Origin of the sequence: Streptomyces sp. NBC_00775 (genome assembly GCF_036347135.1) — a bacterium.
Lineage (GTDB): Bacteria > Actinomycetota > Actinomycetes > Streptomycetales > Streptomycetaceae > Streptomyces > Streptomyces lutosisoli.
The window spans coordinates 9,230,659-9,345,013 of the sequence record NZ_CP108938.1 but is presented as its reverse complement, the minus strand read 5'-3'; the positions used below and the strand labels follow the sequence as shown (position 1 = coordinate 9,345,013).

Genomic DNA, 114,355 nt, shown 5'->3' with positions numbered 1-114,355 from the left:
CGCCCCCTACTCAACCCTGAGAGGCTCCCCGACCTCATGCATATGGCGCAGGGCCTGTCGGTAGGAGTCGACGAGCCCGGTCTCCGCGTAAGGGATACCCAACTCCTGACAGTGTGCGCGCACCAGAGGCTGGACGAGGCGCAGATGAGGGCGGGACATGCTGGGGAACAAGTGGTGTTCGACCTGGTAGTTCAGGCCGCCCAGGAACCAGTCCGTCAGAACGGCGCCGCGGACGTTGCGTGAGGTGAGCACCTGGCGGCGCAGATGTCCCCAGCGCTCGCCGTCGGGGTCGGGCATCTCCATGCCCTTGTGGTTGGGCGCGAAGGCCATGCCCAGGTGCAGGCCGAACAGTGCCTGGTGAAGGGCTGCGAAGGCCAAAGCCTTGCCGAGAGACATGGAAGTGAGCAGCAGGGTCACGTACGCGACGACGTGGGTCACCAGCAGCAGGGCCTCCACGACCCGCTCACGCGGCGGCTGCCGGCGAAGGTCCTGGAAACCGTGGACCTTCAACGCGACACCTTCGAGGAGGGTGAGCGGAAAGAACAGCCAGGCCTGGTTGCGGGTCAGCCAGCGCCGGAAACCGGCCCGGTCCCTGGCCTGCTCACTGGTGAACACCAGGACGTCCGCGACGACGTCGGGATCCTTGTCGATGTGGTTCGGGTTGGCGTGGTGGCGATTGTGCTTGTCGTTCCACCAGGAGTAGCTCATCCCCAGGAGCAGGTTGCCGTGGAGCAGGCCGATCAAGCGGCTCACGGATGAGCTGCCGGTGATCTGGGAGTGACCCGCGTCGTGGCCTATGAACGCCGTTCGGGCCGCGAGGACGGCGAGCACGGGGGCGAGAAGCAGCGACCACCAGGAGTTGCCGATCAGGGCGACGCCGGTGATGACGCCGGCCAGGGCCAGCGCGTTCACGGCGATCTCGCGCGCGTACCAGCCATGACGCCGCTTCAGGAGCCCCTGGCCCTTGACGGTACGCAGAAGGGGCGCGAACTCACTTCCGGGGGTCTGCCCCACGCTCGCCCCTGGGGGCGGTTCCGCGAGGGTGGCGGCGGTCAGGGGCATGGTGGGTCTCCTGCCTCTCAGGGAACGGGGTGACCTGATGAAACGTACGAATCAGTGACCTTCGGCGACCATGGCGCCACCACCCGTGTCTGTCCGGGGGCTTTCCGGCGCACCGCAGGGGTGTTGACTCCACCCGAGCGAGGTGACCCACGTCACGGCTCGGCCGTGCTTGCCTGCCGACCGGAGTGGTGTATCTTCGGCGACTCCGCCCAGTAGTCAAATTTGAGGAATGCGCCATCGCTGTGCAGAGGATTCCCGCGGCAACTCCCGCAGAGATCTCCGAACTGGCCCGCTGCTGTGCCGTGTTCGTGCCCGCCGATCCGTCCCGTGCCGGCAGCGTCGCGTTCTGGCACCCCGAAGGCGACTCCCCTCCGGTGGTGGCCTCCGGCGACGCCGAGGACCTGACCGTCGTGCTGCCCACCGACGCGGGCGTCGAGCTCGTGACCGTGCCCGCCGTGCTGATTCCCGTACGGGCCGCTCTGCCGGTCCTCACGCGCGCGCGTGCGGCCGCCCAGGCACACCGGGCGACCGCGTTCTGGGGCGCGGCCGCCGTGCTCGCCCTGCAGTTCGCCGCGCGCGGACTGCTCCTGCCGGGGCTGACAGCCGGCGACCACGACGCATGGCGCGCGGGTCCGCTGCGCGCGGAGGACCTGGAGCGGATCCGCGAGCTGGCCGCCGCGATGCCGCCCGACGCGCACGCGATGCCGGTGGACAACGCCGAACCGCTGCGGCTGCCCGATCCGGAAGGGCTGCTGCGCGCTTTCCTGGACGCTGTCGCCGACGCACTGCCCCGCTCCCCCGCGGCGGCGCTCGCGGCGGGCGGTCCGGCCTTCGCGGCGCCGGAGTCCCAGCACCTGCCCGAGCAGCGCGCCTGGGCCACGGACGTCGCCGCGGCGCACGAAGCGGACGTACGGATCTCCTTGCGCGTCGAGGTGCCCGGACTTGCGTCGGCCGAGTCGGACGAGACAAGGCTGGCGTTCCGCGCGGTGCTGCAACTGCACAGTGTGAGCGATCCGGCCCTCGTGGCGGACGCCTCCGCCGTCTGGGCCGGATCCTCGGACTTCGGCCCTCGCGCGCGGATGGACGCCTTGCTCGCGCTGCGCCGCGCGGCCCGCGCCTGGGCCCCGCTGGCTCCCCTGCTCTCGGCGGCCGTGCCGGACGCCGTGGAGCTCGCCGACGAGGAGGTCGCCGAACTCCTCGGTGAAGGCGCCCGCGTGCTGGCGTTCGCCGGTGTCGACGTGCACTGGCCGAAGGAGCTGGCACGGAAACTGACGGCCCGCGCGGTCATCGGCCCGCCGGAGGTGGACGAGGGCCCGGGCAAGGTCGCGTCGGACGCGCCCTCCTTCCTGTCCGCGGACGCGCTGCTCGCCTTCAACTGGTGGTTCGCGCTGGGCAATCAGCAGCTCACCCGGCAGGAGCTGGACCGGCTGGCCGAGGCGAACCGGCCCATGGTGCGGCTGCGCGACCAGTGGGTCCTCGTCGATCCGCGGGAGGTGCGCCGCGCCCAGGCGCAGCAGGACCGCAAGGTCACGCCCATCGACGCGCTGAGCGCCGCTCTGACGGGCTCCGCGGAGGTCGACGGCCACCGGGTCGACGTACGTCCCACGGGATGGCTGGCGGCCCTGCGGGAGCGGCTCGCGGACCCTGAGGGGCAAGAGCCGGTCGGGCAGCCCGCCGCACTCCACGCGACGCTGCGGGACTACCAGGCGCGGGGGCTCAACTGGCTGGCCCGGATGACCTCCTTGGGTCTGGGCGGCTGTCTGGCCGACGACATGGGTCTGGGCAAGACGATCACGCTGATCGCCCTGCATCTGCACCGGCAGACCGACGAGTCGGCCACCGGCCCCACACTCGTGGTCTGTCCGGCCTCCTTGATGGGCAACTGGCAGCGCGAGATCGAGAAGTTCGCTCCCGGCACCCCCGTACGCCGTTTCCACGGTTCGCAGCGCGGCCTGGAGGGCCTGGCCGACGGCGGGTTCGTGCTCACGACGTACGGCACGATGCGGCTCGACGCGCCGCGGCTTGCCGATGTTCCGTGGGGCATGGTGGTCGCGGACGAGGCCCAGCATGTGAAGAACCCCTATTCGGCGACGGCTCGGGCGCTGCGCACGATCGGCGCACGCGCGCGCGTGGCGCTCACCGGCACCCCGGTGGAGAACAACCTCTCGGAGCTGTGGGCGATCCTCGACTGGACGACGCCCGGGCTGCTCGGCAGCCTCGGCACGTTCCGTACGCACTACGCGCAAGCTGTCGAGGGCGGCCAGGATCCCGCGGCGGCCGAGCGGCTCGCCCGGCTCGTGCGGCCGTTCCTGCTGCGCCGCCGCAAGTCGGACCCGGGGATCGCGCCCGAGCTGCCGCCGAAGACCGAGACCGATCGTGCCGTGGCGCTCACCAAGGAGCAGACGGGGCTGTATGAAGCCATGGTGCGCGAGACTCTCGCGGAGATCTCGGGCGCGGACAGCATGGCGCGGCGCGGCCTGATCGTGAAGCTGCTCACCGGGCTGAAGCAGATCTGCAACCACCCGGCCCAGTTCCTCAAGGAGGAACGGCCGAAGATCCCGGGCAGGTCGGGGAAGCTGGAGCTGCTGGACGAGCTCCTCGACACCATCCTCTCCGAGGGAGCGAGCGTTCTGCTCTTCACGCAGTACGTGCGGATGGCTCGCCTCATAGAGCGTCACCTGGCGGCGCGCGGGGTGTCGACGCAGTTCCTGCACGGAGGGACACCCATCCATGCGCGCGAGGCGATGGTGGAGCGCTTCCAGGAGGGCGAAATCCCCGTCTTCTTGTTGTCGTTGAAGGCCGCGGGCACGGGATTGAACCTGACGCGCGCCGAACATGTCGTGCACTACGACCGCTGGTGGAATCCGGCCGTCGAGGCACAGGCCACGGACCGCGCGTACCGCATCGGCCAGAGCCGGCCTGTCCAGGTGCACCGGCTCATCGCCGAGGGGACGATCGAGGACCGTATCGCCGACATGCTGCGGCGCAAACAGCGGTTGGCCGACGCCGTCCTGGGCGCCGGTGAGGCGGCGCTCACGGAGCTGACCGATGCGGAACTGGCCGACCTGGTGGAGCTGCGAGGGGGCACACGATGACGGATCGGAACGAGGAGCGTACGTTCGCCGCGCTGCCGCCCGCGCAGGGGCGGGGTTTCGCGCAGACGTGGTGGGGCCAGGCCTGGTTGAAGGCCCTGGAGGACGCGGCGTTGGACTCGGAGCCGGTGAAGACGGGCCGCAGGCTCGCCCGCGCCGGAGCGGTGGGGGCCGTGTCGGTGCGTCCGGGGCGCATCACGGCCGTGGTCCAGGACCGCGACCGCACCGCACACCGCGCGGACGTCCTGCTTCAGGAACTGTCCGAGGAGCAGTGGGACCGCTTCCTGGACATGGCCGTCGAGCGCGCCGGACACATAGCCGCACTGCTCGACCGTGACATGCCGCCGCATCTGGTCGAGGACGCGGCGGCCGCCGGAGTCGAACTCCTTCCGGGACTGGGCGATCTGGAGGCGGAGTGCGGCTGCGGAGCCTGGGACCACTGCGGGCACACGGCCGCGCTCTGCTACCAGATGGCGCGGTTGCTGGACCAGGATCCGTTCGCCCTGCTGCTGATGCGGGGGCGCGGCGAACGCGCCCTGCTGGACGAGCTCCAGGTGCGCGGCAGCGCGCCCACGGAAGAACCGGACACGCCCGACACTCGTCAGGAAGGCGTGGACGCCGCCGAGGCGTTCGCGGCCGGGGACATCCTGCCGCCGCTGCCGGCCCTCCCGGAGCTGCCCGAGGAGCCCGGGCAGCCGCCCTCCCTGGACACCGAGACCGCGCCCGCACCCGGACTCGACCCGGACGCCGTGGAGTTCCTCGCGACCACGGCAGCGGGCGAGGCGTACCGGCTGCTCGCCGAGGCGCTCGGATCCGGGCACGGACAGCAGGCGGTCGAGGCGGAGCCGACCCTTGCCGAGGACGCGGTGCGGCTGGCTGCCGGCAGCCCGGAGCAGGCGATCGCCCAGCGGCTCGCGGTCGGTTCGGGGCGCGATCGCGAGGAGCTGCGACTGGCGGTATCCGCCTGGCGGTACGGGGGTGTGGCCGCGCTGTCCGTCCTTGAGGACGAGTGGCCCGTGGAGGCGGAATCGCTGGCACGCGCGCGTGCCGCTCTGGAGTCGGCGTGGGACGAGGACGAGCGGCCACGGCTGCGCGCCTCAAGCAACCGCTGGACGGCGGTCGGTGGGTCCACACAGCTGCGTCTCGGGCGCGATGGCAGGTGGTGGCCGTATCGCAAGGAGCGGGGCCGATGGGCCCCGGCCGGACCGGCGGTGCGGGACCCGGCCACGGCGCTTGCCACGGCCGAGGGGGACCTGAGCGGCGACCCGATGAGTGGTTGACGCTCCACGTTCACCTCGGGGTCACATGCCGTTCGGTGACAGCGCCAACTCTGGCCGCTGTCACCGAAGTTGTGCCCCAGGAGGCCCGATGTTCCCGCACGCCGCCGGCCGGCGCCATCTCCACCGATCCGTCGCCGCGGGCGTGCCGCTCGCGGTGCTGGCCGTCTTCGTGGTGGCCGGTACCGCGAGCGGGGCGAGCGACCCGTCGCAGCCGAGCGCGACACGCACCGCAACGCTCGGCGACATCCCGCTGGGCGCGTTCAGCAACGCGCTGCTGCCCGGGACGGTGGACGACGACCGCGGCGTGGACCTCGGCGGAATCGGCAGTGACATCTTCCCGGCCGGACGCAAGGGCGAGTTCTGGACGGTCACCGACCGTGGGCCCAACGGCCAGATCAAGGTGGACGGCAAGAAGCGGCGGACGTTCCCGGTGCCGGGCTTCGACCCGGCGATCGTGAAGATCGGGGTGTCCGGTGACGCCGTGAAGGTGCTTGACGCGATCCCGATCACCACGTCCTCCGGGAAGCCCGTCACCGGGCTGCCCAACCAGGCGGGGCGCGACGAAGCGCCGTACTCCTATGACGCGCAGACCCCGCTCGCGTACGACGCGAACGGTGTGGACACCGAGGGCATCGTGCGGGCCGAGGACGGCTCCTTCTGGCTCATCGACGAGTACGGTCCTTCGCTGATCCATGTCTCCGCGCGCGGGAAGGTGCTCACGCGCTACGTGCCCAAGGGGCTGAACCTGACCGGCACGGACTATCCGGTCGTCGAGGCGCTGCCGGCCATCCTGCTGCACCGGAAGATCAACCGTGGCTTCGAGGGGCTCGCCCAACTGCCGGGCGGTGACCTGGTGATGGCCGTACAGAGTCCGCTCTCGCTGCCGGACGGCGCCGCGGGTGACGCCTCGCGCACGACGCGGCTGCTGCGCTTCTCACCCAAGAAGCTCGCGGTGACGGCCGAGTACGCGTACCGCTTCGACCCGGTGAACGTGGTCGACCCGAGCGAGGACGACACGTCCGAGCTGAAGATCTCCTCCGTGGTGGCCGTCGGCCGTGATCGGTTGCTCGTCGAGGAGCGCACCGACAAGGCGGCCCGGCTGCAGTGGGTGAAGCTCACGCGGGACGCGAACATCCTCGGCGGCGCGTGGGACACCGACACGACGTCCCCCTCCCTGGAGCAGCTCGACGACCCGGCGGCGGCCGGTGTCCCTGTGCTGCCCAAGCGTCTGGTCGTGGACCTGGGCACGGTCGAAGGGGTGCCCGGCAAGATCGAGGGCGTCGCGCGGGTGGACCACGACACGCTCGCTCTGATCAACGACAACGACTTCGGGATGACCGACGGGGCGGGCGCGTTCGACGCGCAGGGCCGGCTGGTGGACAGCGGAATCGAGACGACGGTCACCTACGTGCGGCTGCCGCGCGGGATCTGACCTCGGGACACATGTCGTACGGCACGCGCGCGTGGGCGGTGAACATCGGCCACGCGTGCGTGCCGCTCACTTCAGCGGCTTGGTCAGCTTGTGGGTGCCCTCGCCGACGTCCGCCGCCAGACTGCAGGCGACGTTGTCGATGCCTGTCTTGTAGCCGCTGGAGTCCGGGTACTGCACGAGAGTGCCGCGTACGGTGCCTGCTGGCTGCCTGGTCGACTTGCGTTCCAGCGTCGACTCGCACAGTGCGGACGCGGCCTTCTTGAGGGCGGCGTCGGTCGTGTAACTGCCGTTGAGCTCGGCGACCTTCACGATCTCGGCGTCGTGCGGCTTGGTGCACGAGCGCTTGACGGCCTGCCCGGGCAGGCCGTTGCTCGTGTCGAAGCAGTCGCCCTTCTGCAGCATGTAGTACGGCACTTCGTCGTTCGCGAGGGTCGGGAAGAGCGACTGGAGGTCGCTCGGCACCAATCCGCTGGGTACCTCCGAGGGCAGCGTCGGCGTGACGCTGGGCACTCCGGAGGGAAAGGACGGCAGTTCGGACGGGATGATCAGCGAGGGGCTCGGAGAGCTCCCCGTAGCCCCGCTGCTCTCGGTGGGCGACTTCTTGTCCTGCTTGCCGTTTCCGCCGGTGATCACCACGGCAACGGCGACGATGGCTCCCACGGCCACGATCACGGCGAGCACGAGGAACAGGGGACTGCGGCGTCGTCCGCCCCCACGATGGCCTCCTGGCCCACCGGGCGATCCAGGAGGCGGTGGCGGCTGCCAGCCCCCGCCGCCCTGTCCGGGAGGCCGACTACCGCCCTGCGAGGGCGGACCATAGCCGCCAGGAGGCGGACCGTAGCCGCCGGGTGAAGGTCCATAGCCGCCGGAAGGAGGGCCGAAACCACCGCCTCCAGGAGGCGGCGTGTCTCCCGGCGGCCGAGGGGGCTGGGGCGGTACGGGCGGCATGGCCATACCGCCAAGAGTCGCCTCGAACCGGTCATGACGCGACCCCTGTACGGAAGTTGATACGGACTCATGCCATGGATCGCATGATTCCGGAGCATTCCGCGCGGAATTCCACGGAGATCCACAGAGGGAGAACACGGGGCCCGGACCCGTCCGGAGACAGGCCCGGGCCCCACGGCGCCGCGATCAGCCGCGCGCACCCAGCAGGTGGTCCATCGCCAGCTGGTCCAGTTGCTCGAAGGCCATTCCGCGCGCGGCGGCCGCCTCCACGTCGAAGTCCTCGAAGGCCGCACGGTCGGCGAGCAGCGCCTGCAGACCGTCCGCCGCGGTGGACTGAGCCAGCTCGTCCAGGCGCGAGGCGCGCAGCGCCTCCTGGACCTCGGGGTCGGCACGGAAGTCCGCGGCACGCTCGCGCAGGATCAGGTAGTTGCGCATGCAGCCGGCCGCCGACGCCCACACACCGTCGAAGTCCTCGGTCCGCGGCGGCTTGAAGTCGAAGTGCTTCGGACCTGCGTAACCAGCACTCTCCAGGAGGTCGACCAGCCAGAACGCGGAACGCAGATCGCCCGCACCGAAGCGCAGGTCCTGGTCGTACTTGATGCCGGACTGGCCGTTGAGGTCGATGTGGAAGAGCTTGCCCGCCCACAGGGCCTGCGCGATGCCGTGCGGGAAGTTCAGGCCGGCCATCTGCTCGTGGCCCACCTCGGGGTTGACGCCGTACATCTCCGGGCGCTCCAGGCGCTCGATGAACGCGAGCGCGTGGCCGACGGTGGGCAGCAGGATGTCGCCGCGCGGCTCGTTCGGCTTCGGCTCGATCGCGAACTTCAGGTCGTAGCCCTGAGAGACCACGTACTCGCCGAGGAGGTCGAAGGCCTCCTTCATACGGTCGAGGGCGACGCGTACGTCCTTGGCGGCGCCGGACTCGGCCCCCTCACGGCCACCCCAGGCGACGTACGTCTCGGCACCCAGTTCGACCGCGAGATCGATGTTGCGGATCGTCTTGCGCAGCGCGTAGCGGCGTACGTCACGGTCGTTCGCGGTGAACGCGCCGTCCTTGAAGACGGGGTGCGTGAACAGGTTCGTGGTGGCCATCGGCACCTTGAGACCCGTCGCGTCCAGGGTCTGCCGGAACCGCTTGATGTGCGACTCGCGCTCGCTGTCCGAGGACCCGAAGGGGATCAGGTCGTCGTCGTGGAAGGTGACTCCGTAGGCGCCGAGCTCGGCCAGACGCTGCACCGATTCGACCGGGTCCAGGGCGCGCCGGGTGGCGTCGCCGAACGGGTCCCTTCCCTGCCAGCCGACGGTCCACAGGCCGAAGGTGAACCTGTCCTCGGGGGTGGGCTGGTAGTTCATGCCGCGGCTCCTTGCTAGCTCCGACTATTTCGTCATGGCAGTTTACAAATTAGTATGCGAACGCATCTCTGGGAAGAGACGATGTGTCTCCGTATGGAGACGAGGGTGCGAAATCCGGGCCATACCGGTCCGGGGAGCCCCCCCACCAGGACAGATCCCGCGGAGCCGCGGAAGAGGGAGAGCCCGATGTCAGCAGCCGAGGGTCCGCTCGTCGTCGGGGTGGACACGTCCACCCAGTCCACCAAGGCCCTGGTCGTCGACGCGTCGACCGGTCAGGTGGTGGCGAGCGGGCAGGCGCCGCACACCGTCTCCACGGGGGCAGGCCGCGAGAGCGACCCCCGACAGTGGTGGGACGCGCTGTGCGAGGCCCTGCACCAGTGCGGCGACGCGGCACGCGAGGCCGCGGCGGTGTCGATCGGCGGCCAGCAGCACGGGCTCGTCACGCTCGACGCCCAGGGCGAACCCGTACGCCCGGCCCTGCTGTGGAACGACGTGCGCTCGGCGCCGCAGGCGCGTCGGCTGGTCGAGGAGCTGGGCGGCCCGAAGGCCTGGGCAGAGCGGACCGGCAGTGTGCCGGGCCCGTCCTTCACGGTCACGAAGTGGGCCTGGCTGGCCGAGAACGAACCGGACGCCGTCCGGGCGACCGCGGCCGTCCGCCTGCCCCACGACTACCTCACCGGACGCCTCACCGGACAGGGCACGACCGACCGCGGAGATGTCTCCGGTACGGGCTGGTGGGCGTCCGGGACCGAGGCGTACGACGAAGAGGTCCTCACGCACGTCGGCCTCGACCCGGCCCTGCTCCCCCACATCGTCCGGCCCGGCGAGGTCGCCGGAACCGTGCACGCCGGCAGTGGGCTGCCGTTCTCCCGGGGCACCCTGGTCGCCGCGGGCACCGGTGACAACGCGGCCGCCGCGCTCGGCCTCGGGCTGCGCCCCGGCACCCCGGTGCTGAGCCTCGGCACCTCCGGCACGGTGTACGCCGTATCGACGCGGCGCCCCGCCGACCCGACCGGCACTGTGGCGGGCTTCGCCGACGCCCGCGGCGACTGGCTCCCGCTGGCGTGCACCCTGAACTGCACCCTCGCCGTCGACCGTGTCGCCGCGCTGCTGGGCCTCGACCGTGAGGCCGTCGAGCCGGGCGCGGGTGTGACACTGCTCCCCTACCTGGACGGTGAGCGCACTCCGAACCTGCCGCACGCCTCGGGGCTGCTGCACGGGCTCCGGCACGACACGACGGGCGGGCAGCTGCTGCAGGCGGCGTACGACGGAGCGGTCCACTCGTTGCTGGGCGCCCTGGACCTGGTGCTCGACGCGGACGCCGACCGCTCCGCCCCGCTGCTGCTGATCGGCGGCGGAGCCCGGGGCACGGCCTGGCAGCAGACGGTACGGCGGCTGTCGGGGCGGCCGGTTCAGGTGCCCGAGGCGAAGGAGCTGGTCGCGCTCGGAGCTGCCGCGCAGGCGGCGGGCCTGCTGACCGGCGAGGACCCGGCCGCGGTCGCCCGGCGCTGGGACACCGCCCGCGGGCCCGTGCTCGACGCCGTGGAGCGGGACGACGAGACGCTCGCGAGGATCGCCGGGGTACTCTCCGACGCGGCCCCGCTGCTGGAACGGGAGCCGAACCGGAACTGATCAGGTACCGATGAAAGACCGCCCCCAGGGGACCGGCACAGACGAGGACCGCCCCGACGGGGAGCGGCCGGACGAGGACTGACGGAGGCATGACCGCACCGCTGCACGAGGCCCATCCGACCGGTTCCGGCCGGCGGCTGCCCGACACCCAGCAGGGCATGCGCCGCCGCAACCTCTCCCGGGTCATGCACACCGTCAGCGCCGAGGGGCCGCTGTCCCGTGCGGCCGTCGCCTCGCGCATCGGCCTGACGCGGGCGGCCGTGTCGACGCTGGTGGACGAGCTGATCCGTTCGGGGCTCCTCGAAGAGCTGGGGCCCGAGCGGCCCGGCCGGGTGGGACGGCCCGGCTCGGCCCTCGCCGTCAGCGGGCACGGTCCCGCCGGGATCGGCGCCGAGGTGGGCGTCGACCATCTCGCGGTGTGCGCGGTCGATCTGCGCGGTGAGGTGCGGGCCCGGGCGGTGCGGCACGGCACGAACCGCGGTCGGCCGCCCGAGCCGGTGATCCAGGAGCTGACGGCGCTGATACGTCAGGTGATCGCCGAGGCGGAGCGGGAGGGGCTGTGGCCCGCGGGCCTCGCGGTCGCCGTGCCCGGCCTGGTGGCACGCGACGCCCGGACCGTGGTCCGCGCCCCCAACCTCGACTGGCACGACACTGACCTCGGCGCGCTGCTGCCCGCGGAACTGCCGCTGACCGTGGACAACGAGGCCAACTTCGGCGGTCTCGCGGAACTCTGGCTCGGCGACGCGACTCCGCGTGACTTTCTGCATGTGTCGGCGGAGATCGGCATCGGTGCGGCGGTGCTCGTGGACGGGCGGCTGCTGCGCGGAACGCGCGGCTTCGCGGGCGAGCTGGGGCATGTACCGGTCCGCCCGGAGGGGCCGGAGTGCCCGTGCGGTGGACGCGGATGCCTCGAACAGTACGCGGGTGAGGAAGCCGTCCTGCGCGCCGCCGGTCTGGAGCTGGGCGAGGACCGGGTCGGTCTGCTGGCCGAGCGGGCCGCCCAGGGCGACACGGAGGTACGCCGTGCCCTGCGCGAGGCCGGAACCGCGCTCGGCATCGCGCTGACCGGTGCGGTCAATCTGCTGGACCCCGAAACTGTCGTGCTGGGGGGAGCACTGTCCGGTCTCGCGCCCTGGCTGCTGCCGTCGCTGGAAGGGGAGTTGGCGCGGCGCACGGCGGGTCCCGCCTGTGCCGTAGCCGTCTCGCGGCTGGGGCCCGAGGGTCCACTGCTGGGTGCGGCGCACTCGGTGGTGCGGGGAGTGCTCGACGATCCGGCCGGGGTGGCGCGGCGGTCGTAGGCGGCGGGAAGTCCTAGCGGGCGGGGAGTCCTGGCGGACGGGCGGCTTCAGCCGGCGATCGGTCCCAGCAGGCAGTCGGTTTCAGCCGGCAGTCGCTCTCGGCGAGCGGGCGGCGCAGGTCGAGACGCGTGTCGCGGGCCAGTCGCGTTGCGCGCCGCCGGACACCTGATCCCCCTTTCGGGTGGCCGAGTTGTCCACAGTCCCGGAGTTGTCCACCGACTCACGCCTCGCTCTTCCTGCCCAACCGGCAAGCGCCGTACCGTAATTCACGCGAGGCGCAGCCGTCGGGCCGACGGCTGTGTGTCCGGGCGAATCGGGGGGTTCACATGTCGGGGGAGACGGCTCCAGGGCTGCGACGTGAGGCCATCGGGCTGCGCGAGGTGCTGTTCCAGAGCATCACGGCCATGGCCCCGGCCGCGGCGGTCGCCGCGTCCATTCCGTCGGGTGCGGCCTTCGCGGGCGGCAGTCTGCCACTGTCCGTGCTGATCGCCTTGGCGGCATGTCTGCTCACCGCGTCGTGCGTGGCCGAGCTGGCACGGCAGTTGCCCGCCGCGGGCTCGGTGGCCACGTACGCGGCTCAGGGACTGCACCCTGCCGTCGGATTCCTCGTGGGCTGGGGCTATGTCTTCGTCGAAGCCCTGGTGCCGCCACTGCTGCTTCTGCAGCTCGGGTTCACCACGGCGGGCACGCTGCACCAGGAGTGGTCCTCGTACCCCGACGACCTGTGGTGGCCCTGGTCGCTCGCGGGCGCTGCCGTCATCGCGGTCGCGGGCTATTTCGGAGTGCGCGCCTCAGCCCGATTCGGAACCGTTCTCGGCGTGTTCGAGGTGCTGGTCTTCCTCGTCTTCGCGGTATGGCTGATCGTGAAGGCGGGTGATGACAACACCCTGTCGGTGTTCGGCACCTCGCACACGGCCGAGGGATACGACGGCATCAGCGGCGTGTTCGCCGGATCGGTGTACACGGTGCTGGCCTTCGCCGGCTTCGAGGCGGCGGCACCGCTCGCGGAGGAGACGAAGGACCCGCGCCGCACGATGCACCGGGCCGTTCTCGGCGCGGCACTCTCGATCGGTCTCGTGTACGTCCTGACGACCTACGCCATGTCCGTGTACTTCGGCCCCGACCGCTTCTCAGGCTTCGGGGCCTCCGGTGCCGCCTCCTGGGAAGGCGTGGCACGCGCTTCGTTCGGGCTGTTCTGGGTGCTCGTGTTCCTCGCGGTGGTCAACTCGACGATCGCCAACGCCAACGCCTGCGCCAATGTCTCCACCCGAACCGCCTTCGCCCTGGGCCGGATCCGGGTGTTCCCGCAGCTCTTCGCGCGCGTGCACCCCAGACATCGCTCCCCCGTCGCCGGAGTCGCCGTGCAGTGCGCCGTGGCGCTCGCGGCCGTGCTCGGACTCGGCTTCTCCTACGACCCCGTGACCGCGTTCCTGCTGCTCGCGACGGTGATCGTCACGGTCGTGATCGGGGTGTACATCGTGGTGAACCTCGCCTGCGCGGGCTATTTCCTGCGCCGCAGGCGGGAGTTGTTCAAACCGGTGCGGCATCTGCTGTTCCCCCTGCTCGGCATCGTCGCCTTCGTCCCCGCGCTGCTGACCGCGGCGGGCCTGCCGGTCTTCGACTTCGTGTCCGAACTGACCGCCCCCGTGTCGTACGCGGGACCGGTCGTCGGTGTCTGGATGCTGGCGGGGGTCGTGGTATTGATCGTCCTGCTGCGCCGGCATCCCGGGCGCATAGCCGAGACCGCCCGTGTCCACCTGGACGAGACCTCCACGCCCGACCCCCGGCAGAGCGGAGCTGTACAGCCATGAACGACCCCCGGATCCTGACCGTGCGGCCCGCACCGGGCGAGTACGCGTGGACGTTCGGCGGCGCGCCGCCGGTGGCGCGCATCGCGCCCGGCACGGTCCTCGATCTCTACACCGAGGACTGCTTCGCCGGACGGGTGCGCTCCGAGAAGGACTTGGTGTCCCAGGTGTGCGAGTTCCCGTTCCTCAACCCGCAGACCGGCCCCTTCCATGTGGAGGGAGCGGAGCCGGGTGACACGGTCGCGGTTCACTTCGTGTCGATCGAACCGGCCCGCGACTGGGCGGCATCGACAACCGTTCCCCTGTTCGGCGCGCTCACTTCCACGCACACCACGGCCACGCTGCAGCCGCCGCTGCCGGAGACCGTGTGGATCTGGCAGCTCGACCGGGCGCGGCGCACCGCGCTGTTCAGCGCGCGGGACAGCGACATCCAGATCGAGCTGCCGATGGATCCGATGCACGGAACCGTCGGTGTGGCACCCGCGAATCTGGAGGTGCGCTCCGCGCTGGTGCCCGACGCGCACGGCGGGAACATGGACACTCCGGAGATGCGGGCCGGCGTGACCTGCTACCTCGGAGTGAACGTCGAGGGCGCCCTGTTGAGCCTCGGTGACGGGCACGCGCGGCAGGGCGAGGGCGAGACCTGCGGAGTCGCTGTCGAGTGCGCGATGAACACGGTGGTGATCGTCGAGCTTCTCAAGGGAGTGGCCACTCCCTGGCCGCGTATCGAGTCCGACACGCACATCATCTCGACCGGCTCGGCACGCCCCCTGGAGGACGCGTTCCGAATATCCCAGCTCGACCTGGTGCAGTGGCTGGTGCGTGACTACGGCTTCAGTGAGCTGGACGCGTACCAGTTCGCGACCCAGGCGGTCGAGTCACCGCTCGCCAACGTCTGCGACACCAACTACACGTGCGTCGCCAAGCTCCGCAAGGAATGGCTGCCCGCGCGCGAGACACATCGCGGGCTGCACGCACAGCTGCGCGAGACGGCCACGACACTGCGGCACTGAGCGCGCGTCCACTCACCCTCGCTCAATGACCCCCCACCATCGAAAGGCAGACACACCATGGAACGGGCCAGGTCGTTCCCCAGCCGGCGGCGGCTGCTGAAGGGCGCAGCCCTCGCCGCTCTCCCCTACTCGTTACTCCCCGGCACCCGGGCCGCGGCGCAGGCCGCGGTCGTCGACTTCCCCGGCGCCGAATGGACGCAGGCGAGCACGTCCAACTACACGGCGTCCGACCGGCCGACGGCCTATCCGCTCGACTATGTGATCATCCACGTCACGCAGGCGACCTACTCCACCACCTTGTCCATCTTCCAGAATCCTCAGAAGAAGGTGTCCGCCCACTACCTCGTGCGATCGGCCGACGGGCATGTCGCGCAGTGCGTCAGGGAACACGACATCGCCTGGCACGCGGGGAACTGGGACTACAACACCCGCAGCATCGGCATCGAGCACGAGGGCTGGGTGGACCAGCCCGCCTACTTCACCAACGCCCTGTACGAGGAGTCGGCCAAGCTCACCGCCCGATCTGCACGCGATACGGCATCCCCAAGGATCGCGCCCACATCATCGGCCACTTCGAGGTACCCGGCACCGACCACACCGATCCCGGGCCGAACTGGGACTGGACGCGCTACATAAGGCTCGTCAACTTCGCCTGACCGACGGGCCCTCAGGGTGTCCGGAAGGTGATGGGTGGTGCGGGCGACGGGTGCGGTGGACGGCCACAACAACTGCCCGGACGGTCACACTGCTTGTCGGGGCCCGCACCGGGAGTGACGATGGTCCCAGCCGCATCGCCTGCCGGGAGGCCGAGTTGACCGATCCATGGGTGGCCCTGGAACCGGGCACCGATCCCGTCGAGCGGGTGCGGATCCTGCGCCGTGCCCACGAGGCGTTCACCGAGGCGGGCACGGTGCCACGGCCGGTGCGTTCCGTGGTGGCCGACTCATGGCGGCGATCGGCGCGGGCGGGCGTCGTACCGGACGGCACCGCGAGCGTGGAGCTCACGGACGGGGACCTCGGCTCCTACCGGGCGGAGCATCCACTGGCCCGGGTGATGCCGCTGTTCCGGGAACTCATGGGGACGTTCGCGGCGGACGGGGAGCATCTCCTGGCGGTGTGCGACGCGCAGGGCAGACTGCTGTGGGTCGAGGGCCATCCGGTGCCGCGGCGGCGGGCCGGGCGGATGAACTTCGTGCCGGGTGCGCGGTGGTCGGAGACGGCGGTCGGTACGAACGCGCCGGGCACGGCGGTGGCCGTCGACCGGCCGGTGCAGGTGTTCGCGGCCGAGCACTTCATCCGGCGTGTCCAGCCCTGGACGTGCGCGGCGGCGCCCGTGCACGATCCGCGCACCGGGCGGGTGCTCGGCGCGGTGGACATCACCGGCGGGGACAGGCTCGCGCATCCGCACAGTCTCGGTTTCGTGCAGGCGGTGGCGCGCGCCGCGGAGTCCCAATTGGCCTTGCTCGCACCGCCGAAGGCCATGGCCGACACGATCGAACTGACCGCGCTGGGCCGCGACGAGGCTCAACTGCTCGCGGGCGGACGGAAGATCAGGCTCAGCCGCAGGCACAGCGAGATCCTGGTGCTGCTGGCCCGGCACCCGGAGGGGCTGACGGGCGACGAGTTGTTGTGCGCGCTGTACGAGGACGAGTCGGTGACACCCGTGACGCTGCGCGCCGAACTGGCACGGCTGCGCCGCGTTCTCGGCCCGGGACTGCTGGGTTCGCGCCCCTATCGGCTCACGGCGCCGGTCGAGTCCGATGTCGCGGTCGTGGAGCGACGGCTCGGCACCGGCGCGGTCACGGCGGCCGCGGCGGTGTACGCCGGTCCGCTGCTGCCGGGTTCAGGGGCACCGGCGGTGGTACGGCTGCGGCACCGGCTCGCCGAGGGGCTGCGTACGGCGCTCGTCGCCCGCCGCGACCCCGACCTGCTGGCCGACTGGGTCCGCGCGCCGTGGGGCGAGGACGACCTCGATGTATGGCGGGCGCTGGTCGCGGTGCGCCCGACGGCGGCGGTGCGGGCGCGGCTGGCTGCGTTGGAGGCCGAGTTGTCGGCGCCACCGGGCTGGGCGCACCCCGCACCCCACGGACGGACGCGACCGGCACACCACGGGAAGACAAGCCCGACACCACGCTGACGAACACACGGCAAGCCCAACAGCCACCGGGGCACGCGGCGCCCCCGGCAACGGGCCACCGCGCCACCCCACAGGACGATTCCCGGGCACGCAACGTCTTCGCAACGTCGGCGTTCCTAGCCTCGCGGCGAGAGCTGCCCAACGGCGGGCAGCGCTTCTCCGGGAGGCAGACCAGCATGACCCGTTACGCGGCGCCCGGCACCGAGGGCGCGATCGTCTCCTACCAGGCGCGTTACGACCACTTCATCGGCGGCGAGTACGTACCGCCGGCTCGCGGACAGTACTTCGAGAACCCGAGTCCGGTGAACGGGCAGCCGTTCACGGAGGTCGCGCGGGGCACCGCCGAGGACGTGGAGCGCGCGCTGGACGCGGCGCACGCGGCGGCGCCCGCCTGGGGCCGCACCTCCGTCACGGCGCGCGGTGACATCCTGCTCAAGATCGCCGACCGGATGGAGGCGAACCTGGAGAAGCTGGCGGTCGCCGAGAGCTGGGAGAACGGCAAGCCGGTGCGCGAGACCCTGGCGGCCGACATCCCGCTCGCGATCGACCACTTCCGCTACTTCGCGGGGGCGATCCGCGCGCAGGAGGGTTCGCTCGGCGAGATCGACGACGACACCGTCGCGTACCACTTCCACGAGCCGCTCGGCGTCGTCGCGCAGATCATCCCGTGGAACTTCCCCATCCTGATGGCGGTCTGGAAGCTCGCCCCGGCGCTGGCGGCCGGCAACGCCGTCGTCATCAAGCCCGCCGAGCAGACCCCGGCGTCCATCCACTACTGGATGAACCTGATCGCGGACCTGCTGCCGCCGGGCGTCGTGAACATCGTCAACGGCTTCGGCGTGGAGGCGGGGAAGCCGCTCGCGTCCAGCCCGCGGGTGGCGAAGGTCGCGTTCACGGGTGAGACCACGACGGGGCGGCTGATCATGCAGTACGCCTCGGAGAACATCAAGCCGGTAACGCTGGAGCTCGGCGGCAAGTCCCCGAACATCTTCTTCGACGACGTCTGGGCCGAGAACGACGACTTCCGTGACAAGGCGCTCGAAGGCTTCACGATGTTCGCGCTCAATCAGGGCGAGGTGTGCACCTGCCCGTCGCGCGCCCTGATCCAGCGAGGCCACTACCGCGAGTTCCTTCAGGCGGCGGTCGCCCGCACCGAACTCATCAAGCCCGGCCATCCGCTCGACACCGACACGATGATCGGCGCCCAGGCCTCCAACGACCAGCTGGAGAAGATCCTCTCCTACCTGGACATCGGCCGGCAGGAGGGCGCCAAGATCCTCACCGGCGGTGAACGCGTCGAGCACGACGGTGAGTTGAAGGGCGGTTACTACGTCCAGCCGACGATCTTCGAGGGCGACAACCGTATGCGGATCTTCCAGGAGGAGATCTTCGGACCGGTCGTCTCGGTCACGTCGTTCGACGACTTCGACGACGCGATCAAGATCGCGAACGACACTCTGTACGGGCTCGGGGCCGGCGTATGGACGCGTGACATCAACACCGCCTACCGCGCGGGCCGTTCGATCCAGGCGGGCCGGGTCTGGACGAACTGCTACCACGCGTACCCGGCACACGCGGCGTTTGGCGGCTACAAGCAGTCCGGCATCGGCCGCGAGACCCACAAGATGATGCTGGAGCACTACCAGCAGACCAAGAACCTTCTTTGTTCATACAGCCCGAAGAAGCTCGGGTTCTTCTAGGGGCCCAAGTCGGTTGTCTGGAGGGAACTTTGACCCTCCAGACAACCTCAGAGCGCGATCACCATCCTTATTGTTGGATAGGGTGACAAGTAGAGGATGATCCCGAAGCCCTTGGCCGGGGTGATGGCCAGGCCGGCGAGTGCGGGGCTGGGTCGGACACGACAGGGGGGCTCGCGTTGGATCGCCTGGCCGGAGCGGATCTGGAAGTCGGCCAAGGCCAGTTCGTGCTTCACGGGTTTGTCATCCTGCTCGGTCCAGCCGCGCGGCCCGTACAGGCTGACGGTCCCGGTCATGTCGGCGGGCGGCAGCGGGCAGTAAGCCGTGGCGTGCCCGGACTTCAGGGCGCCGGAGTCGTCCGGAATCAACGCCCCGCCGTCGTAATCCCGCAACGCCCGACGCTGCGCACGGCAGACAAGAAGGTCACTACCGCGGGTCGACCGGACGCGGTGGGCGTGTGACCGGCCGGCCGGCGCGCGCGTTGCTGCCCCCGCCGCTGCGCGCGCGGCTCGGGCTGATCGCGGCGCTCGCCACGCTGGTGGTCGTCGCGCTCGGGGTCCTGTACGCCGGCCACAGCGAGCCCGGCAGGGTGGACAGGTGGATCATCCAGCCGACTGCGGACAGTGTGCGGCCGCCGTGGCGGCGCGTCGCTCTGGCCATGGACTTCCTGGGAGAGCCCGCCGGAGCGACGATGTTGGTCGTGGCCGCCGTGGCAGGCTGCCTGCTGCTTCGACGTCCTCGCGCTGCGGTGCTCATCGTTGCCGGCGTCGGCATGAGCGTGGGGACGGCGACACTGCTCAAGCACCTGGTGGGACGCACCATCCACGGCGACGGCAACCTGTCCTATCCGAGCGGGCACACCGCCTTCGCCACCGCGCTCGCCCTCATGGTGGCGCTGCTCGCGACCGGCCGGCTCGGCCTCGGCAGGACGGCCGGCACGTCACTCGTGCTCGCCGCGGCGCTGGTTGCCGGCGCCGCCATGGGCTGGGCGCAGGTCGCTCTGGGCGCGCACTACCCGACCGACGTCCTCGGCGGCTGGTGCACCGCGCTGGCGGTGATACCGGCGACCGCGTGGTTGGTCGACCGGCTGGCCGACCGGATGGCCGACCCGCTGGTCGATCGGATGGCCGACGCCGGTCGGCGGGAGCGCCGCTGACGCCACGCCACGCCACGTCATGTCATGTCATGTCACGCCAAGCGGCGGAACACGGGCTTCACCGGCCGCCCGGCCAGCCAGGGGCTGGGGTCAGCGGCGTCCAGTGCCTTCCGGTACACCGCACATGCCTGGGCCACCACGTCGACGGTGTGGTCGATGTCGGCGTCGCTGAGCGCGCTGCTCACCACGAACGACGGGGCCAGCACCCCGCCCGCGAGGAGCCTGCGCAGGAACAGGGTGCGGTACGGCTGCGACGGCTGCCGGTTCTCGTCGAGGGTGGCGAAGACCAGGTTGCTGGCCCGGCCCCGGACGACGATGTGGTCGGCGACGCCCATGCCGGCCGCCGCGTCGCGGACACCGGCGGCCAGCCGCTCGCCGAGGGCGTGCAGCCGAGCGGTGACGCCCTCCTCGACGTAGGTGGTTTGCACGGCCATCGCGGCTGCCAGGGAATGCGTTTCCGCACCGTGCGTGGTGGACAGCAGGAACACCCGGTCGCCGGAGTGACGCAGCCCGCCCCGCTCCATCAGTTCGCGGCGCCCGGCCAGCGCGGAGACGGCGAACCCGTTGCCCAGCGCCTTGCCGAACGTGGAGAGGTCGGGGACGACGCCGTACAGGCCCTGCGCGCCCGCCTCGGACCAGCGGAACCCGGTGATCATCTCATCGAAGATCAGTACGCAGCCGTGCCGGTCAGCCAGTTCGCGCAGGCCGACGAGGTATCCGGGCGGCGGCTCGGTGTGGGTGGCGGGTTCGAGGATCAGGCAGGCGATCTCGTCCGGGTACCGGTTGAGCATCTCCTCCGTGGCGGTCAGGTCGCCGTAGGGGAAGGACGCGATGAGCTCGGTGGTCGCCGCCGGAATGCCGGCGGACATCGGTGTGGTGCCGATGAACCAGTCGTCGACGGAGAAGAACGGATGGTCGGAGCAGAGGGCCACCCGCGAGCGGCCGGTGGCGGCGCGGGCGAGGCGTACCGCGGCGGAGGTGGCGTCGGAGCCGTTCTTCGCGAACTTCACCATCTCGGCCGTCGGCACGGTGGCCAGGAAGCGTTCGGCGGCCTCGACCTCCACGATGGACGGCCGGACGAAGTTGCTGCCGCGGCCGAGTTCCCGCCGCACCGCCTCGATCACGCGCGGGTGGGCGTGACCGAGGCTGACCGACCGCAGGCCGGAGCCGTACTCGATGTAGCGGTTGCCGTCGACGTCCCACACGTGGGCACCGCTGCCGTGGCTGATGACCGGGGCCAGGTTCTCGGGGTACTGGTCGTCGCCCTTGGCGTAGGTGTGAGCGCCCCCGGGGATCATGGCGTGCAGCCGCTCGTTGGCTGTCCGCGAGAGGGGCAGGTCAAGCACTTCGGTGTCCACGGGGACCTCAGCTTTCTCTGTGCTTCAGGACCTCGGCGAGGCTCGGCGCCTCTCGGTCCCGTTGGGACATCAGTGCAACCGGCAGCGGCCAGGGAATGGCGAGCTCCGGGTCGTCGAAGGCGATGGTCACGTCCTCGGCCGGATCGTGCGGGCGGTCGATCCGGTACGAGGTGTCGGCGGTGTCGGTCAGTGCCTGAAAACCGTGCGCGCATCCCGCGGGAATGTAAAGAGTTGGTTGTGATTCTCCTGTGAGTTCAAAGGAGGCCCAATTGCGGTAGGTCGGAGAATCCGGCCGCAGGTCCACGACAACGTCGAAGATCCGCCCGTACGAGCACCGCACCAACTTGGCCTCGCCTGCGCCGGAGCGCAGGTGCAGGCCGCGCAGTACGCCCCGGACCGAGCGGGACAGGCTGTCCTGGACGAAGGCGTCCGGGTCGAGGCCCACCGAGCGGACCACGTCGGCGTCGAAGGTGCGGCAGAAGAAGCCGCGTTCGTCGGCGTACGGCGTCGGCTCGAAGAGGAACGCACCGGCGATCTCCGGGACTTCGGTCGCTTTCATGGAGACTCCTGCCGAGCGTGGGCGTGGGTGTGACCAGTCGCGGGGAACACGGCCGCGGTCAACGAGCTGAACTGGTCCTCCAGTTGCCGGGCGGCGGCCCGGTTCCGCTCGGCGAGGGTCTGCCGCAGTTCGGCCGATCGCTTCTCCAGCGCCCGGAACTGCTCCAGCAGCCGGTCGGCGTCGACCTCGCGCGCCGGGTGACAGAACGCGCCGAGGCCCATCCGATCCATGAGCGCGTCGCTCTTCGCCGCATAGCTGAGTGCGAGCACCGGCGTGCCGGTCTTCAGCGCGCAGATCAGGTTGTGGTACCGGACCGCCACCACGGTGTCGGCAGCCGCCATCTCCTTCATCAGGTCGGCCAGTGAGGACGGCTCGGCAGCGGTGACCAGCGGCGAGTCCACCGCGTCGAGGATCGCGGCGACCACCGACGCATCGCATTCGTCGCCGGTGAGCAGCCGGACCGGCCTGCCCTCCTCGGCCAGCACGCGGACGAACCGGATCGTCCCGTCGAGGTAGCGCCGGTATATCTCCTCGGCCCTGGCGCGGTCGTCGTTGCCGCCATGGAAGTCCATGACACCGACGCAGACCGGGCCCGGCGAGCCCGAGGGCGCGCTCGCCGGCGGCGCCGGCAGGGAGAACGCGAGGTCCGGGTAGACCTCGTCGCGCGCGGTGTCCACGCCCATGGCCCGCATCGCGTCACGGGACTGGGCGTCCCGGTAGGACCGGTACGTGGCCAGCCGCGCCGACCAGCGCACCAGGGCCCGGGTAGGCCGGTTGCCGATGGTCGCGGCGCCGACGCTGACCAGCGCGACCCGGGTGCTCAGCAGTCGGCCGCTCGCGCAGAGCAGGAACAGCGAGTACGGGAAGCCCCACGGCCGCAGCGGCAGGGTGGCCTCCAGGACGCCCATGCCCGGCACGATCACCACGTCGTGCCGGCGCACCCAGGCGGCGGTGCGGAAGACGTCGGCGAGTTTTCCCAGGCCCTTCGCCGCGATCGCGCCCGCCCGCGACGCGGTCCGGTACTCCCCGCGGTTCCAGTGCAGCCGCGTGGCGGGAATCCCGAACCGGGTCGTCACGGCCTCGGGCCCGCCGCACAGCGCGTCCACGACCGCGTCCGGGTGCTCGGCGCGGAGGTACCCGAGTACGGCCTCGAGCGATCCGTCGTTGCCGAGGTTGCCGGAGCCGAGCAGGCCGAACACCCCGACGCGCACCGGGGCCTTGTCCGCTGACGTCATGCCTGCCTCCCCTCACGGCCGGCGACGAGGGCGTCGACGGAGACCGTGAGCAGGGCCGGGTCGACCGGGGCGCGGTCCTCGACCCGCTCGCCGGCGCCCGGCCGGACCCGGCTGGTCATCCACGCGGCCAGGTGGCGGTAGCAGGCGCGCCGGTCGGCCGGGGACAGCGGCGCCCGCCGGATCGCCGAGGCGAAGCCCCAGACGTACTCGGCGAGCAGCCGGGGCGTCGGGTGCAGCAGGCCTGCCCGGCGCGGGTCCAGGTTGACGCACCGGGAGCGCTTGGAGGGGTTCGCCCGCTCGGCGCGGGTGGGGTGGTCGCGGCGGAAGTACAGCAGCTCCGGCACCTGGTGGAAGCGCCCGTGCAGGGTGATCTCCGCGACGAACGTGCGGTCCGCGTGGTGGTAGCTGTCCATCGGTTTCACCCGGCGCAGTACGTCGGCCCGCAGCACCCCGTAGAAGTCGTCGCCGCCCGGCTCGAACAGCAGGCTGCGGAAGCGCTCCGGCGCGTGCGGCGAGCCGGTGGCGAGGGTGTACTCGTAGGGGACCGTCACCTGGCCGTCGCCGTCGATGACGGCCTGGTCGGTGTGCGCGAGGATCACGTCCGGCCGCTCGTCCAGCGCCTCCACGCAGCGTCGCAGCAGGTCGCGGCCGTAGAGGTCGTCGTGCGAGGCCCACTTGAACAGCTCGCCGCGGGACTCGGCGAACACATGGTTGTGGTTCGGCGTGGCGCCGATGTTCCGGGGCAGCCGGTGGTACCTGATGCGGGAGTCCTGCGCGGCGTACTTGCGGCAGATGTCCTCGGTCCCGTCGGTCGAGGCGTTGTCGGAGACGACCAGTTCGAAGTCCTCGTAGGTCTGGCCGAGCAGGGCGTCGAACGACTCGGCCAGGTACTCCTCGCCGTTGTACACGGGCAGGCCGATGCTCAGCCTGGGTCGGGCGGTCATGGGGTCCTCACTTCGGGGATGCGGTTGTGGTGGTGCTCGCGCAGGGCGGACCGCAGTTGCAGCCACCACACGGCCGAGCCGCTGAGGGTCGCGGCGGCGACGCCCCAGGCGGAGCCGGCCGTGCCGGCAGCGGCCGCCCCGCCGAGTCCGCCGCCGACGTAGCAGGCGGAGGCGAACAGCTGGCAGCGCAGGCTGCGCCGGGCCGCGCCGAGCGCGCGCAGCCCGGCCGCCGCGCCGGTGCCGAGGCCCGCGCCCGCGACACTGAGGGTGATCTGCACGATGAGGGGCGAGGAGGAGTGCCACACGTCGCCGAGCGCCAGCTCACCGAGCCGGCCCGGCATCAGGAGCAGCGCCGAGCCCCAGAGCAGCGCGCCGGCTGCCTGCCCGCCGCCGAGCAGGAGGCAGAACCTGCCCAGTTGATGCGGGGCCCGCCGCAGCACCCGGGCCGCCTCCGGGACGGTGACCAGCGAAAGCCCCATCAGCACGGCGAGGAACGGGCCCATCAGGAGCTCGGCACCCCGCACCGCGCCCACCGCGCTCACCGCGACGATCGCGCCGAGCCCGTACGCCCGCACCTGGCTGGCGCCGCTGAGGCTGACGTTCTCGACCAGGTACCGGTAGCCGAGATCGCGCTGTTCGCGAAGCCAGCCGCGCGCCTCGGCCATCCGGGGCCGGATGCCGGACTGGAAGTAGCCGTACCCCGCGGCCACCGTGGCGGACGCGCCCCAGGCGAGCACGAAGGCGGCCACGCTGTCCGCGTGGGCCGCCACCACCATGGCCGGGACGAGCGCGATCCCCCACACGACGTCGTTGACGAACGCCTTCCGCCCGGCGCCGGCGGCGAAGAACGAGAACCGCCAGGCGTCCTGGAGCAGCAGTCCCGGCAGCATGACACCGAGGGCCACGAACGCGGGCCCCACCCGGCCGCCGAGGCCGAGCCCGGCCGCCAGGCACACCACGCCGAGGGCCGCACCGACGCCGAGCGCGGTACCCGTCGACCGGGCCACCGCCCCGCGCCAGGACGCCTCCGGCACGCCGCTGAAGCGCACCACGAGCGGGTCGGTGGCCAGGCCGCGGGAGACGTTGAGCACCACGCCGTAGGTCACCCAGGCCAGGCTGAACACGCCGAACGCGGTCACCCCCAGCGAGCGGGCCACGTAGATGCCCACCGCGAAGTTGCTGATGCTGGAAGCCGCCTGGTCGGCCAGTCCCCAGGACAGCCGGCCGACGAGGGCCCGTTTGGCGGACCGGGCCGGTGGCGCCGTTCTCTGCGAATTCTCCCCCTGGGTGGTCATCGGCCTCATGCCTTGATCAGCCCGGCGCCGTGCAGAGCGCTCGCCGCGCCGGCAACGGTGTCGAACGGCAGCCCGGACCGCTCGGCGACGTCCAGCAGACTGTGCTCGCCGTCGGAGAGGTTGAGCACCCAGAGCATGGCCATCTGGGCCTGCTTGGTGTCGCTGCGGCCGCCGAGCGCGTCGTACAGCCCGCGCCGGCCCAGTTGCGGTTCGCCGTAGGGGCTGAGGTTGAGGTACCGCCGGTTGCGGTCGAGGACGGCGAATGCCTCGCGGCAGACGGCGAGGGTGTCCGCCATCGCCTCCGGGGAGACGAAGTCCAGGTTGTCCGCCGAGGTGTGGTACTCGGGGTAGCCGGCGTACGGGGTCCGGCTGAGCGAGCCCACGCCGAGATCGAACCCGGGCGAGCAGTATTGCCGCTCGTCGTAGCCGTACGGAGTGAACTCGGTGACGTGGTGCGGGCGTTCGGACGCGGTCAGCACATGCCGCATGACACGGTCGATCTCCGCGTCGCCGCGTCTGCTCTGCTTGTACGTCAGTTGGCCCGAGTCGCCGGCGCAGGCCAGCACGAGCCCGTGCTTGACCCGCTCCACCCGCTCGGCGTTGCGGGCCAGCCAGGTGATCGCCCCGATGGTGCCGGGCGCGTAGATGAACCGGTAGGTGTAGTACGGCGTCTGCTCCGCCAGCGCCCGGGCCAGGAACGTCGCCACCGCGATGCCGGCCAGGTTGTCGTTGGCCAGTGACGGGTGGCAGACGTGGCAGGAGACGATCACCTCGTCGGGGACCTGACCGGGGACCACGTGCTCGGCGTAGGTGAGGTGGCCGTCCGCGAGTGTGGAGTCGATGCGCACCTCGTACTCGCCGTCGGGCAGCGCGTCCAAGGTCTCCTGGGCCAGGCAGAAGCCCCATTCCGGCTTGTAGTAGCTGGTGCGGTAGGGCACCCAGGCCGGGTGGTCCGGCAGGGTGTGCAGGTGTCCGCGCAGCTCGGCCAGCGGCATGGTCGCCGACACGGGCACGCTGTAGCCGAGCACGTGCAGGCTGGACGCGGCGAAGTCGACGACCCGGTTGCCGGCGTTGTCGGCGACGTACGCGTCCCGGATGTTCCACTCCTGCGGCACCGTCCAGTCGAGCACCTGCGTCCCGGTCGGCACCTCGTGCACCTGAAGCGGGACGTACTCGCCGACGATCTCCAGGGTGGCGCGCACACCGTCCCCCGTGATGCTCCGGCACAGCGGGTACAGCCGCTCCACCAGCGCGTGCATCTCTTCGCCGGCCTTGGTCATCGGCGCCACCGCAGGGTGTCGTCGACGGCGCCGGCGTCGGACGCCGCGCGCAACACGGCAAGGCGGGTGAAGCGTCGCTCGAAGTCCTCCTGGGTCAGCCCGTGTTTCCGGTAGGCGTCGGCGAGTTCGAGCGCGCCCTGCTTCACCGTCCACTCGCAGTCGAAGCCGGGGATCGCGGCGCGGAACCGGGAGAAGTCGACCCGGTACGACCGCGGATCGGCTCCGTTCTCCCCGGTGATCACCACCTTCGCGCCGGACACCGCCTCGGCGACCTGGTCGGCGATCTCGGCGACCGTGACGTTGTTGATCTCGCTGCCGATGTTGAACGCCCGGTCGTGCACCGCTTCGCGCGGCGCGGTCAGCGCGGCCGTGAAGGCGCGTGCGATGTCGGCGGCGTGCACCAGCGGGCGCCAGGGGGTGCCGTCGGAGAGCACCAGCACCTCGCCGGACAGGAGCGCGTGGCCCACCAGGTTGTTCAGCACGATGTCGGCGCGCAGCCGGGGCGAGTAGCCGAAGGCGGTGGCGTTGCGCATGAACACCGGGGTGAAGTCGCCGTCGGCCAGCGCGTGCAGGTCGTCCTCCACCCGCACCTTCGACTCCGCGTACGGCGTCACCGGGCGCAGCGGGGCGTCCTCGGCCACCAGGTCGTCGCCGCCGGAGGCGCCGTAGACCGAGCAGGTCGACGCGTACAGGAAGCGCCGCACTCCGGCGTCGCGGGCCAGCCGCGCGAGGCGTACGGACGCGTGATGGTTGATGTCGTAGGTGAGTTCCGGCGCCAGCGATCCCAGCGGGTCGTTGGACAGCGCGGCCAGGTGGATCACGGCGTCCACCCCGGCCACGTGTTCGGCCGTGACGTCGCGCAGGTCCACGCGATGCCCGGACGGGTCCGCGGGCGACGGGCCGAGAACGCAGTCGGCGAACAGGCCGGCGTCAAGACCGACGACCTCGTGCCCGGCGGCCGTGAGTACCGGGGCCATCACGGTGCCCAGGTAGCCCTGGTGTCCGGTGAGCAGTACGCGCAAAGTTCAGTCCCCCAGATTGAGCGTGAGTTTGGTGACGGTGAACGCCTCGGCGTAGCGGGCGTGGCATTCGATGCCGCGGATCCGGGCGAGGCCGAGGAAGGCCTCCCGGTCGTACCAGGGCCGGTGCCGTTGCGAGGGGTAGTGCTCCTGCAGCAGCCGCACTTTCTGTTCGGCGATCTCCGGCGACAGCGGCTGGTACGCCGACGGACGGCCGAGGTCGCCGTCCCACTTGACGATCTCGTAGCGGAGCACGAGGTGGTCGCGGAACGCGGTGGTCATCAGCTTCGCCAGGCCGCGGTGATCCTGGTGCGCGTCATCGGTACGCGGAGCGAGGACCAGGTCCGGCTCGGTCCGCTCGCGCAGCTCCTCGACCGCGGCCTTGGCCTCGTCCCAGTGCACGGGCAGTCGGCCATCCGGCAACTTGAGGACGGTCAGGCGCAGATCGGCGCCCGGGCAGAAGGCGGCGAGCGCGGCCCGCTCCTCCTCCTCCCGCTCGCTGCCACCGCCGGAGAGCACCAGCGCGTCGACGCGGATACCCGGCCGCGCGAGGCACATCGCGAGCAGCGTGCCGCCGGCGCCGATGGCGATGTCGTCGCAGTGCGCGCCCACCGCGACGATCCGGTCCAGGCGCCCGGCGCTGAGCTGGATCACGCGGTCCTCACCCCGGGGTTCGCCGCCGCGCCGTCCCGTTCCCACACGGCCCACGGGCGGTCGCCCTGGGTGTAGGCGGCGTCGAGCGCCGCCCGCTCCTTCACCGTGTCGGTCGGCTTCCAGAAACCGCGGTGCTGATGCGCCACCAGCCGTCCGCGCTTGGCCAGTTGGGCACATCCGTCGGCGACCAGATCCCCGTTCTCCGGGATGTGGTCGAAGACCTCCTGGCGGAGCACGAAGTAGCCGCCGTTCTCCCACAGCGGCATGTCGCTCACCGCCGTGATGCCCCCCACCAGGCCGTCCTCGCCCAGTTCCACGCAGTGGAACGAGGACTGCGGCGGCACCACCATCATCGACGCACCGGCGTCGCGCCGGGCGAACCGGTCGATCATCTCCGGCAGCGGGGCGTCGGTCAGCACGTCGGCGTAGTTGGCGAGGAACATCTCGTCGCCGTCCAGGTGGTGCCGCACCCGGCGCAGCCGCTCCCCGATCGGTGACTCGACGCCGGTCTGCGCGAACGTGATCGTCCAGTCCGCGATGTCGGTGGACAGCAGCTCCGTCCGCCCGCCCCGCAGCACGAAGTCGTTGGACACCGTCTCCTCGTAGTTGAGGAAGAAGTCCTTGATGTGGTGCGCCCCGTACCCGAGGCACAGAATGAACTCCGTGTGCCCGAAGTGCGCGTAGTAGCGCATGACGTGCCAGATCAGCGGTCGCGGGCCGACCATCGCCATCGGCTTGGGCACGTCGTCGGAGGTTCCGTTGCGCATCCGCATCCCGTAACCGCCGCAGAACAGAACGACCTTCATGACTTGACCTCGACAATGCTCAGTTCCGGGATGGGAAAGACAAGGCGGCCGCCCCAGTCGTGCACGAAGGACAACTGCTCGACCAGCTCGGCCCGCAGGTTCCACGGGAGGACGAGGACGTAGTCCGGCCGGTCGGCGCTGATCTGCTCGGGCGGCAGGATCGGGATGCGGGTGCCGGGGGTGAACCTGCCGTGCTTGTAGGGGTTGCGGTCGACCGTGTACGGGAGCAGGTCGGGCCGGATACCGCAGTGGTTGAGCAGGGTGTTGCCCTTGCCCGGGGCGCCGTAGCCGACGACCGTCTCACCGCGCTCGGCCGCCTCGATGAGGAACCGCAGGAGATCCCGGCGCACCTTGGCCACCCGCGCGGCGAACTCGGCGTACCCGGACAGCTCCTGCAACCCGGCGGCCTTCTCCCGGGCCAGCACGTCGGCCACCCGCTGGGTCGGCTCGCCGGCCACCTCGGCCGGCCGGGCCCACAGCCGGATGGAGCCGCCGTGCGTGGGCAGCAACTCCACGTCCACGAGCGCGAGTCCACCACTCGCAAGGGCTCGGATCGCGGACGCGACCGTGTAGTACTGGAAGTGCTCGTGGTAGATCGTGTCGTACTGGTTGTCCTCGATCAGGGTCAGCAGGTGCTGCACCTCGATGGAGACCCAGCCGTCGTCGGCGACCAGGGCGCGCAGCCCCTGGGTGAACCCGACCACGTCGGGGATGTGCGCGTACACGTTGTTGGCCACGACCAGGTTTGCCGGGCCGTGCTCTTCGCGGACGGCGGCGCCGGTGTCCGGGTCCATGAACGCCGTGAGCGTGGGCACACCCGCGTCCCGGGCCGCGGCGCCGACGTTCACCGACGGCTCGACGCCGAGGCAGCGGATCCCGCGGTCCACCACGTGCTTCAGCAGGTAGCCGTCGTTGCTCGCGACCTCGACCACGAAGGCGTCGGGGCCGAGGGCAAGCCGCTGCACGGTGTCGGCGACGAACGTGCGCGCGTGCTCCACCCAGGAGGTCGAGAAGGAGGAGAAGTACGCGTACTCGCTGAACGTCTCCTCCGGCGTGATCAGCGGAGGGATCTGCGCGAGCCAGCAGTCGGTGCAGACCCGCAGGTGCAGCGGGTACGCCGGTTCCGGTTGGTCCAGTTGGTCCGCGGCGAGAAAGCTCTCGCACGGCGGGGTCGCCCCCAGATCGACGACGCTCGCCAGCGCCGCCGAGCCGCACAGTCGGCAACGTGTCATTTACTGCCCCCCATTGATTCCGTCCCTATCGGCGGCGCGCTGTCTCCGCCGCCGGACCGACCCGCGATCGCGGTGCGGTACCCCTCCACCAGGCGCTCCAGGCCGACGGCCGGGCTGAAACCCTGCTCGTAACGGCGCCGGGCCGCCTGGCCCATCTCCCGGTTGCGGGCCGGCTCGGCCGCGATCCGGCGTATGCAGGACGCGAGCGAGGCGGGCTCGCCCGGCTGGTGCAGCAGCCCGGTGACCCCGTCCTCGACGAGTTCGACGAAGGCGCCGTGACCGGCGGCGACGGTCGGGACTCCGGCCGCCATCGCCTCGACAACCACCAGGCCGAACGCCTCCAGCCACGTCGAGGGAGCCACCACGGCGACCGACCGCGCGACGGCCTGACGGCACTGCGCCGGGTCGTACAGGCCGACGTACCGCACGTCGTCCCGGCCCGCCGCCCAGGCGGTCACCTCGCGCTCCAGCGGCCCCGCGCCGGCGATCACGAGCGGCACGCCCACACCGCCGTCCGCCGCGATCTCGTCCCACGCGGCCATGAGCAGCCGCACGCCCTTGGCCTCCGCGAGCCGGCCGAGATAGAGCAGATGCTCGCCGTCGCCCGTCCGGCAGGCGCCCGGGTCCGGCACGAAGTTGTGCTTCACCGCCAGCCGCTCGGCCGGCATGCCGGACCGCACCAGGACGTCGCGCTGCGCCGCGGAGATGCAGAAGAACCGCTCCACGCCGGACCACCACCGCCGCCGGTTGACCGACAGGCTGACCGCGAGCGGCACCGTCGCAAGGCGCGAATTCCGGTAGCAGCCGTGCCGGACGGCAGGCAGTGGTGCGGAGCCCACGCACTCGGTGCACGGCCGGCCGTCCCGTTGGAGCGTGCCGGGTGGGCAGACCTGGGTGTAGTTGTGCAGCGTGGCGACGGCGGGCACGCCGGCGTCGGCGCAGGCGGCGAGAACCGCGGGCGACAGGAGCGGGAAGACGTTGTGGATGTGCACCACGTCCGGTCGCTCGGCGCGAAGCCGGGCGGCGAGCTCCTTGCGGACCGCCGGGTTCCACGGCACAAGGAGTGGCACCGCGGCCTTCGACAGGAGGGACCGGGCGGCGATGTCGTCGCTGCGCCGCTCGAACACCTCGACCCGGTGGCCGGCCGCGCGCAGCAGCTCCACCTCCTGGTCGACGACCTTGTTCTCCCCGCTCGGCTGCGCCGAGGCGTAGCGGTTGTGCACCACGAGGACGTGCATGCTCACGTCAGCTCCGATCCTGGGCCCAGCGAGGGATACGTCGTCGAGGGACTGCGGGCGTCGAGAGGGGCGCGGCCGTCGAGAGGGGCGCGGCCCTGGAGAGGGGCGCGGCCTCGGCAGGTGCCGCCAACAGCGAGGCAGCCAAGGCCAGATGCAGCAGATACGGCGAGGCGTCGCCAAGGCCGGCCTCGGTGTACGACGCGATCGCGCAGTAGCTGATCAGGAAGATCGCGCAGGCCCTCTGAAGCGACGGCGGCCGCAGCAACGCGACGCCGGCGAGGACGATGATGATCGCCGCCACCAGGGCGACGCCGGTCAGACCCTGCTCCTGGTAGACGGCCAGCCAGCTGTTGTCGATCGGCAGCCCGCCGAACGACTTGTCGCCCAGGCCCATGCCGAACAACTGCTCCGAGGTCGTCCGGGGCGCTGCCAGCAGGGCGTCCCAGACCTTGGCCCGACCGGTGAGGTTGGAGAAGTTCTCCTGGCTCTGTCCGCGCAGGAACCACGCCTGCAGCGCGGAGCTGAACCCCACCACGGCCACCGTGGCGCACAGCACCGTCCAGGTGAAGAACCGGCGGGCGGCGGCGCTGGTCAGGATGAGTGAGCCGATCCCCAACGCCAGGCCGATGAGCAGGCCGAGCGTGGCCGTCCGGGTATGGGTCAGCGCGAGCAGGACGAGTGACGGCACGATGACCACCGCCGCGCTGACCCTGTCGGTCCGGCGCCCCAGGACGAGCAGCACGGTGAGCCCTATGATCACCGCGGCGTACTGTCCGATCTGCGGCGGAGTGAGCGGCCACAACGCGCCGACGAGCCGTCCGCCGTAGAGGTCGGGCAAGGCCGCGCCCGGTGAGACGACCAGGCCGACGGCCACCGACCCGAGCACCGCGAAGTACATCCGGATGTGGTGCCGGACGAACGTGAGGCTGCCGTCCCACCAGCGGCTGAGCAGCCACAACGTGCCGATGAAGAGCGCCAGCCGGGCGCAGCGGAACAGCGCGCCGAACCCGGACTCCAGGTTCACGCTCGAGATCATGCTCGGCACCAGCAGCAGGGTGAGCAGGAGCACGAAGGCGCTGGCTCGGATGCGCAGCCGGAGATTGACCGCGAGCGCCAGCGCGAACGCGGCGACCAGCGCGCCCATGGTGGCCATCTGGATGAGGGAGCGGGGCAGCGGGATGATGGTCTTCGCCCCGGCGGAGCCGAGCGTGTTGAGGATCAGCAACCCCCAGACGATCCCGACGATCTTCGGTGTGCCGGCCGGGCGCGGTGCGGCGCCGGGCCGCGTGCCTGCCGTATCCGGTCCGCCCGGCAGGCCCTCGCGCGTCAGATCCCCTCCCATCTCAACCACCGGCCTGTGGCTGGAAGGTGCTGCCTGCGTCCTGCTGGTACGGCGCGCCCTGCCATTGCCCGGAGTCGAGCACCTGGCTCGGGTCGTGGGCGACGAACTCCCATGGTCCGAGGTAGACGTTGTCGTGCCAGCGGTTGTGCTGCTTTCGGGTGATCGCGTCAGCCACCCGATCGCCCTTGTACGGCGACCAGTTCGGATAGGTGCCGTAGTTGGCCAGCACCGCCATTCGGTCGCACTTCTCCGTGCACTTGACGACGGACTTGTCCAGCACGAAGCGGTTGTCGTGGATGTCCACCCGCTGGGTCTTCCACCGGCAGTCGGCGTAGAGCGGTGCGCTGGCGATCGCCGGCTTCGCGCAGCGGTCGGTGGTCCGCACCAGCAAGGTGCAGTCCCCGGACGAGGTGTTGGCCGGGCTGTTGCAGAACCGGTCGGCGTTCTCCCACAGGGTGATCCCGGACCAGTTGTTCTCCAGCACGTTCCGGTAGATCTCGATCTTGTCGGTGCGGGCTTTGATCCGTGGTTCGCCGCCGGACTCGGACAGATAGACGGTCGCGAACGGGAAGCTGTCGCCGCGGTCGGCTTGCCTGCGGCCCTCGACCCAGTTGTTCCGCCGGATCGTGTTGTTCCGGATGACCGCGTTGTAGCTGGTCTCGTAGATCAGCGCGGCACCGTCGTTGTCGTCGAGCACGTTGTTCTCGATGCGGAAGTCGTTGTTGTTGGTGTCCGCCCACAACCCGGTTCCGCGGTTGTCGTGCACCCAGTTGCCGCGTACGTCGGCGCCGTTGACGGCCCAGAACTTGATGCCTCCGGTGCAGCCGCAGCCCTCCCGCCGCCGCTCCCAGTCGCCGGTGTTGTTGCCCACGATCTCGTTGCCCTCGACCACCAGGCCGCTGATACGGCCGTTGCCCTTGTACGCGTTCATGCCGTACTGGCCGTTTTCGCGCAGGCAGCTGGCGAGGACCTTCTGACGGGCACCGGCCATCAGCCCGGCACCGGAGTTGTGCTGGATCGTCGCGTGCTCGATCACCCATCCGTCGGCCGAGTCATGGTTGACCACGCCCTCGTCGGGCGGCGCCACGAAACGCTGCACGGTCAGGTAGCGGATGGTGACGTTGCGGGCGGTGCCGCCGAACGCGTACTGGTTCTTCTTCCGGCCGTCGAGTACCGCGCCCGGCGCGCCGAGGTAGCGGTCCCCCTCCTTGGGGATGACCTGGGCGTAGCGGTCCGGGTCGAGCCTGTGCTTGCCCGGTCGAAGCCAGAACGTGGTGTTCGGGGGGCTGCTCTTGGTCTTCGCTGCCAGGTCACCGACCACCGCGGGGTCGACGGTCACCGCGCCCGCCGGCGCCTTCGCCGGCCCGGCCGCGGGCCTGGCGCACACCCGGGCCACGGATCGGGGCGCGGACGTGGCGGACCTGGATGGCGCGGCCTTCGACTCCGTCCCGGCGCCCGGCGTGCTCTCACAGCCGGTCGCCAGCAGGGCCAGCGCCAGCGGTGCCGCCGCCAACGCCCAGTGCCGCCTCTTGATTCCCACGCGCCCCCCTAGCCGCGGAACCTGAGCACGGTGGTGAACCCCTCCGCGCCGTCGGCGAAACCGGTGCCGATCAGCGTTGTGGTGGGTTCCTTGCGCCCGAAGCCGGCGGAGTACCAGCCCAGCGGCGGGTCGGTCTCGCCGCGATGCGCCCGCCAGCGCAGCTGCCCGGGCAGGTCGAGCACCGCGGAGCGGTCCTCGCCGTCCCTAGTCCAGGTCAGCACGGCCCGGTTGCCCGCCAGTTCCGCGGCGATCACCGGGCCGAGGTGGAACGCCAGCTGCACGGCTCGTCGGGGGCCATGCACCTCGTCAACGACCTTCAACTCCTGGCTCGCGGCCGTCAGTTCCACCCTGCGGCGGTGCACGGACCCCTGGTAGCCGTCGTGCTCGGCAGACCAGCGGGCCGTCCCCCCGTCGGAGGCGTCGGATGTGTCCGCGGCCAGGACGCGGCTGCGGGCCTGCCGGGTCCACAGGAACGGGCCGCCGGAGACGGACTGGTCACTGCCGTCCAGTTGCAGGGTGTTGTGGCCGAGGGTCGACCGGAAGTACTGCCGCCACTCGGGTTGCCCGTGGTAGCAGTACGTCCCCGGGTCGGCGAGCACGTCGACCCCGTCGTGCCGGACCTCCAGGGACAGCGCGTCCGCGTGGGCATGCGCGGCGATGGACAGGAAGCCGTGCGGACCACCGTCGCAGCGGCACCAGATCCCTGCCGGACCGCGCAGGATGGTCATGCCCGCGTCGGCGAAATGGGCCGGCCGGCTTGCCGGGCGTGTCACGGCCGGTGCGGTTCCGTTCTTCGAGTACGGCCGGATGAGCGCGGCCAGCAGCGGGGTGCGCACATCGGTGCCGCTCACCGCCGGCCACCAGGCGAGCCGGCCGAACACGGCGTCCCCGGTGGCCAGCAGCGACGCCCAGCGGTCGGTGCCCGCGCCGTCCACGATCAGACCGTGCCCGTCGTCCGCGTCCCCCTGGCGCGGCGGCCGTAGCCGGCTGTCCACGATGGCCGCGAGCGCGTCGGTCATCCGCAGCAGTACCAGCCGGATCGACGCGGGGACCGGCACGCCTGCGGCATCCGCCTCGGCCACCGCGGCCAGGCCGAGCTCCAGCACAAGTCCGTGATACTCGGTGGCCAGCTCCCGGTTGAGGCCGGAGTCGAAGGTGTTGCCGCGCAGATGCCGCTCCAGCGACCGCAGCGCGCCGGCTCGCCAACGCGCCGAGGAAGGGAACCACCCGAACGCGCAGGCCGCTGCGAACTGCCCGGCGGCCTCGGCGATGACGTGGTTGTTCGCCGAGGACCCCCGGCTGGGGAAGGCGGCCAGCCAGCGCTGGTGGTGCCAGATCTGGTTCAGCGCCACCGGGTTGTCCTCGAACAGCCCGGCCGCGCCCGGCCAGCCGTCGAGCAGCCGGCGGATCCACACCCAGGACAGCAGCCGGATGCCCAGCTCGATGCCGCTGATCCAGTGCACGCCGCGCAGCGGTGGGTTCGCCGCCCACCACGACCGCAGGTGCTCGGCCACTCGCTCGGCGTACCGCTCCTCCCCGGTGATCGCGTAGGCCGCGGCGAGCACGGTGAGGTACTGATGCCGGGACAGCTCCCAGATCTGCTTGATGTCCCCGACCACGTCCTCGTTCCGGTACGGCACGTCGAAGGCGTAGCCCCACGGAGCCCGGCGCCCGGTCTTCGGGTCGCCCCACCAGTCCGGGTCGTCCAGGTCGTCGCGGACCACCCCGAAATACTCGGCGTGCCCGTACATCAGCCGGTCCGCCTCGGCGATGAGGCGTTTCGCGGCGTCCGGAGGTATCGCGGCGATCGTCCCGGCGGGCAGTACCGCGGTGAACCGGGCGCCGGTCACGCTCGGGCAGTCCGGCCGCGCCGACCGCCACCGCCGCCTGCGCACCGCGTCGCCCACCCGGCCGCCGACCTCCCGCGGTCCCATCCGGGACAGCCGCCGCAGGTACCAGCCCGCGCTCATGGTCATCGTGCGTTCGCCAGCGTCACCGGCGCGCCGCCGGCCAGGCCGGCCTGCACGGCGAGGGTGGCCGCCGTGGTGGCGACCAGCGACTCCAGAGGCACCGGCATCGGCCCTCCGGTCCGTACGGCCTTGATGAACGCGGCCAGCTCGGCGGACTGGCCCTTGTCCCGGGCCTTGGGCAACCGCGAACTGACCCACCGCTTGCGGCCGTACACCGAGGCACGGACGAAGTCGTCGAGCTTGAGCACCTTGCCGTCCGCGACCAGGTCCAGCGTCTCCTTGGGGAAGCCGGGCGCGCCGGTGGTGACGTAGCTGATGGTGGCGGTGGACCCGTCCGGGTAGCGCAGCACCACCTGCAGGTCGTCGTTGCCGGACGGGGCGACGGCGTACACCGATACCGGGTCGGCGTCGAGCAGCCAGCTCGCCGTGTCGATGAAGTGTCCGCCCTCGCCTTCGAACCGCGAGCCCTCGGTGCCCTGTTGGAGGTACCAGCTGCCGTGCTGCAGCCGACCCGCGTTGACCAGGTAGCGCAGGTTCGCCGGACCGGTCCGAGGGCCGAACCGCTGCTTGGCCTCGGTCAGCAGCGGCGCGAACCGGCGGTTGAAGCCCACCTGCAGCCGGTCGTTGCCGGACTCCTCCACCGCCGCGAGTACGCCGGCCAGCTCGTCCTCGGTGAGCGCCAACGGCTTCTCCACGAACACCGTCTTGCCGGCAAGGAGCGCTCTGCGGGTCAGTTCGGCGTGCGAGCTGTGCCGGGTGACCACGAACACCGCGTCGATGGACTTGTCGCCGAGCACGGCGTCGAGATCGGTGGTCGCCTCGGCGAAGCCGAACTTCCGCTGCGCGTTGGCCGCGGACAGCGCCGTCGTGGTGACGACGGTCGACAGCTCGACGCCGTCGCGCTGTGCCAGGTGCGGCAGCAGCATCGACGTCGCGTAGTTTCCCGCGCCGACGAACGCCAGTCGCACCGGCGCCTTGGCGGCCCGGGCCGGGGTGGACGCCCCGCCGCTGCGTCGCACCGCGGGCACGGCCACCGTCGGGGCCTGCGCCTCCCCCGCTTCCTCCTTCTGCTCGGGGTACCGGAACAGCACAGTCACGGCCTTCAGATCACCGTCCTTCAGGCGCTGGTACGTCTCGACGGCGTCATCGAAGTCGGCGACTTGGGAGACCAGGGGCTCCACGTCGACGCTGCCGCGGGCCAGGAGATCGAGGAAGCACGCCAGGTTGCGGCGCTCGGTCCAGCGCACATAGCCGATCGGGTAGTCCCGCCCGTCGAGCTCGTACTCCGGGTCGTAGCGCCCGGGGCCGTAGGAGCGCGAGAACCGGACGTCGAGCTCTTTCTCGTAGTACGCGTTCCACGGCAGGTCCAGGCGGCACTTGCCGATGTCGACGACCCGGCCGCGGTCCCGGCAGAGCCGGGCGGCCAGCTCGACGGGCTGGTTGCTGCCGCCGCCGGCGGCCAGGTACACCTGGTCCACGCCGTGACCGCCGGTGAGTTCGGCGACGGCGGCTTCCACGGCCGCGGACTCGGGATCACCGCAGGCCGCCGCGCCCAGGCGCTCGGCGAGCTCGCAGCGCACCGGGTCGGGGTCGACCCCGACGACGCGGACCCCCGCGGCGGCAAGGAGCTGCACCACGAGCTGCCCGATCAGCCCGAGGCCGATGACCAGCGCCACCTCGCCGAGCTGCGGCTCGCCTTGGCGCACGCCCTGCATCGCGATCGATCCGACGGTGCCGAAGGCCGCGTGCCGCGGCGCGAGGCCGTCCGGCACCGGGGTGTAGAGGTTCTTCGGCACCCAGTTCAGCTCGGCGTGCAGCGCGTGCTCGTTGCCGGCGCACGCCACGAGGTCGCCGACCTTCACGTCGTCGATCCCGGTGCCGACCTGCTCGACCACCCCGCACAGCGAGTAGCCCAGCGGCGTGTAGGAGTCCAGCTTGCCCATCACCTTGCGGTAGGTGGCGGGCACCCCGTTGGTGGCCACGCTCTGCATGACCTTGGCCACCTGGTCCGGACGTGAGCGGGCCTTGCCCAGCATCGACATGCCGGCCTCGGACACCTTCATGAGCTCGGTCCCGGTGGAGATCAGCGAGTAGGCGGTGCGGACCAGCACACCGCCCGGCTTGCACCCCGGCACCGGAACGTCGAGCACCGCCAGCTCGCCGCTCTTGTAGTTCTGTACAACCTGCTTCACCCGAAGTCCCCTTGTTTCTCAGCCGTCTTCGCCGTCTTCTACGCCGCCGAGCGAGTGCTCTGTCCGGACCCGGAGGTCGCGTCGCGGTACCAGTACTCGAGGGTCAGCACATGCCACAGATGCTTGGAGAAGTCCCGCTGCCCGGCGGCGTCCTCGGCGACCATGCGCGCCAGCGCGTCGCGGCGCAGGATCCCGGAGTTGACGAGCACGCCGTCGTTGACCACCTCGCGCACCAGCGGTGCCAGATCCCGGCTCATCCAGGCGCGCAGCGGCGCGCTGAACAGGCCCTTGGGCCGGTACACGATCTCCCGGGGCAGGATCGAGGTGGCCGCCTCCTTGAGGACGGCCTTGCCCTGTCGTCCGACGATCTTGCGATCGCCGGGCACGGCGAACGCCGCCTTGACCACCTCGACGTCCACGTACGGCACCCGCACCTCGGTCGAGGCGGCCATGCTCGACCGGTCCGTGTAGGCGAGGTTCAGGCCGGGCAGGAACATCCGGGCGTCGCCCAGGCACATGCGGTTGACGAAGTCGTCGAGGTCGTTGTCCTCGTAGATGTCCGCATGCTCGGTCAGCACGTCCTCCACCGTCCCGGCCAGGTCCGGATTGACCAGGGCGAGCAGCTCGTCCTGGTCGTACATGGTGTAGCTGCGCCGGAACGCGGTCTCCTCCGGCAGGTCGGCGAAGGAGAGGAACCGCTTCGCGAAGCGCACCGACCGGTACCCCCGGCGGGCCGTGGCGACCGGCAGCCGGTCCACGGCCCTGGACAGACCGCGCCGCAGGGGCCGCGGGACGCGCTGGTAGCGCAACGCGATCAGGTTGGCCAGGTGCTTGCGGTAACCGGCGAACAGCTCGTCGGCACCCATCCCCGAGAGCATCACCTTGACCCCGGCCTCCCGGGCGGCCGAGCAGATCAGGTACGTGTTGATCGCGGCGGGGTCGCCGATCGGCTCGTCCAGGTGGTACGTCATCTGCGGCAGCAGGTCGAGCACATTCGGAGCGATCTCGATCTCGTGCAGGTCGACGCCGAACTGCTCGGCCACCTGACGGGCATAGCGAAGGTCGTCCGGCATGGCCTCGAACTTGGCGTCCTCGGCGCGGAACCCGATCGTGTAGGCGGAGATCCCGGGTCGCTCGCGGGCCGCCAGCGCGGTCAGATAGCTGGAGTCGAGACCGCCGGAGAGGAAGGTCGCCACGGGTACGTCGGAGAGCAGGTGCCGCCGGGTCGACTCCTCGACGATGGCGGCCAGGTCCGGCTGTTCGCCGCTCCGGGCCCGCTCCCGGCCCTCGGCGGCGACGTCCCTCAGGTTCCAGTACTGGCCACGCTCCACCCGGCCGTCGGGCCGGCACCGGAGCCAGCTCCCCGGCGGCAGCTTCTCCGCTTCGCGGAACGCGCACCGTGAGTCCGGCACCCAGTAGTACAGCAGTGAGGCCACCAGCGCCGCATGGTCCACCTCCAGCGACCCGCCGGTCGCGGCGGCGAGCGCCTTGAGCTCGGAGGCGAACACCAGGCCCTCGCCGCGCCGGAGCAGGAACAGCGGCTTGATGCCGAGCTGGTCGCGGGCGAGCACCAGTTCACCGGTTCGCTCGTCGAAGATCCCGAACGCGAACATGCCGCGCAGCCGGGGCAGGCAGTCCGTACCCCAGCGCCGCCAGGCCTCAAGCAGCACCTCGGTGTCGGAGGTACCGCGGAAGCGCACCCCGGCGGCTGCCAACTCGGCACGAAGCTCGGGCGCGTTGTACAGCTCGCCGTTGTACGTAAGGGCGAGGCCGTCCGAGACCATCGGCTGAGCGCCGGTCTCGGACAGGTCGATGATGGCCAGCCGGCGGTGCCCGAGGTGCACTTCGCCGTCACCGACGAGGTGGCTGTACCGGCCCGCCCCGTCCGGACCGCGGTGGGCGATGGTATCGGTGAGCCGGTCGGTCACGATCTTCCCGTCCGGCCACCGGTACGTACCTGCGATGCCACACATGTCTTACCGCGCCTCCTGGTCGATGTCCGGGACTCGTGCCCATGACGGCCGCTCCGTCCGCGGCCGGCCCGTCACGTTCTCCCTGGCCAGCCGCTCGTTGTGGCTGCGCAGCGCGGTGTGCAGCCCGTCCCACAGGGTGCCGTCGGTCCGGTCCCGCGGATCGGGGTCGATCAGCACCACACCGATCACCGGAATGAGCAGGTCCGCGAGCTGCCGCGACACGGTGTGCAGCCATGCGGCGCTGCCGTGCCCGGCACGCACGACGAGCACGGTCTGGGTGCCGAGGTACTGGAGGTCGGTCCACGCCGTGCCGGGCGCCACCGAGCCGACGCCGAACCAGCGCTCCTGATCCGACACGGCCGCGGCACGCTCGCCGCTGACCACGGTCGGGTCACCTGGCTTCGGGCGGCGGCCCGCGAGCTGCGGGCCGGGCAGACCATCGATGATGGCCACCGGCCCCTCCGCCGACAGTGCCTTGGCGAGGTCCAGGGCGATCACGCTCGTGCTGCGCGCACAGCCCAGTTCCAGCAGCGACACCGGTTCCGCGGAGCCGCGCACGGTGCGGGCCAGGGTCGCGGTGAGCCGTTCGCGTGCCGCCCGGGTCCGTCGGCGCTGCCACAGCCTGCCCGACCTGCGGGGCAGCTCGGCGATGACCGAGGCGCCCAGGTTCGCCGCGATGTCCCGGCGCAGCACGGGGCGGTCCGCCACCACCGTGCCGACCGCGGCCACCGCGAGCCCGAGGAAGAGCCCGAGGACGAGCCCGATCGCGGCGTTGGTGGCAGCGGCCCTGGGCAGGGAGTGCCGCACCGCACGCGGGGCGTCCACGATCTGCGTGCCGGCGATGACCTTGGGCGTGCCGGTGCGCGCCTCCTCGGAGCGCTGATCGAAATCGGCGATCCGCGAGTCGAGCTCGGCCCGGCGGGCGAAGAGCGACTCGATGTTCGCCGACGCCTTCGGGTCGCTCTCCGGCGATCTGTCCCCGATCTCCTTGTTGACCTGGGCGAGTTCGACCTGCATGCGGTCACGCTGGTCGGCCAGGGCCTTGGACTCGGCCTTCGCGGCTTCCTGCATCCGCTTCACGTGATCCGCCACGAAGGCATCGGCCAGCGCCTTGGCCCGGGCCACCGCATCCGCGTCGCTGTCACCTGTCACATCGATCTGCAGCAGGTTGTTGGTCAAGCCGGTCCCCCGGTACTCCTGCATGAAGTCCTCTGGTTTTTCAGAGGACTTGAGGGACTGCAGGGCCTTGTCTGCGATCCGCGTGGTCCCCAGCAGCGCGACGTCGGTGCGCATCAGCGTTCCGGTGTCGTTCGGCTGGTCGTCCTCATGCGCGACCAGCACCTTGGTCACCGCGGCCGGCGGCGGCGGCCGCAGGACCGCCAGCGCCGCGCCGACGAGCAGCCCCACGAGCGCCAGGGAGCACCAGAGTCGGCGGCGCCTGCGCACCGCCACCACCAGTGCGTGCAGGTCAAAGAGCGGAGTGGCTGCCGACGACTCCGAAGTCGTGCTCGTCGTCACGCTGAACCTCCCGTCGCGTGGCCGCGAACCGCGAGCGCGGGAGTGGCGTTGTCCGGAGAATGGCCGGCGGACCGCGTCTCACGGGCCAGGACCGTGCCGGCGACGACGATGCCGACGACCTCGTGCCTGCCGTCCGCACACGCCTCGGCGATGCCGGCGAGCTCTTCCGCGGTCCAGTTGCCCGCGCTGAGGACGACCACGGCACCGGACTCGGTGTCGCGGTCCGGCACTGTCGGCCGGTCCACCGAGACCTCCACCACCCGCAGCAGCGGATCACTCTTGGCCTCGGCGACGAGCTGTCCGGCGGCCCGGAGGGCGATCTCGTCGCCGTCCGGTACGACAACCAGCAGCCGCCGGGGGGCCGGCAGTTGGTCCCGGAGGCGAGCGCACACCCGGCGGTAGCGGATCCGCGTGCCGGCCTCGTCGCCGGATGTCTGCGGGGTCGGTATGTCCCACCGGGTGTCGACGCCGAGGAGTCGGCGGATCCGGGCTCGCGGGCCACGGCCCCCTGGCCGGTGCGCGCGCCGATCACCAGACACGTCGACGGTGCCAAGCAGCGACGAGCCCAGCGCCGCGGCGATCTCCGGTTCGGTGCGCAGTCGGCGATTCACCCGTGCGGCGACGAGATGGCCGATGACCGCGAGCAGGAAGAACAGCAGCGCTCCGGCGACGATGAGCTGCATCCTCGTCGGCGGCGCCTCGCCGGTCGGCCGGGCCGCCGACCCCATGACGACCATGCCGGCCTTGTTGGTCGCCGGGTTGGCCTCGTCCAGCTTCGTCATGGCCTCCTCCAGCGAGGTGCGCAGCTTCTCGAGGTCGGTGCGGGCCTGCACGCTCTCCACGGACTGCCCCGGATCGGCCGCATTGGCCAGGTCGGTGATGCGGCGGTTGGTCTCCGCCACCTTCTGCCGCAACGCCTCGGTCCCGGTAGCCGCGTCGGAGTCGGCGCTGCCGCCGACGATCCGCGCGGCGAATGTGACGAACTGCTGGGCCATCCGGTCGGAGAGCTGCTGCGCGCGCTCCGGGGTGTCGGCCGTTCCCGAGATCTTGATGATGTTCCCGTCGGCGGCCTTGGCGCTCACTTGATCCCGCAGCTCGGTGCCGCTGACTCCGCTCCAGTGGAGAGCGGCGGCCGCGCGGTCGACCACCGTCGAACTGGTCGCGATATCCACCTGTGTCAGCAGCTCGCGCTCTTCCCACTGCCCCGGCAGCAGTACCGATGCCGACGTCGTGTACCGCGCCGGGAACACCACCGAGGTGCCGTAGCCGACGAGCGCGCCCACCAGGGCGAGGACGGCGAGAAGCCGCCACCGTCGACGGAGAATCCGCCCGATCGTGACCAGGCGGATCGTGTCATCGCTCAACGGTGCTGCCTCTTCCCTGTGCGGACCGGGTCGCCCGCCGACACCGGGGTGTGGTCACGGCACGCAGCGGCGTAGGCGGCGAGCAGCGACGCTTGTGAGTTCCGCCAGGAAAGCTGTCCGCTGATCCGCTCCTGGCCGATCTTGCCCATCTGGGCCCGCTTCTCCGGATCGTCAAGGAGCAGCGCGATGAGCTTGGCGAATTCGGCCTCGTCGTTGGCGGGCGCGTAGAGGGCGGCGTCACCGGCGGAGACGCGTGCCTCCCGGAGGTCGAACGAGACGATGGGCCGGCCCATCGCCATGTACTCCAGGACCTTGTTCATGGTCGACACGTCGTTGAGCGGATTGCGTGGGTCGGGGGAAAGGCACACGTCCGCGGTGGACAGGTAGCGCACCAGGTCGGCGTCCGGAATGCGCCCGGTGAACTGCACCTGCTCGGAGAGCCCGAGCCGCCGGGACAGCTCCCCCATCGCGTCGAAGGCGTCGCCGGAACCGACGAACACCGCATGCCAGTCGGTCCGCCCGAACTCGTCGCGCAGCTTCGCGAGGGCGCGCAAGGCGTAGTCGACGCCGTCCTGGGGGCCCATGACGCCGAGGTAGCACAGCAGATGAGGCTTGCCGCGCTTCAACTCCGGCTCGGGTGGCACCGGTTGGAACCGGTCGGTCTGGGGCGCGCTGCGCACCACGAAGACGTCCTCCGGCCGCCGGCCGCCACGGCGCACCGCGACGTCCCGGTAGCTCTCGTTCGTGGCGAGCACGACGTCCGCGGCCCGGTAGGTCCGCCGTTCCAGCGCGCACACGGCGCGGTAGAGCAGATCCTCGCCGCGGTCGAACCGGGAGAGGTACAGCTCGGGTACCAGGTCGTGCTGGTCGAAGACGAACCGTGCCCCGCGCCGCTTCAGCCACAGCGCCGGCAGGAACAGCAGGTCCGGCGGATTGCAGGCGTGCACCACGTCGACCGGGCCGACCTTGCGGGCCAGCCGGACCGTATGCCACAACGCCGATCCGTACTCCCGCAGGTAGCCGGCCGGCCCTCCGGTGGCCGCGCGCAGCGGGTAGCGGTGGATCCGCACCCCGTCGATCTCCGCCTCCGGCTCCGTGTCCCGCTTTTCCCCCTGGGGACAGATGACGTGCACCGTCCAGCCCGCGTCGCGCAGCGTCGTGCACTCCTGCCACACCCGCCGGTCGAACGGCACCGACAGGTTCTCCACCAGGATCAGCGCGCGCCGGTCCGACCCGTCGCCGCTGGCTGTGTCATCGAACGATCTGTTACCAAGCAAGGCCCATGTACCCCGGTTCGGCCCGGCGCGCCTCGGCGTCGGGAAGGCGGATGAGGTCGATCAGCATCGGTCCTTCGCCATGGGGCAGCGCCGACAGCACGGCCGGATCCCTGGTCCCGACCAGGCAGACCTCGGCGTGTTCCAGCACCTCGCCGACGGAGTCCGCGAGCAGCTGCCCGAGGTGCGGCAGCCGGGTCTCGATGTACTCGCGGTTCGCGCCGATCAGCCGGGAGAGGCTCACGTTGGCGTCGTAGATCCGCAGGTCGTAGCCCTTGCCGAAGAGCCTCTCCGCCAGCTCGACGAGCGGGCTCTCGCGGAGGTCGTCGGTGCCGGGTTTGAAGGACAACCCGAACAGGCCGACCCGGCGTTTGCCGGTGCGCTCGACCAGGTCCACCGCGCGCTGCAGATGGTCGGAGTTGGAGGGCAGCACGTGGGCGAGGATGGGCACCGAGACGTCGGCCCGCCGCGCAGCGTGGACCAGGCTGCGCAGGTCCTTGGGCAGGCAGGAGCCACCGAAGGCGAAGCCGGGCCGCAGATAGGCGGGGCTGATGTTCAGCTTGCGGTCGGCCAGGAACACGTCGATCACCTGGTGCGAGTCCACCCCGAGCGCCTGGCACACCGCGCCCAGCTCGTTCGCGAAGCCGATCTTGAGACCGTGGAACGCGTTGTCCGCGTATTTGATCGCCTCGGCCGTCGGGACGGGCACCCGGAACACCTCGCCGGGCAAGCCGTCGTACAGCGCCTTCACCACGTCGCCGCTTGCCGGGTCGATCTCGCCGATGACGGTCTTGGGCGGGTCGAAGAAGTCCCGCACGCTCGTGCCCTCGCGCAGGAACTCCGGGTTGACCGCGACCCCGATGTCCACCCCGGCCGTGCCGCCGACGTACTTCTCCAGGATCGGTACCAGCAGGTTCAGGCAGGTGCCCGGGAGCATGGTGCTGCGGAACACGACGGTGTGCCGCCCACCCCGCTCGGCCAGCGCGGCGCCGATCTGCTCGGTGACCCGCTCCAAGTACGTGGTGCACAGGCTGCCGTTGGGCTCCGACGGCGTGCCCACGCAGACCAGCGACACCTCGCTGCCCATGATCGCCTCGCGGACGTCGCCGGTGGCGCGTAGCGCTCCGGTCCGCACGACTTCGGCGGTGAGCTCGCCGATCCGCTCCTCGACCACCGGGGCCTTGCCGTCGTTGACCAGGTCGACCTTCACCTGGTTCACGTCCACCCCGATGACCTCGTGGCCCATGCTGGCCAGGCACGCGGCCGACACGCAGCCCACGTAGCCGAGCCCGAAAACGCTGACTCTCATGACCCGTTCCTCCCCCCAGGCAGGCCCTCTCGGCCTGCGGTCCGCGCGCCGGCGGGACCGTTGAGTTGCAGCCCCCCGCGCATCAGTAGGCCCCCTGCCCATAGAGCACCGCACGCAGCGTCTTCCACAAGATCACTGTGTCCAGGGCGAGCGACCAGTCCTCCACGTACCGCAGGTCAAGGCGGACCGCCTCCTCCCACGACAGGTCGCTGCGTCCGCTGATCTGCCACAGGCCGGTGAGTCCGGGCTTGACCAGCAGCCGCCGCCGGATGTCCGGGCCGTACGCGGCGGACTCCTCCGGTAGCGGAGGGCGCGGACCGACGAGCGACATCGATCCGGTAAGTACGTTGAAAAGCTGCGGGAGTTCGTCGAGCGAGTACCGGCGCAGCACCGCTCCCACCCGGGTCACCCGCGGATCCCGGCGGAGCTTGAACAGCAGGCCGGCACCCTCGTTGAGGTCGGCCAGCTCGGCACGTGCCCGGTCGGCCCCGGCGACCATGGTGCGGAACTTGAGAATGGTGAACTCGCGGCCGTCCTTGCCGACCCTGCGCTGGCGGTAGAACGCCCCGCCCCGGCTGTCCAGCAGCACGAGCAGCCCGACGAGCACCATCAGCGGCGCGAACAGCATCAGCAGGATCGCCGCGCCCATCCGGTCGACGACCCCTTTGATCGCCCGGCGGCCCCCGGTGAAGGTCGGCATGCTGACCCGCAGCAGCGGGATCCCGAGCACCGCGTCGACGTGCAGCCGCGGGCCGGCCACCTCCATGAGCACGGGAGCCACGATCATCTCGGCATCGCTGCCTTCGAGGTTCCAGGCCAGCCGCTGCAGCCGGTCCGGTGACCAGTGCGGGTCCGGTGTGACCGCGACGACACGGTAGCCGTCGCGATGGACGTGGCCCGCGACGTCCGCCAGTCGGCCGACGACCGGGACTCCGTCCAGTTGGTCACCGTCGAGCCCGAGACCGTCCGTCGTGCACACCGCGTCCACCCGCCAGCCGAGGTGCGGGAACTTGCGGGTTCGCGTGATCAGGTCGCGCACCGTGGCCAGGCTCCCGGCAGCGAGCACCGGTCTCAGGCACTGTCCTTCCTTCCGCTGTTTGTGCAGCCAGAGGCGGAGCAGATACCGCTCGGTCATGGTGACGAGCGCGATCGCGGGGATCGCGACGAATATCCAGAGCTTGATGTTGCGCGAGGTGAGGGCGATCCCGCCGAGCGCGAGCACGACGGTCGCCGTGAACAGTGAGCGTCCGAGCCGGCGGAATTCCTCGGCGCCCTGGCCGAGCACCGCCGGAGCCCACGACCGGCTCACCGCAAGCGCTCCCAGCACCAGCAGCTCGGTGCCGAATGCGAGAATTCCCCACTTCTCATGCCAGTTGGCCGCGTCCCGGGCCCCGAAGAAGTTGCCTATCCCAGCCACCACGACGGCGGTGGCCACGGTATCGCTGGTGATCACGGTACGGCGGTACCGCTGCTCCCAGTCGTTCGCCGGCTGGCTGATCGCCCCGTTCGCCAGACGCCCTCGCGCCGACGGAAAAGGGCCGACTAATCCCCCCTGCCGCACAGAACCCCCCCGGTCCCCAGTGGTTCGACGTGGTCGCCCAACACTGTCCCTCCCCCCGGAAGGCCCCCGCCTCCCGCACAGTTCCACCCCTCGGGAGGCCCCCCGCCCCCCGCACCGCGCTGTTCCTCCCCCGGGAGGCCCTCGCCCCCCGCGCACAACATCCCGGCTATTTCAGCGCTACTTGAACAACGCACCCTGGCGGCAGCAGACTCACATGTCCTGTCAGACGCTCGTCGAGGTGCGCGGGAACCCGTCGAGACCTCGGGTGCTCCCCGCACCCAAAGCCCTCTCTCGGGCTCAAAGAACTGATCACCCCCACGTCTGTAGGCGGAGACGCAGCTGCTGGCTGTCCGCAACGTCTGACCTATAGATCATGATTTGTCGCCCCGTGTCCCACCATGTGAAGCACGGTCAATCTAGACCATCGGGGCCAGTCTGAAGAGAGGGATGTGTGTAATTCGTGCTCAAGATTTGAAGATGGATCCAGGGACCGGTGACCGTCTGCGGTGCCTTGATGACGAAGACGCACCTTGTGACCTGTGATGACGGGGTTTCCCCGGGGGGCCCTCGGACGCTCCCGCGGCGGACGGATCACAAAGATTCACCTGGTGGCCGACGGCCGTTGCCGCCCGCTCGCCTTCCCGACAGGCCGAGGACGCCCCCCGCCTACGACGCCAGATACGGTCCTGGCCGAGAAGGCACACTCATCGCGAGCCATCCGAACTCACCTCAGCGGGCGCGGCATTCGTGCGGGAATCCGCTGGTGAGCTATTCGCCTCAGAAGCTCGCCTTCGGCTCCCCGGTTGTCCTGTTCCTGACCCGTACGAATCATCGCCCGGCATCGCCGAGGCAGGGCTTGGCAGTCCCGCACCAGGCGCCGGTGCCGCGTGTGACGTTTCCCGATCCGACGGCAGCCCTGTGCCGCTCGGCTCCTCCAACTGGCCATGCAGGACACGGTTTAGGGTCATCCGGTGACGAGTAGCAGCGCGACGCGTTCCCAGATCCTCGACAGCCCCCGTCCGATGACGGAGCGCGGTGCCTGGAAGGAACGGCTGCGCCTGTCCGGGTACTCCGGACGCCCCCGGACCGACATCCGCGAACGGCTGGTTCCGCCCTTTCCGGAGCCAGGGACCCGCGTCTGGGAGCTCATGGGCCTCAGCCCATTACTGGCGCACCGCGTCGCGAAGGCGACGGGCTGGCTGGGGCCTGTACTCGTCGCCGCCTTCGCCGGAGCGATCCGCTTCTGGCACCTCGGCCGGCCACGAGAGGTCGTGTTCGACGAGACCTACTACGCCAAGGACGCCTGGGCCATGCTGCGGCTCGGCTACGAGGGCACCTGGCCGGACCGCAAGATCTCCGACCCACAGATCCTGGCGCACCCCCAGGTGATCCCCCTGTCAGAGACCGGGCACTTTGTCGCGCATCCGCCGATGGGCAAGTGGGTGATCGCCCTCGGCGAGTGGGTGTTCGGCCTCAACCCGTTCGGCTGGCGCTTCATGACGGCGGCACTGGGCACGCTCTCGGTGCTGATGCTGTGCCGAATAGGACGCCGCCTGTTCCGTTCGACGCTGCTGGGCTGCGTGGCCGGAACGCTGATGGCAGTGGACGGTCTGCACTACGTGATGAGCCGCTCCGCTCTGCTCGACCTGGTGGTCATGTTCTTCGTACTGGCAGCGTTCGGATGCCTGTTGGTCGACCGGGACAAGGCGCGGGCCCGGCTCGCGGCAGCCCTACCGGTGGGCGGGGACGGCTGTGCGGGCCCGGATCAGGACACCGGCGACCACACCGGGATGGGAGTGCGTCCATGGCGGCTCGCGGCCGGCTTCTTCCTCGGACTGGCGGCCGCCAGCAAGTGGAACGGCCTGTACGTCCTGGCCTTCTTCATGATCCTGACCGTGCTGTGGGACATCGGCGCCCGCCGCGTCGCGGGGTCAAGCCGCCCGTACCGGGCGGTGCTGCGCAAGGACCTCGGCTGGTCGGCGTTGTCCATCGCTCCCGTTGCCGCGGTGACGTATCTGGCGACCTGGACCGGCTGGTTCCTGTCCGACAACGGTTACGGGCGGCACTGGGCGGACGGCCGCGGCGGCACATGGTCGTGGATACCGGCCCCTCTCCGCAGCCTGTGGCACTACGAGTACGGGGTCTACCAGTTCAATGTGGGGCTGCACACTCCGCACCCGTACCAGTCCAACCCGTGGAGCTGGCTGGTCCTCGGTCGTCCTGTGGCATTCTCCTCCCAGTCGCCGAAACCCGGGCAGGACGGTTGCCACGCAACGTCCGCCTGCACGCAGGAGATCCTCGCCCTGGGCACGCCACTGCTGTGGTGGTCGGCATGCTGCGCGCTTCTGTATCTGCTCTACCGGTGGGCGCTGCGCCGCGACTGGCGCGCGGGCGCCATCCTGTGTGCGGTGGGTGCCGGCTATCTGCCCTGGTTCCACTACCAGGACCGTACGATCTTCTCCTTCTACGCGGTCGTCTTCGTGCCGTACTTGTGCCTGGCCGTGGCGATGATGGTGGGCGCGCTGCTGGGTCCTCCGGGGGCGGATGAGAAACGGCGCATACGGGGTGCGGTGGCCGCGGGCGTTCTTGTGCTGCTCATCAGCTGGAACTTCATCTATTTCTTTCCGATCTACACCGGGCAGACGATCCCGTATTCCAGCTGGCGCGTCAGAATGTGGCTCTACACCTGGATCTGAGCACCCACCGCCCGGCAGCCCTGTTACCGGCTTCGGTTGGTGCACCCGTGTCGGATGAGTCAGGAGGGGTGCTGTCGTCGGTGAGGACGGCGTCAGAGTGACAGGTGACGCCGAGCACGACGCGCCTGGCGTGGCGTCGCGCCGCAAATTCGATTGACCGCGACAGTGCGGTGCGGGCTAGGTTCCGGGCATGGCAGAGATTCAGGGTTCATACGATGATCTGTTCACCGCGGTACCCGAGGCGCTGGCCGCGCTGCTGGACGCCGGGGACGTGGGCGCCTCGGTGGCGGTCTTCGTGGACGGCGAGCCGGTGGTGGACGTCTGGGGCGGATTCGCCGACGCGGACCGCACGATCCCGTGGCAGCGCGACACGATCGCGGGCGTCTGGTCCGTCACCAAGACGATGACGGCACTGTCCGCCCTCATCCTGGCAGACCGTGGCGAGCTCGACCTGGACGCGCCGGTCGCCCGGTACTGGCCGGAGTTCGCCGCGGAGGGCAAGGACGGGGTGCTGGTGCGGCACCTGCTCTCGCACACCGCGGGCCTGCCCGACTGGGACGGGACGGTCGAGGAGCTCTACGACTGGCCGTCCGCCACGGCGCGGCTCGCCGAGCTGGCGCCGCAGTGGGAGCCGGGCACCGCGGCCGGATACCACTCGCTCACCCAGGGATACCTCGTGGGCGAGGTCGTACGCCGGATCACCGGTCGCAGTGTGGGCGAGTTCTTCGCCGTCGAGGTGGCCGGGCCGCTGGGGGCGGACTTCCACATGGGGCTGTTGGCAGAGCATGACCACCGGGTCGCGCTCGCTCTCCCGCCGCCGTCGCGGGACGAGGACTACCTCGCGAGCGCGCCCAGCCCCACCGCGGCTCCCGCCGGAGGGACCAGGATCCGGGTCCGTGACGGAAACAGCGTCGCCTGGCGCCGCGCGCAGATCCCCGCGGCGAGCGGATTCGGCAACGCCCGCTCGGTCGCGCTCGTGCAGTCGGTCATGGCCTGCGGGGGAACGGTGCGGGGTGCGCGGCTGCTGTCGCAGGCGGGCTGCGACCGTGCGTGGGAGGAGCAGTTCAGCGGCGAGGACCGCATCCTGGGCATGCCGATGCGTTGGGGCTTGGGCTACGGCCTGTTCGGCAGCACCTACGGCTGGGGCGGTTGGGGCGGCTCGATGGTCATGATCGAGCCCGACGCCCGCATGGCGGTGTCGTACGTGCCGAACCAGATGCGCGAGCCCGGGAACGACAACCGGGGACTCGAGATCGTGATGGCCGTCTACGACGGGCTCACGGCCCTGCGCGCCTGACCCGCCCGTCGACGCGCATCAGGATCCCGTGACGGTCGCCGGGCGGGCAGTGGCGAACGGCTGCGGATCGGTGCAAGGCCAGGGCGGACTGGCCGGGGAAGTGCAACGCTCTCGCAACGTGCGGGATGGTCGGCTGGGTGGCGCCCTCGGCCGACGGCTCACCGTCGGCAGGGGCCGCCTCATTCGTGAGACCCGACGGGAGAGCCGATGGACATCGTCCCGCGCGTGGAACTGACCCCCGCGGCCACCGAACTGCTGCGGCGGCTGCGAGAGGCCCACGGCCCGCTGATGTTCCATCAGTCCGGCGGCTGCTGCGACGGCAGCGCGCCCATGTGTTACCCGGACGGCGAGTTCCGCACCGGCAACTCCGACGTCCTGCTCGCCGAGCTGGAGGTCGAGGGGGTCGAGGAGCCGGTGACGTTCTGGATGTCGAGGAGCCAGTACGAGCTGTGGAGTCACACCCGGCTGATCGTCGACGTCGTGCCGGGCCGCGGGAGCGGCTTCTCGCTCGAAGCACCCGAAGGAGTGCGTTTCCTCATCCGTTCGCGCGTAGTCGGCGCCTAGCCATCGGCAGGGTCACCGCCGTCTGGTGAACTCCCCTTGAGTCCTGGGAAAGTTGACGAGACATCAGGGGGTACGGTGACGGGTCGAGGCGGACGGTTAAGAACAGCACTGACGGTTGTCGCGGCATGGAGTGCGCTGGCCGGTACCGCCCTGCTGGGGGCGGCACCGGCCAGCGGCGCGGAGGGCGCCACGGACACGGCGATCGCCCCCGGCGTCGAGTACACGCAGTTGGACATCCCGGCCGCCAAGGGTGTGGCGCACGCACATGTGCTGAGCGTCGATCTGCGCAATCCACGGGTGCGGGTCGACCTCCTGTACCCCGGAGCCGTGGCGTCCCGGGCGCCCGTCTCCCAGCTCGCCGACTCCCGGGGTGCCGTGGCGGGTGTCAACGGCGACTTCTTCAACATCACGGAGACCCAGCATCCGGGGGTCGCGGCGACGGGCGCGACCGTGGGCCCGGCGATCGCGAGCGGGCACGAGCTCAAGGCGGCGGTGCCGAACGGTCAGCGCTTCGGGCCCGCCCTGCCGCCCGGCACGACCACCGAGGACGTGCTCGGCGTGGGCGTCGACCGCAGGGCCCGGCTGGACAGCATGGCCCTCGATGGTTCCGTAAGCAGTCACGAGGGGCGGTGGCCGCTCGGCGGGCTCAATCAGTACGCGCTGCCGGAGGGGTCGATCGGCGCGTTCACCGCGGACTGGGGCAGTGTCTCCCGGGTGCGCGCCACCTGCGGCACGGACACCAACCGGGCCGCACCATGTAGTTCCGACACCTATGAGGTGACGGTCGAGCACGGTCAAGTCGTATCGGCGGACAACACGCCCGGCAGCGGTGCCATCGCTCCCGGCACCACGGTCCTGGTGGGCCGCGAGGCGGGCGCCCAGCAGCTGCGGAAACTGTCCCTGGGCGAGCCGGTCGTCGTACGGCACCGTCTGGTCGCGGAGGCCACCAGGATCCCGTACCGCTTCGCACTCGGCGGCTACCCGATGCTCGTGGACGGTGAGCCGCTTCCCGGCCTGGACAACACCACCTCGGCCGTACGGACCGCCGTGGGCATCGCGCACGACGGACGCCGCCTGCTGCTCCTCGCGCTCGACGGCGCGCCCGAGTTCCGCAGCGGCCTCACCATCGCCGAAGTGGCCGAGACCATGCGGCAGTTGGGCTCCGACGACGCCTTCAGCCTGGACGGCGGGGGCTCCACTACGATGGTCGCCCGGGAGCCGGGGGCGGCCGCCGTCAGCGTCCTCAACCACCCCAGCGGAGGCGCCGAACGCCCCGTCCCGAACGGCATCGGCGTGTTCTCACGATCGTGATGTGAGGCCTCAGGGCCTCAGGCTGCTCACGATGTCCGCCGTCGCGGTGAGCCCGCTGTGGATGGTCGGCGCCATGCTCGTGCTCGCCAGGTAGAAGCCGAGCAGTACGCAGACCAGGGCGTGCGACAGCTTCAACGCGCCGTTGCGCAGGAAGACCACCGCCAGGATCAGGAGCAACAGCACCACAGAGATGGAAATGGCCATCGTCAACCTCCTCCGCCACGTCCGCTTCGCGGCGTTCGGCCGCAAGTGTGGCGTAGCGGAGGGTTCGTCCGGGCAGCTGACGTGTCCTCCGAACGAGTGGTGTTACGCCCGCTCCACGCCCCCTTACCTCCGCTCGTGGGCGTCGAGGAACGCTTCGAGGCCCGCGAGGTCGTCGGTGTTGAAGTAGTCGACGTCCGCGGCGAGCAGTTCGCCCCACAGCGCGTCACGGGCCGGGCCCGCCAGGTCGGGTGTCGCCCAGAACCGGACCTTCTGCCGGCGCGCGTGGGCCGCCGCGATGATGCCGCGCAGCTTCTCGCGCTCGGCGTCGGGGAACGGGCCGTCACCCAGCCAGGTGAAGTTGAGCGTCCAGTTGTCCGAGATCAGCGGGATGAACGAAGCGGGGGACGCGCTGCCGAGGTCGGCGAGCCGCCCGTCGTAGAAGGCGCGGCGCACACTCTGCGCCTCCATGGGCGTACGGGCGGCCCGGTCGCCGGAGATCACCGCCGTGACCGGACCGGGGTGCACACGGCCGTCCGCGTAGGTCGTGAACAGGTGCCGGTAGCGGCGCAGATGGCGGTCGAGTTCGAGATACGTCGACGAGCCCTCGGTCTTGATGTCGATGAGGAGTTGCAGGGGTGTGCGGTAACCCCGGTACACCGAGCCGTGGTTGGCCTTGACCCGGGCCGCGAGGGGTTCGAGATAGAGGGATTCGAGGGTGCGCGCCGGGTCGAGCTCGACCGGGTCGTGGGCGACGAGGAGCTGGTCGCCCACGAGGTAGATGTCGGCCTCGACGCTGCCGAAACGGTGGTCGAGGGCGTCGAGCAGGGGACGCGGGTGCTCGTAGTCGTTGTGGGCGTGGGCGCGCCACAGCGGACGCGGGCCGTGCCCCCGTTCACTCGCCCGCGCGTACGTGGCGGGCAGCGCGACGGAGCCCGCGAGGGCGGCGCCGAGGGTGGTGAGGGCTCTGCGGCGGGTGGTAAGGGCCATGCTCTGCCTCCCTGGAAGTGCCGGACAGGACCCAGCGAGTATGGGGTCCTGACAGGCCCAAGGAGCAGTACCGTGCGGGGAGTTGGCCGGACTGCCGCCGTTCGTTCACTTCGTCGGAGCAGACATACGACAGCAAGGCGGGGCACGCGAAAGAGCCCGCCCCCGGACGGGGCGGGCTCCTCACGGGTGTGGCGTCAGGGCGCCTGGAGATCCACCAGTCCGGCCAGCGCCTCACGGTGGGCGCCCGCCGTGCCGTACGCGATCGAGTCCGCCTTGGCCCGCTTCAGGTACAGATGCACCGGATGCTCCCACGTCATACCGAGGCCGCCGTGCAGTTGCAGCGCCTCCTCGGCGGCGTGCACGGCGACAGGCGCCGCGTACGCCTGGGCGACGGCGACCGACACGTCGGTGTCGTCGCTGCCGGTGGCGAGCGCGTCGGCCGCGCCCCGGGCCGCGGCGCGCGTGTTGACGACCTCCAGCCACAGTTGGGCCAGCCGGTGCTTGAGCGCCTGGAAGCCGCCGACGGGCCGGTTGAACTGCTTGCGCTCCTTCAGGTAGCGGACCGTCTCCGTCAACGACCAGTCGGCTAGGCCGAGTTGCTCGGATGCGAGGAGTCCGGCGCCGGCACGCAGGGCCCGGCGTACGGCGGGTTCGGCGGCGCCCACCCGGTGCGCCCGCACCCCGTCGAGGGTGACGGTCGCGACCGGCCGGGTGAGGTCGAAGGACACCTGCGGGGTGATCGTCACGGCGTCCGCGTCCACCGCGTACAGCCCGCCGTCCTCCGCCGGAACCAGCAGCACATCGGCGACCGCCGCATCCGCGATTCCCGTCAACTCCCCGTACAGGAAGCCGTCTTCGCTGCGTACGGCCTTGTAGTGGCCGCCCGGCCCCACGGACAGCGCGACAGCGAGCGCGCCCACCGTCCGGCCGGAGGCCAGCCCGGCCAGCAGTTTGGCGGTCTCGTCACCCTCGCACGCGAGCAGCGCCTCGGTCGCGACGACGGCACTCGTCAGGTACGGAAGCGGAGCGACGGCACGCCCCAACTCCTCCAGGACCACGGCGACTTCCCGATGTGTGGCGCCCTGGCCGCCCTGCGACTCGGGCACGAGCAGGCCCGCCAGGCCCATCCCTTCCGAGAGCGCCTTCCACAGCTCGGGGTCGTACGGAGTGTCCGACTCCGTACGCGCGATGACGCCGGCCGCGTCGCAGTGGTCGGTCAGGAGGTCGCGGACGGCGGCGCGCAGCGCCTCTTCCTCCTCCGAGTACAGAAGGTCGGGCTGTGTGCTCATCGGGCCAGGTCCTTCCAGGCGACGTCCTTGTCGGTGCGCGGCTCGGACGGCAGTCCCAGGACGCGTTCGGCGACGATGTTGAGCAGGACCTCGCTGGTCCCGCCCTCGATGCTGTTGCCCTTGGAGCGGAGGTAGCGGTATCCCGCGTCCCGGCCGGTGAAGTCGACCAGTTCGGGCCGGCGCATCGTCCAGTCGTCGTACAACAGGCCTTCCTCGCCGAGGAGTTCAACCTCCAGGCCGCTGATCTCCTGGTTGAGGCGGGCGAATCCGAGCTTCATCCCGGAGCCCTCGTGGCCGGGCTGGCCCGCCACGAGCTGCTGGCGCAGCCGCTCGCCGGAGAGCCGGGCGACCTCGGCCTCGACCCAGAGCTTCAGGAGCCGCTGGTGCAGGTCGTGGGTGCGCAGTTCGGGGCGCTCGCGCCAGGTCTTGGAGACCGGGCCGATCATGCCGCCCTCGCGTGGGATACGCATACCGCCGATGGACACGCGCTCGTTCATGAGTGTGGTCTGGGCGACCCGCCAGCCGTCGCCGATCTCACCCAGCCGGTGTGCGTCGGGGATGCGTACGTCGGTGAGGAAGACCTCGTTGAACTCGGCCTCTCCGGTGACCTGGCGCAGCGGCCGCACCTCGACACCGGGGTCGGTCATGTCACAGATGAAGTAGGTGATGCCGCGGTGCTTGGGCACGTCCGGGTCGGTGCGGGCGATGAGGATCGCCCAGCGGGCCACGTGGGCGCTGGACGTCCACACCTTCTGCCCGTTGATCACCCAGTCGTCGCCCTCACGGACGGCGCGCGTGCCGAGCGCGGCGAGGTCGGACCCGGCGCCCGGCTCACTGAAGAGCTGGCACCAGACCTCCTCGCCGACCCACAGAGGCCTGAGGAAGTCCCGCTTCTGCTCCTCCGTGCCGAAGCCGAGGATCGTCGGCGCGGCCATGCCGAGGCCGATGCCGATGCGCCGCGGGTCGTTGTCCGGCGCGCCCGCGGCCTCCAGCTCGGCGTCCACGACCGCCTGGAGGGTGCGCGGGGCACCGAGGCCGCCGAGGCCGTCGGGGTAGTGCACCCAGGCGAGGCCCGCGTCAAAACGGGCCTTCAGGAAGTCCACCCGCTCGGTCGTCGCCGGCGGATGGGCCGCCAGCAACTCCTGTGTACGGCGGCGCAGTTCAGCGGCGTCGGTCATGCGGCTGCTCCGTTCTCAAGTGAGGGCACCACGGCGACGCGCCCCGTGGTGACACCGTCGGCGACCCGCTGCACGGCCGCGGCGGCGCCGCTCAGCGGCACCCGCTCGCTCACCAGCGGCTTGATCGCGCCCCGCGCGGCCAGATCGGTGAGCTGCTCGTGGCAGTGCTGGATAAGCTTCGGGTTCTTGGTGTTGTACAGGCCCCAGTGCAGGCCGAGGATCGAGTAGTTCTTCACCAGGGCGTGGTTCAGCGCCGGGCTGGGGATCGACCCGCTCGCGAAGCCCACGACGACGATCCGGCCCTCGAAGGCGACGACCTTGGTCGACTGGGTGTAGGCCTCGCCGCCGACCGGGTCGTAGATCACGTCGGCACCGCGGCCACCGGTGGCCTCCTTCACGGCGGCGATGACGTCCTGCGTACGCCGGTCGATGACGACGTCGCAGCCCAGCTCCCGTGCCACGGCGGCCTTGTCGGCTCCGCCGACGACACCGATGACAGTGGCTCCGGCCGCCTTGCCGAGCTGTACGGCGGCGCTGCCGACCCCTCCGGCGGCGGCGTGGACGAGCAGGGTCTCGCCGGCCTCCAGATGGGCACGCCGGTGCAGTCCGAACCAGCCCGTCTGGTAGCCGATGTGCAGTGCGGCCGCCTCGGCGTCGTCGAGGGCGTCGGGCGCGGGCAGCAGGGCGGCGGCGTCCGCGACGACGTACTCGGCGAAGCCGCCGTACGGCAGTGCGGGGTTGGCGAGCACCCGGCGCCCGTCCTCGGTCTCGCCGCAGATCTCCACGCCGGGCGTGAACGGCAGCGGGGGCCTGACCTGGTAGTGCCCCCGGCACATCAGCGCGTCCGGGAAGTTGATGTTCGCCGCGCGCACCTTGAGCAGGACCTGGCCGTCACCGGGCTGCGGACGCTCCACTTCCTGGAGCTGCATCACCTCACTCGGCTCGCCGAGCTGGTGCACTTGCCATGCCTGCATGCGGGGCCTCCAGGGGGCTGGGTCGGACTGCGTCGTCCGACTGGGGTCGATCGCATACTAAGCGGTCGCTTGCCCACCTGGGAACAGCTGACGTCAGTCGTCTTCGCCACGCCGCGCGGGCCGCGCCCGTACGTGCATCCGCTCCCCCTGCGGCCCGAACAGACTCAGGAACTCCACGGGCCCCTCCCCCGTCGATCCGAACCAGTGCGGCACCCGGGTGTCGAACTCGGCCGCCTCCCCCGCACCGAGCACCACGTCGTGCTCGCCGAGCACCAGCCGCAGCCGGCCGGAGAGCACGTACAACCACTCGTATCCCTCGTGGGTGCGCGGGTCCGGTGCCATCCTCCGCTGCGGTTCGAGCACCTTGAAAGCCTGGAGTCCGCCAGGTTGACGGGTCAGCGGCCAGTGGGTGCGCCCGTGCCGCACGATCGGCTCGGCCCGCACCCGCGGGTCGCCGACCGGCGGGGCACCCACCAGCTCATCCAGCGGCACCTGATGGGCTCGCGCGATCGGCAGCAGCAGCTCCAGGCTGGGCTTGCGCAGCCCGGACTCCAGGCGCGAGAGCGTGCTCACCGAGATGCCCGTCGCCTCGGACAACCCGGCCAGGGTCGCCCCGCGCTCCTTGCGGATCCGTCGCAGTCGCGGTCCCACTTCGGCCAGCACCTCATCCGTCTGCGCGTCGTCGTTCATGCCGCTCGTGCCGCTCGTGCCACTCATGAGCCTTATTGCAGAATCGGCAAAGCCATTTGTCAATCCCGCCACGGTCGGGCGACCTTCTCCGTGGAGGTGGTCACCATGACCGAGAACTACGAAGTGGTTGTCATCGGCGGCGGAACGGCGGGCCTGTCCGCCGCGCTGGTCCTCGGCCGCGCCCGGCGCCGCACCCTGGTCGTCGACGCCGGCGAACCCCGCAACGCGCCCGCCGCGCACATGCAGGGCTATCTGTCGCGGGACGGCATGCCGCCCGCCGAGTTCCTCGCCGAGGGGCGGCGCGAGATCGAGAGGTACGGGGTCGAGCTCGTCCGGGACCGTGCGGTGGACGTGGTCCGGGACGGTGCCGGGGAGTTCGACGTCACGCTCGCGGCCGGAGGCACGGTGCACGCGCGGCGGCTGGTCGTCACCACCGGCCTGGCCGACGAGCTGCCGCCGGTGCCGGGCGTCGCCGAGCGCTTCGGAAGGGACGTGATCCACTGCCCGTACTGCCACGGCTGGGAGGTGCGTGACCAGGCCTTCGGCGTGCTGGCCAGTACGCCGTTGAGCGTGCACCAGGCGCTGATGGTGAGCCAGTGGTCGAAGGACGTGACGCTGTTCCTGCACACGGTCGGCGAGGCCGAGCTCTCCGAGGAGGACCTGCGCCGGCTCGCCGCGGCCGGGGTCGTCGTGGTGCCCGGCGAGGTCGCCTGGCTCGTGGTCGAGGGCGACCGGCTCACCGGGGTGCGTCTCACGGACGGCACGACGCACGACCGCTCGGTGCTGTTCGTCGCGCCCCGCGCGGTTCCGCGGACGGGTCTGCTGGAGCGGCTGGGCGCGGAACTGCTGGAGACGCCGTTCGGCGCGTATCCGGTCGTCGACGCCACGGGGCTGACGACCGTGCCCGGTGTCTGGGCGGCGGGCAATGCGACGGGGTTCGCGGAGCAGGTCGTGAACGCGGCGAGCGGCGGCTACCGCGCGGCGGCCACGCTCAACGGGGAACTGCTCTTCGCGGACCTCGACGCGGCCGTCGCGCGCGAGCAGCACTGAGACCCTCGCCGGGCGCCGCAGGAAAACGTCGGCGTACGGGTGTGGACCCGCCGTCTCCGTTGCACCATGGCTGCATGCTGCTGACCCGGCTGGCGCGTGTTTCCCAGGAGGTCGCCGCCACCTCGGCGCGGTCCCGGAAGATCGCTCTGCTCGCGGAGCTGTTCCGGGACGCGGAGGCGGACGACGTCCCGATCGTCATCCCCTATCTGGCGGGCCGCCTGCCGCAGGGGCGGCTCGGCATCGGCTGGAAGATCCTCAGCAAGCCGGTCCCGCCCGCGTCCGAGGCCTCGCTCACGGTGCGGGAGGTGGACGCCCGCCTGACCGAGCTGGGCGCGGTCACCGGCACCGGCTCGCAGTCCGAACGGGCCCGACTGGTCGGGGAGTTGATGGGTGCGTCCACCGAGGGCGAGCAGCGCTTCCTGTTCGGGCTGATCAGCGGCGAGGTCCGGCAGGGCGCGCTGGACGCGGTCGCCGTGGAGGGACTGGCCGAGGCCACCGGCGCGCCCGGCGCGGACGTACGCCGGGCGGTGATGCTCGCCGGTTCGCTGCAGACGGTGGCGCGGGCACTGCTGTCCCACGGCCCGGAGGCACTCGACGGCTTCCGGCTCACCGTCGGCCGCCCGGTGCTGCCGATGCTGGCGCACACGGCGGGGTCCGTGTCGGAAGCCGTCGAGAAGCTGGGCGCGTGTGCCGTCGAGGAGAAGCTCGACGGCATCCGCGTGCAGCTTCACCGCGACGGCGACGACGTACGCGTCTACACCCGCACCCTCGACGACATCACCGACCGCCTGCCCGAACTCACTTCCGCGGGGCTGGAGTTGAAGGGTGAGCGATTCATCCTGGACGGTGAGGTGATCGCGCTGGACCAGGACGGGCGGCCCCGCTCCTTCCAGGAGACGGCCGGACGCGTCGGCTCGCGCGTGGACGTGGCGACGGCCGCGAAGACCGTGCCCGTCTCCCCCGTCTTCTTCGACGCGCTGTCCGTCGACGGGCAGGACCTCTTGGATCTGCCGTTCACCGAGCGGCACGCGGAGCTGGCCCGGCTGGTGCCCGAGCCGATGCGGGTGCGGCGCGCGCTCGTCGACGGCCCCCAGGACATCCCCGCGGCGCAGCGGTTCCTCACCGACACCCTGGCACGCGGCCACGAAGGCGTCGTGGTCAAGGCCCTCGACGCCCCCTACAGCGCGGGCCGGCGCGGCGCCTCCTGGCTGAAGGTCAAGCCCGTGCACACCCTCGACCTGGTGGTCCTCGCGGCGGAGTGGGGCCACGGACGGCGCACCGGCAAGCTGTCCAACCTGCACCTCGGCGCCCGGAACGAGGACGGGTCGTTCGCGATGCTCGGCAAGACGTTCAAGGGAATGACCGACGTGATGCTGACCTGGCAGACCGAGCGGCTCCAGGAGCTGGCCGTCGAGGACAACGGGCACGTGGTGACCGTACGTCCGGAACTCGTCGTCGAGATCGCGTACGACGGTCTGCAGAGGTCCACCCGCTACCCGGCCGGCGTCACCCTCCGCTTCGCCCGTGTGGTGCGTTATCGCGAGGACAAGACCCCGACAGAGGCCGACACGGTCGCGACCCTGCTCGCCGCGCACCCGGAGGTGTCTCCATGAGCGGGAAGCGCAGCGCCGGACTGCTGTTGTTCCGGCACACCGACCACGGTCTGGAGGTGTTGCTCGGCCATATGGGCGGCCCCTTCTTCGCCCGCCGGACCGCTGGAGCCTGGACCGTGCCCAAGGGCGAGTACGAGCCCGACGAGACCGCCTGGGACGCGGCGCGCCGCGAATTCCAGGAGGAGCTGGGGCTGCCGCCGCCCGACGGCGAGGCCATCCCGCTGGGCGAGGTCCCCCAGACCAACGGCAAGGTCGTCACGGTCTGGGCGATCGGGGCGGACCTCGACCCGGCGACCGTGGTCCCCGGCACCTTCGAGATGGAGTGGCCGCCGAAGTCGGGGCAGCGGCAGGAGTTCCCCGAGCTGGACCGGGTGGAGTGGTACGACCTGGACCGGGGCCGGGCACTGATCGTGAAGGCCCAGGCGGAGTTCCTCGACCGGCTCGCGGAGCACTTGGGCTGACCGGCGCCTGCCACGTTGCGCTGTCGTGCGCCGCGCGGGAGGGTCGAGGAACAGCCCGCTCTTCAGGAGGTCGGCCATGCCCATCGCGACGGTGAACCCGGCGAACGGCGAGACGCTCAAGACGTACGACGCCCTGGGCGCCGAGGAGATCGAGCGCAGGCTCGCGACCGCCGAGGCAGCGTTCCGCACCCATCGCACCACGTCCTTCGCCGAGCGGGCGCGGCTGCTCCACCGGGCCGCGGACCTGCTCGACGAGGACCAGCAGGACATCGGCCGGGTGATGACCCTGGAGATGGGCAAGCCGGTGAAACAGGCACGCGCGGAGGCCGCCAAATGCGCCAAAGCGATGCGCTGGTACGCCGACCACGCCCAGGGGCTCCTCGCCGACGAGGAGCCCGCCGAGTCCGACATCAAGGACTCCGGGGCCTCCCGCGTCCTGGTGCGCTACCGGCCGCTGGGGCCGGTGCTGGCGGTCATGCCGTGGAACTTCCCGCTCTGGCAGGTGATCCGGTTCGCCGCGCCCGCTCTGATGGCGGGCAACGTGGGGCTGCTCAAGCACGCCTCGAACGTGCCGCAGACCGCCCTCTACCTGGAGGAACTGTTCCGCCGGGCGGGCTTCCCCGAGGGCTGCTTCCAGACGCTGCTGATCGGCTCCGGTGCCGTCGAGGCCATCCTGCGTGACCCGCGCGTCAAGGCGGCAACCCTCACCGGGAGTGAACCCGCGGGCCGGGCCGTCGCCTCGGTCACGGGGGACGAGGTCAAGAAGACGGTCCTGGAGCTGGGCGGCAGCGACCCGTTCGTCGTCATGCCGTCGGCGGACCTCGACCGGGCCGCGAAGGTCGCCGTGACGGCACGCGTGCAGAACAACGGGCAGTCGTGCATCGCCGCCAAGCGGTTCATCGTGCACACCGACGTGTTCGACGTCTTCGCGGAGCGGTTCACGGCGGGCATGAAGGCCCTGAAGGTGGGCGATCCGCTGGACGAGGACACGGACGTCGGCCCGCTCTCCAGCGAGCAGGGCCGCGGCGACCTGGAGGAGCTGGTCGACGACGCGGTGGAGAGCGGCGCGACCGTCCTGTGCGGCGGCGAGCGCCCCGAGGGTTTCAAGGACCATGGCTGGTTCTACGCGCCGACCGTCCTCGCCGACATCACCCCCGAGATGCGCATCCATCACGAGGAGGCCTTCGGGCCCGTCGCCACGCTCTACCGCGCGGCCGATCTGGACGAGGCGGTGGCCCTGGCCAACGACACTCCGTTCGGGCTGAGTTCGAACGTCTGGACGCGCGACGGGACCGACGTGGACCGGTTCGTCCGTGATCTGGAGGCGGGTGGCGTGTACGTCAACGGGATGACGGCGTCCCATCCGGCGTTCCCGTTCGGCGGGGTGAAGCGGTCCGGCTACGGGCGTGAGCTGTCGGAGCACGGAATCCGCGAGTTCTGCAACATCACCACCGTATGGCACGGAGCGTGAGCGTTCCGCAGCTACGATCCCCTCTGTGAACCGCGAAGTGACCCTGCCTCTGATCGTCGACGACCGCGGCACGTTGCAGGTGGCGGCCGCCGACGTCAGCAAGCTGCTGCGCACGGTGGGCGGCCGGTGGCTGCATCTGGTGGAGGCCGGCCAGGAGGGGCTCGACGAGGACACGGTCGCCGCGCTCACGATCGAGCTCGCCAAGCTCGCCGATCGCATCGACGTGGCGTGCATCGCGCACAGCAGTGGGCCGGCCTCCGGCTAGCGCCCCTACAGGACGCGCTGGTCCAGCTCCCACAGGGCGTGCCAGAACTTCGCCTCGTAGCCCTGAAGCAGACGGCCGTACCCGTACACCTCGCCCTCGTCCACCCGTCCGGCGTCGAGCCCGGCCTGGATGGCGTCCAGGGCCCGTTGTTCCAGCTCGGGCGCGGGCTCGGCGAAGAAGTCGAAGAAGCCGCAGGCCTCGTCGTCGAGGCCGTAGTGGCGGCGCAGGGCCTGGGCGATCGTGGCGCAATAGCCGCCCCACGCCGCGAAGTTGGCGCTGAGCGCGAGGACCACGTCCACCGGTGAGCCGTTCAGGGCGAGCCAGGCGACGTACGCGGGATACGTCTGGCAGTCCGCGAGCGGCTCGTACGCCGCCGCCCCCGCGTCGTCGGCCCCGACCGCGGCGGCGTACACACCGAGCCGGTCCTGGGCCATGGCCTCACCCTCCGCGAGCATGGCGAAGAAAGCGGCGCTCTCGGCCTCAGCCGCCGACCGTTCGGCCAGGTGCAGGAACGCCCGGCGGTCCGCGGCGATCACATGACGCTGTTCCAGGGCGAGCGCGGCGAGCGTGGAGCGCTGCGCCGCGCCCCGCCCGATCAGGGGCAGCAGCCGGTTGGCGTGCGGGTCGGGGGCGAGCTTCCCGACCGTGCTGACCAGCAGTTCCCTGGCTGTCCGCGTCATCCCGTACTCCTTCGGTTCGACTGTCCCGGGGCCCCTTCCCCGAGGGTCCCACGCCCTCCCGAAATTCGCCGGAATGGAGTAACCCGGCGCGATATCCCCACGCTTCCGGGTGATCGTGGATGAACCACCCGTTCGCATCGTGGGTGAACCACTCCTTCCGCCGGGGGACGAGAGTTCCCCGGAAGGCGAAAGAAGGCGCGCTCCATGGCGACTTTGTGCAGACCCTCGGTCTCGGTTCCGGAATACGTGATCACGATGGAGGAGACGCTGGAACTGGCGCGCTCCCGTCATGAGGACCACCCCCAGCTGCCGTTGGCACTCCGGCTGATCGAGAACACCGGCGTGCAGACACGGCACATCGTGCAGCCCATCGCGGAGACGCTGAAACACCCAGGCTTCGAGGAACGCAACAAGGTCTACGAGAGCGAGGCGAAGGCCCGCGTTCCCGCGGTCGTGCAGCGGGCGCTCGACGACGCCGAGCTGCTCACCACCGACATCGACATGATCATCTATGTGTCGTGCACCGGGTTCATGATGCCCTCGCTCACGGCCTGGCTGATCAACTCGATGGACTTCAACAGCGACACCCGCCAGATACCCATAGCCCAGCTGGGCTGTGCGGCCGGCGGCGCCGCGATCAACCGGGCACACGACTTCTGCACGGCCTACCCCGACGCCAACGCGCTCATCGTGGCCTGCGAGTTCTGCTCGCTCTGCTACCAGCCGACCGACCTCGGCGTCGGCTCGCTCCTGTGCAACGGCCTGTTCGGGGACGGCATCGCCGCGGCCGTCGTCCGCGGCAAGGGCGGCACCGGTATCCACCTGGAGCGCAACGGCTCGTACCTGGTCCCCAAGACCGAAGACTGGATCATGTACGACGTCCGGGCCACCGGCTTCCACTTCCTGCTGGACAAGCGGGTGCCGGGGACGATGGAACCGCTCGCTCCCGCGCTGCACGCCCTCGCGCGTCAGCACGGCTGGGACGCCTCCGACCTGGACTTCTACATCATCCACGCGGGCGGTCCCAGGATCCTGGACGACCTCAGCAAGTTCCTCGAAGTCCCGCCGGACGCCTTCCGGTTCAGCCGGGCCACCCTCACCGAGTACGGCAACATCGCCAGCGCCGTCGTCCTGGACGCGCTGCGCCGGCTGTTCGACGAGGGCGGCGCCGAGCACTCCGCACGCGGGCTGCTCGCGGGCTTCGGCCCCGGCATCACCGCGGAGATGGCCCTGGGCCGCTGGCACGACTCGACCGAGGGGAAGGCGAGCCGGAAATGACCGAGGACACGATCACCGAGGCACTGCCTCCCGTCCGCCACTGGCCCGCCCTCGATCTGACGGGCGTGGACTTCGACCCGGTCCTCACCCGGCTGATGCGGGAGGGCCCGGTCACCCGGATCCAGCTGCCCAACGGCGAGGGCTGGGCGTGGCTGGTGACGCGGTACGACGACGTCCGCATGGTGGCCAACGACCCCCGGTTCAGCCGTGAGGCGGTCATGGACCGGCCGGTCACCCGGCTCGCCCCGCACTTCATTCCGGCCCGCGGCGCGGTGGGGTTCCTCGACCCGCCCGACCACACCCGGCTGCGCCGCTCGGTGGCCGCCGCGTTCACGGCACGCGGTGTGGAACGAGTGCGCGAGAAATCCCGGCGCATGCTCGACGAGCTGGTCGACGAGATGCTCCAGGACGGCCCGCCCGCGGACCTCACCGAGGCGGTCCTCAGCCCCTTCCCCATCGCGGTCATCTGCGAGTTGATGGGCGTCCCGGCCGTCGACCGGCAGAGCATGCACACCTGGACGCAGCTGATCCTGTCCTCCTCGCACGGCGCCGAGGTCAGCGAGAAGGCCAAGGAAGAGATGGGCGCGTACTTCACGAAGCTCATCGGCGACCGGCGCGGCAGCACCGACGAGGACGTCACCTCCCTGCTGGGCGCCGCCGTGGGCCAGGACGAGATCACGCTGGAGGAGGCCGTCGGGCTCGCCGTCCTCCTCCAGATCGGCGGCGAGGCGGTCACGAACAACAGCGGGCAGCTGTTCTACATCCTGATGACCCGCCCCGACCTGGCCGAACGGCTGCGGGCCGAGCCGGAGATCCGTCCCCAGGCCATCGACGAGCTGATCCGCTACATCCCGCACCGCAGCGCGGTCGGGCTGTCGCGGATCGCGATGGAGGACGTGGAGATCAAGGGCGTACGGATCCGGGCGGGCGACGCGATCTACGTGTCGTACATGGCCGCGAACCGCGACCCGGACGTCTTCCCGGACCCGGAGACCATCGATTTCTCCCGCAGCCCCAATCCGCATGCGGCGTTCGGCTTCGGCCCGCACTACTGCCCGGGCGGGATGCTGGCCAGGCTGGAGTCCGAGCTCATGGTCGACGCGCTGCTCGACCGGATGCCGGGACTGCGGCTGGCCGTACCGCCGGATCAAGTCCCCTTCAGGAAAGGCGCGTTGATCCGTGGCCCCGAGGCCCTGCCCGTGACGTGGTGAGCGGCCGATGACGGCAACCGAAGGGCTGCTCGTGCCCCCGGGTCACGGCCGCGTGGTCCAGACACCCGCCCAGCACGTGACGTTCAAGGTGACCGGCTCGCACTCGCGCACCGCCTCCACCTTCGAGGTGCTGGTACCGCCCGGCTTCGACGTCGGCGCCCATGTGCACACGCGCAGCGAGGAGTTGTTCTACGTGCTCGAAGGCGAGCTGGACGTGCTCGCCTTCGAGCCGCGGATACGGACCCCCGACAACTGGCAGAAGTGGGAGTCCAGTTCGGGCACCCGCGTGGTCCGGGCCACACCGGGCACGGTCATCGTCGTACCCCCGGGCTGCCCCCACGCCTTCTCCAACCCTACGGAGACCCCGGCCAAGATGTTCTTCCAGGCGTCCCCGCCCCCGGACCACGAGCGCTACTTCGACGAGCTGCTGGAGATCCTGGGGACGGGCGGCCCCCCAGACGTCACGGCAATCGAGGAGCTGCGGGCGAGGTACGACATCGAGCAACTCACACCTTTGAAACACCGCTGAGCGAGAGCGCCCCTGAAAGGGGCGCGGGGAACTGCGCGCTCAGCCACAACCGGCCCGCAGCCCGCATAGCACCTCTAACGAATCGGCATCCCGGACAAGGTGCGCGCAATCACCAGGCGCTGAATCTCACTCGTCCCCTCGAAGATCGTGTAGATCGCCGCGTCACGATGCATCCGCTCCACCGGGTACTCCCGCGTGTAGCCATTGCCCCCGAGGATCTGAATCGCCTGCCCGGTCACCTTCTTCGCCGTCTCGCTCGCGAACAGCTTCGACATCGACCCCTCGGCCGCCATGAACTGCTTCCCGCTGATCGCCATCCAGGACGCACGCCACACCAGCAGCCGAGCCGCATCGATGGACGTCCGCATGTCCGCGAGCTGGAAGGCGACCCCCTGGTTGTCGATGATCGGCCGCCCGAACTGCTCACGCGTCTTCGCGTAGTCGAGGGCCACCTCGTACGCGGCGCGTGCGGTACCCACCGCCATGGCACCCACCGCGGGGCGGCTCGCCTCGAACGTGGCCATCGCGGCGTTCTTCACCCGCTCACCGCCACCGGCCTTGGCCCGCTCCCGCGCACGGGCGAGGCGCTCGTCGAGCTTCTCCTTGCCGCCGAGGAGACAGGAGCCGGGGATGCGCACGTTCTCCAGGACGACCTCGGCGGTGTGCGAGGCGCGGATGCCGTGCTTCTTGAACTTCTGGCCCTGGGAGAGGCCCGGGGTGTTCGGCGGGACGATGAAGGAGGCGTGGCCCTTGGAGCCCAGCTCGGCATCGACGACCGCGACCACGACGTGGACGTTGGCGATGCCGCCGTTGGTCGCCCAGGTCTTGGTGCCGTTGAGGACCCATTCGTCCTTGGCCTCGTCATAGACGGCACGCGTGCGCATGGAGGCGACGTCGGAGCCGGCGTCGGGCTCGGAGGAGCAGAAGGCCGCGACCTTGACGTCGTTGGCGTCGCCGTACATCTGGGGGATCCAGGTGCCGATCTGCTCCTCGGTGCCGTTGGCGAGGACGCCCACGGCGGCGAGGCCGGTGCCGACGATGGAGAGGGCTATGCCCGCGTCGCCCCAGAACAGCTCCTCCATGGCCATCGGTATGCCGAGGCCGGTGGGGTCGAAGTACTGCTGGGCGTAGAAGTCCAGGGAGTAGATGCCGACCTTCGCGGCCTCCTGGATGACCGGCCAGGGAGTCTCTTCGCGCTCGTCCCATTCGGCGGCCGCGGGGCGGATGACGTCGGCGGCGAAGCCGTGCAGCCAGTCCCGGACCTCCTTCTGTTCGTCGTTGAGCTCCATGGTGAACTCGGCCATGTCCCCTCCAGCGCTGCACTAAACTGTTACTTGCGGTAACTGGAGTGTGTTACTGACCAGTAGGAAAAGTCAACTCCCGAACCGCGCTCGGCAGCCCGTTCGATAGCCATACGCCGATGAGTGTTAGTTTGCGCAGGCGTCACCGAATCACCACGGGTGGGGAGAGCACATGGACACCACACAGCGGACCGATCAGCAGAGGTCCGCCGACCGCCGCCGGCGCGAGCTGCTGGAAGCCGCCGACCGGGTAGTGCTCCGCGACGGCCCCGGGGCCTCGATGAACGCCATCGCCGCCGAGGCGGGCATCACCAAGCCGATCCTCTACCGCCACTTCGGCGACAAGGGCGGACTCTACGCCGCGCTCGCCAAGCGGCACACCGATGCGCTGCTGGGGGCGCTGCGGGCCGCGCTGGACGCTCCGGCCGAGCGCCGGGAGCGGGTGGAGGCCACGCTCGACACCTATCTCGCGGCCATCGAGGCGCACCCTCAGGTCTACCGTTTCCTGATGCACCCCACGGAGGGTGCGCAGCCGGGCGACCCGGGCTTCGACGTGGGCAAGCACTCCGCGCCGTTGCTGCGCCGCATGGGCGAGGAACTGGCCGAGGTCATCGAGGAGCGGGTCGATCTCGGGCCCGGCAGCCAGCAGCTCGCGCGGGTGTGGGGGCACGGGATCGTCGGCATGATGCATGCCGCCGGGGACTGGTGGCTGGGGGAACGGCCCTGTTCGCGGGCCGAGTTGGTACGTAGTTTGGCTGACCTTTTGTGGGGTCGGCTCGCTGCGGCGGGTGACAAGGTCGGCGGTCCGGGGTTCTGAGGTTGTAGGTCGGCTGCGGGTTGTTCGTGGCTGAGCGCGCAGTTCCCCGCGCCCCTGAAGGGGCGCTGACCTGAGCGCCCGGCCTTTAGGGGCGCGGGGAACTGCGCGACCAGCCACAAACAACCCGCAGCCGACGCACCGCCTCAGCTACCCCAAGACGCCCGCGCCACCTGCCTCATCACCCGGCGCCGGCGCCACCCGGAAACCCGGTCCACGTACACCCCGCCGTCAAGGTGGTCGCACTCGTGCTGCAGGCATCGAGCGAACCAGCCGGTGCCATGCACACGCACCGGCTCACCGGTCACCGTAAAGCCCTCGACGACCGCGTGGTCGTACCGCTCGGTGCCCGCTTCCAGACCCGGCAGCGACAGACAGCCCTCCGGCCCACGCAGGACCAGACCGTCGGCCTGGACGAGCCGTGGGTTCACCACATGTCCCAGATGCCGGACATCGTCGTCGTCCGGGCAGTCGTACACGAAGACCTTGAGCGCCTCGCCGACCTGGTTCGCGGCAAGGCCCACCCCCTCGCTGGCGTACATCGTCGCGAACATGTCCTCGACGAGCCGGGCGAGTTGGGGACCGAAGTCCGTGACTTCTTCACACGCGGTACGCAGGACGGGGTCGCCGAGCAGGGTCAGAGGCCGGACGCGCCCGTGGGCGCCCGGGATGGAGCCGTGTCGCATGGCGGCAAGGGTACGGTCCTCAAGGGCGCGCGCAGGTCGCGCGGGCACCGTGATGGTGCCGCGATTCGGGCACGTGAGTGGATCTCGATAGGCTGAGGCCCACACGGTGCCGGGGGCAGAGGCGCGGCGCGTACGCAAGGAGGATCGAGAAACGATGTCAGGCAACTCGGACCCGCTGACGCCGCGGGCCAAGCTGGCCGTGACGGCGGGCAAGGCGGCGGCGGCCGTCTCGCGGGCCGCCGGACGCGGCAGCGGATCGGTGATCGGCGGCCGGGTGGCACTCAAGCTCGACCCCGACCTGCTGGCCAGGCTGGCCACACACCTGGACGTGATCCTGGTGTCGGCGACGAACGGCAAGACCACCACGACCCGGCTGATCGCGGAGGCGCTCGGCGCCGCGGGCCCCGTCGTGTCCAACGCGCTCGGCGCCAACATGCCGGCCGGTATCACCTCGGCGCTCGCCGGGGGTTCGGACGCCAAGTACGCGGTCATCGAGGTCGACGAGAAGTACCTCTCCGGTGTCGCACGCGACACCGACCCGAAGTGCATCGCGCTGCTCAACCTCTCCCGCGACCAGCTCGACCGGGCCGCCGAGACCCGGATGATGGCCGAGCACTGGCGCGAGGGCCTGGCCGGTTCCAAGGCCGTCGTGGTCGCTAACGCCGACGACCCGCTCGTCGTGTGGGCCGCGTCCTCCTCGGCGAATGTGATGTGGGTCGCCGCCGGGCAGATGTGGAAGGACGACGCCTGGTCGTGCCCGTCCTGCGGCGGTGTGATGCAGCGCCCCGGTGACGACTGGTTCTGCGGCGAGTGCGGCTTCCGCCGCCCGACGCCGACCTGGGTGCTGTCCGGGGACCACGTCCTCGACCCGCACGGCTCCGCCTGGCCGATCCACCTCCAGCTGCCGGGCCGCGCCAACAAGGCGAACGCCGCCTCGTCGGCCGCCGTCGCCGCCGTCTTCGGGGTGCCGCCGCAGGTCGCCCTGGAACGCATGTACCAGGTACAGGCGGTGGCCGGGCGCTACGACGTGGTGCAGTTCATGCAGCGCGACCTGCGTCTGCTGCTCGCCAAGAACCCCGCGGGCTGGCTGGAGACGTTCTCCCTGATCGACCCGCCGCCGACGCCGGTGATCCTCTCGGTGAACGCGCGCGGCGCCGACGGCACCGACACCTCCTGGCTGTGGGACGTCGACTACACGCGGCTGACCGGGCACCCGATCTTCGTTCTCGGCGACCGGAAGCTGGACCTCGCCGTGCGCCTGGAAGTCGCGAACCAGCACTTCCAGGTCTGCGAGAACCTCGACCAGGCCGTGCAGCTGGCACCGCCCGGACGTATCGAGGTCATCGCGAACTACACCGCTTTCCAGGACTTGAGGCGTCGTGTCGGCAACTGAGCCACGGAGGACGAAGAGAATGAGTGACAACAGCTTGCGTCTGGTGTGGATCTACCCGGACCTGCTGAGCACCTACGGCGACCAGGGCAACGCCCTCGTCGTAGAGCGCCGGGCCCGCCAGCGCGGCCTCGACGTGGCCCGTCTCGACGTGCGCAGCGACCAGCCGATCCCGACCTCCGGCGACATCTACCTGATCGGCGGCGGCGAGGACCGCCCGCAGCGGCTCGCCGCGGAGCGCCTGCGCCGCGACGGCGGCCTGCACCGCGCGGTCAGCAACGGCGCGATCGTGTTCTCGGTGTGCGCGGGCTACCAGATCCTCGGCCACGAGTTCATCAACGACCTCGGGCAGCGCGAGCCGGGCCTCGGTCTGCTCGACGTGGTCTCGGTGCGCGGCGAGGGCGAGCGGTGCGTCGGCGACGTCCTCGCGGACATCGACCCGCGCCTGGGCCTGCCCCAGCTGACCGGCTTCGAGAACCACCAGGGCGTCACCCACCTCGGCCCCACCGCCCGTCCCTTCGCGAACGTGCGGCTCGGCAAGGGCAACGGCACGGGCGACGGCACCGAGGGCGCGTACAACGACACCGTCTTCGGTACGTACATGCACGGGCCCGTGCTCGCCCGCAACCCGCAGATCGCGGACCTGCTGCTGAAGCTGGCGCTGGACGTGAACGCGCTGCCGCCGATCGACGACCGGTGGTACGAGGCACTGCGCAATGAGCGCATCGCCTCGGCCCAGCAGCCCGCCTGACCTGCTTGAGAAACGGTTCCGCAGGGCCCCGTCCAGGGCCCGTCTGACAGGACTTCCGCTCACCTGTGCGGGGACGTCCAGCAGGCGGACGCACGATGCGGACCCGCCCCCTGCCGCCGGTAGGGTGGCGGGGTCCAGCCGGACAGCGTGGTCCGGTCTCCGGCCCACGTTGAGAAGGTATTTCGGGCTATGCGCATTGGTGTCCTCACGTCCGGCGGCGACTGCCCCGGCCTGAACGCCGTCATCCGGTCCGTCGTGCACCGTGCCGTCGTCGACCACGGCGACGAGGTCATCGGCTTCCGGGACGGCTGGAAAGGCCTTCTGGAGTGCGACTACCTCAAGCTCGACCTCGACGCGGTGAGCGGCATCCTGGCTCGCGGCGGCACCATGCTCGGCTCCTCCCGGGTCCAGCCGGCGCATCTGCGTGACGGCGTGGAGCGGGCCAAGGGGCACGTCGCGGAGCTCGGCCTCGACGCCATCATCCCGATCGGCGGCGAGGGCACGCTCAAGGCGGCCCGTCTCCTTTCGGACAGCGGCCTGCCGATCGTCGGCGTGCCGAAGACCATCGACAACGACATCGCGGTCACGGATGTCACCTTCGGTTTCGACACCGCCGTCGGCGTCGCGACCGAGGCCCTGGACCGGCTGAAGACCACCGCCGAGTCCCACCAGCGTGTCCTGATCGTGGAGGTCATGGGCCGTCACACCGGCTGGATCGCGCTGCACTCCGGCATGGCGGCCGGCGCCCACGCCATCGTCGTACCGGAACGCCCCTTCGACATCGAGGAACTGGCCGCGAAGGTCGGCGAGCGATTCGAGGCGGGGAAGCGGTTCGCCATCGTCGTGGCCGCCGAGGGGGCCAAACCGAAGGCCGGGACCATGGCCTTCGACGAGGGCGGCAAGGATGTCTACGGGCATGAGCGGTTCGCGGGGATCGCCCGGCAGCTCTCCCTTGAGCTGGAGGAGCGGCTCGGCAAGGAGGCGCGGCCGGTGATTCTCGGGCATGTGCAGCGGGGCGGCACGCCGACCGCGTACGACCGGGTGCTCGCGACGCGGTTCGGCTGGCATGCCGTGGAGGCTGTGCACCGCGGGGAGTTCGGTCGGATGACGGCGCTGCGGGGGACCGACATCGTGATGGTGTCGCTCGCGGAGGCCGTGGAGACCCTGAAGACGGTGCCGGACGAGCGGTACGCGGAAGCGGAGTGCGTGCTTTAGCTGTTCGGCGACTGCGGGTTCGTCGTGGCTGGTCGCGCCCACGCGGCGGAGCCGCACAATGTCACAGCCCCGCGCCCCCGAAGGGGCGCTTCACTGACCCCGGTCACAGGTGTGACCGGGGTCAGTCCTACTCTGGTTCGGACAGACAGCACAACCCGTACGAATCAGGAGCCGGCGGATGGATCACAGCGGGCACGGCATGACCATGGATCTGCCGCCGTTCACGCTGGGGCGGGGGCTCGAATGGTCCGCGGACCCGTTCTTCCTCGTCGCCTGCCTGGTGGGGCTCGGCCTGTACGGCTGGGGGGTCGTGCGGCTCGCGCGGCGCGGCGACAAGTGGTCGTGGGGCCGGACCTCCGCCTTCGTCATCGGCGTGCTGACCGTGATGCTCGTGATGTGCACGAAGCTGAACGACTACGGCATGGTCATGTTCAGCGTCCACATGGTGCAGCACATGGTGATCAGCATGCTGTCGCCGATCCTGATCCTGCTCGGGGCGCCGATCACGCTGGCGCTGCGCGCCCTGCCGGTCGCGTCGACGCGGGGCAGCAAGGGGCCTCGTGAGCTGCTGCTGATGTTCCTGCACAGCCGGTACATGCGGATCATCACGCACCCCGCGTTCACCATCCCGCTGTTCATCGCGAGCCTGTACGGGCTGTACTTCTCGCCGATCTTCGACTCCCTGATGGGCTCCAAGGCGGGACACATCGCGATGATGTGCCACTTCCTCGCCGTCGGCCTGGTCTTCTTCTGGCCGATCATGGGCGTCGACCCCGGTCCGCACCGACCCGGCTACCTGATGCGGATGCTGGAGCTGTTCGCGGGCATGCCGTTCCACGCGTTCTTCGGCATCGCGTTGATGATGGCGTCCGAGCCGATGATCAACACGTACAAGAACCCGCCCGCCTCCCTCGGCATCGACGCACTCGCCGACCAGAACGCGGCGGGCGGCATCGCCTGGGCGTTCAGTGAGATCCCCTCCGTCCTCGTGCTGATCGCGCTGCTGTTCCAGTGGTACGGCTCCGAGCAGCGGCAGGCCAAGCGCTCGGACCGGGCCGCGGACCGCGACGGCGACAAGGAACTCGAGGCGTACAACGCCTATCTGGCCTCACTCAACGCACGCGGTCGCTGAATTCCCTTTCGGCCGCCAGGTCATCTTCCGGTCGCTGAATTAACTTTTCTATTCGCCTTGCGTGAAAGCCGTCGGCATTCAGTAGCATGGAATGTGAAGCCCCCGCGTCCGGTCCTCCGGTGCGCGGGGTCCACGGGGGAAACCGCAGGGGGAGCGGTCATGACATTTCATGCGTCCATGCAAAGGGCTGGGATTTCGGCGGCCCGAAGGATCGCTCTACTGCTGGTTTCCGTGCTGATAGTCAGCGGGTGCAGCAAATCCGATCAATTGTTCGTAGTGCGTGCCGTGGCCTCGGGGATTTCGCAGGCCAATCCCTTCTTCAAGGAGGACGGCAAGCTGGGCAAGGACACCCGCCTCCCCGAGGCACGGGCGACCGGCGGGGTGCAGGCCAGCAACAGCCCGGGGCTGTACGGGGGCACGCCCGGAAGCGGGAACACCCCAGGTGGTGGCGGCACAGGTGGGGACACTGAGGGCGGCGCCACCGGTGAGTTCGGCGGGTCCACGAAGCCCGGCACCTGCGTCGTGGCGCAGCTGAAGAAGTTCCTCACCGCTCCCGAGAACTCGGCCAAGGCACAGGAATGGGCGCGAGTGCTGCACATCGACCCGGGCGAAATCTCGGGTTATATCGATCAACTCACACCCGTCGTGTTGCGCCACGACACCCTCGTGACGAATCACGAGTACAAGCACGGCAAGGCGGTCCCCTTCAACTCCTTGCTACAGGCCGGAATCGCGATTCTGGTCGACCAGCAGGGGCTGCCCGCCGTGAAGTGCTCGTGCGGTAATCCGCTGCGGCCCTTCAAGGGAAACATCAAAAAGACTTCGGTGCAGTTCAAGGACGGAAACAAGAAGTGGTCCGGCTATCACCAGGATCACATCGTGCTCGTCGAGCCGCCGCCCGGGAATACTGACATCGACCGGCTCCAGCTCGTCGACGTCCAGAACCCCGATCACGGGATCGCCCGCCCACTCGGCACCGAGGGTGAGGACGACCAGTCCTTCGACACCCGCACGGAACACGCCGTTCCGACGGTCACCCGGAAGACGTTCGCCGAGGCGAGCCAGGCACTCGCTGCTGCGGGCCTCGCCATGACGTACGACGGCGCCTCCCTGCCGCCCGACGACGCCCAGGTCACCGCCTCCGAGCCCGTCGAGGGCAGCACGCTGGAGTGGGGCGCGGCCGTGACGCTGTTCGTGCGGTCCGAGGAGAGCGGCGGCCAGAGCACTCCCCCGGACTCCGGTGCAGTGACCACGGGTCCGGACGAGTCGAGCACGGGTCCAGGCGAATCGAGCACCGGCCCGGACGAGTCCACCACCGGGCCGGACGAGTCCACCACCGGCCCGGGCGAATCCAGCACGGGCCCGGGCGAATCCAGCACCGGCCCGGACGAGTCCACCACCGGCCCGGACGAGTCCACCACCGGCCCCGGCGAGACCACCACCGGCCCGGGCGAATCCAGCACCGGCCCCGACACGACGCCGCCAACGCCACCGACGCCGTCCGGCGGGACGGACCTGCCGCCCGCGTCGAGCGGTTCCCCGCCCGACACCACGACGAGCGCGGCGGCCACCCCCTCGGAGTCCGTGTCGACCGACCCGGCCTCCACCTCCACGGAGCCGACGGCCAGCGGCGCACCGGCCTCCAGCGACCCGGCTTCGGCCGACCCCGGTGTCAGCGACTCCGCGACCGGTGTGGTCTACGCGACCTCTGTGCACCGTACGACCGACTCCGGTGGGCTCACCGAAGGCACGTCCTGATCCGCGTACGAACCAGCGCAGAACCCGGGGAGCAACCGGATGGCACCAGGATCACCGAAGTCGGGAGTGGGCCGGATCATCGCCGGCCGGTATCGGCTGCTGGACCAGGTCGGCTCGGGTGGGATGGGCCATGTGTGGCTCGCCCACGACCAGCGGCTCGACTGCGATGTCGCGCTCAAGGAGATCAGGTTCCGCAACCTGCCGGACGGTGGTGAGGAGCACGAGTCCCGCATCGCGCGCGCCCGTGCCGAGGCGCGGCACGCGGCGGTCCTGCGCGGGCACCCGCACGTGGTCACCGTGCACGACGTCCTGGAACACGAGGGCCTGCCGTGGATCGTGATGGAGTACGTGGCGGGCGCGGAGGATCTGCGCGACTGGCTCGCCCGGCGCGGTCCGCTGGCACCCGCCGAATGTGCCCGTATGGGCCTCGCGGTCCTTGACGCCCTGACCGCCGGGCATGAGCGCGGCATCATGCACCGGGACGTCAAACCCGCCAACATCCTGCTCGCTCCGGACCGCACCGGCATGCCGGGTGCCCGGATCCTGCTCACCGACTACGGCATCTCCGTCCAGCCGGACTCCCCCGAGACCCGCTGGACCCGGACGTCCATCCTGGTGGGCACGGCCGGATATCTGGCGCCGGAGCGGACCACCGGCGGGCCGGCGACGGCGGCGGCCGATCTGTTCTCGTTGGGCTGCACCCTCTATTTCGGTGTGGAGGGCTTCGGGCCGTTCGACCGCGGCACCGATCTCGCGGCGATCACCGCCGTGGTCCTGGAGGAGGCGCCACCGCCGCGGCGGGCCGGGGCGCTGTGGCCGGTCGTCGAGGCGCTGCTGATCAAGGATCCCGCCCGGCGGATCTCCGCTGAGGACGCGGCGGCGGCGCTGGCCCGGATCATCACGCCCGAGCCGCATCCGCCGACCCAGGTCGACACGGGCTCGCAGCCGCCCTGGGCGAGGCTCGTCACGTCCGACGGGGCTTCGGGCCCGGGCATGGCTCCACCGGACGAACGCTTCGGCGGCCCCGCACAGAACCAGAGCACCGGCAGCCCCGCACGGAACCAGAGCTCCAGCGGTCCCGCGCAGGACCAAGGCCTCGCCACACCGGCCGCGTACACGCCCACGGCCCAAGCACCGGGCCCGTACGCCCCCACCGCCCAAGCACCGGGCCCGTACGCCCCCACCGCCCAGGCACCCGGCGCGTACGCCCCGCGGCCGGGGCAGGAACTCGGCCGGTCGGCGCCGAGCACGCCACAGCCGGGACCGGGCTTCGGCCCGCCCTGGTACGGAGCGCCGCCCGGCCCGGTCACCGGCCCCTCGGGCCGGCGCCGCCGCAAGCGCCCGCGTGTCCTGCAAGCCCTGGCGGCGGTTCTCCTCGCGCTGGGGCTGACGGCCGGCGGGGTCTGGTACGCGATGGCGCACAAGGTCGTCCTGCCGTACGGGGACACGGTCGGACTCTCCGAACCTCTCCGGAAGGGCGACTGCGTCGTGGGCGACCCGTCCCCCGGCTCCGTGGCGGGTGTCCCGCGTCTGACGCTGGATCCCAGCTGCGGGAACGCCGTTCCCGACGGGCAAGTGATGGCCCTGTACAAGGCTCCCTCGTTCGAGGTCGCCGATCGCCAGGGAGCGGACCGGTGCGAGGAGTTGACGAAGGGGACCGCTGAAAGGCTCGCGTGGAACGTGCGCAGCATGGCGGTCGTGCCCACCCGCCAGGCCTTCCACGCCACCGGCGGCAATGTCGCGTGCCTGCTGGTCGGAAAGCACGGCCCGATGTACGGCCCGCTCGGAAAACTCCGCCCCTACGGGATGACGTTCAAGGACGCGACCCAGATACAGCGCGGCGACTGCCTCGGCCATGAGGACGGGGACGCGCTCGTCTACACGCACTACCAGCTGGTCGCCTGCGACAAGAACCATGTGGGGCTCGTCATTCAGATCACCCATCTCAAGACCGTCGCGTCCGGCGAGGACGCCGATGCCCAGGCGAACGACCAGTGCGCGGCGGACGCCCCGCCGGAGGATTTCGGGCGCAGTTCCGCGGTCTTCTGGAGTCATGGCCTGCGCAGCACAGGTCTGTGGGCCAAGGGCTACTACCTGGTGGTCTGCAGTCTGGAACACAGGGACAAGAGCCCGTTGCAGGGGAACGAGTAGGTCGCCCGGCCCTGGCGAACCGCCTCCCTCCGGGTGAAAATGGGCCCAAGGCCACGGCCCGCGTCGCGGACCCGCCTGGAGGAGGGTGTTGCGATGCCCGGTACGACGAAGACGATGGGGGTGATCACCGTGGGCGGGCTCGTCATGGTGACGGCCTACACGGTGGCGCTCGGCAGCAATGGCTGGCTGTGGTTCGGCTGGGTCGTACTCGGCCTGATCACGCTGGGGATGGTGGCGTCGCGCAGTACGTAAGGGCGCGCAGGGGTCACTCCCGGGGCAGTCGTCCCGCCGAGTGCACGCCCGGCTGGTACTTGGGCAGCCGGGCGGTGATCTTCATTCCCGCGCCCACCGCGGTCTCGATGACGAGGCCGTGGTCGTCCCCGTAGACCTGGCGCAGACGTTCGTCGACGTTGGACAGCCCGATGCCTCCGGAGGGGCTGACCTCTCCGGCCAGGATGCGGCGCAGCCGGTCCGGGTCCATTCCGGCGCCGTTGTCCTCGATGACGACCAGCGCCTCGGCACCCGCGTCCTGCGCGGTGATGCTGATGTGGCTCTTGTCGGTCTTGCCCTCCAGGCCGTGTTTGACGGCGTTCTCCACGAGGGGCTGGAGGCAGAGGAAGGGCAGCGCGACCGGCAGCACCTCGGGCGCGATCTGCAGCGTGACCGAGAGGCGCTCCCCGAAGCGGGCCCTGACCAGTGCCAAGTAGTGGTCGATGGCGTGGAGTTCGTCGGCGAGGGTGGTGAAGTCGCCGTGCCTGCGGAATGAGTAGCGGGTGAAGTCGGCGAATTCCAGGAGTAGTTCGCGGGCACGCTCGGGGTCGGTGCGGACGAACGAGGCGATCACCGCGAGCGAGTTGAAGATGAAGTGCGGTGATATCTGGGCGCGCAGTGCCTTGATCTCGGCCTCGATCAGACGCGTACGGGACTGGTCGAGGTCGGCGAGTTCCAGCTGGACCGAGACCCAGCGGGCGACCTCGCCCGTCGCCCGTACGAGGACGGCGGACTCGCGGGGCGCACAGGCGACGAGTGCGCCGTGCACTCGTTCGTCGACGGTGAGCGGGGCGACGACGGCCCAGCGCAGCGGGCAGTCGGGTTCGTCGCAGGTCAGCCGGAAGGCCTCGCCGCGGCCGGTCTCCAGCGGGCCGCCGAGCCGTTCCATGATCTCGGCGCGGTGGTGGGCCCCGACGCCGTCCCAGGCGAGGACCGTCTCCTGGTCGGTGAGGCACAGCGCGTCCGTACCGAGCAGGGTGCGCAGCCGGCGCGCGGACCGGCCCGCCGTCTCCTCCGTGAGGCCCGCGCGCAGCGGGGGTGCGGCGAGCGAGGCGGTGTGCAGGGTCTGGAAGGTGGCATGCTCGACGGGCGTCCCGAGTCCGCCGAGGCTCTGGGGCCGCGCGGTGCGTCTGCCGAGCCAGAACCCGGCGGCGAGCAGCGGGAGTACGGCGACGCAGAGCCCGGCGAGGAATCCGCTCATGCCCCGGCCTCGTTCATGATGCGCCGCACGCCTCGCCCCTCTTCTCGACCTCGTTCACCCAGCACCTCTTCACCCGGCACCTCATGCCTCGGCCCCCTTCGCGTTCACGGCCGCGCGCACCTGGCCGTCGGAGAGTTCCTCCGGCAGATGGAACCGGGCCAGGATCGCGGCCGTCCCGGCCGGAACCCGCCCCGAAGTGGCGAGCGACACCAGCACCATCGTCACGAAGCCGAGCGGCACCGACCACAGCGCGGGCCAGGCGAGCAGCGCGTGCAGTGAACCCGAGCCCGGATAGCCCGCCATGGTCGCGCCGACCGCGACCAGCGCCGAGCCGCCGCCGACGACCATCCCGGCGGCCGCGCCCGGCGGGGTCAGCCGCCGCCACCAGATACCCAGCATCAGCAGGGGGCAGAAGGAGGACGCGGACACGGCGAACGCGAGCCCCACCGCGTCGGCGACCGGCAGTCCGCCCACCAGGACGCTCGCCGCCAGCGGCACCGCCATCGCGAGCACGGTGCCGAGCCTGAAGTGCCGTACTCCGCGCGTGGGCAGCACATCCTGGGTGAGTACGCCCGCCACCGCCATGGTCAGCCCGGATGCGGTCGACAGGAACGCCGCGAAGGCACCGCCCGCCACCAGCGCGCCCAGGAGATCCGCGCCGAGCCCGCCGATCATCCGGTCGGGCAACAGGAGTACGGCGGCGTCCGCGTCCCCGGTGAGGCTGAGCTCGGGGGCGTACAGGCGGGCCAACGCGCCATAGAGGGGCGGCAGGAGATAGAAGGCGCCGATCAGGCCGAGCACGGCGACCGTGGTGCGACGGGCGGCGACTCCGTGCGGGCTGGTGTAGAAGCGGACGACCACGTGCGGCAGTCCCATCGTGCCGAGGAAGGTGGCGAGGATCAGTCCGTACGTGGCGTACAGCGGGCGTTCCTCGCGCCCGGCCGCCAGCGAGGTCGACATGCCGCCGTTGGTGCCGCGATCGGCCATCGGGACCGGGTCGCCCTTGGTGAAGGTGAGCCGGGTGCCGCGCTCGATGTGGTGGACGCCCGCGGGGAGTTCGACGCGTTCGTCCTCGTAGCGCCGTCCGTCGACGCTGCCCGTGGCGGTGACGCCGAGCGGTCGTGAGAGCTTCAGGTCGAGGCTGTCGTCGACGCGTACGACCCGCTGCTCGCGGAAGGTCGCCGGTTCGTCGAAAGCGTCGCGGGGTGCGCCGTGGGCCTGCCAGGCGAGGACCAGGAACAAGGCCGGGACCAGCAGGGCGGTGAGCTTGAGCCAGTACTGGAAGGCCTGGACGAAGGTGATGCTGCGCATGCCGCCCGCGGCGACGGTGGCGACCACGACGACCGCGACCAGCACTCCGCCGAACCAGTCGGGTGCGTCGGTCAGCACGGCCAACGTCAGCCCCGCGCCCTGCAGTTGGGGCAGCAGATACAGCCAGCCCACGCCGACGACAAAGGCACCGGCCAGGCGTCGCACCGCCTGGGAGCCGAGCCGCGCCTCCGCGAAGTCGGGCAGCGTGTACGCGCCGGAGCGACGCAGCGGGGCCGCGACGAAGAGGAGCAGTACGAGATAGCCGGCCGTGTAGCCGACCGGATACCAGAGCATGTCGGGGCCCTGGACCAGCACGAGGCCCGCGATGCCCAGGAAGGAGGCGGCGGAGAGGTATTCGCCGCTGATCGCGGCCGCGTTGAGCCGGGGACCCACGGTGCGCGAGGCGACGTAGAAGTCGGAGGTGGTCCGGGATATGCGCAGGCCGAACGCGCCGACCAGGACGGTCGCCACGACGACCAGGGCGACAGCGGGGACGGAGTAGTTCTGGTTCACGGCTCAGCGGTCCTCGACCAGCCGCACGAAGTCCTTCTCGTTGCGCTCCGCCCGGCGTACGTACCAGCGGGCGAGCAGCACCAGCGGCGGGTACACGCAGAATCCGAGCACGGCCCATTCCAGGCTCGCACCGTCCGGCATCGCGGCGAAGACGAGGGGCAGCGGGCCCACGAGCAGCACGAGAACGGCGAACACCGTGAGGGCCACGCGGAGTTGACTGCGCATCAGGGAGCGGACGTAGGTGTGACCGAGGGTGGTCTGTTCGTCGATCTCGGTCCTGGGCCGATAGTAGCCGGACGTTCGCCGGGTGCGCCGGGGCACTCCGGTGACGACCACGCGGCGTTCGGTCGGGTCCTGGGGCATGCCCGCACTCCTCAGCTCGTGGTCCGGCGCAGCAGCAGGTCGCGCAGTTCGCGCGCGTGCCGGCGGCTGACCTGGAGTTCGACGGAGTCGACGAGGACGCTCACCGTGCCCGCGTCCAGGCGGAGTTCGCCGATGTGGCGCAGCGCGACGAGGTGACGCCGGTGGATGCGGACGAAGCCGCGGGAGCGCCAGCGCTCTTCGAGGGTGGACAGCGGGATGCGGACGAGGTGGCTGCCCTGCGCGGTGTGCAGGCGGGCGTAGTCGCCGTGCGCCTCGACATGGGTGATGTCCTCGACGGCCACGAAGCGGGTGACGCCGCCGAGTTCGACGGATATGTGGTCGGGGTCGGGCTCGTGCACGGGAATCAGCGGTGCGGCGTCCCTGAGCTGGGCCGCCCGCCGTACGGCCTCGGCGAGCCGTTCCCGCCGTACCGGTTTCAGTACGTAGTCGACGGCCTTGAGGTCGAAGGCCTGCACGGCGAAGCCCTCGTGGGCGGTGACGAACACGACGAGCGGCGGCTGGGCGAACCCGGTGAGCAGCCGGGCGAGGTCGAGGCCGTCGAGGCCGGGCATGTGGATGTCGAGGAAGACGACGTCGATCGCCTCGGGCCCGTCGGGTCCGGATTCCAGGGCGCGGTTGATCCGGCGCAGCGCCTCGGTCGCGTCGCTCGCGCCCTCGGCGCTGCTGACGCGTGGATCGGCGTTCAGCAGATAGAGGAGTTCCTCAAGGGACGGTTGTTCGTCGTCGACGGCGAGCGCGCGCAGCATGAGAGTGGAGTGTAAGAGCGATTCGTACGACTGGACATCTGCCGGACGTGGACGTTGTCGGCGCCGGCGTGGACGTTGTCGCTGGATGGCGTGCACGTTGTCGCTGGATACAGTGCCGCCATGAACAGCAAGCCCGCGGGGTTCGACGAGCTCGACCGCAAGATCATCACGGCCCTGATGGCGAACGCGAGGACCAGTTTCGCGGAGATCGGCACGGAGATCGGGCTGTCCGCGACCGCGGTCAAGCGCCGCGTGGACCGGCTGCGCGAGACCGGCGTGATCACCGGGTTCACGGCCACGGTGAAGCCCACGGCACTCGGCTGGCGTACGGAGGCGTACGTCGAGGTGTACTGCGAGGGCGCGGCCCCGCCCCGGCGGCTCGCGGAGGTCGTGCGCAACCATCCGGAGATCACCGCGGCGATGACCGTGACCGGGGGCGCGGACGCGCTGCTGCATGTGCGGGCCACGGACGTGGAGCACTTCGAGGAGGTGCTGGAGCGCATCCGCGCCGAGCCCTTCATCCGGAAGACCATCAGCTACATGGTGCTGTCCCACCTGCTGCCGGAGGCCCCGGAGGCCGGCGCGACCCACGCCGCCCCCGAGGACGCATCAAACGTGCGCTGACCTGCCACGAGACGCAGCAATGCTGCGCACATGCGCAGCTCTCGTCGCTTGTCGCCCGTATCCCCCGTTTCCTACCGTGGAGGTACCCCCAGCCGACACCGCAGGAAAGCGGAGGGACCCCTCTGTGCCCGACAGCCGTGTGCCGCTCCCCCGGCGCTTCCTCGTCTGTGAACCCAGACACTTCGCCGTGCAGTACGCGATCAATCCCTGGATGCATCCCGACACACCCGTGGACGTCGATCTCGCCCGAGGTCAGTGGGAGGCGCTGATCCGCGCCTACCGCGCCCACGGCCACGCCGTCGACTCCGTCGAGCCGGTCGCCGGCCTCCCGGACATGGTGTTCGCGGCGAACTCCGCGCTCGTCCTGGCGGGCCGTGTCTTCGGCTCGCTCTTCCACGCGCCGCAGCGTCGCCCCGAGTCCACCGCGTACGAGACCTGGTTCAAGGCGGCCGGTTTCGACGTCTACCGCCCCGAGTCGGTGTGCGAGGGCGAGGGCGATCTGGTCCCGGCGGGCCGGTACGTCCTGGCAGGCACGGGATTCCGTACGACCCCCGGGGCCCATCGCGAGGTGCAGGAGTTCTTCGGAGTCCCGGTGATCGGCCTCCAGCTGGTGGACCCGCGCTTCTACCACCTGGACACGGCGCTCTTCGTCCTCGACGGCGGGCACGAGGCAAACATCGCGTACTACCCGGAGGCCTTCTCCCCCGGCAGCCGCGAGGTGCTCGCCCGTCTGTTCCCGGACGCGGTGCTCGCGACCCGCGAGGACGCGATGGCCTTCGGCCTCAACTCCGTCTCCGACGGCCGCCACGTCTTCATCGCTCCGGGGGCGACGGCCCTCGCCGACCAGCTCGCGCGCCGCGGTTACGTCCCCGTCCCCGTCGACCTCTCGGAGTTCCAGAAGGCCGGCGGCGGCATCAAGTGCTGCACTCAGGAGATCCGTTCATGACCGCTCCCGCACGTACGCGCACCTCCGCCGACCTGATCCGCGCCGAGGCGCCCGTCCTCGCGCACAACTACCACCCGCTGCCGGTGGTCGTCGCCCGCGCCGAGGGCACCTGGGTCGAGGACGTCGAGGGCCGCCGCTATCTGGACATGCTGGCGGGCTACTCGGCCCTCAACTTCGGCCACCGCAACCCCGAGTTGATCGAGGCGGCGCACCGCCAGCTCGACCGCCTGACACTCACCTCGCGCGCCTTCCACAACGACCAGCTGGCCCAATTCGCCGAGTCCCTCGCGGAGTTGACGGGCCTGGACATGGTCCTGCCCATGAACACGGGTGCGGAGGCGGTGGAGAGCGCCATCAAGGTGGCCCGCAAATGGGCGTACGAGGTGAAGGGCGTCGCTCCCGACCAGGCGACGATCGTCGTGGCCGCCGACAACTTCCACGGCCGTACGACGACCATCGTCAGCTTCTCCACGGACGAGACGGCCCGGGCGGGCTTCGGCCCCTTCACGCCCGGCTTCCGTGTCGTTCCGTACAACGACCTCGCCGCGCTCGAAGCAGCCGTCGACGAGACGACCGCGGCCGTGCTGATCGAGCCCATCCAGGGCGAGGCGGGCGTGGTCATCCCCGACGACGGCTACCTCACCGGCGTACGCGAACTGACCCGCCGCACCGGCTGCCTGTTCATCGCGGACGAGATCCAGTCGGGCCTCGGCCGCACGGGCACCACCCTCGCCGTCGAGCACGAGGGCGTCGTCCCGGACCTGCTCCTCCTCGGCAAGGCGCTCGGCGGCGGCATCGTGCCGGTGTCGGCGGTGGTCGGCCGCCGGGATGTACTCGGAGTACTGCGCCCCGGCGAGCACGGTTCGACGTTCGGCGGCAATCCGCTCGCCGCGGCGGTCGGTTCCGCCGTCGTCGGGCTGCTGGAGACCGGTGAATTCCAGCGCAGGGCGGCCGAGTTGGGCGTCGTCCTGCGGGGCGGCCTCGCGGCACTCGTGGGCAAGGGCGTCGAGGGCTTCCGCTCACGCGGCCTCTGGGCGGGCGTCGACATCGACCCCGCCATCGGCACGGGCCGCGAGATCAGCGAGGGCCTCATGCGCGAGGGCGTCCTCGTCAAGGACACCCACGGTTCGACCATCCGGCTGGCCCCGCCGCTGACCATCACGGGCGAGGAACTCCAGTCCGCCCTCGGAGCGCTGGAGAAGGTTCTGACACAAGGGGTCTGACAGACCGAAGAGAGTTGATTCCCTACATCAGCAGGCGGCCATCGGCCGCCTGCTGCGGTGTATCTGCGCGTGTTCTGCGAAGAAATGCGCCTGCTTCGGATCCCATGAATATCGTGGGATCGCGAATTCCGGAACGAGCCACTCTCGTGGCGAGAAAAGGTGACCCGTGAGGCACGGTTACGCGCGACCGCACGACCACCTAAACTGACGTACCGCGATTGCCCGGTGACCTGCTGGAACACGGCGGTTGAGCCGATCCGTCCGAGCGAGGAGCGACTCCATGTTCTACTACGTGCTCAAATACGTCCTTCTCGGACCGCTGTTGAGGCTGGTCTTCCGGCCTCGGATCGAGGGGCTGGAGCACATACCGTCGTCGGGCGCGGCCATCGTCGCCGGGAACCATCTGTCGTTCTCCGACCATTTCCTGATGCCGGCGATCCTCAAACGGCGGATCACCTTCCTCGCGAAGGCCGAGTACTTCACGGGACCGGGTATCAAGGGCCGGCTGACGGCCTTCTTCTTCCGCAGCGCGGGGCAGATCCCGGTGGACCGCTCCGGCAAGGACGCGGGTCAGGCCGCGATCCGCGAGGGGCTCGGGGTGCTGCGCAAGAACGAGTTGCTCGGCATCTACCCGGAGGGCACCCGCTCGCACGACGGCCGGCTCTACAAGGGCAAGGTCGGCGTCGCGGTGATGGCCCTCAAGGCCCAGGTCCCGGTCATCCCCTGCGCGATGATCGGCACCTTCGAGGCCCAGCCGCCGGGCAAGGTCATCCCGAACATCCACCCCGTCGTCATCCGCTTCGGCAAGCCCCTCGACTTCTCCCGCTACGCCGGGATGGAGAACGAGAAGGCCATCCTGCGGGCGATCACCGACGAGATCATGTACGCCATCCTCACCCTCTCCGAGCAGGAGTACGTCGACCGGTACGCGGCCGTCGTCAAGGCCGAGGAGGCCGCCGAGAGCGCGGCGAACGCGCGTAAGTTCCCGCGGATGCCTCTGAGTTGACCACGCATGAGGGACGGCCGGAGAACCCGGCCGCCCCTGTCACGCGCAGGAATCATCCACGGGAGACTACGGCTTCGGCGTGGCGTGCGGGGTGCACGTCACATCGGCCGCGTCCGTCGTGCCGGTGAGCAGGTAGGTGTCCACCCGCTCGTTGATGCACGGGTTGACCAGGCCGGTCACGCCGTGCGAGCCCGCGTCCTGTTCGGTGATCAGGCGGGACCCCTTGAAGCGCTTGTGCAGTTCGACGGCGCCCGGGTACGGGGTCGCCGCGTCACGCGTGGACTGCACGATGAGCACGGCCGGCAGGCCCTTGTGGGTCTTCACGTTCACGGGGGTCTGCTGCTTGGCCGGCCAGGTGGCACACGGCAGGTTCATCCACGCGTTGGCCCACGTCATGAACGGGTAGTCCTTGTTGAGCCGCGTGTTGTCCCGGTCCCACTTCTTCCAACTGGTGGGCCACTGGGTGTCGGCGCACTCGACGGCCGTGTAGACGGCGTTGCCGTTCTCCGAGGCGATATTGCCCGCGGTGTCCGACAGGTCGGGGGAGGCCGCGTCGACGAGCGCCTGGGTGTCACCGGCGACGTACTTGCTGAACACCGTGGCGACCGGCACCCACGAGGAGTCGTAGTACGGGGCGCTCTGGAAGAAGGAGATGAGTTCGGCGGGGCCGACGACGCCGCCGAGCGGGTTCGCCTTGGCGGTGGCGCGCAGCTTCAGCCACTGGTCCTGCACCTTGGCGCGGGTGTCACCGAGGTGGAAGGCCGCGTCGTTCTTGGCGACCCAGTCCTCCCAGTCCTTCCAGCGGCCCTCGAAGGCGATGTCCTGCTCGAGGTTGGCCTGGTACCAGATGTTCTCGCGCGACGGGTCGACGACGCTGTCGACGACCATGCGGCGGACGTGCCCCGGGAAGAGCGTGCCGTAGACGGCGCCGAGGTACGTGCCGTACGAGACACCCAGGTAGTTCAGCTTCTTCTCGCCGAGGGCGGCGCGGATGACGTCGAGGTCGCGCGCGGTGTTCGGCGTGGTCATCTGCGGCAGCATGTCGCCGCTGCGCTCGGCGCAGCCGTCCGCGTACTCGGCGGCCAGCTTGCGCTGGGCCTGCTTGTCCGCCTCCGTGTCCGGAACCGGGTCGGCCTTGGGCGCCTTCACGAACTCCTGAGGGTCAATGCAGGAGATGGGCGCCGAGTGGCCGACACCGCGCGGGTCGAAGCCCACGAAGTCGTACGCCTTGGCGGCGTTGGCCCAGACGGGGTTCTTGGTGGTCACGCGGCGCGGGAAGCGCATGCCCGAGGCACCGGGTCCGCCCGGGTTGTAGACGAGGGCGCCCTGGCGCTCGTCCGCGGTGCCCGTGTTCCCGATGCGGTCCACGGCCAGCTTGATCTGCTTGCCGTTCGGGTGGGCGTAGTCGAGCGGGACGCTGACATAGCCGCACTGGATCGGCTTCTCGAAGCCCCAGTCCGCGGGACAGTCCTGCCAGTCGATCCCGGCCTTGGCGGCCCGTTCCGCGGCGATCGCCGCCCCGCGCTGCTCGCGGTCCTGACCGTGGCGCGAGTCGGCGGTGGCCGACGGGGCCGCCACGGCTCCGGCTATCAGGGTCGCCGTGACGAGCGCTCCGGCCGAACCCAGCACTGTCACCCGTCTTGTCGGTCTCTTGGACCTCAAGTGGGACCTCCCCGTACCTCGTTGCGATTGGTACGGCGATCCTTTCGGCTGTGAGGTCCCTGAGAACAGACGTAAACAGCTTTTCTTTACCAATCCGATAACCGGTGCACGGCGTCCCGTTGAGCGGAGACGTCTCCCTCAGCCGAGCACCCGCAGCGCCTCGTCCAACACGCGCCGCAGCCGCAGCGCGTCGGGCGCGAGCGAGGTCACGAGCACGGCGGGCCCGGCGAGCGGGGTGAGAGCGGCGTACTCCCCCAGCAGTCGCGCCGCGGGCGCCTCCTTCTCGAACTCCGGTCGTACGACGACGAGTTGCCCCAGAGCGCGATGCCCCGCGAGGACGGCGGGCCCGTCCCAGCCGCCGGGCGCACCGGGCCCGCACGCCAACTCCTGGTCCAGCAGCGGCCGTCCGCCGAGCCACACGGTAAGACGGCTGGTGAGCCGCCCGGGTTCCTCACCGGCCCGCCCGAGTACCTGCTCCTCCCGGAAGACAAGCCGAGCGCCCGCCGCCAGCTCGACGCGCGAGGAGACGTACAGATCACTGCCACCCGCGGAGATCAACTGCTCGGGCAGCCAGCACAGTTCGCCCCCTTCGGCGACGTCGAGACGCACGTCGTAGCGCGCCTCCCCCTTGGCCTGCCCCGGCAGCGCGATGGTGGCGGCCGCCGATCCGACATGCAGTCGCGCGCCCTCGCCCACCTCCGCCTCGACGGTGAAGTGATCGCCTCCGAGCGGACCGCTCATCGCACCGACCAGCATGACGCGCGCCTCGGAGCCACTGGCCCGCGTACGGCGCAGGGCGAGCGGCCCCTGCCCGTCCAGCACGGGCAGCGAGGTCCCGCCCCGTCCGTCGTCCCGGGCCGAGATCCGCGCGGTGGCCCGTACTCCCGCTGTCGTCATGCCGTCCACGCGGCGAGCTGCCCCCGCACCCACGTCGTGACATCCGTGACCCCGCCCTCGCCCCGGAGCGACTGGAAGACGACCGGCAGCTCGGCCCGCTGCGCCTTGGCGTCCGCCGCCATACGCCCGAGATCGGACCCGACGTACGGCGCGAGGTCGGTCTTGTTGACGACGAGCAGATCGGCGGTGGTGACACCGGGTCCGCCCTTGCGCGGAATGTCGTCCCCGCCGGCCACGTCGATGACGAAGATCTGCGCGTCGACCAGTCCCCTGGAGAAGGTCGCGGTGAGGTTGTCGCCTCCGGACTCGACAAGGATCAGATCGAGCGGCCCGACCTCGTCCTCCAGGTCCTCCACCGCTTCGAGGTTGGCGGAGATGTCGTCCCGGATGGCGGTGTGCGGGCAGGCCCCCGTCTCGACGGCGGTGATCCGCTCGGGCGGCAGCACGGCCTCCCGCAGCAGGAACTCCGCGTCCTCACGCGTATAGATGTCGTTCGTGACGACGGCGAGCGACAACTCGTCGCGCAGCGCCTTGCAGAGCGCGGCGACGGTGGCGGTCTTGCCGGAACCGACGGGACCGCCGAGCCCTATACGCAGCGCACGGCGCGAGCCGTCCGGACGGTGGGCATCGGCACTGATGGCGGAGGGCCCGCCGTGAGAGTGATCGTGATCGAGGTGCATGATTGCGGCTCCATTTCGCGGCCGAGGGCGTCATCCCGCGGCTTCGGCAGACCTTCAGCTCCGGCCGGGGCTTGGTCTCTTCAGCCCGTCCGGCGTTTGAGGACGAGGCCGTTCAGGCCGATGCGGGGGTCTGGGGGCGGCAGCCCCCAGGGATGGGACGGGTAGGGGCGGAGGGGGCGAGAAACCCCTCACGACGCGAACAGCCGTACAGCCCAAGCGGCATGCGCCTCCGCACTGATCTCCAGCAACGGAGCCGAAGCCGCAGGCAACACCTCGACCCCGTCGTCGAGAGCTCGCCGCGCGGCGGACACCGCCTGATGGGCCATGACGTCCAGCTCGGGCGCGAGCCGCGCCAAAGCCGCCGTCGCGTCGAACGGGTCAAGACTCAGCAACCGCACCGTCGCCGTCGCCGGCCCACTGACGCACTCGTACGCCGAGCAGTACGCGGCGTCCTCCGCACCGAGCCCCGCGGCCCGCGCCGCCAGCCCCAGCACGACCGGCTGATGCGCCCCCTTGGGAAACTCCCGGGCCAGCGCGTCGAGTTCCGCCGAAGGCCACGTCGCCCGGGCCGCCCGCATCAACTGCCGCCCGAGCCTGCGCGCGGCGACCCGCAGTGCGGGCGACGGCGTACGGGCGTCGGCGGCCGTGTCCAACGCCACCGGATCGATCCCGAGCGCGCTCGCGGCGGCCAGCGAGGCCGAGACGAGCCCGGCGGTGTGCAGCCGCCCCCGGCAGAAGTCCTCCAGGCTCGCCGCCCCGGTGATCCGTCCGGCCTTGACGGCCGCCTCCGCCCCGCCGGAGTGGGCATGCCCTCCGGCGGGAAAGCGGCCGTCGGCCAGGACCAGTAGTGCTGCGCGGGTCATCAGAAGAGGAAGTAGCGCTGGGCCATGGGCAGTTCGGCGGCCGGAGTCGCCTCGACGAGCTCGCCGTCGATGTGCACGGCGAAGCTGTCGGGATCGACCCGCACCTGCGGCCGCGCGTCGTTCTCCCGCATGTCGGCCTTGGTCACCCCACGCGTCGAGTCGATGGCGACGAACCGCTTCCCGAGCGAGAGCCGCTCCGGCAGCCCGTCCTCGATGGCGAGCGGCGCCACGAAGTTGAACGAGTTCGAGGCCGGGGCCCGCCCGATCGCGCCGTACATCGGCCGGGGCAGAACCGGCTGCGGCGTCGGGATCGACGCGTTGGCGTCGCCCATCTGCGCGTACGCGATCTGTCCGCCCTTGATGACGAGATGCGGCTTGACCCCGAAGAACGCGGGCTCCCACAGCACCAGGTCGGCGAGCTTGCCGGTCTCGACGGAGCCGACCTCGCGGGCGAGGCCCTGCGCGAGCGCCGGGTTGATCGTGTACTTGGCGACATAGCGACGTACGCGGTGGTTGTCCGCGCGGCCGTCACCCGGGAGGGCACCCCGCCGCCGCTTCATCACATGCGCCGTCTGCCAGGTCCGCATGATGACCTCGCCGACCCGCCCCATGGCCTGGGCGTCGGACGAGATGATCGAGATGGCACCCAGGTCGTGCAGGATGTCCTCGGCCCCGATGGTCGACGGCCGAATACGCGACTCGGCGAACGCCAGGTCCTCCGGAACGGCCGCGTTGAGGTGGTGGCACACCATCAGCATGTCGAGGTGTTCCTCGGCGGTGTTGACGGTGTACGGCCGGGTCGGGTTGGTGGAGCTGGGCAGGACGTGCGGCTCGGAGACCACGGTCATGATGTCCGGCGCGTGCCCGCCGCCCGCACCCTCCGTGTGGTACGCGTGGATGCCGCGTCCGCCGATCGCGGCGAGCGTGTCGCCGACGAACCCGGCCTCGTTGAGGGTGTCCGTGTGGATGGCGATCTGGATGCCGGTGCGGTCGGCGACGGTCAGCGCGGCGTCGATGACGGCGGGCGTGGTGCCCCAGTCCTCGTGCAGCTTGAGGCCGAGCGCACCGCCGCGGATCTGCGACAGCATCGCGTCGTGCGAGACGGTGTTGCCCTTGCCGAGCAGACCGAAGTTGAGGGGGTACTCCTCCATCGCCTCCAGCATCCGGGCCAGATGCCAGGGGCCGGGGGTGACCGTCGTCGCCTTCGAGCCCTCGGCGGGACCCGTGCCGCCACCGACCAGCGTCGTGATGCCGGCGGCGAGCGCCTCATCGGCGATCTGCGGACAGATCAGGTGGACGTGCGCGTCGATGGCGCCCGCGGTCAGGATGCGCCCGTTGCCCGCGATGATCTCCGTCTCCGGACCGATCACCAGGTCGGGGTGCACACCGTCCATGGTGTCCGGGTTGCCGGCCTTGCCGATGCCGGTGATCCGGCCGTCGCGGATACCGACGTCGGCCTTGACGATCCCCCAGTGGTCGATGATCACGACACCCGTGATGACCGTGTCCGGGGTGCCATCTGCGCGCGTAGCGCGCGACTGGCCCATGGATTCGCGGATGACCTTGCCACCGCCGAACACCGCCTCGTCACCGGCGAGTCCGGGCCCGCCGGAACGATCCTCCTCGATCTCGACGAGCAGATCGGTGTCGGCGAGCCGGATGCGGTCGCCGGTGGTGGGGCCGAACAGATCGGCGTACGCGGCACGCGAGATCTCAGGCATCGAGGGGACCTCCGGTCTCACCGCGCAGGCCGGGCACCACACGGGCACCGGTGAGCGGAACGAGTTCGACGTCGACGGGGATCCCGGGCTCGAAGCGCACGGCGGTGCCGGCGGCGACGTTGAGCCGCTTGCCGCGCGCGGCGGCACGGTCGAAGTCCAGACCGGGGTTGGCCTCGGCGAAGTGGTAGTGGGAGCCGACCTGGACGGGCCGGTCGGCGGCGTTGAGGACGGTCAGCCGGGTGACCTCGCGGCCTTCGTTGAAGGCGACGGGTCCGTCGGCAAACAGGATCTCTCCGGGAATCATGGCTCGCGCTCCCCCGTCAGACGATCGGGTCGTGGACGGTGACGAGCTTGGTGCCGTCGGGGAAGGTCGCCTCGACCTGGACGTCGTGGATCATCTCGGGGATGCCCTCCATGACGTCGTCCCGGGTGAGGATCTTGCGTCCGGAGGACATCAGTTCCGCGACGGTACGGCCGTCACGCGCGCCTTCGAGGATGTGCGACGTGATGAGCGCGATGGCCTCGGGGTGGTTCAGTTTCAGCCCGCGGGCCCGCCGCTTCTCGGCCACGTCGGCGGCCACATGAATCAGCAGCCTCTCTTGCTCGTGCGGGGTCAGTTGCACGGCGTCCCACCTCAGTCCTCGCTCCGGACCGTGCGGGGTCCGGTGGCCGCAGCCACCAAAACCCCTGGTGGCGTGGATGGGCACGCTAGTTGGCCGGAGTTTCAAGGACGTTAACCAGCCTGTGATCAATTCACCGCCGCGCGGTGGACGCCCCCCATGCTCATCAGGGCCCGCAGCCCGTCCTGGAGAGTCTTTGTGGGTACGGTGCCGAACAGGGCCAGCTGCGCCGCGAACCCCTGCGCGAGCGCGATCATCGTCCGGGCCATGGCGTCGGCGTCGGCGTCCTCGGGCATCAGCCCCGCGTCCTTGTAGCGCTCGACGACCTTCGCCCAGGCGGCGCGCACCTTGTCGTACCCCGTGGTCATCACGACCGCCAGCTCGTGATTGCGCAGGGTCTCGGTCCACACCTGGATCATCAGCCGGGGGAAGACCCACTCACCGCCGTCCAGCACGCCCGGGCGCACCGCCTTCAGCTGCTCCAGGACCCTGGGGATCAGCACGTCCGGCAGCGGGGGCGGATTCTCCAGGGCCGCGCGCTCATAGGTGTCGCGCACCGTCTCCAGCACCTCGGCGACGATCGCTCCGATCAGCTCCTCCTTGCCGCTGAAATAGCGGTAGACGGCCCCCGCGGAGAGGTCGACTTCCTTGAGCACGTCCTGCATCGACGTGGCGTGGAACCCGTTGCGGGCGAAGCAGAGGGCGGCGCCGTCGAGGATCTGCCGGCGGCGGGCGTCTAGGTGTTCCTGGGATACGCGGGCCATGGCCCCCAACGTAAAACGAACATTCCTTCTTGACAAGGCGACAAGGCCGGCAGGACAGTGTGGGGAGTTTCTAAAACGAACGATCCTTCTTTTTAAATTGCGAAACGAGGAAGACCATGCCCGCCACCTCCGCTACGCCCGCCGGCACCGCCGCACCCCCGCTGCCACTGCCTCACGGCCGCCGCATGGTCGCCGTGATCGTGCTCATCCCGGCGCTGGTGGCACTGGCACTCTGGGCCTTCGCCTGGCCCGCCGCCCGCACCGCACCCCGCGATCTTCCGCTCGGCGTGGCGGGCTCCGCGGCCGCGACCGCACAGATACAGAAGCAGTTGGCGCAGCACCGAGGCGCCTTCGAGATCCACCACTACGCCGACGAGGCCGCCGCCCGGGACGCCATCGAGGACCGGACCGTATACGGCGCGGTCGTCGCCACCGCGCAGGGACCCAAACTGCTGACCGCCTCCGCCGCGAGCCCGCTTGTCGCCCAGCTGCTCCAGCAGGCAGTGGCCCAGCAGGCCCCCGAGGGCACGAAGGTGCCGACCGCCGATGTCGTGCCCGCCTCCGCCAAGGACCCCCGCGGCGCGGCCCTGAGCGCGAGCGTGCTGCCGCTCGCCCTGGTCGGCATCGCCGCGGGAGCCGTCGTGACGCTGCTGGGCCTGCGCGGCACACGCGCCGCCGTCGCACTGGTCGGCGCGGCGGCGCTGGTCGGCATGGTCGCGGCCTCGATCGCGCACAGCTGGCTGGGGGTCCTCACCGGCGACTGGTGGACGGAGGCCGCGGCGCTCGGGCTGTCGACCCTGGCCGTGAGCGCCGCCGTCGCCGGACTCGCGGCACTGATCGGCACTCCCGGGATCGGGCTCGGCGGCTTCGTGGTCATGCTGCTCGGCAACCCGTTCTCCGGAGCGGCCTCGGCCCCGGAGATGCTGCCCGAGCCCGTCGGGACGATCGGCCAGTGGCTGCCGCCGGGCGCGGGCGCGTCACTGCTGCGCTCGGTGTCTTTCTTCGACGGCGCCGCCGCTGCCGGCCCGGCGCTGACCCTGGCCTGGTGGGCCGTGCTCGGCCTCGGCGCGGTCCTGCTGGGCAGCGCGCTCAAGCAGCGCCGGACGCCCGCGGAGAAGGTCACCGAGCGGGAGCCCGTACTGGTGAACTGACCGCCCACTGGACGCCCACGGAACGGACCGTGCGCCCCCGCTGTAGCGGACGGGAGCGCACGGTCTCCGTGTTTCCGCATCCCCGCGCGTCCGCTGAACCGTCTTGTGCCTACGAGGCGTTGGGCCCCCGGTGCTCCGCCGCGATGCCGAACCGCTGTCGCTCGCGCGGCGCGGACGCGACCTCGCGCACGCTGGAGAGGGCGCTGACCACCTGCTCGTCCGCCGGGTCCGGGAGTTCTTCGAGGCGCTCCAGGTCGGCGGCGGAGACCAGGGCGACGAGGGGCTTCCCGTGCCGCGTCACTACGACGCGCTCACCGCCGTACACCACGCGGTTGATCAGGTCGGCGAGCTCAGCCCTGGCTTGCGTCACCGGAATCTCGTAGGCCATGCCCCCAGCTTAGACCGGTCCCCTGACACCGCCGGAGAGCGGAAGATCGCGTTCTGCCCCACCGCCATCGCCCTGTCCATACGATCGAGCGTCAGCTTCCGAAGGAGGCGTTCATGACAGCCAAGGAGGGGATCATGTCCAGCATTTCCAGGCGCTCACTGCTGGGATATTCAGGGACAGCGGCGGCGGGGGCCGCGCTCGCCACGGCCGGAACGACGCAGGCCGCCGCAGCCGGGGACAGCAGCACGGCGGAGGTCACGTTCCCGCCCGACACGGAGTTCACCGGAGGCGTCAGCATCGCCGACATCGACGCGATGCTCCGCATATCCTTCACCGTCCAGTTGGACACGGCTCCCGCGGAAAACACCATCACGCCCGCCGACGTGGCGAACGCGCTCTCCGAACTCGCCGTCTCCCGCGGCTGGCCACCCATCCACTTCAGCGGAAGACCCACACCGGTCGCCATCAACTGACACCCGCAGACGCACACACGCGCGCACGGCGCCCCGGACCGACTCCCGCTCCGGGGCGCCGCCGTTTTTCGCTCTCAGCATGCTCCCCTTCCCCGGGGACGTACGTCCTGTACATTTTTTACAGACGTCGATCCGAGGAGGCGCGCACCATGCACAGCCCGTCCGCCCGCTATGTCCTGCCCACGTTCACGGAACGGACCAGCACGGGGCACCAGACCCTGGATCCGTACTCGAAGCTGCTCGAAGAGCGGATCGTGTTCCTCGGGACGCCGATCGACGACACGTCGGCGAACGATGTGATGGCGCAGTTCATGCACCTCGAGTACCTGGCACCGGACCGGGACATCTCGCTGTACATCAACTCCCCCGGCGGCTCGTTCAGCGCGATGTCGGCGGTCTACGACACGATGCAGTTCGTCACGTGCGACGTGGAGACGATCTGCCTGGGGCAGGCGGCGTCGGCCGCGGCCGTGCTGCTGGCCGGGGGCACGCCGGGCAAACGGTTCGCGCTGCCGGGTGCCCGTGTGCTCATCCACCAGCCGTCGGTCTCCGAGCCGATCCAGGGCCAGGCGAGCGATCTGGCCATCCAGGCCGAGGAGTTGGTGCGCACCCGGAAGCTGCTGGAGGAACTGCTCGTACGGCACACGGGGCAGAGTCCGGAGCAAGTCGCCGCGGACATCGAGCGGGACAAGATCCTGGACGCGCCGGCGGCGTTGGCGTACGGACTGATCGACCGGATCGTCCCGAGCCGCAAGGCCTCGCGCACCGCGCCCGGCGCGAGGTGATCGCCCGATGGTCCCCGAACTGCCCCCACTGCCCGCGCTGACGCGCGCCGAGGCCGAGTTGATCGACCGTTACCTCGACGTGGTCGATCTGCTCGGACGCATCAACCCGGCCCGCCCCGGGGACACCTACCGCGGCCTGCGTGCCGCTCAGGCGCTCGTCGGCAAGGCGACGGCACTGCGTGAGGCCCTCGCACTGATGCATCAGCGGGGTGAGAGCGAGGTGCACGCGCCGACCCTGGCACAGGCCCTGCGCGTCCTCGACGGGGAGCGGCGGGCGGCCCGGGTCACCCTGCCGCCCGACTCCCACAGTTGACGCAGGCGCACCCGGGCCGCGGCACGCGCCGAGCCGGCGAAGCGTCCGGCCCGGGTTTCAAACGGACCGAATGGTGTACCCCCTGATGGAGTAGACGCCGGTCCTTCCAGGAGGGCGGAAAAGTTGCGCAACGCGCGTAGCGCAGAGGCGGAATGAAGTGCTCCGACGCAGGTACGGGCATCGTCGGCTTCCTCAACACCCCCTCGAACGGAGGGGTGTCCACCCGAACGGGTGAGTGGTGAGTAACCCCACAAATCGCCGGTTCCGCTCGGTTTTTCGGACACTCATGCGTGAAGATCCCTTCCGACGACAAGCCCCCGCCACAACGGCGGGGCGGTCCGGGCGGACGCCGAGTCCTGCCGCTGCCCGGATGCCCGGTCGACAGAAGTGCATCGGCAGGAGTGGAGGACCCAGCACGACGGGCCGCCGGAGAGATCCGGGCGGTCCTTGGGGTGAAGCCGCGTAAGCGGCCGGGCTACTTCGCCAGCCCGAATCCGACAGGTCATCCTTCACAGGCGGCTGACGAAGGGTTGCGCATGACTGCGCTCAATCGTGTCCCGTCGCTGTGGACCAGGGCCGGTACGGCCTCGGCTCTCACCATTGCCGCCGTGGGCGGCAGCCTCGTGGTCCCGGGCGTCGCATCCGGCGCCGAGGCGGCCACTCTCGCGACGAAGGCACTTCAGGTCGCGGCTTCCAAGAAGGGCTCCCCGTACCAGTGGGGCGCCACGGGGCCGCGCCGTTTCGACTGCTCCGGGTTCACGCTCTACTCGTACAAGAAGGCGGGCAAGAAGCTGCCTCGTACGGCCGCGGCGCAGTACAACAAGACGCACCATGTCTCCGCCTCGCACCGCAAGGCCGGAGACCTCGTGTTCTTCCACTCGGGCCGGAGCGTGTACCACGTCGGCATCTATGCCGGGAAGGGAAAGATCTGGCACTCCCCGAAGACCGGGGAGGTCGTGAAGCTCCAGAAGATCTGGACGAAGAGCGTCTGGTACGGCCGGGTCAGCTGATCCGCCCGAGGGGGTGACGGCGCACACCGCCGTCACCCCCTCGGGGCGTGAAAACGGGTCGGACCGGTTACTCGTCCACCATGGCCGAGCAACGTCCCCTCCCGGCACGCCACGAGACGCCTCTCGAACGCGCCGACCGCAACTTCAGCGAGCTGCTCCAGGAGCTGCGCGTCACCCAGACAGGGGTGCAGATCCTCTTCGCCTTCCTGCTGACCCTTGCCTTCACACAGCGCTTCCCCTCGCTCGACACCGTCCAGCGCGCCACCTACGTCACCACGCTGCTGCTCTCGGTGCTGGCCGCCGCCCTGTTCACAGCCCCCGCGGCGCTGCACCGGTCGCTGTTCCAGGAGAACGTCAAGCCCGCCATCGTGCGGGTCTCCTCCCGGCTGGCCGGCATCGGTCTGTTCGTGCTGATGCTGGCGTTCACCGGATCGGTGCTCCTCGTCGTGGACGTGTCGCTGGGGCGTGCCGCCGGGATCGCGGCGGGAGCGGGCACACTGGCCGTCTACGTGGCGTTGTGGGGCGTGCTGCCCCGGCTGGTCCACCGTGCCCTCAGGCCCGCAGAGGTTCCACCGGCAGCACCGGACCGAGGCCCATGACCGCGCCGGACGACGGACATCCGTCTGCTGCCGCCCGTACGCCTTCGGGCGGGCCGGGCAGCACAGGCACAACCCCGGGTCGTAGGGACACGCCAACTGAGCCGCCTCCTACGGCTCTTGAGGTCCCCCGGCCGCCACCGGCTGGACCGGTGCCGTCCACGGCAGTTCGATGGAAACCGTCTTGCCGCCTTCCCTGGTGGGCCGGACGGCGAGTCTGCCGCCGCATTCCGCGGTCAGCCAGCGGATGATCACCATGCCGCGGCCGTTGTCCTGTTGGACGGCTGCGGGCAGCCGTTTCGGAAAGCGCGGGTGGCTGTCGGTGACGCCGAGGCGCAGGTGTTCGTCCCGGTCGAGCTGGACGTCCACCGTGAAGGTGGGCGACTGCCCGAAAGTGTGCTGGACGGCGTTGGTGGCTAGTTCGGACACGATCAGGCGTACGGTGTCCGCGACTTCGGAGTCGCACGGCAGGCCCCACTCGGCCAGCACATCGGCGACGAATTTCCGGGCCGCGGAGACCGAGGCGGGATCGCTCGGCAGAGTGACGGATGCTTCCTGGTGATCTGCCATGGCGACGTCGACCCTTTCCCACGGGACCGGAGTCCGACACGGAGCGGATGGTTCGAGTACGGTCCCGGACTGGTGCTTCGCGACAGACTGCCATTACCGGGCCGGTCACGGGTGCGATCCACCGAGATATGCATATATCTGTCGCTCGAAGCGGTGAACTCTGCGACGGCGGAGCGTATTTGGGCGGCTCGGAAGGAGTAAGGAGTACGGCCATGCAGCACGGTCCCGCGGTGCGCCGCCGCAAGCTCGGTGCCGAACTGCGCGCGCTGCGCGCCGATGCGGGCCTCACCAGTGGTGAGGCGGCCCGCCTCGTAGGCTGGCACCAGTCGAAAGTGAGCCGGATCGAGACCGGCACCAGCGGGGTGAAGCCCGCGGACGTAGCACGGCTACTGGACGCCTACGCCGTCGAGGATCTCGAATTACGCGATCTCCTGGTCGTGTTGGCGGGCTCCGAGGGCAACGGACGGCACCACTGGTGGCACGCCTATCGTGGGGTACTGCCGTCGACGTACCGCGACTTCATCAGTCTGGAGTCGCAGGCCAGCGGGATGCGCACGCTGGAGACCTCCGTCGTGCCGGGGCTGCTGCAGACGCCCGAGTACGCCCGTGCGGTGACGCGGGCCGCCGTGGACGGGCTGGAGGACGGCAAGCTGGACGCGCTCGTCGAGGTGCGCCTCGCCCGCCAGGACGTGCTGCGTTCGAATCCGCCGCTGGAACTGACCGCCGTTCTGGACGAAGCGGTGTTACGACGTGAGGTCGGCGGACCGGAGGTCATGGCACGGCAGCTGGAGCGTCTGCGGGAGGCCGCTGCCCTGCCTCAAGTGCGGCTTCAGGTACTGCCGTTCGCCGCCGGAGCACACATCGGAGTCACAGGGCCTTTCGTTATCTTCTCATTTCCGAACACAACTGATCTGGATGTGGTTGTTCTCGACCACTTGACGAGTAGCCTCTACCTCGAACGGAAAGAAGACCTTCAGGCCTACAGCGAGGCTTTCAACGCCCTTCAGTTCCACGCCCTTTCGCCCGAGGACTCGTTGGACTACATCGCCGGGATAGGTGACGGCGCGTAAGGAGGCACCCCCATGTCTGCACTGCCTCGGTACGTACCATCCAGTACTTCGCTGCACGACGTGCGATGGCTGCGCAGCAGCCGCAGCACGGGAATGAACAACTGCGTCGAGACAGCACGCCCCGGCCCGGGACCCTGGGCCGAACTGGTGGCCGTGCGCGATTCCAAGAACACGGCGGGACCCGCCCTGCTCTTCGCTCCTGCCGCCTGGGAGGGATTCATCGCCGGACTGAGCTGACCGCCACCACACTCATCGCTTCTGGCTGATCACGCGTACGGCGTGCTCGATCTGCGCGTCGGTGAGGTCCGCGCGGGCGGTCAGCCTCAGCCGTGAGATGCCGTCGGGCACGGACGGGGGACGGAAGCAGCCGACGGCGAGTCCCGCCTCACGGCAGTCGGCCGCCCACCGCACGGCCCGCTCGGGGGACGGCGCGCGCACGGAGACGACGGCGGCGTCCGGTCGTACCGCTTCGAGGCCCTCGGCCGTGAGGCGGGTGTGCAGCGCCGTCGCCACGGCGCGCGCCCGTGCGGCACGCTCCGGCTCGCGGCGCAGCAGCCTGAGCGCCGCCAGGGCCGCGCCCGCCGCCGCGGGCGCGAGACCGGTGTCGAAGATGAAGGTGCGCGCCGCGTTGACCAGGTGGTCGATGACCGGAGCGGGGCCGAGGACGGCGCCGCCCTGGCTGCCGAACGACTTGGAGAGCGTGACGGTCACGACGACGTCCGGGGCACCCGCGAGCCCCGCCGCGTGCGGCGCGCCCCTGCCACCGTCGCCCAGCACGCCGAGTCCGTGCGCGTCGTCGACGATCAGTCCTGCCCCGTACTCCCGGCAGGCGACGGCCAGTTCGGCCAGCGGCGCCGCGTCCCCGTCCACCGAGAAGACTGTGTCGGACACGGCGACGGCGGGCCCTTCGTGGGTGCCGAGCGCCTTGCGTACGGCGTCGGGGTCGGCGTGCGCGACGACCTGTGTGGTGCCGCGGGCCAGCCGGCAGCCGTCGATCAGCGAGGCGTGGTTGCCCGCGTCCGAGACGACGAGTGAGCCGTGCGGCGCGAGCGCGGTGACGGCGGCGAGATTGGCCGCGTATCCGGAGGAGAAGACGAGCGCGGACTCGAAGCCGCAGAAGTCGGCCAGCTCGCGTTCCAGTTCGCCGTGCAGTTCGGTGGTGCCCGTGACGAGCCGGGAGCCGGTCGCGCCGCCGCCCCACCGGCGCGCGGCGTGAGCCGCTGCCCCGGTGATCTCCGGATGGCGTGCGAGACCGAGGTAGTCGTTGCTCGCGAGATCGAGGAGCGGCGAGTCGGCGGGGCGCGGGCGCAGAGTGCGTACGAGTCCGGCCCGGCGGCGCGCCTCAGCCTGCTCGTCGATCCAGCCGAACGCCATGTGTCCTCCGGGCCGTGGTGGCGGGTGTTTTGTAGGCAGTGCACAGACCCTAGCGGCCGGGCCAGCCGGGCAGGATGTGGCAATACCCACACGTCGAACCGTGTCTCTTGTGCAAAGTCTCCTTGGCCGGGAGCGGTCGCATAGGCAAGGATCGGATCTCATGGACCTGCTGAACACGCTGGTGGACAAGGGGCTTCGGCGCGAGCTGCCGACCCGCGACGAGGCGCTGGCCGTACTGGCCACCTCCGACGACGACGTGCTCGACGTGGTGGCCGCGGCCGGCAAGGTACGCCGCCACTGGTTCGGCCGACGGGTGAAACTGAACTATCTCGTCAACCTGAAGTCGGGCCTGTGCCCCGAGGACTGCTCGTACTGTTCGCAGCGGCTCGGCTCCAAGGCCGAGATCCTGAAGTACACCTGGCTCAAGCCGGACGAGGCCTCGCAGGCCGCGGCTGCCGGGCTCGCCGGGGGCGCCAAGCGGGTCTGCCTGGTGGCCAGCGGCCGCGGTCCGACGGACCGTGACGTGGCCCGGGTGTCCGACACCATCAAGGCGATCAAGGACCAGAACGAGAACGTCGAGGTGTGCGCCTGCCTCGGCCTGCTCTCCGACGGCCAGGCCGAGCGGCTGCGCGAGGCGGGCGCGGACGCGTACAACCACAACCTGAACACGTCCGAGGGGACGTACGGGGACATCACGACCACGCACACGTACGCCGACCGGGTGGACACGGTCCAGAAGGCGCACGCGGCGGGTCTGTCCGCCTGCTCGGGCCTGATCGCGGGCATGGGCGAGTCGGACGAGGACCTGGTCGACGTCGTCTACTCGCTCCGCGAGCTCGACCCCGACTCCGTCCCGGTGAACTTCCTGATCCCCTTCGAGGGCACCCCGCTCGCCAAGGAGTGGAACCTCACCCCGCAGCGCTGTCTGCGCATCCTCGCGATGGTCCGTTTCGTCTGCCCGGACGTCGAGGTCCGCATCGCGGGCGGCCGTGAGGTCCATCTGCGCACCATGCAGCCGCTGGCCCTGAACCTGGCCAACTCGATCTTCCTCGGCGACTACCTCACCAGTGAGGGCCAGGCCGGCAAGGCGGACCTCGACATGATCGCGGACGCCGGCTTCGAGGTGGAGGGCGCGGGCGAGGTGACACTGCCGGAGCACCGGGTTCCGGTGGGTGGGGGCTGCGGCTCGCACGCGGAGGCCGGGTGCGGCTCGCACGAGGGTGCCGGCTGCGGTTCGCACGAGGGTGCGGGGTGCGGGTCCCACGCGGGGGGCGGTGTGTGCGGTTCCGCTTCGGTGGCCGCCTCGGCTGCCGCGGTTCCCGCGGCTTCCGCGGAGAAGCCCTCCGACGCGCGCACCGACCTCGTCGCCGTACGCCGCCGAGGTGCCGGAACGGATCTCGCGCCCAATGCCTGAGCCGTCCGGGCTGTCGGTGCGTGAGCTGCTCGACCTCGACCGCCGGCACGTCTGGCATCCGTACGGCCCCATGCCGGGCCGCCAGGAGCCGCTCGTCGTGGAGTCGGCGAGCGGCGTACGTCTGAAGCTGCGCACGGCGGATGGAGCCGGGGACGACGTCGTGGACGGCATGTCGTCCTGGTGGTCGGCCATCCACGGCTACAACCACCCGGTGCTCAACGACGCGGCGCGCGGCCAGCTGGAGCGCATGAGCCATGTGATGTTCGGCGGGCTCACGCACGAGCCCGCCGTTCAGCTGGCGAAGCGTCTTGTCGACATGTCACCCGCGGGGCTGGAGCATGTCTTCCTCGCCGACTCCGGCTCGGTCTCCGTCGAGGTCGCCGTCAAGATGTGCCTCCAGCACTGGCGCTCGCTCGGCCGACCCGGCAAGCAGCGGCTGCTGACCTGGCGCGGCGGCTACCACGGCGACACCTGGCAGCCGATGTCGGTGTGCGACCCCGAGGGCGGGATGCACGAGCTGTGGCAGGGCGTGCTGCAACGGCAGGTGTTCGCCGACGCGCCGCCCGTCGCGTACGAGGAGTCGTACGCCGATCACCTGCGCGAGCTGATCGAGCGGCACGCCGACGAACTGGCCGCGGTGATCGTGGAGCCGGTGGTGCAGGGCGCGGGCGGGATGCGGTTCCACTCCCCCGACTACCTGCGGGTGCTGCGCGAGGCGTGCGACGCGCACGACGTGCTGCTGGTCTTCGACGAGATCGCGACCGGCTTCGGCCGCACGGGCGCGCTGTTCGCGGCGGACCACGCGGGCGTGACGCCGGACGTGATGTGCGTGGGCAAGGCGCTGACCGGCGGCTATATGACGATGGCGGCGACGCTGTGCACCGCGCGCGTGGCCGACGGCATCTCGCGCGGCGAGGTCCCGGTCCTCGCTCACGGCCCGACCTTCATGGGCAACCCGCTCGCCGCCGCGGTGGCCTGCGCCTCGATCGACCTGCTGCTCGGCCAGGACTGGCAGGCCGAGGTCAAGCGCATCGAGGCGGGGCTGCGGGAAGGCCTGTCGGAGGCCGCGTCCTTGCCCGGTGTCCGGGACGTACGCGTCCTCGGCGCCATCGGTGTCGTCCAGCTCGACCACGAGGTGGACATGAAAGCGGCGACGGCGGCCGCCGTGCGCGAGGGCGTGTGGCTGCGGCCGTTCCGCGACCTCGTCTACACGATGCCGCCGTACGTCACGGGCGACATGGACGTCGCACGGATCACGCGCGCGGTGTGCGCGGCTGCGCGGGAGGGATGACATGCCGGTACTGGTGATCACGGGGACGGGCACGGAGGTCGGCAAGACGGTCACGACCGCCGCCGTCGCCGCGGTGGCCGTCGCCGCCGGGCGGTCCGTGGCCGTGCTCAAGCCCGCACAGACCGGTGTACGTCCGGACGAGCGCGGCGACGCCGACGAGGTGGCCCGGCTCGCGGGCCGCGTCACCACGCTCGAACTCGCCCGCTATCCGGAGCCGTTGGCCCCCGCGACGGCTGCCCGCCGAGCGGGTATGACGGCCGTGCGCCCGCAGCAGGTGGCGGAGGCCGCGGCCAAGCTCGCCACCGAGCACGACCTGGTACTGGTCGAGGGTGCGGGCGGCCTGCTCGTACGCTTCGACGACGAGGGCGGCACACTGGCGGACGCGGCGCGGCTCCTCGACGCACCCGTTCTGGTGGTCGCGTCGGCGGGCCTGGGCACGCTGAACACGACGGAACTGACAGCTCATGAACTGCGCCTCCGGGGGTTGGACTTCGCCGGCGTAGTCATCGGCAGCTGGCCCAAAGACGCGGACCTGGCGTCCCGTTGCAACCTCGCGGACCTCCCGGAGGTGTCCGCCACCCCCCTGCTCGGCGCGGTGCCGTCGGGCGCGGGTGCCTACACCCCGGCCGACTTCCGTGCGGGGTCACCGAGTTGGCTCGCCCCCCGACTGGGCGGCACCTGGAACGCGAACACGTTCACTTCGGCACAGGAAGTCTGAGCGCCCCGTAAGGGGCGCGGGGAACTGCGCGAGCAACCCCCACCGACCCGCAGCCGGCCAACAACCGGAGAGCGCTCACCCCTCCCCCAGCAACCTCACCAACTCGATCCGCGACCGAATCCCCAACCGCGCGAAAACTCCCCGCAGATGGTGGTCAATGGTCCGCGGACTCAAGGCGAGCCGAGCCGCGATCTCCCGGTTGGTCGCCCCGTCCGCAGCCATCCGCGCCACCATCAACTGCTGCGCGGTCAGCAGTCCCGCCAGATCACCAGCACCCCCCGCGATGGCAGCCGGCTCCCCCAGCACCCGAAGTTCCCCCCGAGCCTGCGCGGCCCATGGCGGCGCCCCGAAGTACTCGAACGCTTCGAGCGCGCTGTGCAGCCGGTCACGCGCCTCCGTACGGCGCCGCAGCCGCCGCAGCGCCCCGCCGAACAGCAGCTCCGTACGGGCGCGTTCGAAGTCGCGGGTTCCGGAGGCGTGCAGGTCGAGGGCGGTGCGGTAGTGGTCCACGGCCTCGTCACCACCCGCGAGGAGGGCGTGGCAGCGCGCGCTGAGGGCCAGGTCGTCCGCGCTGCGCACGGTGCGCGCCCAGTGGTCGTAGTCGGCGTGGGCGGCCCGGGCGACCCGGGTGTCGCCGGTGCGGACGGCGGCCTCGACGTAGAGCGGGGTCGCGAGGTGCCGGATGGCCCGGTGTCCGTGGCCGGGGCCGAACCCGGCGAGGGCGCGCAGCCGGGCCGCGGAGGCGGCGAAGCGGCCGGCGCCGAGGTCGAGGAGGGCGAGCGCGAACAGGGCCAGCGCGGCGGGGAGGCCGAGCCCGCGCTCCAGGGCGTAGGAGCGGGCGGCCTCGGCACGCTCCCGGCAGACGTCGTCGTCGCCGGTGACGGCGGCGAACATGGCGAGGGCGGCCTGGAGATGACAGGCCCCGTTGTCCTGTCCGGTGGCGTACGCCTGGTGCAGTGCCTCCAGGGCGGCGGCCTCGGCGGCCCGCGGGCGCCCGGTCCAGAAGTCGGCGTAGGCACGGAACTCCATGGCCTGCGGCACGGTGGCCGCCTCGCCCCTGGCCTTGGCCGCGGCGGCTGCGCGGACGGCCGCGGTGGCGGCTCCGGTGTGGTCGCCGAGCAGCAGGGCCGCGATCCCGGAGTGGATCAGCAGGGTGGGGTCGCCACCGGGACCGCACCGTCCGGCGGCGGCCTTCAGCACATCGCGCGCGTCGTCGTAGCGGCCCTCGAAGGCGGCGGCGAGGCCGCCCAGCGTGCCCGGCGGCACGATCCCGAGCCGGTCGGCGACGGCGGCCGCCTCCCGGCAGCGCCGCAAGTCGCCGGTGTAGATGGCGGCTTCGGTGGCCCGGGCGAGGAGGTGGGCGGGGGCGTCGGGGGCATGGGACGCCGCCGCGCCGCCGCCGGCGTACCGCGCCGCGGCCGTGAGCAGCGCGTCGAACGCGTCGGTCGCGTCGCCCGCGCGCAGGGCGAGCAGGCCGCTCAGGGCCTCGTCATGGGTGTACACGGCGAGGCGGCGGGCGCGGTCGCCGTCGCCGGACCGCCAGGCGTCGGCGGCGGCGCGGGACAGCAGCCGGCTCCGCTCCTGCGGGTCGGGCGACAGCGTGGCGGCGCGTTCGACGAGGGCGCAGGCCAGGGCGTGTTCGCCCGCGCCGCGCGCCGTGTGTGCGGCGGCGCGGAGTTCCGCCGCGAGCCGTCGGCTGGGGCCGAGCGCGGCGGCACCCCGGTGCCAGGACCGCCGGGGTGACTCGCCCTCTCCGCGCAGGACGCGGGCGAGCAGTTGATGGACGGCGCGCCGGTCCGTCGCGGAGGCGGTCTCGTAGGCCGCGATCCGGGTCCAGTGATCGCGGAACACGAGTCCGCCGGCGGTGGTGTGGGCGAGCCCGGCCACATCGGCGACGTCGAGCGGCCGGGTGTCGAGCCGGGCCGCGGTGACGGCGCGCAGGAAGGCGTGGGTGGGGACCGGGTACTGGTCGGCCGCCGCGAGGAGCAGCAGGAAGCGGGTGCCGTCGGGCAGGACGCGGACCTCCTGCCGACTGCTGCGCAGGAGCGCCGACGGCTGCGCGGGAAGCGGGTCCAGCCCGGCGCGTTGACGCTCGGTCAGCACCGAGGCGAGCTCGGCGGCAGCACGGGCGTCTCCGTGGGCGGCGCGCAGGATCCGTACGCGTACGCCCTCCGGAAGTCCTTCGGGACGTTGTTGGACGCCTTCAGGAAGTGGGGTGCCGACACGCTGCCACGCGCGCGGGAGCTGCGGTGGCGAAGCGTGCGGGAGAGGCGGGGGGTTCACCGAAGTCACCACACGTAAGACGTTACTGGCGAGTTAACTGGCAAGTAAAGACCGGCGATTTCACCGATGCGGCGCGCGTAGACCCGCCTGACACTCCAGGCAACCCCACCCGTTCCAGGAGGCACCATGCAACGCCGCATGCGCCGTATGGCCGCGTTCTTCTCCGCAGTGGCCGCCGCGCTCCTTCTGTCGCTCTCCCTGTCCGCTGCGCCCGCCCAGGCCGCCACCCACAACCCCGTGGTCTTCGTGCACGGCCTCAGTAGTTCGTCGAGCAGCTGGGACGACTGGATCGCCGACTTCGAGGCCGACGGCTACTCCTCTTCCGAGCTGTTCGCCTGGTCGTACGACTGGTCGCAGTCGAACGTGACCACCGCCCAGCAACTGGCCACCGAGGTCAAGAGCGTGCTCGCGCAGACCGGTGCCTCGAAGGTCGACCTGGTCGTGCACTCCATGGGCGCACTCAGCGCGCGCTACTACCTCAAGAACCTCGGCGGGACGTCGTACGTCGACGACTTCGTCTCCTCCGCGGGGGTGAACCATGGGACGACCGTCGCCTCGTGGTGCACGTGGCTGTATACGTCCTGTGCCGAGATGTACACCGGCAGCTCGTTCCTGACGTCGCTGAACTCCGGTGACGAGACGCCGGGCAGCGTCTCGTACGCCAGCTACTGGTCGAACTGCGACGACGCGCTCACCCCGGACACCACCGCGATCCTGTCCGGCGCCACCAATGTGGAGGTCGGCTGCATCTCGCACACCGACATGAACAACGATTACGGCGTCTACGAACAGGTGCGCGACTTCATCGCCTGACGCGCGACGCGTGTGGCGGGCGTCCTGGGGGGACAATCACGGTAAGGCCCGTCCTCCCGGGAGGTCCGCCATGCCCCTCATGCCGCTCCGATCAGCCGCCTCCGGCAAGGTGGCGCGGGACGCCGTGCACCATCCGCTGTTCGCCCGTTACTACGCCCGCATCAGTGTGACCGCCGAGACCCGGTGGGGCGTGGGCGGCGTACGCGAGCGGCTGCTCGCCGGGCTGTCCGGGCGGGTCATCGAGATCGGCGCGGGCAACGGTCTGAACTTCGCGCACTATCCGGGCACCGTCTCGGAGGTCGTGGCCATCGAACCCGAGCGGCTGCTGCGGCAGTTGGCGGTGGAGGCCGCTCTCCGCTCCGACGTCCCTGTCGACGTGGTGCCGGGCGCGGCGGAGGCCCTGCCGGTCAAGAGCGAGGCGTTCGACGCGGCCGTGGTCTCGCTGGTCCTGTGCAGCGTCCGCGATGTGCCGCGCGCCCTCGCCGAACTGCGGCGCGTGCTGCGACCCGGCGGCACCCTGCGGTTCTTCGAGCACGGCAAGGGCGGCGGGCGCGCGATGGCGTACACGCAGCGCGGCCTGGACCGCACGGTGTGGCCGCGGCTGAACGGCGGCTGCCATCTGTCCCGCGACCCGGTCGCCGCGCTGCGCGACGCCGGGTTCGAACTCGGCCCGTACCGGCGGATGCTGATGCCGGAGAAGGGGCCCCGGCTGCCCACCTCGTACTGCGTACTGGGCACCGCGCGCCGCCCCGAGGCCGACACGTAGTCACAGACTCCACTGCCGCAGGACGTGTGCGATGTCCTGCACCGTGGCCTCGCCGCCCTTCACCAGGCGGGCGAGTTCGCGCACCTGCTCGGGGGAGGTGACGACCTTGAGGCCACTGGCGACGAGATAGGCGTACGCGACGGCCGAGGCGAACATCGCGTTGGAGCGTTCGAGCGCCGGTACGTGCAGCAGGAGCTGGAGCAGCGCGGCGGCGCGGGCGTGCGGGCTGTCGTAGACGGGAATGCCGAATATCTCCGCCTCGTGCCGGCTGACGGCGGCGACGAGGGCTCCCCAGTCGGTGACCTGGGGGTCTCCGGGCGTGTTCCGTTCGGCGATCATGAGAAGCCAGGCAAGGTCGACTCTGAGACTGCTCAAGGGATCAACGACGACCTTCGCGCGTGCCTTCTCGGTCCGCGCCGAATTCCTCGACGAAGACGTTCTCGTACTGCTTCATGAAATCGGCGGCGGCCTCCACGAAGGTGTGGCCCACCTCCCCGGTGTCCTGTCTGACCAGCTCTTCGATGTAGCGGTTCACACTCATCCCGCGCTCCAGGGCTCGCTCGCGGGCGGCGCGGGCCGTGCCCTCGTCCACCCGTACGTTCAGCTGAGTCTTCGCCATGCTTTCAAGCTAGCGCCGGATTGCTAGCACCGACAAGAGGGCCCCGGTGGACGCGAGGGTGGAGAGCGCCGGTGGAGAGTGCCCCTTACACGGGTATCGGGGGCAGGACCTGGGGCGGAGACCGCCCGACACCTCGGGGGGATACCAAGTGTGCCCCCGATCACATTAGGCTCGGCCGCGACAAGGGAGTCAGGACGTCCATCACCAAGGAGGCGGCCTTGTCCACACCTGCTGCGGAGCACGCCGTCGGCCGCGCGGAGGCGGACGGAATCGCCGCCCGCGCACGCGGCCTGACGAAGGCGTACGGCTCGGGCGAGACGGCGGTGCTCGCCCTCGACTCGGTCGACGTGGACATCGCGCGTGGCCGCTTCACCGCGGTCATGGGCCCGTCGGGCTCGGGAAAATCCACCCTCATGCACTGTCTGGCGGGGCTCGACACCGTCTCGGCCGGACAGGTGTGGCTGGGCGACACCGAGATCACCGGACTGAAGGACCGCGAGCTGACCCGGCTGCGACGGGACCGGATCGGCTTCATGTTCCAGTCGTTCAACCTGATCCCGACGCTGAACGCGGCCGAGAACATCACGCTGCCGATGGACATCGCGGGTCAGAAGCCCGACCAGAAGTGGCTGGACCAGGTCATCGACACGCTCGGTCTGCGCGACCGGCTGAGGCACCGGCCCGCGCAGCTGTCCGGCGGCCAGCAGCAGCGCGTCGCCTGCGCCCGGGCGCTCGCCTCGCGGCCCGAGCTGATCTTCGCCGACGAGCCGACCGGCAACCTCGACTCCCGCGCGGGGCTCGAAGTCCTCGGCTTCCTGCGCGAGGCGGTCGACGAACTGGGCCAGACCGTCGTCATGGTCACCCACGATCCCGGCGCGGCCGCCCACTCCGACCTGGTGCTCTTCCTCGGGGACGGGCGGATCGTGGACGAGATGGAGCGGCCCACGGCGGAGGCGGTCCTGGAAAGAATGAAGCGGTTCGACACGATCCGGGTGACCTTCGACGGCGTGGGCGGCCCGGGTGAGGCGACTTCCGACAGCGCGTCCGGTGCCGTATCGGGTGACAGCGGCTCCGGCGACGTAATCCTCGACAAGGACTGAGGCGTTCGTGCTCAAGGCGACTCTGCGGAGCTTTCTCGCGCACAAGGGGCGGCTCCTGCTCTCGGCGCTGGCCGTCGTGCTGTCGGTGGCGTTCGTCGCCGGCAGTCTCATCTTCTCGGACACAGTGACGCGCACCTTCGACCGGCTGTTCGCCTCCACCGCGGCCGATGTGACCGTGGAGCCGAAGAACGACCTCACCTCGCAGATCCCGACCGGCGCCACCCAGACCGTGCCCGCCGCGCTCGCGGACCGGCTGACGAAGGTCGACGGCGTCGCGGCCACTCATGTGGACGTGGATGTCGAGAACGCCACGGTCGTGGACAGCAAGCACAAATCGGTCGGACCGACGACGGGCGCGCCGACCATCGTCACCAACTGGGAGGTCACCAAACGCAGTCCGGTCAAGCTGACCTCCGGACACGAGCCGAAGGGAGACGGCGAGGCACTCCTGGACGCGGACACCGCCAAGAAGAAGCACGTCCGTATCGGTGACACCCTGACGGTGCAGGCGCAGCCCGGCCAGTTCAAGGTGCGGATCGTCGGCATCGCCACCTTCACGACGACCAACCCCGGCGCCGCGCTGATCTTCCTCGACACCCCGACCGCACAGACCAGACTGCTGGGCAGCCCGGACGCCGCCACAAGCATTTCCGTGGACGCGGCGCCGGGTGTCAGCGATGCCCAGCTCAAGCAGCGCGTCGCCGCCGAACTCGACACGAAAGCCTACGACTTGAAGACGGCCTCCGAGCAGGCCAAGTCCGCCGCCGCCCAGCTCGGCGGATTCCTCGACGTGATCAAGTACGTGATGCTCGGCTTCGCCGGGATCGCCGTGCTCGTGGGTGTCTTCCTCATCGTCAACACCTTCTCGATGCTCATCGCCCAACGCACCCGAGAGCTGGGCCTGTTGCGGGCGCTCGGCGCCGACCGGCGCCAGGTGCGCCGCTCCGTGCTCACCGAGGCACTGCTGCTCGGCCTGGTCGGTTCCACGCTGGGACTCGCCGCGGGAATCGGGCTCGCGGTGGGGCTGATCAAGCTCATGACCGCGTTCGGCATGAACCTCAAGTCCACCGAGATGGTGATCGGTTGGGCGACACCCGTCTCGGCGTACGTCGTCGGGGTCGGCGTCACGTTCGTGGCGGCGTACCTCCCGGCCAGGCGCGCGGCCGGCGTCTCCCCCATGGCGGCCCTCGCGGACGCCGAAGTCGCCGGTGTGGGACGGCCGCTCCGGGTGCGCGCCGTGGTGGGCTCGGTCGTCGGCGCGGCCGGTGTCGTCGCGCTCGCGGGGTGCGTCGCCTCGTCGAAGACGTCGACGGCCGCCTCCCTGCTGGGACTTGGGGTCGTCCTGACGCTCATCGCGACGGTGATCGCGGGGCCGCTCCTGGTCAGGCCGGTGATCCGGGTCCTGGGCGGGGCCTTCCCCGCGCTCTTCGGCTCGGTCGGCCGGATGAGCCAGCGCAACGCGCTGCGCAATCCACGGCGCACGGGCGCCACCGCGGCCGCCCTGATGGTGGGACTCGCCCTGGTCGGCGGGATGTCCGTGGCCAGCGCGTCCATGAGCAAGTCCTTCGACCAGCAGATCGACAAGACGCTGGGCGCCGACTTCGTGATCCAGAACAGCAACTTCGTGCCGTTCACGCAGGAGCTCACCGACAAGGTGCGCGGCACGCAGGGCGCCGGGCTCGTGGTCCGCCAGCGGTTCACGCCGGTCGCCGTGCGGCTGCCGGACGGCAAGAGGATCGAGACGACCGCCGCCGCCTACGATCCACGGCTCGACGAGGTCGCCCGCATCACCTATGCCCAGGGGGACACGGCGGCGGCGCTCGCCGACGGGCACATCGCCATGGACGTGAAGTTCGCGCGGAAGCACGGCGTACGCGTCGGCAGCACGATCCCGGTCGAGTTCCCCGCCGGACGGAAGACCGAGTTGACCGTGGGGGCGCTCAGCGATCAGGACGCCGCCGAGGGCTTCGGCATGCAGGGCGGCCTGTACTTCGGCTTCGGCACGATCGAGAAGTACCTGCCCGGCGGACAGGACTCCGCGCTGTACGTGAACGCCGCCTCGGGCACCAGCGCCGATCAGTTGCGCGCGCATCTGAAGAAGACGCTGGCTCCGTATCCGCAGGTGCAGGCCCTCGACCAGGCCGACTACAAGAAGCTGATCCACGATCAGATCGCCGTGCTGCTCTACCTCGTGTACGCACTGCTCGGGCTCGCGATCGTCATCGCGGTGCTCGGCGTCGTGAACACGCTGGCCCTGTCGGTCGTCGAGCGCACCCGGGAGATCGGACTGCTGCGCGCCATCGGGCTCGCCCGGCGGCAGCTGCGCCGGATGATCCGTCTGGAGTCGGTGGTGATCGCCGTGTTCGGCGCGGTCCTCGGCCTGGCGTTGGGGCTGGTCTGGGGCGTGTGTGTGCAGCAAGTGCTGGCGCTGCAGGGCATGAAGGCGTTCGCCATCCCCTGGACGACGCTCATCGCGGTCGTGGTCGGTTCGGCGGTCGTGGGCATCGTGGCGGCACTGCTGCCGGCGTTGCGTGCATCCCGCATGAATGTGCTGGCGGCGATCGCGCACGAGTGATGTACTCGCGCCAGGTCCGCTGACGCGCTCGCGACCTGTCCGCCCCTCGCGCGCAAGTCGCTTGTGAATGAGGAGAGTTCATGCCGCAGCCCTCACGTCCCTTCCGCTTCGGCGTCAACATGCTCACCCCCGCGCCCGCCGACGAGTGGCGTGCGAAGTGCCGCCGGGCCGAGGAGCTCGGCTACGACGTGATCACGGTGGCCGACCATCTCGGCATGCCCGCCCCGTTCCCCGCCCTGGTCGCCGCCGCCGAGGCGACCGAGCGGCCCCGCCTCGGCACGTTCGTGCTCAACGCGGGCTTCTGGAACCCGGCGCTGCTGGCCCGCGAGGTGGCCACCACGGACGCGCTGACGGGCGGCCGCCTCGAACTCGGCCTGGGGACCGGCTACGTACAGGCGGAGCACGAGACGGCGGGTCTGCCCTGGGGTTCGCCGCGTGAGCGGGTCGACCATCTCCGGCATACGGTCGAGGAGTTGGACCGGCTCCTCGACTCGGACGGACTCCCCCACTCCCGACTGCGGTCGAGCGGGGGGACCCCCATGCCGCAGGCCGTGCAGAAGCCTCGCGTTCCGCTGTTGATCGGCGCCATGGGCGACCGGATGCTGCGGTTCACCGCCGAGCACGCGGACATCGCCGCGTTCACCGGCGCGCGCACCAATCCGAGCGGCAGGCTGGAGCCACTCACGGCCGGGGAACTCGACGAACGCGTCGCCACGTACCGGCGGTTCGCCGCCGGACGCACCGAGCCCGCCGAGCTCAACCTGCTGATCCAGATCGTCATCGTCACCGACGACCGCGGCGCCGCCATTCAGGAGTGGCTGCCCCGCATCCCCCAGCTGACCGAACAACAGGTCCTGGATCTGCCGATCGTCCTGGTGGGGACCCTGGAACAGCTCGTCGAGCGGGTGCGAGCGCAGCGGGAACGGTACGGGGTCTCGTATCTGACCGTCCTGGAACCGAACATGGAGGCGTTCGCTCCCGTCGTCGAGGCACTGAGCGGCGAGTGACCGTCGGCCTCCCGCGGTGATGGTGTCCGGATCGTGGAATTCCGTGTCGCCAACCGGATCGAGTGATGGGATCGGCACATGAATGACCTGG

102 protein-coding genes, 2 pseudogenes and 1 riboswitch (1 of these 105 cut by a window edge) are annotated in these 114,355 nt (G+C 70.7%); of the genes and pseudogenes, 52 read left to right on the top strand and 52 right to left on the bottom strand.

What is annotated here, in order from left to right; translation table 11 throughout:
• Positions 1-6: 6 nt before the first annotated feature.
• Positions 7-1,062: a fatty acid desaturase family protein gene (locus OIC96_RS41585; protein WP_330302877.1), complete on the bottom strand. Its 1,056-nt coding sequence runs from the start codon at positions 1,060-1,062 to the stop codon at positions 7-9.
• 242 nt (positions 1,063-1,304) lie between these two features.
• Between OIC96_RS41585 and OIC96_RS41580 the strand changes: the two genes are divergently transcribed.
• From OIC96_RS41580 to OIC96_RS41570, 3 genes are all read left to right on the top strand, one after another.
• Entirely contained in the window at positions 1,305-4,157 is a 2,853-nt protein-coding gene (locus OIC96_RS41580) for a DEAD/DEAH box helicase (protein WP_330302878.1), read from the top strand.
• Entirely contained in the window at positions 4,154-5,434 is a 1,281-nt protein-coding gene (locus OIC96_RS41575) for an SWIM zinc finger family protein (RefSeq protein ID WP_330302879.1), read from the top strand. Before OIC96_RS41580 ends, OIC96_RS41575 begins: the two co-directional genes overlap by 4 nt.
• 88 nt (positions 5,435-5,522) lie before the next feature.
• The gene (locus OIC96_RS41570) at positions 5,523-6,866 is read left to right on the top strand and encodes an esterase-like activity of phytase family protein (RefSeq protein ID WP_330302880.1); all 1,344 of its coding nucleotides are present in this window, start codon (positions 5,523-5,525) and stop codon (positions 6,864-6,866) included.
• A 66-nt stretch (positions 6,867-6,932) separates the two neighbouring features.
• Here the strand turns inward: OIC96_RS41570 and OIC96_RS41565 are convergent, their stop codons facing one another.
• Entirely contained in the window at positions 6,933-7,547 is a 615-nt protein-coding gene (locus tag OIC96_RS41565) for a hypothetical protein (RefSeq protein ID WP_330302881.1), read from the bottom strand.
• A 453-nt stretch (positions 7,548-8,000) separates the two neighbouring features.
• The gene (xylA, locus tag OIC96_RS41560; protein ID WP_330302882.1) at positions 8,001-9,167 is read right to left on the bottom strand and encodes a xylose isomerase; all 1,167 of its coding nucleotides are present in this window, start codon (positions 9,165-9,167) and stop codon (positions 8,001-8,003) included.
• A 186-nt stretch (positions 9,168-9,353) separates the two neighbouring features.
• Between xylA and xylB the strand changes: the two genes are divergently transcribed.
• From xylB to exaC, 7 genes and pseudogenes are all read left to right on the top strand, one after another.
• Positions 9,354-10,799 (top strand): xylulokinase, encoded by a 1,446-nt coding sequence (gene xylB / locus OIC96_RS41555; RefSeq protein WP_330302883.1) that lies wholly within the window; start codon positions 9,354-9,356, stop codon positions 10,797-10,799.
• 89 nt (positions 10,800-10,888) lie between these two features.
• The gene (locus OIC96_RS41550) at positions 10,889-12,097 is read left to right on the top strand and encodes an ROK family transcriptional regulator (protein WP_330302884.1); all 1,209 of its coding nucleotides are present in this window, start codon (positions 10,889-10,891) and stop codon (positions 12,095-12,097) included.
• 326 nt (positions 12,098-12,423) lie between these two features.
• The gene (locus OIC96_RS41545) at positions 12,424-13,908 is read left to right on the top strand and encodes an APC family permease (protein WP_330302885.1); all 1,485 of its coding nucleotides are present in this window, start codon (positions 12,424-12,426) and stop codon (positions 13,906-13,908) included.
• Positions 13,905-14,918 carry an acetamidase/formamidase family protein gene (locus OIC96_RS41540; protein WP_330302886.1) on the top strand — a complete coding sequence of 338 codons (1,014 nt, stop codon included), beginning with the start codon at positions 13,905-13,907 and terminating at the stop codon, positions 14,916-14,918. The genes OIC96_RS41545 and OIC96_RS41540 overlap by 4 nt, the downstream gene beginning before the upstream one ends.
• Before the next feature lie 57 nt (positions 14,919-14,975).
• A pseudogene (locus OIC96_RS41535) lies at positions 14,976-15,574 on the top strand (N-acetylmuramoyl-L-alanine amidase).
• Positions 15,575-15,729: 155 nt separating this feature from the next.
• A complete protein-coding gene (locus OIC96_RS41530; protein WP_330302887.1) occupies positions 15,730-17,055 on the top strand; it encodes a GAF domain-containing protein in 1,326 nt (441 codons plus the stop codon).
• 176 nt (positions 17,056-17,231) lie between these two features.
• Entirely contained in the window at positions 17,232-18,755 is a 1,524-nt protein-coding gene (exaC, locus tag OIC96_RS41525) for an acetaldehyde dehydrogenase ExaC (RefSeq protein ID WP_330302888.1), read from the top strand.
• A 47-nt stretch (positions 18,756-18,802) separates the two neighbouring features.
• Here the strand turns inward: exaC and OIC96_RS41520 are convergent, their stop codons facing one another.
• Positions 18,803-19,144, bottom strand: coding sequence for a hypothetical protein (locus tag OIC96_RS41520; protein WP_330302889.1), 342 nt, complete (start codon positions 19,142-19,144; stop codon positions 18,803-18,805).
• Positions 19,145-19,209: 65 nt separating this feature from the next.
• On the opposite strand from OIC96_RS41520, the gene OIC96_RS41515 reads away from it, so the two are divergent.
• Positions 19,210-19,908, top strand: a complete 699-nt coding sequence (locus OIC96_RS41515; RefSeq protein WP_330302890.1) for a phosphatase PAP2 family protein — start codon at positions 19,210-19,212, stop codon at positions 19,906-19,908.
• 32 nt (positions 19,909-19,940) lie between these two features.
• Here OIC96_RS41515 and OIC96_RS41510 read toward each other — a convergent pair whose 3' ends face one another.
• The 21 genes from OIC96_RS41510 to OIC96_RS41410 form a co-directional block, all read right to left on the bottom strand.
• Positions 19,941-21,266: a glutamate-1-semialdehyde 2,1-aminomutase gene (locus OIC96_RS41510; RefSeq protein WP_330302891.1), complete on the bottom strand. Its 1,326-nt coding sequence runs from the start codon at positions 21,264-21,266 to the stop codon at positions 19,941-19,943.
• 7 nt (positions 21,267-21,273) lie between these two features.
• On the bottom strand, positions 21,274-21,825 hold the full coding sequence (gene rfbC, locus OIC96_RS41505; protein ID WP_330302892.1) for a dTDP-4-dehydrorhamnose 3,5-epimerase: 552 nt from the start codon (positions 21,823-21,825) through the stop codon (positions 21,274-21,276).
• Positions 21,822-23,060, bottom strand: coding sequence for a polysaccharide pyruvyl transferase family protein (locus OIC96_RS41500; RefSeq protein ID WP_330302893.1), 1,239 nt, complete (start codon positions 23,058-23,060; stop codon positions 21,822-21,824). The genes rfbC and OIC96_RS41500 overlap by 4 nt, the downstream gene beginning before the upstream one ends.
• Positions 23,057-24,004 carry a glycosyltransferase family 2 protein gene (locus OIC96_RS41495; RefSeq protein ID WP_330302894.1) on the bottom strand — a complete coding sequence of 316 codons (948 nt, stop codon included), beginning with the start codon at positions 24,002-24,004 and terminating at the stop codon, positions 23,057-23,059. The genes OIC96_RS41500 and OIC96_RS41495 overlap by 4 nt, the downstream gene beginning before the upstream one ends.
• Positions 24,001-25,299 (bottom strand): hypothetical protein, encoded by a 1,299-nt coding sequence (locus OIC96_RS41490; protein WP_330302895.1) that lies wholly within the window; start codon positions 25,297-25,299, stop codon positions 24,001-24,003. Before OIC96_RS41490 ends, OIC96_RS41495 begins: the two co-directional genes overlap by 4 nt.
• A 5-nt stretch (positions 25,300-25,304) precedes the next feature.
• On the bottom strand, positions 25,305-26,579 hold the full coding sequence (locus OIC96_RS41485; RefSeq protein ID WP_330302896.1) for a DUF4910 domain-containing protein: 1,275 nt from the start codon (positions 26,577-26,579) through the stop codon (positions 25,305-25,307).
• Entirely contained in the window at positions 26,576-27,601 is a 1,026-nt protein-coding gene (locus OIC96_RS41480; RefSeq protein ID WP_330302897.1) for an NAD-dependent epimerase/dehydratase family protein, read from the bottom strand. The genes OIC96_RS41485 and OIC96_RS41480 overlap by 4 nt, the downstream gene beginning before the upstream one ends.
• 3 nt (positions 27,602-27,604) lie before the next feature.
• Positions 27,605-28,252, bottom strand: coding sequence for a PIG-L deacetylase family protein (locus tag OIC96_RS41475; RefSeq protein ID WP_330302898.1), 648 nt, complete (start codon positions 28,250-28,252; stop codon positions 27,605-27,607).
• Positions 28,249-29,058: a sugar phosphate nucleotidyltransferase gene (locus tag OIC96_RS41470; RefSeq protein ID WP_330302899.1), complete on the bottom strand. Its 810-nt coding sequence runs from the start codon at positions 29,056-29,058 to the stop codon at positions 28,249-28,251. Before OIC96_RS41470 ends, OIC96_RS41475 begins: the two co-directional genes overlap by 4 nt.
• Positions 29,055-30,290, bottom strand: coding sequence for a class I SAM-dependent methyltransferase (locus OIC96_RS41465; protein ID WP_330302900.1), 1,236 nt, complete (start codon positions 30,288-30,290; stop codon positions 29,055-29,057). The genes OIC96_RS41470 and OIC96_RS41465 overlap by 4 nt, the downstream gene beginning before the upstream one ends.
• Complete coding sequence (locus OIC96_RS41460) at positions 30,287-31,528, bottom strand: glycosyltransferase (RefSeq protein ID WP_330310002.1); 1,242 nt, start codon at positions 31,526-31,528, stop codon at positions 30,287-30,289. Before OIC96_RS41460 ends, OIC96_RS41465 begins: the two co-directional genes overlap by 4 nt.
• 7 nt (positions 31,529-31,535) lie before the next feature.
• Positions 31,536-32,870 (bottom strand): O-antigen ligase domain-containing protein, encoded by a 1,335-nt coding sequence (locus OIC96_RS41455; RefSeq protein ID WP_330302901.1) that lies wholly within the window; start codon positions 32,868-32,870, stop codon positions 31,536-31,538.
• Between the two features lies 1 nt (position 32,871).
• Positions 32,872-34,410, bottom strand: a complete 1,539-nt coding sequence (locus OIC96_RS41450; RefSeq protein ID WP_330302902.1) for a right-handed parallel beta-helix repeat-containing protein — start codon at positions 34,408-34,410, stop codon at positions 32,872-32,874.
• 8 nt (positions 34,411-34,418) lie between these two features.
• On the bottom strand, positions 34,419-36,386 hold the full coding sequence (locus OIC96_RS41445) for an alginate lyase family protein (RefSeq protein WP_330302903.1): 1,968 nt from the start codon (positions 36,384-36,386) through the stop codon (positions 34,419-34,421).
• Positions 36,383-38,572 carry a bi-domain-containing oxidoreductase gene (locus OIC96_RS41440; RefSeq protein WP_330302904.1) on the bottom strand — a complete coding sequence of 730 codons (2,190 nt, stop codon included), beginning with the start codon at positions 38,570-38,572 and terminating at the stop codon, positions 36,383-36,385. The genes OIC96_RS41445 and OIC96_RS41440 overlap by 4 nt, the downstream gene beginning before the upstream one ends.
• Before the next feature lie 38 nt (positions 38,573-38,610).
• The gene (gene asnB / locus OIC96_RS41435; RefSeq protein ID WP_330302905.1) at positions 38,611-40,545 is read right to left on the bottom strand and encodes an asparagine synthase (glutamine-hydrolyzing); all 1,935 of its coding nucleotides are present in this window, start codon (positions 40,543-40,545) and stop codon (positions 38,611-38,613) included.
• Between the two features lie 3 nt (positions 40,546-40,548).
• On the bottom strand, positions 40,549-42,063 hold the full coding sequence (locus OIC96_RS41430; protein ID WP_330302906.1) for a Wzz/FepE/Etk N-terminal domain-containing protein: 1,515 nt from the start codon (positions 42,061-42,063) through the stop codon (positions 40,549-40,551).
• Positions 42,060-43,427: a Wzz/FepE/Etk N-terminal domain-containing protein gene (locus OIC96_RS41425; RefSeq protein WP_330302907.1), complete on the bottom strand. Its 1,368-nt coding sequence runs from the start codon at positions 43,425-43,427 to the stop codon at positions 42,060-42,062. Before OIC96_RS41425 ends, OIC96_RS41430 begins: the two co-directional genes overlap by 4 nt.
• Positions 43,424-44,704: a glycosyltransferase family 4 protein gene (locus tag OIC96_RS41420; protein WP_330302908.1), complete on the bottom strand. Its 1,281-nt coding sequence runs from the start codon at positions 44,702-44,704 to the stop codon at positions 43,424-43,426. Before OIC96_RS41420 ends, OIC96_RS41425 begins: the two co-directional genes overlap by 4 nt.
• On the bottom strand, positions 44,694-46,010 hold the full coding sequence (locus OIC96_RS41415; protein WP_330302909.1) for a nucleotide sugar dehydrogenase: 1,317 nt from the start codon (positions 46,008-46,010) through the stop codon (positions 44,694-44,696). Before OIC96_RS41415 ends, OIC96_RS41420 begins: the two co-directional genes overlap by 11 nt.
• An 82-nt stretch (positions 46,011-46,092) precedes the next feature.
• Complete coding sequence (locus OIC96_RS41410) at positions 46,093-47,571, bottom strand: sugar transferase (RefSeq protein ID WP_330302910.1); 1,479 nt, start codon at positions 47,569-47,571, stop codon at positions 46,093-46,095.
• A 971-nt stretch (positions 47,572-48,542) separates the two neighbouring features.
• Here OIC96_RS41410 and OIC96_RS41400 point away from each other — a divergent pair.
• From OIC96_RS41400 to OIC96_RS41385, 4 genes are all read left to right on the top strand, one after another.
• A complete protein-coding gene (locus tag OIC96_RS41400) occupies positions 48,543-50,267 on the top strand; it encodes a dolichyl-phosphate-mannose--protein mannosyltransferase (RefSeq protein WP_406501358.1) in 1,725 nt (574 codons plus the stop codon).
• A 190-nt stretch (positions 50,268-50,457) separates the two neighbouring features.
• Positions 50,458-51,564 (top strand): serine hydrolase domain-containing protein, encoded by a 1,107-nt coding sequence (locus OIC96_RS41395; RefSeq protein WP_330302911.1) that lies wholly within the window; start codon positions 50,458-50,460, stop codon positions 51,562-51,564.
• A 207-nt stretch (positions 51,565-51,771) separates the two neighbouring features.
• On the top strand, positions 51,772-52,128 hold the full coding sequence (locus OIC96_RS41390) for a DUF779 domain-containing protein (protein ID WP_330302912.1): 357 nt from the start codon (positions 51,772-51,774) through the stop codon (positions 52,126-52,128).
• Between the two features lie 75 nt (positions 52,129-52,203).
• On the top strand, positions 52,204-53,439 hold the full coding sequence (locus tag OIC96_RS41385) for a phosphodiester glycosidase family protein (RefSeq protein ID WP_330302913.1): 1,236 nt from the start codon (positions 52,204-52,206) through the stop codon (positions 53,437-53,439).
• 9 nt (positions 53,440-53,448) lie between these two features.
• On the opposite strand, the gene OIC96_RS41380 is transcribed toward OIC96_RS41385, so the two are convergent.
• The 6 genes from OIC96_RS41380 to OIC96_RS41355 all read right to left on the bottom strand — a co-directional run bounded on the left by OIC96_RS41380 (position 53,449) and on the right by OIC96_RS41355 (position 58,788).
• Positions 53,449-53,643 (bottom strand): hypothetical protein, encoded by a 195-nt coding sequence (locus OIC96_RS41380; protein WP_327426967.1) that lies wholly within the window; start codon positions 53,641-53,643, stop codon positions 53,449-53,451.
• A gap of 123 nt (positions 53,644-53,766) precedes the next feature.
• On the bottom strand, positions 53,767-54,630 hold the full coding sequence (locus OIC96_RS41375) for a phosphatidylinositol-specific phospholipase C/glycerophosphodiester phosphodiesterase family protein (protein ID WP_330302914.1): 864 nt from the start codon (positions 54,628-54,630) through the stop codon (positions 53,767-53,769).
• A 194-nt stretch (positions 54,631-54,824) separates the two neighbouring features.
• Complete coding sequence (locus OIC96_RS41370; RefSeq protein ID WP_330302915.1) at positions 54,825-55,919, bottom strand: acyl-CoA dehydrogenase family protein; 1,095 nt, start codon at positions 55,917-55,919, stop codon at positions 54,825-54,827.
• Positions 55,916-57,097, bottom strand: a complete 1,182-nt coding sequence (locus tag OIC96_RS41365) for an acyl-CoA dehydrogenase family protein (protein ID WP_330302916.1) — start codon at positions 57,095-57,097, stop codon at positions 55,916-55,918. The genes OIC96_RS41370 and OIC96_RS41365 overlap by 4 nt, the downstream gene beginning before the upstream one ends.
• Positions 57,094-58,071, bottom strand: a complete 978-nt coding sequence (locus tag OIC96_RS41360) for an NADPH:quinone oxidoreductase family protein (RefSeq protein WP_327426971.1) — start codon at positions 58,069-58,071, stop codon at positions 57,094-57,096. The genes OIC96_RS41365 and OIC96_RS41360 overlap by 4 nt, the downstream gene beginning before the upstream one ends.
• 93 nt (positions 58,072-58,164) lie before the next feature.
• Positions 58,165-58,788, bottom strand: coding sequence for a helix-turn-helix domain-containing protein (locus OIC96_RS41355; RefSeq protein ID WP_330302917.1), 624 nt, complete (start codon positions 58,786-58,788; stop codon positions 58,165-58,167).
• A gap of 78 nt (positions 58,789-58,866) precedes the next feature.
• Here OIC96_RS41355 and OIC96_RS41350 point away from each other — a divergent pair, with 78 nt between their 5' ends.
• The 5 genes from OIC96_RS41350 (at position 58,867) to OIC96_RS41330 (ending at position 63,621) form a co-directional block, all read left to right on the top strand.
• Entirely contained in the window at positions 58,867-59,811 is a 945-nt protein-coding gene (locus OIC96_RS41350; RefSeq protein ID WP_330302918.1) for an NAD(P)/FAD-dependent oxidoreductase, read from the top strand.
• A 74-nt stretch (positions 59,812-59,885) separates the two neighbouring features.
• Positions 59,886-61,424, top strand: a complete 1,539-nt coding sequence (locus OIC96_RS41345; protein ID WP_330302919.1) for an ATP-dependent DNA ligase — start codon at positions 59,886-59,888, stop codon at positions 61,422-61,424.
• On the top strand, positions 61,421-61,885 hold the full coding sequence (locus OIC96_RS41340) for an NUDIX domain-containing protein (RefSeq protein WP_330302920.1): 465 nt from the start codon (positions 61,421-61,423) through the stop codon (positions 61,883-61,885). The genes OIC96_RS41345 and OIC96_RS41340 overlap by 4 nt, the downstream gene beginning before the upstream one ends.
• A gap of 76 nt (positions 61,886-61,961) precedes the next feature.
• Entirely contained in the window at positions 61,962-63,356 is a 1,395-nt protein-coding gene (locus tag OIC96_RS41335) for an NADP-dependent succinic semialdehyde dehydrogenase (RefSeq protein ID WP_330302921.1), read from the top strand.
• Between the two features lie 25 nt (positions 63,357-63,381).
• The gene (locus OIC96_RS41330; protein ID WP_327426977.1) at positions 63,382-63,621 is read left to right on the top strand and encodes a DUF6213 family protein; all 240 of its coding nucleotides are present in this window, start codon (positions 63,382-63,384) and stop codon (positions 63,619-63,621) included.
• A 5-nt stretch (positions 63,622-63,626) separates the two neighbouring features.
• Here OIC96_RS41330 and OIC96_RS41325 read toward each other — a convergent pair whose 3' ends face one another.
• Entirely contained in the window at positions 63,627-64,301 is a 675-nt protein-coding gene (locus OIC96_RS41325) for a transcriptional regulator (protein WP_330302922.1), read from the bottom strand.
• Positions 64,302-64,499: 198 nt separating this feature from the next.
• Here OIC96_RS41325 and OIC96_RS41320 point away from each other — a divergent pair.
• From OIC96_RS41320 to OIC96_RS41310, 3 genes and pseudogenes are all read left to right on the top strand, one after another.
• Positions 64,500-65,579: pseudogene (locus tag OIC96_RS41320) on the top strand (type III polyketide synthase); the annotation flags it as partial.
• Positions 65,576-66,790 carry a cytochrome P450 gene (locus OIC96_RS41315; protein WP_330302923.1) on the top strand — a complete coding sequence of 405 codons (1,215 nt, stop codon included), beginning with the start codon at positions 65,576-65,578 and terminating at the stop codon, positions 66,788-66,790. The pseudogene OIC96_RS41320 and the gene OIC96_RS41315, both read left to right, overlap by 4 nt.
• A gap of 7 nt (positions 66,791-66,797) precedes the next feature.
• A complete protein-coding gene (locus OIC96_RS41310) occupies positions 66,798-67,319 on the top strand; it encodes a cupin domain-containing protein (protein ID WP_330302924.1) in 522 nt (173 codons plus the stop codon).
• 74 nt (positions 67,320-67,393) lie between these two features.
• On the opposite strand, the gene OIC96_RS41305 is transcribed toward OIC96_RS41310, so the two are convergent.
• Positions 67,394-68,623 (bottom strand): acyl-CoA dehydrogenase family protein, encoded by a 1,230-nt coding sequence (locus OIC96_RS41305; RefSeq protein WP_330302925.1) that lies wholly within the window; start codon positions 68,621-68,623, stop codon positions 67,394-67,396.
• A 169-nt stretch (positions 68,624-68,792) separates the two neighbouring features.
• On the opposite strand from OIC96_RS41305, the gene OIC96_RS41300 reads away from it, so the two are divergent.
• Entirely contained in the window at positions 68,793-69,437 is a 645-nt protein-coding gene (locus tag OIC96_RS41300) for a TetR family transcriptional regulator (RefSeq protein WP_330302926.1), read from the top strand.
• 143 nt (positions 69,438-69,580) lie between these two features.
• Here the strand turns inward: OIC96_RS41300 and def are convergent, their stop codons facing one another.
• Positions 69,581-70,120: a peptide deformylase gene (gene def / locus OIC96_RS41295; protein WP_330302927.1), complete on the bottom strand. Its 540-nt coding sequence runs from the start codon at positions 70,118-70,120 to the stop codon at positions 69,581-69,583.
• A 154-nt stretch (positions 70,121-70,274) separates the two neighbouring features.
• Here def and OIC96_RS41290 point away from each other — a divergent pair, with 154 nt between their 5' ends.
• The 7 genes from OIC96_RS41290 (at position 70,275) to OIC96_RS41260 (ending at position 78,769) form a co-directional block, all read left to right on the top strand.
• Entirely contained in the window at positions 70,275-71,513 is a 1,239-nt protein-coding gene (locus tag OIC96_RS41290; protein WP_327426985.1) for a MurT ligase domain-containing protein, read from the top strand.
• A 19-nt stretch (positions 71,514-71,532) separates the two neighbouring features.
• A complete protein-coding gene (locus OIC96_RS41285) occupies positions 71,533-72,261 on the top strand; it encodes a type 1 glutamine amidotransferase (protein WP_327426986.1) in 729 nt (242 codons plus the stop codon).
• Positions 72,262-72,450: 189 nt separating this feature from the next.
• The gene (locus OIC96_RS41280) at positions 72,451-73,476 is read left to right on the top strand and encodes a 6-phosphofructokinase (RefSeq protein WP_330302928.1); all 1,026 of its coding nucleotides are present in this window, start codon (positions 72,451-72,453) and stop codon (positions 73,474-73,476) included.
• Between the two features lie 178 nt (positions 73,477-73,654).
• Positions 73,655-74,608, top strand: a complete 954-nt coding sequence (locus OIC96_RS41275) for a cytochrome c oxidase assembly protein (protein ID WP_330302929.1) — start codon at positions 73,655-73,657, stop codon at positions 74,606-74,608.
• A gap of 285 nt (positions 74,609-74,893) precedes the next feature.
• On the top strand, positions 74,894-76,366 hold the full coding sequence (locus OIC96_RS41270; RefSeq protein ID WP_330302930.1) for a DUF6777 domain-containing protein: 1,473 nt from the start codon (positions 74,894-74,896) through the stop codon (positions 76,364-76,366).
• Positions 76,367-76,405: 39 nt separating this feature from the next.
• On the top strand, positions 76,406-78,517 hold the full coding sequence (locus OIC96_RS41265) for a serine/threonine-protein kinase (RefSeq protein ID WP_330302931.1): 2,112 nt from the start codon (positions 76,406-76,408) through the stop codon (positions 78,515-78,517).
• Positions 78,518-78,610: 93 nt separating this feature from the next.
• Positions 78,611-78,769, top strand: a complete 159-nt coding sequence (locus tag OIC96_RS41260; protein ID WP_327426991.1) for a hypothetical protein — start codon at positions 78,611-78,613, stop codon at positions 78,767-78,769.
• 13 nt (positions 78,770-78,782) lie between these two features.
• Here OIC96_RS41260 and OIC96_RS41255 read toward each other — a convergent pair whose 3' ends face one another.
• The 4 genes from OIC96_RS41255 to OIC96_RS41240 all read right to left on the bottom strand — a co-directional run bounded on the left by OIC96_RS41255 (position 78,783) and on the right by OIC96_RS41240 (position 82,942).
• Positions 78,783-79,988, bottom strand: a complete 1,206-nt coding sequence (locus tag OIC96_RS41255; protein WP_330302932.1) for a sensor histidine kinase — start codon at positions 79,986-79,988, stop codon at positions 78,783-78,785.
• A gap of 81 nt (positions 79,989-80,069) precedes the next feature.
• Positions 80,070-81,812, bottom strand: a complete 1,743-nt coding sequence (locus OIC96_RS41250) for a sodium/solute symporter (protein WP_330302933.1) — start codon at positions 81,810-81,812, stop codon at positions 80,070-80,072.
• 3 nt (positions 81,813-81,815) lie between these two features.
• Entirely contained in the window at positions 81,816-82,175 is a 360-nt protein-coding gene (locus tag OIC96_RS41245) for a hypothetical protein (protein WP_330302934.1), read from the bottom strand.
• An 11-nt stretch (positions 82,176-82,186) separates the two neighbouring features.
• Positions 82,187-82,942, bottom strand: coding sequence for a LytR/AlgR family response regulator transcription factor (locus tag OIC96_RS41240; RefSeq protein WP_330302935.1), 756 nt, complete (start codon positions 82,940-82,942; stop codon positions 82,187-82,189).
• Positions 82,943-83,062: 120 nt separating this feature from the next.
• Here OIC96_RS41240 and OIC96_RS41235 point away from each other — a divergent pair, with 120 nt between their 5' ends.
• The 4 genes from OIC96_RS41235 (at position 83,063) to OIC96_RS41220 (ending at position 86,741) form a co-directional block, all read left to right on the top strand.
• Positions 83,063-83,566: an Lrp/AsnC family transcriptional regulator gene (locus OIC96_RS41235; protein ID WP_330302936.1), complete on the top strand. Its 504-nt coding sequence runs from the start codon at positions 83,063-83,065 to the stop codon at positions 83,564-83,566.
• Between the two features lie 124 nt (positions 83,567-83,690).
• A complete protein-coding gene (gene ddaH / locus OIC96_RS41230) occupies positions 83,691-84,512 on the top strand; it encodes a dimethylargininase (RefSeq protein WP_330302937.1) in 822 nt (273 codons plus the stop codon).
• Positions 84,509-85,735, top strand: a complete 1,227-nt coding sequence (rocD, locus tag OIC96_RS41225) for an ornithine--oxo-acid transaminase (protein WP_330302938.1) — start codon at positions 84,509-84,511, stop codon at positions 85,733-85,735. The genes ddaH and rocD overlap by 4 nt, the downstream gene beginning before the upstream one ends.
• A 280-nt stretch (positions 85,736-86,015) precedes the next feature.
• Positions 86,016-86,741 (top strand): lysophospholipid acyltransferase family protein, encoded by a 726-nt coding sequence (locus tag OIC96_RS41220; protein WP_330302939.1) that lies wholly within the window; start codon positions 86,016-86,018, stop codon positions 86,739-86,741.
• 66 nt (positions 86,742-86,807) lie between these two features.
• On the opposite strand, the gene OIC96_RS41215 is transcribed toward OIC96_RS41220, so the two are convergent.
• The 8 genes from OIC96_RS41215 to OIC96_RS41180 all read right to left on the bottom strand — a co-directional run bounded on the left by OIC96_RS41215 (position 86,808) and on the right by OIC96_RS41180 (position 93,948).
• Positions 86,808-88,403, bottom strand: a complete 1,596-nt coding sequence (locus tag OIC96_RS41215) for an alpha/beta hydrolase (RefSeq protein ID WP_330302940.1) — start codon at positions 88,401-88,403, stop codon at positions 86,808-86,810.
• Between the two features lie 138 nt (positions 88,404-88,541).
• Complete coding sequence (locus OIC96_RS41210) at positions 88,542-89,300, bottom strand: urease accessory protein UreD (protein WP_330302941.1); 759 nt, start codon at positions 89,298-89,300, stop codon at positions 88,542-88,544.
• Positions 89,297-89,980 carry an urease accessory protein UreG gene (gene ureG / locus OIC96_RS41205; protein ID WP_330302942.1) on the bottom strand — a complete coding sequence of 228 codons (684 nt, stop codon included), beginning with the start codon at positions 89,978-89,980 and terminating at the stop codon, positions 89,297-89,299. Before ureG ends, OIC96_RS41210 begins: the two co-directional genes overlap by 4 nt.
• Before the next feature lie 188 nt (positions 89,981-90,168).
• A complete protein-coding gene (locus tag OIC96_RS41200; protein ID WP_330302943.1) occupies positions 90,169-90,843 on the bottom strand; it encodes an urease accessory protein UreF in 675 nt (224 codons plus the stop codon).
• Positions 90,843-92,564 (bottom strand): urease subunit alpha, encoded by a 1,722-nt coding sequence (locus OIC96_RS41195; RefSeq protein WP_330302944.1) that lies wholly within the window; start codon positions 92,562-92,564, stop codon positions 90,843-90,845. Before OIC96_RS41195 ends, OIC96_RS41200 begins: the two co-directional genes overlap by 1 nt.
• Positions 92,557-92,868 (bottom strand): urease subunit beta, encoded by a 312-nt coding sequence (locus OIC96_RS41190; RefSeq protein ID WP_330302945.1) that lies wholly within the window; start codon positions 92,866-92,868, stop codon positions 92,557-92,559. The genes OIC96_RS41195 and OIC96_RS41190 overlap by 8 nt, the downstream gene beginning before the upstream one ends.
• A gap of 16 nt (positions 92,869-92,884) precedes the next feature.
• Positions 92,885-93,187, bottom strand: coding sequence for an urease subunit gamma (locus OIC96_RS41185; protein WP_121416835.1), 303 nt, complete (start codon positions 93,185-93,187; stop codon positions 92,885-92,887).
• 125 nt (positions 93,188-93,312) lie between these two features.
• Positions 93,313-93,948, bottom strand: coding sequence for a TetR/AcrR family transcriptional regulator (locus OIC96_RS41180; protein WP_330302946.1), 636 nt, complete (start codon positions 93,946-93,948; stop codon positions 93,313-93,315).
• A 185-nt stretch (positions 93,949-94,133) separates the two neighbouring features.
• Between OIC96_RS41180 and OIC96_RS41175 the strand changes: the two genes are divergently transcribed.
• Positions 94,134-95,099, top strand: a complete 966-nt coding sequence (locus OIC96_RS41175; protein WP_330310004.1) for an ABC transporter permease — start codon at positions 94,134-94,136, stop codon at positions 95,097-95,099.
• Between the two features lie 109 nt (positions 95,100-95,208).
• Here OIC96_RS41175 and OIC96_RS41170 read toward each other — a convergent pair whose 3' ends face one another.
• A complete protein-coding gene (locus tag OIC96_RS41170; RefSeq protein WP_330302947.1) occupies positions 95,209-95,487 on the bottom strand; it encodes a type II toxin-antitoxin system Phd/YefM family antitoxin in 279 nt (92 codons plus the stop codon).
• Positions 95,488-95,600: 113 nt separating this feature from the next.
• Between OIC96_RS41170 and OIC96_RS41165 the strand changes: the two genes are divergently transcribed.
• The 5 genes from OIC96_RS41165 to OIC96_RS41145 all read left to right on the top strand — a co-directional run bounded on the left by OIC96_RS41165 (position 95,601) and on the right by OIC96_RS41145 (position 98,667).
• A complete protein-coding gene (locus OIC96_RS41165; protein WP_330302948.1) occupies positions 95,601-95,960 on the top strand; it encodes a hypothetical protein in 360 nt (119 codons plus the stop codon).
• 149 nt (positions 95,961-96,109) lie between these two features.
• Positions 96,110-96,745, top strand: coding sequence for an ATP-dependent Clp protease proteolytic subunit (locus OIC96_RS41160; RefSeq protein ID WP_330302949.1), 636 nt, complete (start codon positions 96,110-96,112; stop codon positions 96,743-96,745).
• 7 nt (positions 96,746-96,752) lie between these two features.
• On the top strand, positions 96,753-97,058 hold the full coding sequence (locus OIC96_RS41155) for a hypothetical protein (RefSeq protein WP_330302950.1): 306 nt from the start codon (positions 96,753-96,755) through the stop codon (positions 97,056-97,058).
• Between the two features lie 361 nt (positions 97,059-97,419).
• Positions 97,420-97,591: riboswitch (cyclic di-AMP (ydaO/yuaA leader) on the top strand.
• Between the two features lie 3 nt (positions 97,592-97,594).
• Positions 97,595-98,068 (top strand): C40 family peptidase, encoded by a 474-nt coding sequence (locus OIC96_RS41150; protein WP_330302951.1) that lies wholly within the window; start codon positions 97,595-97,597, stop codon positions 98,066-98,068.
• A gap of 80 nt (positions 98,069-98,148) precedes the next feature.
• Entirely contained in the window at positions 98,149-98,667 is a 519-nt protein-coding gene (locus OIC96_RS41145) for a DUF6328 family protein (protein ID WP_330302952.1), read from the top strand.
• A 108-nt stretch (positions 98,668-98,775) separates the two neighbouring features.
• Here the strand turns inward: OIC96_RS41145 and OIC96_RS41140 are convergent, their stop codons facing one another.
• Complete coding sequence (locus OIC96_RS41140) at positions 98,776-99,234, bottom strand: ATP-binding protein (RefSeq protein ID WP_330302953.1); 459 nt, start codon at positions 99,232-99,234, stop codon at positions 98,776-98,778.
• Between the two features lie 212 nt (positions 99,235-99,446).
• On the opposite strand from OIC96_RS41140, the gene OIC96_RS41135 reads away from it, so the two are divergent.
• Both OIC96_RS41135 and OIC96_RS41130 read left to right on the top strand, forming a co-directional pair.
• Positions 99,447-100,304 (top strand): helix-turn-helix domain-containing protein, encoded by an 858-nt coding sequence (locus OIC96_RS41135; RefSeq protein WP_330302954.1) that lies wholly within the window; start codon positions 99,447-99,449, stop codon positions 100,302-100,304.
• Positions 100,305-100,316: 12 nt separating this feature from the next.
• The gene (locus tag OIC96_RS41130; protein ID WP_327427017.1) at positions 100,317-100,541 is read left to right on the top strand and encodes a DUF397 domain-containing protein; all 225 of its coding nucleotides are present in this window, start codon (positions 100,317-100,319) and stop codon (positions 100,539-100,541) included.
• A 12-nt stretch (positions 100,542-100,553) separates the two neighbouring features.
• Here the strand turns inward: OIC96_RS41130 and OIC96_RS41125 are convergent, their stop codons facing one another.
• Entirely contained in the window at positions 100,554-101,678 is a 1,125-nt protein-coding gene (locus tag OIC96_RS41125; protein WP_330302955.1) for an 8-amino-7-oxononanoate synthase, read from the bottom strand.
• A 160-nt stretch (positions 101,679-101,838) separates the two neighbouring features.
• Between OIC96_RS41125 and bioB the strand changes: the two genes are divergently transcribed.
• From bioB to bioD, 3 genes are read left to right on the top strand one after another with little or no spacing between them, the layout of a single operon-like run.
• A complete protein-coding gene (bioB, locus tag OIC96_RS41120; protein WP_330302956.1) occupies positions 101,839-103,092 on the top strand; it encodes a biotin synthase BioB in 1,254 nt (417 codons plus the stop codon).
• Complete coding sequence (locus OIC96_RS41115) at positions 103,085-104,383, top strand: adenosylmethionine--8-amino-7-oxononanoate transaminase (protein ID WP_330302957.1); 1,299 nt, start codon at positions 103,085-103,087, stop codon at positions 104,381-104,383. The genes bioB and OIC96_RS41115 overlap by 8 nt, the downstream gene beginning before the upstream one ends.
• A 1-nt stretch (position 104,384) precedes the next feature.
• The gene (gene bioD / locus OIC96_RS41110) at positions 104,385-105,101 is read left to right on the top strand and encodes a dethiobiotin synthase (RefSeq protein WP_330302958.1); all 717 of its coding nucleotides are present in this window, start codon (positions 104,385-104,387) and stop codon (positions 105,099-105,101) included.
• Between the two features lie 75 nt (positions 105,102-105,176).
• Here the strand turns inward: bioD and OIC96_RS41105 are convergent, their stop codons facing one another.
• Complete coding sequence (locus OIC96_RS41105; protein ID WP_406502242.1) at positions 105,177-107,393, bottom strand: helix-turn-helix transcriptional regulator; 2,217 nt, start codon at positions 107,391-107,393, stop codon at positions 105,177-105,179.
• Positions 107,394-107,510: 117 nt separating this feature from the next.
• On the opposite strand from OIC96_RS41105, the gene OIC96_RS41100 reads away from it, so the two are divergent.
• The gene (locus tag OIC96_RS41100) at positions 107,511-108,197 is read left to right on the top strand and encodes an esterase/lipase family protein (protein WP_330302959.1); all 687 of its coding nucleotides are present in this window, start codon (positions 107,511-107,513) and stop codon (positions 108,195-108,197) included.
• A 79-nt stretch (positions 108,198-108,276) separates the two neighbouring features.
• Positions 108,277-108,963, top strand: coding sequence for a class I SAM-dependent methyltransferase (locus OIC96_RS41095; protein WP_330302960.1), 687 nt, complete (start codon positions 108,277-108,279; stop codon positions 108,961-108,963).
• Here OIC96_RS41095 and OIC96_RS41090 read toward each other — a convergent pair whose 3' ends face one another.
• Both OIC96_RS41090 and OIC96_RS41085 read right to left on the bottom strand, forming a co-directional pair.
• On the bottom strand, positions 108,964-109,338 hold the full coding sequence (locus OIC96_RS41090) for a fic family toxin-antitoxin system, toxin component (protein ID WP_327427024.1): 375 nt from the start codon (positions 109,336-109,338) through the stop codon (positions 108,964-108,966). It abuts the gene before it with no gap.
• A gap of 4 nt (positions 109,339-109,342) precedes the next feature.
• The gene (locus OIC96_RS41085; protein WP_330302961.1) at positions 109,343-109,582 is read right to left on the bottom strand and encodes a toxin-antitoxin system HicB family antitoxin; all 240 of its coding nucleotides are present in this window, start codon (positions 109,580-109,582) and stop codon (positions 109,343-109,345) included.
• Between the two features lie 218 nt (positions 109,583-109,800).
• On the opposite strand from OIC96_RS41085, the gene OIC96_RS41080 reads away from it, so the two are divergent.
• The 4 genes from OIC96_RS41080 to OIC96_RS41065 form a co-directional block, all read left to right on the top strand.
• Positions 109,801-110,682 (top strand): ABC transporter ATP-binding protein, encoded by an 882-nt coding sequence (locus OIC96_RS41080; protein WP_330302962.1) that lies wholly within the window; start codon positions 109,801-109,803, stop codon positions 110,680-110,682.
• Positions 110,683-110,689: 7 nt separating this feature from the next.
• Positions 110,690-113,257 (top strand): ABC transporter permease, encoded by a 2,568-nt coding sequence (locus OIC96_RS41075; protein ID WP_330302963.1) that lies wholly within the window; start codon positions 110,690-110,692, stop codon positions 113,255-113,257.
• An 80-nt stretch (positions 113,258-113,337) separates the two neighbouring features.
• Entirely contained in the window at positions 113,338-114,264 is a 927-nt protein-coding gene (locus tag OIC96_RS41070; protein ID WP_330302964.1) for an LLM class F420-dependent oxidoreductase, read from the top strand.
• A 78-nt stretch (positions 114,265-114,342) separates the two neighbouring features.
• On the top strand, positions 114,343-114,355 hold the 5' portion of the coding sequence (locus OIC96_RS41065) for a GNAT family N-acetyltransferase (RefSeq protein ID WP_330302965.1). Its footprint extends 413 nt past the window's final position; 13 of the gene's 426 nt are visible here — the first part of the coding sequence; its start codon is at positions 114,343-114,345; its stop codon lies off the right edge, out of view.

Coding starts and splice junctions, on each gene's coding strand:
- OIC96_RS41395 (WP_330302911.1), top strand. CDS start 50,458: ATGGCAGAGATTCAGGGTTCATACGATGATCTGTTCACCGCGGTACCC.
- OIC96_RS41485 (WP_330302896.1), bottom strand. CDS start 26,579: ATGACCAAGGCCGGCGAAGAGATGCACGCGCTGGTGGAGCGGCTGTAC.
- OIC96_RS41165 (WP_330302948.1), top strand. CDS start 95,601: ATGACAGCCAAGGAGGGGATCATGTCCAGCATTTCCAGGCGCTCACTG.
- OIC96_RS41390 (WP_330302912.1), top strand. CDS start 51,772: ATGGACATCGTCCCGCGCGTGGAACTGACCCCCGCGGCCACCGAACTG.
- OIC96_RS41310 (WP_330302924.1), top strand. CDS start 66,798: ATGACGGCAACCGAAGGGCTGCTCGTGCCCCCGGGTCACGGCCGCGTG.
- OIC96_RS41545 (WP_330302885.1), top strand. CDS start 12,424: ATGTCGGGGGAGACGGCTCCAGGGCTGCGACGTGAGGCCATCGGGCTG.
- OIC96_RS41095 (WP_330302960.1), top strand. CDS start 108,277: ATGCCGCTCCGATCAGCCGCCTCCGGCAAGGTGGCGCGGGACGCCGTG.
- OIC96_RS41575 (WP_330302879.1), top strand. CDS start 4,154: ATGACGGATCGGAACGAGGAGCGTACGTTCGCCGCGCTGCCGCCCGCG.
- OIC96_RS41160 (WP_330302949.1), top strand. CDS start 96,110: ATGCACAGCCCGTCCGCCCGCTATGTCCTGCCCACGTTCACGGAACGG.
- OIC96_RS41085 (WP_330302961.1), bottom strand. CDS start 109,582: ATGGCGAAGACTCAGCTGAACGTACGGGTGGACGAGGGCACGGCCCGC.
- def (WP_330302927.1), bottom strand. CDS start 70,120: ATGCGACACGGCTCCATCCCGGGCGCCCACGGGCGCGTCCGGCCTCTG.
- OIC96_RS41190 (WP_330302945.1), bottom strand. CDS start 92,868: ATGATTCCCGGAGAGATCCTGTTTGCCGACGGACCCGTCGCCTTCAAC.
- OIC96_RS41100 (WP_330302959.1), top strand. CDS start 107,511: ATGCAACGCCGCATGCGCCGTATGGCCGCGTTCTTCTCCGCAGTGGCC.
- rocD (WP_330302938.1), top strand. CDS start 84,509: ATGACCGCTCCCGCACGTACGCGCACCTCCGCCGACCTGATCCGCGCC.
- OIC96_RS41305 (WP_330302925.1), bottom strand. CDS start 68,623: ATGGCCGAGTTCACCATGGAGCTCAACGACGAACAGAAGGAGGTCCGG.
- OIC96_RS41255 (WP_330302932.1), bottom strand. CDS start 79,988: ATGAGCGGATTCCTCGCCGGGCTCTGCGTCGCCGTACTCCCGCTGCTC.
- OIC96_RS41200 (WP_330302943.1), bottom strand. CDS start 90,843: ATGACCCGCGCAGCACTACTGGTCCTGGCCGACGGCCGCTTTCCCGCC.
- OIC96_RS41380 (WP_327426967.1), bottom strand. CDS start 53,643: ATGGCCATTTCCATCTCTGTGGTGCTGTTGCTCCTGATCCTGGCGGTG.
- asnB (WP_330302905.1), bottom strand. CDS start 40,545: ATGTGTGGCATCGCAGGTACGTACCGGTGGCCGGACGGGAAGATCGTG.
- OIC96_RS41585 (WP_330302877.1), bottom strand. CDS start 1,062: ATGCCCCTGACCGCCGCCACCCTCGCGGAACCGCCCCCAGGGGCGAGC.
- OIC96_RS41285 (WP_327426986.1), top strand. CDS start 71,533: ATGAGTGACAACAGCTTGCGTCTGGTGTGGATCTACCCGGACCTGCTG.
- OIC96_RS41340 (WP_330302920.1), top strand. CDS start 61,421: ATGAGCGGGAAGCGCAGCGCCGGACTGCTGTTGTTCCGGCACACCGAC.
- OIC96_RS41150 (WP_330302951.1), top strand. CDS start 97,595: ATGACTGCGCTCAATCGTGTCCCGTCGCTGTGGACCAGGGCCGGTACG.
- OIC96_RS41455 (WP_330302901.1), bottom strand. CDS start 32,870: ATGGGAGGGGATCTGACGCGCGAGGGCCTGCCGGGCGGACCGGATACG.
- OIC96_RS41235 (WP_330302936.1), top strand. CDS start 83,063: ATGAACAGCAAGCCCGCGGGGTTCGACGAGCTCGACCGCAAGATCATC.
- OIC96_RS41470 (WP_330302899.1), bottom strand. CDS start 29,058: ATGAAGGTCGTTCTGTTCTGCGGCGGTTACGGGATGCGGATGCGCAAC.
- OIC96_RS41500 (WP_330302893.1), bottom strand. CDS start 23,060: ATGACGTCAGCGGACAAGGCCCCGGTGCGCGTCGGGGTGTTCGGCCTG.
- OIC96_RS41345 (WP_330302919.1), top strand. CDS start 59,886: ATGCTGCTGACCCGGCTGGCGCGTGTTTCCCAGGAGGTCGCCGCCACC.
- OIC96_RS41490 (WP_330302895.1), bottom strand. CDS start 25,299: ATGACCACCCAGGGGGAGAATTCGCAGAGAACGGCGCCACCGGCCCGG.
- OIC96_RS41300 (WP_330302926.1), top strand. CDS start 68,793: ATGGACACCACACAGCGGACCGATCAGCAGAGGTCCGCCGACCGCCGC.
- ureG (WP_330302942.1), bottom strand. CDS start 89,980: ATGCACCTCGATCACGATCACTCTCACGGCGGGCCCTCCGCCATCAGT.
- OIC96_RS41170 (WP_330302947.1), bottom strand. CDS start 95,487: ATGGCCTACGAGATTCCGGTGACGCAAGCCAGGGCTGAGCTCGCCGAC.
- OIC96_RS41355 (WP_330302917.1), bottom strand. CDS start 58,788: ATGAGTGGCACGAGCGGCACGAGCGGCATGAACGACGACGCGCAGACG.
- OIC96_RS41240 (WP_330302935.1), bottom strand. CDS start 82,942: ATGCTGCGCGCGCTCGCCGTCGACGACGAACAACCGTCCCTTGAGGAA.
- OIC96_RS41540 (WP_330302886.1), top strand. CDS start 13,905: ATGAACGACCCCCGGATCCTGACCGTGCGGCCCGCACCGGGCGAGTAC.
- OIC96_RS41070 (WP_330302964.1), top strand. CDS start 113,338: ATGCCGCAGCCCTCACGTCCCTTCCGCTTCGGCGTCAACATGCTCACC.
- OIC96_RS41135 (WP_330302954.1), top strand. CDS start 99,447: ATGCAGCACGGTCCCGCGGTGCGCCGCCGCAAGCTCGGTGCCGAACTG.
- OIC96_RS41465 (WP_330302900.1), bottom strand. CDS start 30,290: ATGACACGTTGCCGACTGTGCGGCTCGGCGGCGCTGGCGAGCGTCGTC.
- OIC96_RS41180 (WP_330302946.1), bottom strand. CDS start 93,948: ATGGCCCGCGTATCCCAGGAACACCTAGACGCCCGCCGCCGGCAGATC.
- OIC96_RS41130 (WP_327427017.1), top strand. CDS start 100,317: ATGTCTGCACTGCCTCGGTACGTACCATCCAGTACTTCGCTGCACGAC.
- OIC96_RS41275 (WP_330302929.1), top strand. CDS start 73,655: ATGGATCACAGCGGGCACGGCATGACCATGGATCTGCCGCCGTTCACG.
- rfbC (WP_330302892.1), bottom strand. CDS start 21,825: ATGAAAGCGACCGAAGTCCCGGAGATCGCCGGTGCGTTCCTCTTCGAG.
- bioB (WP_330302956.1), top strand. CDS start 101,839: ATGGACCTGCTGAACACGCTGGTGGACAAGGGGCTTCGGCGCGAGCTG.
- xylB (WP_330302883.1), top strand. CDS start 9,354: ATGTCAGCAGCCGAGGGTCCGCTCGTCGTCGGGGTGGACACGTCCACC.
- exaC (WP_330302888.1), top strand. CDS start 17,232: ATGACCCGTTACGCGGCGCCCGGCACCGAGGGCGCGATCGTCTCCTAC.
- OIC96_RS41140 (WP_330302953.1), bottom strand. CDS start 99,234: ATGGCAGATCACCAGGAAGCATCCGTCACTCTGCCGAGCGATCCCGCC.
- OIC96_RS41315 (WP_330302923.1), top strand. CDS start 65,576: ATGACCGAGGACACGATCACCGAGGCACTGCCTCCCGTCCGCCACTGG.
- OIC96_RS41550 (WP_330302884.1), top strand. CDS start 10,889: ATGACCGCACCGCTGCACGAGGCCCATCCGACCGGTTCCGGCCGGCGG.
- bioD (WP_330302958.1), top strand. CDS start 104,385: ATGCCGGTACTGGTGATCACGGGGACGGGCACGGAGGTCGGCAAGACG.
- OIC96_RS41155 (WP_330302950.1), top strand. CDS start 96,753: ATGGTCCCCGAACTGCCCCCACTGCCCGCGCTGACGCGCGCCGAGGCC.
- OIC96_RS41375 (WP_330302914.1), bottom strand. CDS start 54,630: ATGGCCCTTACCACCCGCCGCAGAGCCCTCACCACCCTCGGCGCCGCC.
- OIC96_RS41115 (WP_330302957.1), top strand. CDS start 103,085: ATGCCTGAGCCGTCCGGGCTGTCGGTGCGTGAGCTGCTCGACCTCGAC.
- OIC96_RS41125 (WP_330302955.1), bottom strand. CDS start 101,678: ATGGCGTTCGGCTGGATCGACGAGCAGGCTGAGGCGCGCCGCCGGGCC.
- OIC96_RS41280 (WP_330302928.1), top strand. CDS start 72,451: ATGCGCATTGGTGTCCTCACGTCCGGCGGCGACTGCCCCGGCCTGAAC.
- OIC96_RS41445 (WP_330302903.1), bottom strand. CDS start 36,386: ATGACCATGAGCGCGGGCTGGTACCTGCGGCGGCTGTCCCGGATGGGA.
- OIC96_RS41365 (WP_330302916.1), bottom strand. CDS start 57,097: ATGACCGACGCCGCTGAACTGCGCCGCCGTACACAGGAGTTGCTGGCG.
- OIC96_RS41220 (WP_330302939.1), top strand. CDS start 86,016: ATGTTCTACTACGTGCTCAAATACGTCCTTCTCGGACCGCTGTTGAGG.
- OIC96_RS41145 (WP_330302952.1), top strand. CDS start 98,149: ATGGCCGAGCAACGTCCCCTCCCGGCACGCCACGAGACGCCTCTCGAA.
- OIC96_RS41360 (WP_327426971.1), bottom strand. CDS start 58,071: ATGCAGGCATGGCAAGTGCACCAGCTCGGCGAGCCGAGTGAGGTGATG.
- OIC96_RS41265 (WP_330302931.1), top strand. CDS start 76,406: ATGGCACCAGGATCACCGAAGTCGGGAGTGGGCCGGATCATCGCCGGC.
- OIC96_RS41325 (WP_330302922.1), bottom strand. CDS start 64,301: ATGACGCGGACAGCCAGGGAACTGCTGGTCAGCACGGTCGGGAAGCTC.
- OIC96_RS41415 (WP_330302909.1), bottom strand. CDS start 46,010: ATGAGAGTCAGCGTTTTCGGGCTCGGCTACGTGGGCTGCGTGTCGGCC.
- OIC96_RS41495 (WP_330302894.1), bottom strand. CDS start 24,004: ATGACCGCCCGACCCAGGCTGAGCATCGGCCTGCCCGTGTACAACGGC.
- OIC96_RS41290 (WP_327426985.1), top strand. CDS start 70,275: ATGTCAGGCAACTCGGACCCGCTGACGCCGCGGGCCAAGCTGGCCGTG.
- OIC96_RS41260 (WP_327426991.1), top strand. CDS start 78,611: ATGCCCGGTACGACGAAGACGATGGGGGTGATCACCGTGGGCGGGCTC.
- OIC96_RS41370 (WP_330302915.1), bottom strand. CDS start 55,919: ATGAGCACACAGCCCGACCTTCTGTACTCGGAGGAGGAAGAGGCGCTG.
- xylA (WP_330302882.1), bottom strand. CDS start 9,167: ATGAACTACCAGCCCACCCCCGAGGACAGGTTCACCTTCGGCCTGTGG.
- OIC96_RS41335 (WP_330302921.1), top strand. CDS start 61,962: ATGCCCATCGCGACGGTGAACCCGGCGAACGGCGAGACGCTCAAGACG.
- OIC96_RS41460 (WP_330310002.1), bottom strand. CDS start 31,528: ATGCACGTCCTCGTGGTGCACAACCGCTACGCCTCGGCGCAGCCGAGC.
- OIC96_RS41175 (WP_330310004.1), top strand. CDS start 94,134: ATGGTCGCCGTGATCGTGCTCATCCCGGCGCTGGTGGCACTGGCACTC.
- OIC96_RS41245 (WP_330302934.1), bottom strand. CDS start 82,175: ATGCCCCAGGACCCGACCGAACGCCGCGTGGTCGTCACCGGAGTGCCC.
- OIC96_RS41210 (WP_330302941.1), bottom strand. CDS start 89,300: ATGACGACAGCGGGAGTACGGGCCACCGCGCGGATCTCGGCCCGGGAC.
- OIC96_RS41350 (WP_330302918.1), top strand. CDS start 58,867: ATGACCGAGAACTACGAAGTGGTTGTCATCGGCGGCGGAACGGCGGGC.
- OIC96_RS41570 (WP_330302880.1), top strand. CDS start 5,523: ATGTTCCCGCACGCCGCCGGCCGGCGCCATCTCCACCGATCCGTCGCC.
- OIC96_RS41195 (WP_330302944.1), bottom strand. CDS start 92,564: ATGCCTGAGATCTCGCGTGCCGCGTACGCCGATCTGTTCGGCCCCACC.